The organism is Flavobacterium sp. 38 (assembly GCF_057799715.1).
In genome coordinates, this window is the sequence record NZ_JBYNWZ010000002.1 from 749,729 (window position 1) to 864,348 (window position 114,620).

74 protein-coding genes (1 of these 74 cut by a window edge) are annotated in these 114,620 nt (G+C 34.5%); 45 read left to right on the forward strand and 29 right to left on the reverse strand.

The window, feature by feature from the left end; all coding sequences use genetic code 11:
- The 9 genes from AC3E9W_RS08305 to AC3E9W_RS08345 all read right to left on the reverse strand — a co-directional run.
- Positions 1 to 1,921 carry the 5' portion of an alpha-ketoacid dehydrogenase subunit alpha/beta gene (locus AC3E9W_RS08305; RefSeq protein ID WP_488768069.1) on the reverse strand. 491 nt of this gene lie to the left of the window's left edge, so the window shows 1,921 of its 2,412 coding nt (coding positions 1-1,921); the start codon lies at positions 1,919 to 1,921; its stop codon lies beyond the left edge, outside the window.
- Between the two features lie 191 nt (positions 1,922 to 2,112).
- On the reverse strand, positions 2,113 to 4,860 hold the full coding sequence (locus tag AC3E9W_RS08310; protein ID WP_488768009.1) for a gluzincin family metallopeptidase: 2,748 nt from the start codon (positions 4,858 to 4,860) through the stop codon (positions 2,113 to 2,115).
- A 299-nt stretch (positions 4,861 to 5,159) separates the two neighbouring features.
- The gene (locus tag AC3E9W_RS08315) at positions 5,160 to 5,888 is read right to left on the reverse strand and encodes an LOG family protein (protein WP_306160434.1); all 729 of its coding nucleotides are present in this window, start codon (positions 5,886 to 5,888) and stop codon (positions 5,160 to 5,162) included.
- A 364-nt stretch (positions 5,889 to 6,252) separates the two neighbouring features.
- Positions 6,253 to 7,326, reverse strand: coding sequence for a hypothetical protein (locus AC3E9W_RS08320; protein WP_488768010.1), 1,074 nt, complete (start codon positions 7,324 to 7,326; stop codon positions 6,253 to 6,255).
- An 11-nt stretch (positions 7,327 to 7,337) separates the two neighbouring features.
- Positions 7,338 to 10,169 (reverse strand): excinuclease ABC subunit UvrA, encoded by a 2,832-nt coding sequence (gene uvrA, locus AC3E9W_RS08325; protein ID WP_488768011.1) that lies wholly within the window; start codon positions 10,167 to 10,169, stop codon positions 7,338 to 7,340.
- A 100-nt stretch (positions 10,170 to 10,269) separates the two neighbouring features.
- Positions 10,270 to 11,223, reverse strand: coding sequence for a Fic family protein (locus AC3E9W_RS08330; protein WP_488768012.1), 954 nt, complete (start codon positions 11,221 to 11,223; stop codon positions 10,270 to 10,272).
- Positions 11,224 to 11,283: 60 nt separating this feature from the next.
- Positions 11,284 to 13,068, reverse strand: a complete 1,785-nt coding sequence (locus tag AC3E9W_RS08335) for a chloride channel protein (RefSeq protein ID WP_306160428.1) — start codon at positions 13,066 to 13,068, stop codon at positions 11,284 to 11,286.
- Positions 13,069 to 13,140: 72 nt separating this feature from the next.
- Positions 13,141 to 14,829, reverse strand: a complete 1,689-nt coding sequence (gene ggt / locus AC3E9W_RS08340; RefSeq protein ID WP_488768013.1) for a gamma-glutamyltransferase — start codon at positions 14,827 to 14,829, stop codon at positions 13,141 to 13,143.
- A gap of 24 nt (positions 14,830 to 14,853) precedes the next feature.
- Complete coding sequence (locus tag AC3E9W_RS08345; protein WP_456894139.1) at positions 14,854 to 15,438, reverse strand: acyl carrier protein phosphodiesterase; 585 nt, start codon at positions 15,436 to 15,438, stop codon at positions 14,854 to 14,856.
- A gap of 257 nt (positions 15,439 to 15,695) precedes the next feature.
- Between AC3E9W_RS08345 and glmM the strand changes: the two genes are divergently transcribed.
- On the forward strand, positions 15,696 to 17,084 hold the full coding sequence (glmM, locus tag AC3E9W_RS08350; protein ID WP_456894141.1) for a phosphoglucosamine mutase: 1,389 nt from the start codon (positions 15,696 to 15,698) through the stop codon (positions 17,082 to 17,084).
- 161 nt (positions 17,085 to 17,245) lie between these two features.
- On the opposite strand, the gene AC3E9W_RS08355 is transcribed toward glmM, so the two are convergent.
- Positions 17,246 to 18,118, reverse strand: coding sequence for a lysophospholipid acyltransferase family protein (locus AC3E9W_RS08355; protein ID WP_456894143.1), 873 nt, complete (start codon positions 18,116 to 18,118; stop codon positions 17,246 to 17,248).
- Positions 18,119 to 18,230: 112 nt separating this feature from the next.
- Between AC3E9W_RS08355 and AC3E9W_RS08360 the strand changes: the two genes are divergently transcribed.
- Both AC3E9W_RS08360 and AC3E9W_RS08365 read left to right on the forward strand, forming a co-directional pair.
- Complete coding sequence (locus AC3E9W_RS08360; RefSeq protein ID WP_488768014.1) at positions 18,231 to 18,869, forward strand: rhomboid family intramembrane serine protease; 639 nt, start codon at positions 18,231 to 18,233, stop codon at positions 18,867 to 18,869.
- A gap of 51 nt (positions 18,870 to 18,920) precedes the next feature.
- A complete protein-coding gene (locus tag AC3E9W_RS08365) occupies positions 18,921 to 19,610 on the forward strand; it encodes an SIMPL domain-containing protein (RefSeq protein ID WP_488768015.1) in 690 nt (229 codons plus the stop codon).
- 268 nt (positions 19,611 to 19,878) lie between these two features.
- On the opposite strand, the gene AC3E9W_RS08370 is transcribed toward AC3E9W_RS08365, so the two are convergent.
- The gene (locus AC3E9W_RS08370) at positions 19,879 to 21,249 is read right to left on the reverse strand and encodes a sensor histidine kinase (RefSeq protein ID WP_488768016.1); all 1,371 of its coding nucleotides are present in this window, start codon (positions 21,247 to 21,249) and stop codon (positions 19,879 to 19,881) included.
- 308 nt (positions 21,250 to 21,557) lie between these two features.
- Here AC3E9W_RS08370 and AC3E9W_RS08375 point away from each other — a divergent pair, with 308 nt between their 5' ends.
- From AC3E9W_RS08375 to AC3E9W_RS08415, 9 genes are all read left to right on the forward strand, one after another.
- The gene (locus AC3E9W_RS08375; RefSeq protein WP_306160413.1) at positions 21,558 to 22,538 is read left to right on the forward strand and encodes a YheT family hydrolase; all 981 of its coding nucleotides are present in this window, start codon (positions 21,558 to 21,560) and stop codon (positions 22,536 to 22,538) included.
- A gap of 160 nt (positions 22,539 to 22,698) precedes the next feature.
- A complete protein-coding gene (locus AC3E9W_RS08380; protein ID WP_488768017.1) occupies positions 22,699 to 23,313 on the forward strand; it encodes a TetR/AcrR family transcriptional regulator in 615 nt (204 codons plus the stop codon).
- A gap of 23 nt (positions 23,314 to 23,336) precedes the next feature.
- A complete protein-coding gene (locus AC3E9W_RS08385) occupies positions 23,337 to 24,578 on the forward strand; it encodes a TolC family protein (RefSeq protein WP_488768018.1) in 1,242 nt (413 codons plus the stop codon).
- An 11-nt stretch (positions 24,579 to 24,589) separates the two neighbouring features.
- Positions 24,590 to 25,492, forward strand: a complete 903-nt coding sequence (locus tag AC3E9W_RS08390) for an HlyD family secretion protein (protein ID WP_488768019.1) — start codon at positions 24,590 to 24,592, stop codon at positions 25,490 to 25,492.
- Positions 25,480 to 26,451 (forward strand): ATP-binding cassette domain-containing protein, encoded by a 972-nt coding sequence (locus AC3E9W_RS08395; protein WP_488768020.1) that lies wholly within the window; start codon positions 25,480 to 25,482, stop codon positions 26,449 to 26,451. The genes AC3E9W_RS08390 and AC3E9W_RS08395 overlap by 13 nt, the downstream gene beginning before the upstream one ends.
- Positions 26,441 to 27,184 (forward strand): ABC transporter ATP-binding protein, encoded by a 744-nt coding sequence (locus AC3E9W_RS08400; protein ID WP_488768021.1) that lies wholly within the window; start codon positions 26,441 to 26,443, stop codon positions 27,182 to 27,184. The genes AC3E9W_RS08395 and AC3E9W_RS08400 overlap by 11 nt, the downstream gene beginning before the upstream one ends.
- A gap of 1 nt (position 27,185) precedes the next feature.
- On the forward strand, positions 27,186 to 28,292 hold the full coding sequence (locus tag AC3E9W_RS08405; RefSeq protein WP_488768022.1) for an ABC transporter permease: 1,107 nt from the start codon (positions 27,186 to 27,188) through the stop codon (positions 28,290 to 28,292).
- Entirely contained in the window at positions 28,289 to 29,413 is a 1,125-nt protein-coding gene (locus AC3E9W_RS08410; RefSeq protein ID WP_488768023.1) for an ABC transporter permease, read from the forward strand. Before AC3E9W_RS08405 ends, AC3E9W_RS08410 begins: the two co-directional genes overlap by 4 nt.
- 120 nt (positions 29,414 to 29,533) lie before the next feature.
- Positions 29,534 to 30,931, forward strand: a complete 1,398-nt coding sequence (locus AC3E9W_RS08415; RefSeq protein WP_306160400.1) for a DHA2 family efflux MFS transporter permease subunit — start codon at positions 29,534 to 29,536, stop codon at positions 30,929 to 30,931.
- Between the two features lie 2 nt (positions 30,932 to 30,933).
- Here AC3E9W_RS08415 and AC3E9W_RS08420 read toward each other — a convergent pair whose 3' ends face one another.
- Positions 30,934 to 33,051 (reverse strand): cation:proton antiporter domain-containing protein, encoded by a 2,118-nt coding sequence (locus AC3E9W_RS08420; protein ID WP_488768024.1) that lies wholly within the window; start codon positions 33,049 to 33,051, stop codon positions 30,934 to 30,936.
- A gap of 3 nt (positions 33,052 to 33,054) precedes the next feature.
- Positions 33,055 to 33,630 (reverse strand): hypothetical protein, encoded by a 576-nt coding sequence (locus AC3E9W_RS08425; RefSeq protein ID WP_488768025.1) that lies wholly within the window; start codon positions 33,628 to 33,630, stop codon positions 33,055 to 33,057.
- 312 nt (positions 33,631 to 33,942) lie between these two features.
- On the opposite strand from AC3E9W_RS08425, the gene AC3E9W_RS08430 reads away from it, so the two are divergent.
- From AC3E9W_RS08430 to AC3E9W_RS08510, 17 genes are all read left to right on the forward strand, one after another.
- Positions 33,943 to 35,388, forward strand: coding sequence for a TolC family protein (locus tag AC3E9W_RS08430; RefSeq protein WP_488768026.1), 1,446 nt, complete (start codon positions 33,943 to 33,945; stop codon positions 35,386 to 35,388).
- Entirely contained in the window at positions 35,389 to 36,381 is a 993-nt protein-coding gene (locus tag AC3E9W_RS08435; RefSeq protein ID WP_488768027.1) for an HlyD family secretion protein, read from the forward strand.
- Entirely contained in the window at positions 36,378 to 37,562 is a 1,185-nt protein-coding gene (locus tag AC3E9W_RS08440; RefSeq protein ID WP_488768028.1) for an ABC transporter permease, read from the forward strand. The genes AC3E9W_RS08435 and AC3E9W_RS08440 overlap by 4 nt, the downstream gene beginning before the upstream one ends.
- On the forward strand, positions 37,531 to 38,718 hold the full coding sequence (locus tag AC3E9W_RS08445; RefSeq protein WP_488768029.1) for an ABC transporter permease: 1,188 nt from the start codon (positions 37,531 to 37,533) through the stop codon (positions 38,716 to 38,718). Before AC3E9W_RS08440 ends, AC3E9W_RS08445 begins: the two co-directional genes overlap by 32 nt.
- A 39-nt stretch (positions 38,719 to 38,757) precedes the next feature.
- Complete coding sequence (gene aspT, locus AC3E9W_RS08450) at positions 38,758 to 40,452, forward strand: aspartate-alanine antiporter (protein ID WP_488768030.1); 1,695 nt, start codon at positions 38,758 to 38,760, stop codon at positions 40,450 to 40,452.
- A 35-nt stretch (positions 40,453 to 40,487) separates the two neighbouring features.
- A complete protein-coding gene (locus tag AC3E9W_RS08455) occupies positions 40,488 to 42,137 on the forward strand; it encodes a bifunctional aspartate transaminase/aspartate 4-decarboxylase (protein ID WP_488768031.1) in 1,650 nt (549 codons plus the stop codon).
- Between the two features lie 24 nt (positions 42,138 to 42,161).
- On the forward strand, positions 42,162 to 43,211 hold the full coding sequence (locus AC3E9W_RS08460; RefSeq protein WP_456894312.1) for a type II asparaginase: 1,050 nt from the start codon (positions 42,162 to 42,164) through the stop codon (positions 43,209 to 43,211).
- A gap of 53 nt (positions 43,212 to 43,264) precedes the next feature.
- A complete protein-coding gene (locus AC3E9W_RS08465) occupies positions 43,265 to 44,455 on the forward strand; it encodes a porin (protein WP_488768032.1) in 1,191 nt (396 codons plus the stop codon).
- Between the two features lie 124 nt (positions 44,456 to 44,579).
- A complete protein-coding gene (locus tag AC3E9W_RS08470; protein WP_488768033.1) occupies positions 44,580 to 47,228 on the forward strand; it encodes a sigma-54-dependent Fis family transcriptional regulator in 2,649 nt (882 codons plus the stop codon).
- 241 nt (positions 47,229 to 47,469) lie between these two features.
- The gene (locus AC3E9W_RS08475) at positions 47,470 to 48,225 is read left to right on the forward strand and encodes an SDR family oxidoreductase (RefSeq protein WP_488768034.1); all 756 of its coding nucleotides are present in this window, start codon (positions 47,470 to 47,472) and stop codon (positions 48,223 to 48,225) included.
- 211 nt (positions 48,226 to 48,436) lie between these two features.
- Complete coding sequence (locus AC3E9W_RS08480) at positions 48,437 to 49,315, forward strand: pirin family protein (RefSeq protein ID WP_488768035.1); 879 nt, start codon at positions 48,437 to 48,439, stop codon at positions 49,313 to 49,315.
- A 38-nt stretch (positions 49,316 to 49,353) separates the two neighbouring features.
- Positions 49,354 to 49,545, forward strand: a complete 192-nt coding sequence (locus AC3E9W_RS08485) for a hypothetical protein (RefSeq protein WP_488768036.1) — start codon at positions 49,354 to 49,356, stop codon at positions 49,543 to 49,545.
- Between the two features lie 37 nt (positions 49,546 to 49,582).
- Complete coding sequence (locus tag AC3E9W_RS08490) at positions 49,583 to 49,939, forward strand: YciI family protein (protein WP_456894322.1); 357 nt, start codon at positions 49,583 to 49,585, stop codon at positions 49,937 to 49,939.
- A gap of 69 nt (positions 49,940 to 50,008) precedes the next feature.
- Complete coding sequence (locus AC3E9W_RS08495) at positions 50,009 to 51,019, forward strand: bestrophin family protein (RefSeq protein ID WP_488768037.1); 1,011 nt, start codon at positions 50,009 to 50,011, stop codon at positions 51,017 to 51,019.
- 77 nt (positions 51,020 to 51,096) lie between these two features.
- Complete coding sequence (locus AC3E9W_RS08500) at positions 51,097 to 51,675, forward strand: Crp/Fnr family transcriptional regulator (protein ID WP_306160369.1); 579 nt, start codon at positions 51,097 to 51,099, stop codon at positions 51,673 to 51,675.
- 164 nt (positions 51,676 to 51,839) lie between these two features.
- Positions 51,840 to 52,697: an SDR family oxidoreductase gene (locus AC3E9W_RS08505; protein ID WP_488768038.1), complete on the forward strand. Its 858-nt coding sequence runs from the start codon at positions 51,840 to 51,842 to the stop codon at positions 52,695 to 52,697.
- 223 nt (positions 52,698 to 52,920) lie between these two features.
- Positions 52,921 to 53,928, forward strand: a complete 1,008-nt coding sequence (locus tag AC3E9W_RS08510; protein ID WP_488768039.1) for a VOC family protein — start codon at positions 52,921 to 52,923, stop codon at positions 53,926 to 53,928.
- 71 nt (positions 53,929 to 53,999) lie between these two features.
- On the opposite strand, the gene AC3E9W_RS08515 is transcribed toward AC3E9W_RS08510, so the two are convergent.
- Both AC3E9W_RS08515 and AC3E9W_RS08520 read right to left on the reverse strand, forming a co-directional pair.
- A complete protein-coding gene (locus AC3E9W_RS08515) occupies positions 54,000 to 54,815 on the reverse strand; it encodes a tyrosine-protein phosphatase (protein ID WP_488768040.1) in 816 nt (271 codons plus the stop codon).
- Between the two features lie 28 nt (positions 54,816 to 54,843).
- Entirely contained in the window at positions 54,844 to 57,747 is a 2,904-nt protein-coding gene (locus tag AC3E9W_RS08520; RefSeq protein WP_488768041.1) for a TonB-dependent receptor, read from the reverse strand.
- A 217-nt stretch (positions 57,748 to 57,964) separates the two neighbouring features.
- Between AC3E9W_RS08520 and AC3E9W_RS08525 the strand changes: the two genes are divergently transcribed.
- Both AC3E9W_RS08525 and AC3E9W_RS08530 read left to right on the forward strand, forming a co-directional pair.
- Complete coding sequence (locus AC3E9W_RS08525; RefSeq protein WP_488768042.1) at positions 57,965 to 59,182, forward strand: helix-turn-helix domain-containing protein; 1,218 nt, start codon at positions 57,965 to 57,967, stop codon at positions 59,180 to 59,182.
- Between the two features lie 44 nt (positions 59,183 to 59,226).
- Positions 59,227 to 59,628, forward strand: a complete 402-nt coding sequence (locus AC3E9W_RS08530; RefSeq protein ID WP_306160357.1) for a ribonuclease E inhibitor RraB — start codon at positions 59,227 to 59,229, stop codon at positions 59,626 to 59,628.
- 74 nt (positions 59,629 to 59,702) lie between these two features.
- Here AC3E9W_RS08530 and AC3E9W_RS08535 read toward each other — a convergent pair whose 3' ends face one another.
- Positions 59,703 to 60,518: a hypothetical protein gene (locus AC3E9W_RS08535; RefSeq protein WP_488768043.1), complete on the reverse strand. Its 816-nt coding sequence runs from the start codon at positions 60,516 to 60,518 to the stop codon at positions 59,703 to 59,705.
- 87 nt (positions 60,519 to 60,605) lie between these two features.
- A complete protein-coding gene (locus AC3E9W_RS08540; RefSeq protein WP_488768044.1) occupies positions 60,606 to 61,406 on the reverse strand; it encodes a helix-turn-helix domain-containing protein in 801 nt (266 codons plus the stop codon).
- Positions 61,407 to 61,565: 159 nt separating this feature from the next.
- Here AC3E9W_RS08540 and AC3E9W_RS08545 point away from each other — a divergent pair, with 159 nt between their 5' ends.
- From AC3E9W_RS08545 to AC3E9W_RS08570, 6 genes are all read left to right on the forward strand, one after another.
- Positions 61,566 to 65,261: a two-component regulator propeller domain-containing protein gene (locus tag AC3E9W_RS08545; protein WP_488768045.1), complete on the forward strand. Its 3,696-nt coding sequence runs from the start codon at positions 61,566 to 61,568 to the stop codon at positions 65,259 to 65,261.
- 175 nt (positions 65,262 to 65,436) lie between these two features.
- Complete coding sequence (locus AC3E9W_RS08550) at positions 65,437 to 68,406, forward strand: SusC/RagA family TonB-linked outer membrane protein (protein WP_488768046.1); 2,970 nt, start codon at positions 65,437 to 65,439, stop codon at positions 68,404 to 68,406.
- Positions 68,407 to 68,422: 16 nt separating this feature from the next.
- Positions 68,423 to 70,165 carry a RagB/SusD family nutrient uptake outer membrane protein gene (locus AC3E9W_RS08555; protein WP_488768047.1) on the forward strand — a complete coding sequence of 581 codons (1,743 nt, stop codon included), beginning with the start codon at positions 68,423 to 68,425 and terminating at the stop codon, positions 70,163 to 70,165.
- Between the two features lie 259 nt (positions 70,166 to 70,424).
- Positions 70,425 to 72,206, forward strand: a complete 1,782-nt coding sequence (locus AC3E9W_RS08560; protein ID WP_488768048.1) for an alkaline phosphatase — start codon at positions 70,425 to 70,427, stop codon at positions 72,204 to 72,206.
- Between the two features lie 260 nt (positions 72,207 to 72,466).
- The gene (locus AC3E9W_RS08565; RefSeq protein ID WP_488768049.1) at positions 72,467 to 74,737 is read left to right on the forward strand and encodes a GH92 family glycosyl hydrolase; all 2,271 of its coding nucleotides are present in this window, start codon (positions 72,467 to 72,469) and stop codon (positions 74,735 to 74,737) included.
- Positions 74,738 to 74,748: 11 nt separating this feature from the next.
- Complete coding sequence (locus AC3E9W_RS08570) at positions 74,749 to 75,312, forward strand: hypothetical protein (protein ID WP_488768050.1); 564 nt, start codon at positions 74,749 to 74,751, stop codon at positions 75,310 to 75,312.
- Positions 75,313 to 75,389: 77 nt separating this feature from the next.
- On the opposite strand, the gene AC3E9W_RS08575 is transcribed toward AC3E9W_RS08570, so the two are convergent.
- The 12 genes from AC3E9W_RS08575 to AC3E9W_RS08630 form a co-directional block, all read right to left on the reverse strand.
- On the reverse strand, positions 75,390 to 75,890 hold the full coding sequence (locus AC3E9W_RS08575) for a hypothetical protein (protein WP_488768051.1): 501 nt from the start codon (positions 75,888 to 75,890) through the stop codon (positions 75,390 to 75,392).
- A gap of 2 nt (positions 75,891 to 75,892) precedes the next feature.
- On the reverse strand, positions 75,893 to 76,846 hold the full coding sequence (locus AC3E9W_RS08580; RefSeq protein WP_488768052.1) for a hypothetical protein: 954 nt from the start codon (positions 76,844 to 76,846) through the stop codon (positions 75,893 to 75,895).
- On the reverse strand, positions 76,830 to 77,354 hold the full coding sequence (locus AC3E9W_RS08585) for a hypothetical protein (RefSeq protein WP_488768053.1): 525 nt from the start codon (positions 77,352 to 77,354) through the stop codon (positions 76,830 to 76,832). The genes AC3E9W_RS08580 and AC3E9W_RS08585 overlap by 17 nt, the downstream gene beginning before the upstream one ends.
- Positions 77,347 to 78,534: a hypothetical protein gene (locus AC3E9W_RS08590; protein WP_488768054.1), complete on the reverse strand. Its 1,188-nt coding sequence runs from the start codon at positions 78,532 to 78,534 to the stop codon at positions 77,347 to 77,349. Before AC3E9W_RS08590 ends, AC3E9W_RS08585 begins: the two co-directional genes overlap by 8 nt.
- Positions 78,535 to 78,536: 2 nt before the next feature.
- Positions 78,537 to 80,393, reverse strand: a complete 1,857-nt coding sequence (locus AC3E9W_RS08595) for a type II secretion system protein GspD (RefSeq protein ID WP_488768055.1) — start codon at positions 80,391 to 80,393, stop codon at positions 78,537 to 78,539.
- A gap of 51 nt (positions 80,394 to 80,444) precedes the next feature.
- A complete protein-coding gene (locus tag AC3E9W_RS08600) occupies positions 80,445 to 81,848 on the reverse strand; it encodes a GspE/PulE family protein (protein ID WP_488768056.1) in 1,404 nt (467 codons plus the stop codon).
- Positions 81,849 to 82,331: 483 nt separating this feature from the next.
- Positions 82,332 to 82,766 carry a type IV pilin protein gene (locus AC3E9W_RS08605; protein WP_306160331.1) on the reverse strand — a complete coding sequence of 145 codons (435 nt, stop codon included), beginning with the start codon at positions 82,764 to 82,766 and terminating at the stop codon, positions 82,332 to 82,334.
- A 63-nt stretch (positions 82,767 to 82,829) separates the two neighbouring features.
- The gene (locus AC3E9W_RS08610; RefSeq protein ID WP_488768057.1) at positions 82,830 to 83,951 is read right to left on the reverse strand and encodes a type II secretion system F family protein; all 1,122 of its coding nucleotides are present in this window, start codon (positions 83,949 to 83,951) and stop codon (positions 82,830 to 82,832) included.
- Entirely contained in the window at positions 83,948 to 84,448 is a 501-nt protein-coding gene (locus AC3E9W_RS08615) for a PulJ/GspJ family protein (RefSeq protein ID WP_488768058.1), read from the reverse strand. Before AC3E9W_RS08615 ends, AC3E9W_RS08610 begins: the two co-directional genes overlap by 4 nt.
- A complete protein-coding gene (locus AC3E9W_RS08620) occupies positions 84,432 to 84,770 on the reverse strand; it encodes a hypothetical protein (RefSeq protein WP_306160324.1) in 339 nt (112 codons plus the stop codon). The genes AC3E9W_RS08615 and AC3E9W_RS08620 overlap by 17 nt, the downstream gene beginning before the upstream one ends.
- A complete protein-coding gene (locus tag AC3E9W_RS08625) occupies positions 84,745 to 85,956 on the reverse strand; it encodes a hypothetical protein (protein ID WP_488768059.1) in 1,212 nt (403 codons plus the stop codon). The genes AC3E9W_RS08620 and AC3E9W_RS08625 overlap by 26 nt, the downstream gene beginning before the upstream one ends.
- Positions 85,956 to 86,798 (reverse strand): toxin-antitoxin system YwqK family antitoxin, encoded by an 843-nt coding sequence (locus AC3E9W_RS08630; protein ID WP_488768060.1) that lies wholly within the window; start codon positions 86,796 to 86,798, stop codon positions 85,956 to 85,958. Before AC3E9W_RS08630 ends, AC3E9W_RS08625 begins: the two co-directional genes overlap by 1 nt.
- A gap of 527 nt (positions 86,799 to 87,325) precedes the next feature.
- Here AC3E9W_RS08630 and AC3E9W_RS08635 point away from each other — a divergent pair.
- The 8 genes from AC3E9W_RS08635 to AC3E9W_RS08670 all read left to right on the forward strand — a co-directional run.
- Positions 87,326 to 87,724: an OmpH/Skp family outer membrane protein gene (locus AC3E9W_RS08635; protein WP_488768061.1), complete on the forward strand. Its 399-nt coding sequence runs from the start codon at positions 87,326 to 87,328 to the stop codon at positions 87,722 to 87,724.
- On the forward strand, positions 87,711 to 88,310 hold the full coding sequence (locus AC3E9W_RS08640) for a hypothetical protein (RefSeq protein ID WP_306160316.1): 600 nt from the start codon (positions 87,711 to 87,713) through the stop codon (positions 88,308 to 88,310). The genes AC3E9W_RS08635 and AC3E9W_RS08640 overlap by 14 nt, the downstream gene beginning before the upstream one ends.
- A gap of 8 nt (positions 88,311 to 88,318) precedes the next feature.
- Entirely contained in the window at positions 88,319 to 94,021 is a 5,703-nt protein-coding gene (locus AC3E9W_RS08645) for a hypothetical protein (RefSeq protein ID WP_488768062.1), read from the forward strand.
- A gap of 17 nt (positions 94,022 to 94,038) precedes the next feature.
- Positions 94,039 to 97,773, forward strand: a complete 3,735-nt coding sequence (locus AC3E9W_RS08650; protein ID WP_488768063.1) for a beta strand repeat-containing protein — start codon at positions 94,039 to 94,041, stop codon at positions 97,771 to 97,773.
- A gap of 119 nt (positions 97,774 to 97,892) precedes the next feature.
- On the forward strand, positions 97,893 to 100,883 hold the full coding sequence (locus AC3E9W_RS08655) for a hypothetical protein (protein WP_488768064.1): 2,991 nt from the start codon (positions 97,893 to 97,895) through the stop codon (positions 100,881 to 100,883).
- 110 nt (positions 100,884 to 100,993) lie between these two features.
- Complete coding sequence (locus AC3E9W_RS08660; RefSeq protein WP_488768065.1) at positions 100,994 to 103,198, forward strand: hypothetical protein; 2,205 nt, start codon at positions 100,994 to 100,996, stop codon at positions 103,196 to 103,198.
- A gap of 6 nt (positions 103,199 to 103,204) precedes the next feature.
- Positions 103,205 to 103,921 (forward strand): LolA3 family protein, encoded by a 717-nt coding sequence (locus AC3E9W_RS08665; RefSeq protein WP_488768066.1) that lies wholly within the window; start codon positions 103,205 to 103,207, stop codon positions 103,919 to 103,921.
- Between the two features lie 16 nt (positions 103,922 to 103,937).
- Positions 103,938 to 114,620: thrombospondin type 3 repeat-containing protein (locus AC3E9W_RS08670; protein ID WP_488768067.1), on the forward strand; the 10,683-nt coding region annotated here is incomplete at its 3' end.

Genomic DNA, 114,620 nt, shown 5'->3' on the forward strand with positions numbered 1-114,620 from the left:
ATCCGTTCAAACATTCGATAACCAAAGCAGGCTCGTCACATTCTAACAAAGTGTTATAAAAACCTGCAGCTTGTGTCATATCTCTTGGAACCAAAACATGAATTCCGCGAATCGCATTGATAATCATTCCCATTGGAGAACCAGAATGCCAAATTCCTTCCAAACGGTGTCCGCGAGTTCTAATGATTAACGGAGCTTTTTGTTTTCCAACCGTTCGATATTGTAAAGTAGCTAAATCGTCACTCATGATCTGAATAGCGTACAATAAATAATCTAAATACTGAATTTCAGCAATTGGGCGTAAACCTCTCAAGGCCATTCCAATTCCCTGACCAATAATAGTCGCTTCACGAATTCCGACATCGGCAACACGAAGTTCTCCGTATTTTTCCTGCATGCCTTCTAGGCCTTGATTTACGTCTCCGATGTTTCCAACATCTTCGCCAAAAATTAAAGTTTCCGGATATTTAGCAAATAAAGCGTCAAAGTTATCACGCAAAATCATTCTTCCGTCCAAATCTGGTTTTGCATTTTCTGCATATTCTGGAAGAACTTTTTGTACTGAAAATACATTTTGAGCAGATTCAGAGTGCAGATTACTGCTGAATTTTTCCTGAGTTTCACCCAAGAATTTCGTAATCCAATTCGATAAAAGAACTTTGCTGTTTGGAACTTCAATAAAACGAAGAATCTTTCTAGCATAAACTAAAAGTTCCTTTTTTAAAGGCGCTTTAATCGCTGCTAATTCAGAAATTAATTTTTTGATTCTTTCTTTATGATTGATGCTTGCTTCAGCAATTTGCTCCAATAATTCTAAAAGATTTTTTTGATCTTCAATAATCGGATTAATAAAAGCGTTCCAAGCCTCTTTTTTTGCTTCTAAAACTTCTTTCTTTAATTGGAAGTCAAGTTCTGCCAATTCTTCTGGAGAGGCAATATTAATGGCGATCATCCATAAACGCATTTGGCGAATACAGTCATAATCTCTCTCCCAAGCCAGTCTTTCTGCACTTTTGTAACGTTCGTGCGAACCAGAAGTAGAGTGGCCTTGCGGCTGAGTCAATTCGTTTACGTGAATTAAAACGGGTATATGTTCTTCGCGTGCAATTGCTCCAGCTCTTTCATAAGTCGAAACCAATTCTGCATAATCCCAGCCTTTTACTCTAAATATTTCGTAACCTTTAGAATCTTCATCGCGCTGATATCCTTTTAAAATTTCAGATATATTTTCTTTTGTAGTCTGATGTTTAGCATGAACAGAAATTCCGTATTCATCATCCCAAACGCTCATTACCATCGGAACCTGAAGAACTCCTGCAGCGTTTATGGTTTCAAAAAACAAACCTTCAGAAGTACTTGCGTTACCGATAGTTCCCCAAGCAACTTCATTTCCATCAACAGAAAATTTATCTTTAATTGTGATACCGTCAACGTTTCTATAAATTTTAGAAGCTTGAGCCAAACCTAATAATCTTGGCATTTGCCCTGCGGTTGGCGATATATCTGAACTTGAATTTTTTTGTTTCGTTAAATCTTTCCAAGATCCGTCTTCGTTTAAACTGTGCGTTACAAAGTGTCCGCCCATTTGTCTTCCCGCTGACATAGGATCAAAAGCTAGATCGGTATGACCATATAAACCGGCAAAAAACTGTTTGGCATCCAATTCACCAATAGCCATCATAAAAGTCTGATCGCGATAGTATCCAGAACGGAAATCTCCGTTTTTAAAAGCTTTTGCCATTGCCAGCTGCGGAACTTCTTTTCCGTCGCCAAAAATTCCAAATTTAGCCTTTCCTGTTAATACTTCTTTTCGACCTAAAAGACTACATTCACGGCTTGTCACAGCTATTCTATAGTCATTCAATACCTCAGTTTTGAAATCTTCAAATGTCAGTGTAGTATTGTTTTTTTCTTTTATCATCATCTTGAAGGGGGTCATTGTTTATGACGCGAAATTACTTAAAAACAATCAATAATCATAATTCTTTGAAATAAATATAATTTAATTATTTCTATTCAAAACCAAAAAACTACGTATTTTATTTATGTTATTTTTACTTAAATTTTTATATTGTTGATAATTTCGCAAGTTTTTGTTTAATTTTTATTTGATTAAAACCATTTTCGAGTAAAAAGAGTAACTAATGTTCTTGGGGAGAAAGTGATTATAAATCGTATTTTTTCATTGTATCTAGGGTGTGATATTTCCCATCCATTATTAGAATAAACAGGAAAATAAAGTTCAAAATAGTCAGGAACCAAGTTTAAACGCACTCCAGTGTCGTAAGCAAAGAACTCGTTTTGATGTTTGTTTTTTAAGAAACCAATGTCTCCATAAAGCTCTACCCAGTTCCAAACCGCATAACTCGCATTCAAAGTCGTCATCCATTGATTGGCATACGATGGTTCAAGTTGTGATTTGAATCCTCCTTCTGCAATAACATACTGTTGGCTAAAAAAGCCAGTACTTTCCGATCTTCCAAATAAATTATAATCAAATAAATAATCTGTCGGACGGTCTAAATTAAAACTAAAATAATCGGAGTTTGTTGTGTTGTAAACGAAAGTTCCAGCGTATAATCTTAAATTTAACTTTTTGTTGTTTTCAAATAACCTTCTGTATTCGATTTCTCCAGAAACTTTCCCGAATCCGCTTGAAAACTGCAAATCGGTCATAAAGTTAAAATGATCTATTAATTCTGTTTTTGTATTCGAATAACGGGCATTGAAAACAGAGTAATTAGGTGTTGAATTATCTGTTATATATTCGCTCGCTTCACGGTTGACGATAACCTGACGGAATAAAAACATTTGTTTTCTGTTGTCTCTGAAATCTTTCTCGCGAATGCGAAACTGCACCATCGGATTTAATCTCAAATATGTCGCGTCTGGAGCATAGTGAAAATAATTCTGGCTGATAGAATATCGAACATTATATAAAGTGCTGTTTCTATAATACTGATTCCATGAAAAAGCGGATGAACCAGAAAGCGTTCCTGCTTTTATAGAATAGGCCGGATTAATGTCAAAATTAAAGGGTTTGTCTAAAATGGTCTTATTGCTAAAACGGATTCCAGGCGTGATACCGTCATAGTAATTGTAATTCAACGTCGGAAGATACAGTATTTGATTATAGTCTGGATCTTCTAAATCTTTAGCAAAATTGAATTTTATAGGACGATTCAGTGCAACATGTTTTAGCGATCTCCAGTTATTTCTCTGATTGTATTCTGGCACTTCATTATCATAATTGATTACAATTTTGTCTGCATTTTTTCGGCTGAATGTATAAACAGAATCTTTTGTTTTGGGCTCAATCCATTCTTTAAAAACAACTTCTTTCTTTTTGATTCCATAAATCGGAATAGGAGCGTAGATCCCAGTTTTATTTTTAACAGAGAACGTAATGCTGTCTGCTGTTCTAGAAACATCAGAAAATTTATAATCTATAATATCTCTCGAATCGATAATAGTTTTAAAGAACCAATCAATATCTTTTGGACTTTTTTGAGTTAAGATTTTTTCAAAATCATAACGATTGGACTGTCCAACTTGATTTAAATTGTAAAATTCTTTTACGCTGTTCGGAACAATATCGTGATTAAGATAATCGTCTAAATAACTCAAACTTAATCCTGCACGGTACTTGCTGGCAATCTGTTCGTTAAACTTTATTAACGTATTTTTCGGGTCTCCAAGCGGCTGATCCAAATTTTTACGCGCCATCAGCATATAATAATAGCTGTATTGCTCGTTAAAAGTCAGATTAGTGATATTGTAACTTTTAAAGAGCTTCATGTCTGAAAGCTTGCCAAGCATTTTTTCATCCTGATGATGCTCTTCCATGTACTTCATCATCGAATAAATCTGAATGGCATCATAAACCCAATTGTCTTTTCTCGGATCTAAACGAAGACTGTTTTTAAGATAATTATTTAAAAAAGTCTTTAAAAATTGAATCTCAAACATAAAGTCATCCTCAAACGGACTAATAAATGAAGGTAACTGATTTAAGCCATAAAACGGATTTCGGTCATAATCGGCTTGAGAAACCGTTATTTTTTCGTGCGGATATTTGCCAATAAATTTCTCCGCATAAGAAACCACACGATTGATGATAATCGCTTTCTGAATTTCGTCTATTTTTTTGTTTTTTAAATTTGTCTCAACCTGTAAAGAGCCATTGTCATAAGTTCTAAAACCGTTTTGTCTTTCAATATAAAGACTAAAATCGGTTCTGTTTTTTCCAGAAAACGAGTAAACGCTATAGTTTTGATTGGTGATATCTTTTGAAACCGAGTTTAAGTCGGTCATAATAGAATATTCGTTCGGAATTTTAATTTCAACTTCGTAATCGCTTACAGCATTTGCAATATCGTCCAGATTGTAGTTGTTGTATTTTACAAACAGACCATTTTCAAAACGAGCGGGACTTATAAACCAGTTTTTTAAAGCCATACCGCCATTTTGATCAAAACCAAAATGAGTGAATTTGTCGTTTGGTATTTTGGCAATATAATTAAGATGCAAATCGATTTTTTCGTTCGGAAGCAGTTTGCGGTTGAGTCGAACAATAATATAATCAGGATCTTGAGCGCTTCTTTCCCATTCCAGAGCCGAAAAATTAGTTTCGGTTAAACCAATAATGGTTGTTTTTCCTCTGTCTGCGGCTTTTGCCAAATGAAAACCTCTGTAAAATTCATCAGAAAAGCGTTTGGCAAGTGGCGTGTTTTTGTCAGCAAAAGCATTGTTCCAATCGTTTAAAACAATCGAAACCAAAGTATCATTCGTAGTATTATGATACGTAATATCTTGTTTAATATTTAGTGTTTTTAGCTCAAGATTTACCGCCACTTCCATCTTAGACTGATGTTGTGCGGTTAGTTTTATCGAAAAAGATAAAGCTAAAAAGAGACAAATAATTTTATAAAGTGCTTTCAAATAATGGCTTAAAAAATTATCAGATATATTATGTTACGGACATATTACGATTTCGGATTTTTGTAAAAATAATATAAAAAAAGCTGTTTAAAAAAACAGCTTTCAATTTTTATATACTTACAGTAAAATTTAACCATATAAGTAATATAAGTTCATTAAACTCCTCATTTCTGAGTTAAATCTTAATTATACTTATATTGCTTATATGGTTTAAAAATTTAGAAATTCGGACTTAAATCGTATTTTTTATAGAATTTATCCAAAACGTCAACTACTTCATCTTCCGTGTCAACGATTTTAAACAAATCTAAATCGCCTGGACTTACCGTTTGCATTTTTTCTACCAAAACAGTTTTAACCCATTCAATCAATCCAGACCAGAATTCAACTCCAACTAAAATAATTGGGAATTTTCCAATTTTCTTAGTCTGAATCAAAGTGATCGCTTCAAACATTTCGTCTAGAGTTCCAAATCCTCCTGGCATTACCACAAATCCTTGCGAATATTTAACGAACATTACTTTTCTAACAAAGAAATAGTCAAAATTCAAGTTCTTATCGTGATCGATATACGGATTAAAATGCTGCTCAAACGGAAGCTCGATATTCAAACCAACCGAAGTTCCACCTCCCAAATGTGCACCTTTATTTCCAGCTTCCATAATTCCGGGACCACCTCCTGTAATCACACCGTAACCCGCTTTACTGATTTTGTAAGCGATTTTTTCAGCCAATAAATAGTACTTATCATCTGGTTTTGTTCTTGCAGATCCAAAAATCGAAACACACGGACCAATACGTCCCATTGCTTCGTAACCATTCACAAACTCAGACATAATTTTAAAAATTGCCCAGCTGTCATTGGTCTTAATTTCATTCCACGTTCTTTGTTTCAAACGGTCCTGAATTACTTTATCTTCGTCATTATCAAAATCTTCTAATCTCATTTTAGGTATTTTAATTTATTATTCATTTATGTTTTTGGCGGATTTTATGAAGGAGCTTAATCCTGCTGTCCGCTATAATCCCGATTTAGAAAAACAAGGCTTTTTAGCCATAGTTTTTGTTAATCGGGAGATGCCGCTCCCATCAGGGCTAGGGCAGTTTGTTTCAAATAAACGACAGGTTTAATTGAAAGATTTTTTTCTTTAAATCATGGAATTTTTAAGAAAAAGCGGATACTAAATTAACGCTTTTTTCTAGAATTGTTACAGAAATTCGTAATTAATTAGATTGCGAAAGTAATGAGATAGACCTTATCTTTGGGCTAGCTTTGAATTACAGTTAATTAGGTCTTAAAGGATGATGGCTTTAATAATAATTTATTATTCTAGTCATTTTAGTATCGAAAGCCCCATTTTTGAAAATTACAATTGAAGTCCAGTTATTGTTTGTGTCGTACTGATAGCTTTGCTTTAAAACGAAAATATTTTGATTACTCTCCTTATCTGTTAAAATATCAGATATGAGATTATTATTTTTGTCATATTTACATTTTCGAATTGCTCCATCATAAGTCAATTCAATAAGATTGTTGTTAATGTCAAATTTAAAAGTTTCCTTGTCAGGTTCATCAAAATGAGTAGCAGTAATTGAAGTAATTTTACTGAAATTGTCATATTCTAGATTAGTCGATTTGTCAATATTATTATCTGTAAAAAAGTGATCAAATTTTGAAATTTCTCCTTTTTTGTTTAGATAGTAAATGTTTTTTCTGAAATTAGAACCAATTGTAATTGAATCCTTTTTCAATTCTTTCGCATTATGATTAATGTTTTCAAAATGATAAATTTTTTCTGTAATTGAATTCATTTTATACTCATAAACAAATAAATCTCCAGCAATATAGGGTGTGCTTTCTACTATACTATATTGATATGTTTTCGCTAATTTATTTTTTTCTAGATATTCATAATCCTTAATGTTTATTTCAGAAATTTTTTGTTTTAAATCATAGTTAGTTGATGATTTTCTAATTATATTATTGGTGTGATCATAAATAATACTGTCTATAGAACATAATCTTTCTGATTTATCGTTTCTAATTTCATAGCGCTGTCTAGTAATTATTTCTTTAGAATAATTAAATATGATTTTTTCGTTTCGATAAAAATCCTCAGTCTGCGCTATTTTGCCATCAGATGTAAATTCGATGTAATATGTTTTTGCATCGTTGTTATAATAATAACAACTCATATTTTTGATAGGTTTTCCTTTTTTTAGATTAAGATCTTCCAGGTTAATTGGAAAAATAGGTATTGTCGGATTAATTTTAAAATTCTGGATTGCTACTCGGTAATAATTTTTAGGATCATTAAAAGTTTCTATTTGCTGACTAAATGTAATGTGACTTACAAATAACAAAAGGAAAAAGATTTTCTTCATAGATTGAAATATTATTCTAACTCTTTTTTCAAAAACTTAGCCGTATAACTCTTTTTATTCTTCGCTACTTCTTCAGGTGTTCCTTTAGCAACAAGCTGTCCTCCGCCTTTTCCACCTTCAGGACCAATATCAATAATGTAATCTGCAAGTTTGATTACGTCCATGTTATGCTCGATTACAAGAATCGTGTTTCCTTTGTCGACCAATTTATTGATTACTTCCATTAAAACACGAATGTCTTCGAAGTGTAATCCTGTAGTTGGTTCGTCTAGAATATAAAATGTATTTCCAGTATCTTTTTTAGATAATTCTCCTGCCAGTTTAATACGCTGTGCTTCACCGCCAGAAAGCGTTGTACTTTGCTGGCCAAGTGTAATATAACCTAATCCAACATCCTGAATCGTTTTGATTTTTCTGTAGATTTTCGGAATATTTTCGAAGAACGGAACAGCTTCATCAACCGTCATATCTAAAACATCTGAAATAGATTTTCCTTTGTATCTGATTTCTAAAGTTTCTCTATTGAAACGTTTTCCTTGGCACGTTTCACATTCTACATAAACGTCTGGAAGAAAGTTCATTTCAATTGTTCTTACACCCGAACCTTCACAAGTTTCGCATCTTCCGCCTTTTACGTTGAAACTAAAACGACCCGCTTTATAACCGCGAATCATACTTTCAGAAGTCATTGTAAACAGGTTTCTAATTTCAGTAAAAACCTCTGTATAAGTCGCTGGATTCGAACGTGGCGTTCTTCCAATCGGACTTTGGTCAATATCAATTACTTTGTCTATATGTTCTAAACCTTCAATCTTTTTATAAGGCTGTGGTTTTTTAACCCCATTAAAATAATAAGCATTTAAAATAGGGTAAAGAGTTTCATTAATCAAAGTCGATTTCCCGCTTCCAGAAACTCCTGTAACACATGTCATTTGCCCAAGCGGAATTTCAATTGAAACATTTTTTAAGTTGTTTCCAGTAGCTCCAGTCAGTTTCAAGAATTTACCGTTTCCTTTTCTTCTTTCTTTCGGAATGTCAAATTTCATTTTACCATTCAAATATTGAGCAGTAATGGTATCTGAGGCTAAAGTTTCTTTTGGAGTTCCAATGCTGATGATTTCACCTCCATATTTTCCAGCTTTTGGACCAATGTCAATTACATAATCGGCAGTTTCGATCATGTCTTTATCATGTTCTACAACAATTACAGAGTTTCCGATGTCGCGCAATTGTTCTAGAGACTGAATCAGTTTTTCGTTATCTCTTTGGTGCAAACCAATGCTCGGTTCATCTAGAATATACAAAACTCCAACCAGTTGTGAACCAATTTGTGTTGCCAAACGAATACGCTGTGCCTCACCGCCAGAAAGCGATTTTGAACTTCGGCTTAAAGCCAAATAATTCAAACCAACATTCATTAAAAAGTTCAAACGATCTTTGATTTCTTTTACAACTTCAGAAGCAATTAAAAGCTGTTTGTCAGTCAAATGATTATTTAAATCTTGAAACCAAGCTGTTAAATCTGAAATATCCATATCACACAATTCGGTGATATTTTTTCCATTCACTCTAAAAAATAATGCTTCTTTTTTAAGACGAGAACCTTCGCAAACCGGACATGGAATTTCGTCCATGAAATCTTTTGCCCATCGTTTTATAGATGTTGTAGCACTTTCGTCGTATTGATTTTTGATGAAGTTTGAAATTCCTTCAAAATCAATTTTATATTCTCTAGTAACGCCAAGATCCTTTGAATTAATCGAAAATTTGTCTTTTCCACCATACAAAATCATGGTCAAAGCTTCTTCAGGAATTTTCTCGATTGCGTCTGTTATTTTAAATCCGAATTTTTCTCCAATGGTTTCTAATTGTTTGAAAATCCATGAAGATTTATATTCGCCAAGAGGCGCAAAACCTCCAGCTTTAATAGATAATTTTGGATTCGGAATAATCTTTTTAACGTTGATTTCGTGCACCGTTCCTAATCCGTTGCAATGCGGGCAGGCTCCTTTTGGAGAGTTAAACGAAAACAAATTCGGTTCTGGATTCTGATACGATATTCCTGTCGATGGACACATTAAATTTCTACTGAAATAACGCACTTCATTAGAATCTTGATCCAAAATCATTAATACATCTTCACCATGATGCATCGCTGTATTAATGCTTTCTGCCAATCTTTTTTGAGTGTCAGGATTATCTTCGATCACCATTCTGTCGACTACAATCTCGATATCGTGCGTTTTGTAACGGTCCAATTTCATTCCTGCAACCAAATCCTGAACTTCTCCGTTTACGCGAACTTTTAAGAAACCTTGTTTGGTAATCTGTTGGAACAATTCGGCGTAATGCCCTTTTCTGGCTTTAATAACAGGCGCCAGAATATTAATTCGTTTTCCGTTATAATCCTGAATAATCAAATCTTTAATTTGCTCATCAGAATAGGAAACCATTTTTTCGCCTGTATTATAACTGTAGGCATCTGCACCACGAGCGTACAAAAGCCTTAAGAAATCGTAAATTTCGGTAATAGTTCCAACTGTAGAACGCGGACTCTTACTCGTCGTTTTTTGTTCAATTGCAATTACGGGAGAAAGTCCGTCGATTTTATCAACATCAGGACGCTCTAAACCGCCAAGGAATTGTCTGGCATAAGCCGAGAAAGTTTCTACGTAACGGCGCTGTCCTTCAGCATAAATTGTATCAAATGCCAAAGATGATTTTCCAGAACCTGATAAACCGGTAATAACAACCAGTTTTTCACGCGGAATAGATATATCGATATTTTTTAGATTATGAACTCTTGCACCAAGAACTTCAATAGTATTGTCTTTATCTAGCATAATTTTGAGCAAAACGCAAAGTTACCACTTTGATTTGTTCTTTTAGTGCTCGATAGCAAAACTTTATGTTACAAATAATAACAAAAACGCTGATTTAATATCAGCGTTTTCTTTTTCTTGTAGCCATATATTCTTCGATGGCTTCTTTAGAGGTGTACCAAGTTCGTCCTTCTTTGTAAGCATCAATTTTACCGGTTCGGGCAAGCAGACTAATGTATTCTTGGCCATAAGGGCTTTCGGGCTCGCTCACAATATTTACTATCGGCTGAAAATCATAACTGCTTCCAGGCATTGAATTTAAGTAAATGTTGAGTGTGCGTTCTAAAGCCTGACACATCAGTAGAATTAGTTTTTGATAATTGCCATTATTAGCCTGATTAAGTGCTTCGTAATATTTTTTACGATCGTTTTTAAGAATAATGGCAGGCGGAAAGCCACAGCGCATTAAAAGTAAATTCATGCTTAAACGCACAGTTCGGCCATTTCCATCAAAAAAAGGATGAATCCAGACTAATTTATGGTGGTAAATCGTTGCGAGTTCAATATCGTTTAAACCTAAAGGATTTGTATTGATAAAATCAATCAATTCATCTAGATAGTCGGAAACTTTATTGGCGTTTGGAGGCATGAAATTAGCACCAGAAATCCTAACGCCACCATTTCGAATTCTTCCAGCAAAATCATCTTCAATAGAGCGTAAAACCAAACCATGAATAGACAGAATGTCAATGCTTCTTAATTTGTAATCGTCGCTGACAATCGAGTATAAATAATCAATGGCTTTATAATGATTGTGTACTTCAAAATGTTCTCGAAGTGATTTTCCTTTAATTGTAATTCCTTCTTGAATAACCATTTGGGTTTCTCTTAAACTCATGGTATTTCCTTCGATACCGTTAGAATTATAAGTCCATTCTAAGGAAAGGCTTTCGCGAATTTTGTTCAAAGCGATGTTAGGCAGTGGTCTGCTGTTTTGCAAATCCTGTCTTTTTTGATACAATCTTTCAAAGGTTGATTCAAATTCTGAGCGGTATGTTAAATCTATATTCCACATGCCACAAAGGTAAGTCTTAATATCGGATAATTAAAATTTTTAACTTATCCGATATTAAGCTTATTCAATTGTCATAGAACGAAGTTTTGTTCTATAAGCTTCGAGCGCTATTGATTTGGAAATGAAGCCATAATATTTTCCATCTCTTAAAACAGGAAGAAACGCCGATTTTGAAGTTTCAAACTTACGCATTACGATTTCCATGCTATCAAGTGTAGAAATTGTTGCTAATGGTGATTTCATAACATCTTTAATAGAGGTGTATTTTACGCGGTAAGAGTTGAATATAATTTCTCGAATGTCATTAAAATGAACCACTCCTACAAGATCTTTATCGTTATTGACAACAGCAAAAACCACCTGATTAGAATGTGAAATAAGATCGACTAATTTGCTTAAATTTTCATCTGGATGAACAGTTAAATAATCGCATTGAATGATAGTATCAATATCTAAAGTCGATAGAATATTAGAATCTTTATTGCTGGTAAAAGCATGTCCTTTTTTAACTAATCCTTTTACGTCAAGCGAATACTTTTCGTAACGTTTAGAAATAGCAAAACTGATGGAAGAAACAATCATAAGCGGAATCATTAATCCGTAACCTCCAGTAATTTCAGCAATTAAGAAAATAGCCGTAAGCGGAGCATGAAATAAACCGCTTAGAATTCCAGCCATTCCGACCATTGTGAAATTGGAAATTGGAAGTTTAGATAAACCCACTAACGTAACTAATTTAGAAAAGAAATAGCCCAGATAAGAACCCAAGAATAGAGAAGGAGCAAAGTTACCTCCGTTTCCGCCGCTTCCAATGGTTAATCCAGAAGCAAAAACCTTAACCATCATAGTAGCTCCTACAAATAAAAGCAAAACCCATTGATTGTTTCTAAAATCGGCAAATAAGGTGTTATCTAATATTTTTCCAGGATCTGCCTCAGAAAGTGTTCTAATGCTCTCATAACCTTCACCAAATAAGGTTGGGAAAATAAAGATCAGCAACGCTAAAAGTGAAGAACCAATTAAAGCCTTTTTGTATGGATTAATCTGCTGTTTGGCAAAATAATGTTCGACTTTCTGGAAGTTTCTCGAATAATAAATCGCGGCCAATCCAGTAAGAACTCCCAAAAGAACGTAGAAAGGAATATTATGAAAATCGAAAGTTTCTTGCTTTTTGAAACTTAATAAAATGCTTTCGTCTAAGACAATAGCAGAAACCAAAGCACCTGTTGCGGCAGAAATCATAATAGGAGTAAAGGCAGAAATACTCACATCTACGAGTAAAACCTCAATAGCAAAAAGAACTCCTGCAATTGGAGCGTTAAATGCTGCTGCGATTCCGGCAGCAACTCCACAGCCAATTAATAAAGTTCTGTCTTTATATTGAAGCTTATAATTTTGTGCAAAATTGGAACCAAAAGCAGCTCCCGTTATCACAATCGGACTCTCCAAACCTGCCGAACCTCCTAAACCAACAGTCAAGGAACTCGTCACAATCTGCGCGTACATCTGCTTTTTCGGGATAATACTTGCTTTTTTTGCAACCGCATAAAGAATTTGTGACGTTCCTTTTTGAATGGTACCGTTAAGGACTTTTTTTACCACTAAAACCGTTAGCAAAATACCAATAATAGGTAGGATACTATTAATGAAACTTAATTTCAGGATTCCGTTAATGTATGTGGCAAAAGAAAAAACGCTGTGCGCGAATGCTTTAAGAACAATTACGGCAAAGGCACACGATATTCCGGTTAAAACACTAGATAAAAAAAGAAACTGTTTCGGAGTCATTAACGATTGCGCCAAAGCAATTATACTTTCTAGTCTTCTGAAATATTTTCTTATCATTATGTCTTAAAATTATCTGTTTTACAAAATTAGGGTATAATCTTAGATAATAAAAATAAAAACGATAAACGATTAAAATCCAACTGCAGTATCATCTCCTCTAAAATCGGCTCCTGCTTCTAATTTTTTATCTGGTAAAACCAAAATAGCATCTACTTTTCCGATAATTGGAGTTGGTTTTTCGTTGATGATATAACTTTTAGCTTTAAGGCTGTCTATGGTTTTAGTTTCGAAAGTATTGGGTTCAAAAGTAATTAAATCGGGTAGCCACTGATGATGAAAACGCGGTGCGTTAACCGCTTCCTGCATGCTTAATTTATATTCGTAAACATTGAAAATAGTCTGCAAAACAGAAGTAATAATGGTAGAACCGCCTGGTGTCCCGACAACCATAAACAGTTTTCCGTCTTTTTCTACAATTGTAGGCGTCATAGAACTTAACATTCGCTTTTGGGGCGCAATACTGTTGGCTTCATTTCCAACTAAACCAAACATATTTGGAGATCCGGGTTTAGCACTAAAATCATCCATTTCATTATTTAAAAAGAAACCTAGTTCGTCGCAGTAATATTTAGAACCGTATCCGTCATTTAAGGTTGTCGTAGCCGCAATAGCATTTCCAAATTGGTCTACAATAGAATAATGCGTCGTTTCTGTACTTTCGGCATAATTGACTTTTCCTTCTTTTATTTCGGTAGATAAAGTGGCTTTTTCAGGATTAAAATTCGCCATTCTTTCACGCAAATAATTTTCATCCAATAATTCTTTGACCGGAATTTTAACAAAATCTGGATCGCCTAAAAAATAACTTCTGTCGGCATAAGCTCTTCTTTCTGCTTCTACAATAATCTGAATGGCATCTGCCGAATTATGTCCCATTTTGGCTAAATCATACGGCTCAAGCATTTTTAAAATCTGAGCCAGACAAATTCCGCCACTGCTTGGAGGCGCCATAGAAGTAATTTTTAAATCTTTATAAGTAAACTGAAGCGGTTTTCTCCACTTGGCTTCATATTTTGATAAATCTTGTAGCGTAATAATGCCGCCGTTTTCTTTAAGATAATCAACTAAGATTTTTGCAGTTTCGCCTTTATAGAATTCGTTTCTTCCTTTTTTCTGAATCCTTCTTAAAGTTTTCGCTAGTGCAGGATATTTTATAGTATCATTTTCTTTATAAGCTTTTGATGCGGGAGAATCTTCACCATTAATTTTCACAATGCTTTCATGATAATCTTTTAAACTTTTCTCTTGTTTTTGGGTAACGACAACGCCTCTTTCTGCTAAAGCAATTACAGGCTCAAGAATTTTAGAAATCGGCATTGTGCCATATTTTTTGTGTACAGCAAAAACGCCTGCAATTGTTCCAGGAACACCAGTGGCAAGAGCTGTTTGGGTGCTTTTTCCTTTTATTACATTTCCTTCGCTGTCCAAAAACATATCTTTTGTGGCTGCAAGGGGCGCTTTTTCGCGATAATCCAAAGAACCGACTTCGCCATTTGCTTTTCGATATACCATAAAACCGCCGCCACCAATGTTTCCCGCAAAAGGGAAAGCAACTGCAAGAGCTAATTCTGTTCCGACCATGGCATCAAAAGCGTTTCCGCCTCTTTTCATAATATCAGAACCAATTTTTGATGCTTCTTCGCGGGCAGAAACCACCATCGCTTTTGTGACCACTAATCCCGTTGGTTTTGAAGCGGTTTCTTGTGCATGACTGCTGTTTAGATATAAAAGTGCTATTAAAAATGTAATTTTTTTCATGGGCAATAAATTTTAAATACGGGCTTAAAGAGAAAGCAGTTTTCCTTTGGCCTGTTCTCTCATTTCTTCAAAGAAAAGTGTAAATTCTTCTTCAAATTCATCATAAAATTCAATAAGCTCTTCAACAGCATATTGCATTTGAGAAATATTTTTAGACCTTCTGTCCATTTGAGTCAGAATATTGTGAATTCCGTCAGTAGTTCGATAACTTAAAAGCCAGTTTCGTTCAATCATATACGGCATTAAACCCTGTGTTTTTTCGGTAAGAATATCGTAATTATCATGCAGCGAATGGTAAAAACGTTTCACAAAAAGCTCTAATTTTTCATCAGAATATTGAGTCCAATTTTTTGCAAGAAAATGATCGTAAACAATATCTACAATAACCCCCGCATAATGATGGTAGCGATCGTGAAGGCGTTTGGTGCTTTTTCTAAAAATATCGTGAGAATCGGTATAGGTATCTATGAATCGATGCAGTAAAATTCCTTTTTGAACATCTTCGGGAAAATGTTCGAAGTGCTTGCCGCGAATTCCGTCAGCCATAAAATTCCCGATTTTAATTAGATCATTTTCTCCAGAAAGGTATATGTGGGCTAAGAAATTCATGTTTTATTTTTAAGCTGCTAAGGTTCTGAGGTACTAAGAAACGAAGCTTATTATTGTAAATGTAATAAAACTTTTTTAAATGGTTTTGTTATATAAATTCAAAGTTGCTAAGCTACTAAGCTACTGCGCTGCTAAGGTTGTGAGAGGCTTAGAAGCTTAGCAGCTAAGACTCTTAGAACCTTTTTTATTAAAACTTAGCATCTAAGAATCTCGGCAACTTTTCTATATTTGTAAAAAAATAACCATAACTCACAAAAATGACTTTAATAAAATCTATTTCTGGAATCCGTGGGACGATCGGAGGAAAAGTGGGAGATAATCTAACTCCTGTTGATGCAGTGAAATTTGCGTCGGCGTACGGAACTTTCTTAAAAAATAATATTGCTAAAGATAAATTGACAGTTGTAATTGGCCGTGATGCTAGAATTTCTGGACCAATGATTCATAATTTAGTTGTAAATACTTTAATTGGTTTAGGAATCGATGTTATTGATCTTGGACTTTCTACAACGCCAACTGTTGAAGTGGCTGTTCCGTTAGAAAAAGCAGATGGTGGAATTATCTTAACAGCTTCTCATAATCCAAAACAATGGAATGCATTAAAATTATTAAATGCAAAAGGAGAATTTTTAAGCGGAGCTGACGGAGCAAAAATCCTTGAAATTGCAGAAGCAGAAGCTTTCGACTTTTCTGATGTGGATAGCTTAGGAGAAGTGATTTCGAATGACGCTTATATGGATATTCATATCGATGAAGTTTTAAACCTTCCATTGGTTGATATCGAAGCGGTAAAAGCAGCTAAATTTAAAGTGGTTGTTGACGGAGTTAACTCTTCTGGAGGAATTATTATTCCTAAAATATTAAAATTAATGGGCGTTGAAGTAGTAGAATTGTACTGCGAACCAAACGGACATTTTCCTCATAATCCAGAACCATTAAAAGAACATTTAACGGATATTTCTGAGCTTGTTGTAAAAGAAAAAGCTGACTTCGGTATTGTAGTAGATCCAGATGTTGACCGTTTGGCTTTTATTAGCGAAGACGGAGAAATGTTTGGTGAAGAATATACTTTGGTAGCGGTTGCAGATTACGTTTTAAGCAAAACTCCAGGAAATACAGTTTCTAATATGTCTTCTTCTCGTGCTTTACGTGATGTGACAAATACGCATGGCGGAAGCTACGAAGCAAGTGCTGTAGGTGAAGTAAATGTTGTAGAATTAATGAAGAAAAATAATGCTGTAATTGGCGGTGAAGGAAACGGTGGAATTATCTATCCTGAATTGCATTACGGACGTGACAGTTTGGTTGGAGTGGCCTTGTTCTTAACGCATTTGGCAAACAAAAAAATGTCCGTTTCTGCTTTGAGAGCTTCTTATCCAGAATATTACATGAGCAAAAACAAAATTGAATTGACACCACAAATTGATGTTGATGCGATTTTAACTCAAATGACAGAAAAATATAAAAACGAAGATATTTCTACAATTGACGGTGTAAAAATTGATTTTGCTACAGAATGGGTTCACTTAAGAAAATCAAACACAGAACCAATTATCCGTATTTATACAGAAGCGCCTTCTCAGGAAGCTGCAGATCAATTGGCACTTCGCATTATTGATGAAATTAAAGTAATTGCTGGAATCTAAGATTTTCAGTTTTGAAATAAAAAAGCCTCTTTGGAAAATTTCTAAAGAGGCTTTTTCTATTTGATTGTATTATTCTTAACACATAGAAGCATAGCTTTTTGGAACTTATTAAAGGCGTTTCACTTTGAATGATGCACATAGACTATGTGTTAAAAATAAATTTATTTAACGCGGTGTTTCCATCTTTTGTGCGTCCATAAATAAAATTCGGGTTGTTCAAGAATTTGTTTTTCGACTTCCTTTAGATACATTTCTGTAATTTCAAAGTCTTTAAATTCTTTCGGATTATCAGCAAGAGAAAGAAAAGTTGCTTCATAAAAACCTCTTTTTACTTTTTTTACTTTTACCATAATCACGGCCAGATCATATTTTTTTGCCAGCATTTCTGCTCCTGTATGAACAGGAACTTCAACTCCCATGAATTTCATCGAATGAAAAATTCGATCCAATTTTGGAGATTGATCACTTGCTAAACCGTACATGCTTAAAACCCCATTTCGCTGATTTTGAGCCATGGTCGGAATTGCTTTTCTGGTTTCGATCATTTCGGTATTGTATTTAGAACGGATTTTTCGAACCAATTTATCAAAATAAGGATTCGCTAGTTTTTTATAAACCGCAACGCCCTGAAATCCAAGTTTAGGATTAATCGTTAAAAGCCACTCGTAACTTGCATAATGCGAAGCGACAAGAATTACACTTTTTCCTTTTTTAGCATAATCAAGCACAAGATCAATGTTGGTAACATGAAATCTTCTATCCATTTCTTCAGGAGATATGCTCATTGTTTTTACCATTTCCAAAAACATATCGCACATGTGTTTGTAGAATTTCTTTTCTACGTCTTTTCTTTCGGCATCGCTTAAATGTGGTAAAGCAAGTGCCAGATTCTCACGAACTACCTTTTTACGATATCCGATAACTCTGTAAACCAGAAAATAGACAAAATCTGAGAAAAGGTAAAATACGGGAAAAGGAAGTATAGAGATAAGCCAAAGCAAAGGATAGGCTAAAATATAGACAAGAAACTGCATGTAAATTTTTTTTACAAAGATAAATTAAAAATGATTAGCTATTGATATTTTGCTTTCTTGCTAACTTATCTTTAAGAATGATTATATTTACAATTCACAATAATTAGTACTTATGAATATTATTTTAATAGCGATTATCATTGCGAACATTGTTATTAGTTACAAAGGTTTTAACGATCTTTATTTTTTTAGAAAATACGAATTTCATGTAGGAAGCATTCGTTCGGGAGAGCAAATCAGAATGCTGTCTTCGGGTTTTTTGCATGTAGATATGATGCATTTAATTTTTAATATGCTGACATTGTATTTTTTCGCTCCCGTAGTTTTAGGCTGGCTTGGCAACTTTTCTTTTATTCTGGTTTATTTTGGAAGTTTAATCTTCGGAAGCCTTTTGACCATGTTATTTCATAAAAACGATTATAGTTATAGAGCTGTCGGAGCTTCTGGCGCTGTAACTGGAGTTTTGTATTCGGCAATACTATTGCAGCCCGACATGATGCTCGGAATCTTTTTTGTCATTCCGATGCCGGCTTATCTTTTCGGAATTTTATATTTATTATACTCAATTTACGGAATGAAGGCTAAAAATGACAATATTGGGCATACAGCGCACTTTGGAGGTGCTATAGGCGGTTATTTGATTACTTTGATTAAAGTGCCAACCTTGCTTACAGACCATACATTGATGGTTGTGCTTTTGGCGATTCCGATTTTGATACTTTTTGGAATGGCAAAATTGGGAAAATTGTAATGCTGGCATAACTTTTGGAATGCTTTCTTCAAATATTAAAATGTAACAAAAATGAAAAAACTAGTATTATTTTTAACAATCATGTTTATGACTATGTCTTACGGCCAAGAAATCAAACAAGTACCTCTAATTAATGTTAATGGAGAGGGAAAAGTAAAAGTAGCACCTGATCAGGTTTGTATTTCAGCTTCTGTTGAAACAAAAGGGAATAATGCTAAAGACGTTAAAAAACAAAACGACGAAAAGATGGACGCTGTTTTAAAATTCATCAAAAAAATGAATATTCCAACAGCAGATTTCAAAACAAAACAAGTAGCTCTTAATCCGCAGTACGATTATGAGAAAAAGAAAACTTCTTATAATGCTACGCAAACAGTAGAAATCGTAGTGAAAGATTTAGCTAAATACGATGAGTTAATGGAAGGTTTGGTTCAGCAAGGTATTAACCGAATTGACAGAGTTTCTTTCGAATCATCTAAATTAACGCAATACCAGTCTGAAGCTAGAAAATTAGCGATGAAAGATGCTAAAACAAAAGCAGAAGAATATGTGTCTGTTTTAGGACAAAAAGTAGGTAAAGCTTTTACAATCTCTGATAATTCTCAGGTTTACCACCCACAGCCAATGTATGCTGCAATGAGAATGAAAGAAGCAGATTCAATGGGAGCTTCAAACGAAACATTAGCAATTGGCGAAATCGAAATTACAGCAAATGTTAGCGTTAGTTTTGTATTAGACTAAACGTTTTAAATTCCAATATTAAAAATCCAAATTCCAATTAAAACTGGAGTTTGGATTTTTTTTTGTTTAAAATCCACACAGTTTGTCTTCCTGAGCGAAGTCGAAGGATTTCATGCTAAATCATTACTGTGTGTCTTACAGTACGTGAGCTTCGACTCCGCTCAGCCTGACAGTTGAATTTTAGATTTCAGATTGGAATTTGGAATTTGGAATTTCTTTATTGGAATTTAATATTTCAGATTGGAATTTGGAATTTTTTTATTGGGATTTAAATAATTTTCATCGGAAGCGTAAACCTAAAAATACTTCCTTTTCCTTCTTCACTTTCTACCCAAATTTCCCCTTCGTGAATATTGATGAACTCTTTGCAAAGCAGAAGTCCAAGTCCGCTTCCTAATTCGTTTTCTGTTCCTTTTTGCAGCACCTTTCCGTTAATTTTGAAAAGTTTTTCTTTAATATAATCAGGAACTCCGATTCCGTTATCTTTAATTGAGATTTCGACTTTCTGATTGGTTTTGGTGAGCTTTACTTTAATATCGCCGTTTTTGTCTGTAAATTTAATGGCATTACTGAGCAGATTACGCAAAACGGTGCTGATCATATTTTTATCAATTTCTGCTTCTATAAGATAAGCTGATTCAAATGAGATGTTGATGTTTTTGTTTAAAGCTACATTTCTGCTCAATTCAATATTTTCCTCAATTAAAGCATTCAAAAGTGTTTTTTTCGGATTGAAAGTAATCATTCCCGTTTGCACTCTCGACCAGTCTAAGAGATTTTCAAGCAATTTGTAAATGTTTTTATTCGAGTCATGCAGCATTTCTGATATTTCTTTAATTTCTTCTCTGCTGTATTGGTCGATATTTTCGAGCAAAATTTCAGAAAGAGAAACAGACGATCCTAACGGCCCTCGCAAGTCGTGAGAAATGATAGAAAAAAACTGGTTTTTATCGTTTAAAAGCTTTTTAATTTTGTGATCCTGCTTTTCTTTCACCAAAAGTAAAAAGCCCACAATTCCGATTAAAGTCAACAGAAACAAACAAATGCTGTACAAACTGTCGAAAGTGTCTTTTGAAATAATAAGATCTTGAGGATATAAATAGCGGTGAACTGTTCGTATGGCAATTAAAATTTCAAAACCCATATAACACAAAACATAAAAAGTTTTGAAAAAGCTTTTTTGCTTTTCTGTAAAATAAGCTATCGTGGGCAATAAATAAATGGCAAATATGCCAATTCCGCCAATTATGACGCGTGTATTCATCGATGCGTCAAAAAGCGTTGCAATATTAAAAATTAGTATTGCCACTGCAGTAACGGCTATTTGAAATCGATAATGCCTTTTTGCATGCGATTTAATTAAGGAAAGCATTGCGATTGTCTCAAAACAGCAAGCGCCGAAAATCATAGAATTTGAAATATTGATAGAAACAAAATCTGGAATAAGGCCTCGCATAAGCGCCATAATCCATGCGACAGTAAGTATCAATTTACCCAAGCCAAACCATCTTAACGTTTTTCTGTTATCGCTAGTGGCATACGAAAAAGAAAAACTGAAAATAAGAATGCAGGTAAATAAATTGCCCCAAAAGTAAAGTAGAAATATAGTTTTTGGATCTACTGGTAAGAGTTCGAACATTTACAGGATTTTGCTTTTTAAAAATCTATTTTACAAATATACGAATAAAGTAAACATTCAAGCCAGAGTTGGCGGGACGAGCGCGAGATTCTAGCATATTTAACAATTTGTTTTCTTTGAAATGGGCTGAAGCATTTATACTGTTTTTATAAATTAACTGCAGTTTAAGGTTTAAATTAATCTGTTATATTTTGAATACATTTTGATTCTAAATTCTTTCATAAATTATAAAAAATAGAAAGAAAGAATTAAATTACATATTAAATGATTTCTTAGATTTGTATATAAGTACCACAAAAACTTCTGTTATGCCACTAATTGAACAATCAGAATATAATTCTCCTTCTATTATTCATCGCAACAGGCATGTTTCTACAATTTATGCTGCCTTGATTAAAAGGTTTGAAGTTCCTGAATATAAAAGAGAAAAGCATGAGTTAAGTGACGGTGATTTTATCAACATCGATTACATTATAAACGATCCGAAGAAAGCCGTTATTTTATGCCACGGTTTAGAAGGCGATTCGCGAAGAACGTACAACAATAGTTGCGCGGCCTATTTTCAGCAGAAAGGTTTTTCGGTTTTTGCTTGGAACAATCGAACTTGCGGAGGAGAAATGAACCGCCTGCCAAGATTGTATCATCATGGCGCTGTTGACGATTTGGATGAAGTAGTTCAGTTTGTTCTTCAAAAAGGAGCGGAGGATATTTATCTTATCGGATATTCTATGGGAGGCGTTCAGTTGCTCAATTATCTAGGCTGGACAAAAATTGATGAACGAATAAAAGCTGCGGTTTCTATTTCTGTGCCAACTCATATCGCGACCAGTGCAGAAGTGCTGAAGCAAGGTTTTAACAGAGTTTATCTAAAGAATTTTACCATTGACATCAAGAAAAAGCTGAAATACAAAGCAGCGCAATTTCCAGATTTCATTAACCGCGATCAGATTGACAAAATTACTTCTTTTGATGAAGTTGATCAGTATTTTACAGCGCCGTTGCATGGTTTTGCCAGTAAAGACGATTATTACCATCGCGTTTCTCCAGAGTTTTCGTTAAAAGATATTACAACACCAGTTTTAATCATCAATTCGCTCGACGATCCTTTTTTGGGCGAAAGATGTTACCCAAGATCGATTGCAGAAAACAGTGCATTTGTATATTTAGAAACTCCAAAATATGGTGGGCATTGCGCCTTTCCGCTTCGCAATTCAACGTATTCTTATGCCGAGAAAAGAGCTTTTGAGTTTTTCGAATCTTTCAAGTCAGATCATACTTTGATCCATTAATTTCATTTCGTTTTAAAAAGTTATTTGAGGTTAAAAATAGACCTTGAAATTTTTTACACTCTCGAGTTAATCAAAATTTTTAATCATTTGATTAAAAAATATGTTTAACGTATTAAAAAATGATTTACATTTGTAGGTAAATGATTAAAATAGATTTTAAATGTCTGAAAGTAAAGATGCTACGACTGAAGAAAAAATAAAAACGGCAGCCAAAACGGTTTTTTATAAAAAGGGTTTTTCCGCAACCAGAACTAGAGATATTGCAGAAGAAGCAGGTTTGAATTTGGCTTTGCTGAACTATTATTTTAGAAGCAAAGCAAAACTTTTTGAAATTATAATGACCGAAACCTTATCGGGCTTTATCGGCAGCATGAAAATAATTTTTGATGATGAAAAAACTTCTTTAGAACAAAAAGTAGCCATTATTGCAGAACGATATATCGATTTTATTGGTACCGAACCAGAAATTCCGATTTTTATCCTAACCGAAGTTCGAAATAATCCAGAAGGTCTTTTGAAAAAACTGCCCATTAAAGAAATCGTGCTTGACTCTGTTTTTATCAAACAATTTCAACAAGCCGTTCAAAATAAGAAAATAGCAGAACCCAATCCGCTGCATTTTATAATGAATCTTATGGGATTGATTGTATTTCCGTTCATTGCAAAACCGATCATTATGGGAAGCAGAAATTTAGAAGCTTCTCAATTTCATGATTTAATGCAAGAGCGTAAGAAAAAAATCCCAATATGGATTAATATGATGTTTGCTGTCTAATACTAACTAGAGTTAATTTATTTATGATGAGAAAATTGTATTTAAAATATATCGGAATTTTGTTCTTTGCTTCGGCACAAGCACAGACATTCACAATTGATCAGAGTTATAAAATGGCTGTCGAAAATTATCCTCTGATCAAACAATATGAACTGATTGAAAAAAGCAAAGAATATACTTTAAGTAATGCCAACAAAGCGTATCTACCTCAAATTAGTTTGACTGCGATAGAAGGATATGTTTTTGGAGATTTTCCAACAATGGGAAGTTCTGGAAACGACAGTAAATTTAAGTTCATCGGTTTAGGGCAGATCAATCAGACCATTTGGGATGGAGGAGCTACCAAAACACAAAAAAAGATTGCAGAGGCATCTTCAAACACCGAAAAAGCTTCTGTTGATGTTTCGCTTTACGATTTGCGTGCAAGAGTCAATCAACTTTATTTTGGGATATTGCTTATTGATGAACAGCTCAAACAATTGCAAATTCAAAATACGATCCTTTCTAACAATATTGATAAAGTTAAAAAACTTCATGAAAATGGTTTAGCGTACAAAACAGATGTTGACGAAATGAAAGCCGAACAGCTTAATCTCAGCCGACAGAAAAAAGATTTTGAATACACTAAATCAGGCTATCAAACCATGCTTTCTTATTTGATAGGAAAAAATATCAGTCAGGAAAAATTAGAAAAACCAATTCATTCTATTGGTCTCGATACCATTATTAAACGTCCAGAAATGCAGCTTTTCGCGAGTCAGCGCAATCTGGTAAACGCACAATCTGATATGCAGAAAGTAAGTTTGATGCCAAAAGTTGGTTTGCTTGGCGCGGGTGTGGTTTTGGCGCCTGGGATTAATTTAGGAACTCAGAAAATTTCTACTATTGGCGTTGCTGGATTAAGCGTCGGCTGGGATATAAAAGGATTGTATAAAAATTCAAACGAAAAAAATCTGACACAGCAGGAATTGAAGAAAATAGAGGTTCAAGAAGAAACATTTCTATTTAACACCCGATTTCAGATGAATCAAAAAACGGCAGATATTGAGAGACAAAAAGCGATTTTAATAGACGATGATGCTATTGTAAAACTTCGCCAGACCATTCGCGAAGGCTATCAGCTCAAATACGACACTGGAGCAGGTCCGTTAATAGATTTGCTGAATGCGGCAGAAAAAGAAGGAAATGCGCGTGCAGAAAAGGCATTGCATGAGATTCAATTACTAATGGCAGAATACGAGTATCAAACAATCAAAGGAAATTAACTCTATATATTATGAAAAAGATCAAGCTTTTATATTTTCTTATCCCAATGATTTTCATGTTTTCGTGCAAAGACACCGAAAATGATTTTGATGCTTCTGGCTCTTTTGAGGCTGTAGAAACGATTATGTCAGCAGAAGCAAACGGCCAAATTTTGCAACTGAATGTAGAAGAAGGCCAGCAATTGGAAGCGGGACAAAAAGTTGGGTTTATAGATAGTACACAATTGGCTATCAGTAAAATGCAATTGCGCCAGAATGAAAAAGCAATTTTGAGTGGCAGACCGCAAATAAATGTTCAGACTGAAAGCTTAAAGAGACAGCTGGATAACGCAATTTTGGATCGAAATAGAACAGAAAAATTGGTGAAAGGCGGAGTAGCTTCGCAAAAGCAATTGGATGATGTAAATTCTAAAGTTGCGGCTTTACAAGCTCAGATCAAAGCGCAGGAAAGTTCACTGGAAACCACAACCGAAAACTTGAAACAGCAGGGAAATACAGTTGGAGTTCAGTTAAAAGGAATTGAAGACCAATTGAGCAAAAGTATTATTGTCAATCCGATTAAGGGAACCGTGCTGGCAAAATATGCGGAGCAATATGAAATGGCAGTAATTGGAAAACCATTGTACAAAATTGCGAATCTTGAAACACTAGATTTGAGAGCTTATATTACGGGTACGCAACTGCCACAAGTTAAAATTGGACAGCTGGTTAAAGTGCGTATTGATGAGGGTGAGAAGAAGTATAAAGAATATCAAGGTACAATTGCTTGGATTTCTAATAAATCTGAGTTTTCTCCAAAAACAATTCCGACGAAAGACGAACGCGCCAATTTGGTTTATGCCATCAAAGTAAGGGTTAAAAATGACGGCTATTTGAAAATTGGTATGTACGGAGAAGTTCTTTGGTCAAAATAAAACACCGCTATGGCATCAGTTACGCTAAAAATATTACTAAAAAATATGGTGATTTTGTCGCCGTAGATGACGTTTCTTTTGAGGTGCAGAAAGGAGAGCTTTTTGGATTAATTGGTCCAGACGGTGCAGGAAAAACTTCCATTTTTAGAATTTTAACCACATTACTGCTTCCCGATGGCGGAACGGCTTCTGTTGAAGGTCATGATGTAGTAAATGAGTTTCAGGAAATTAGGAATAAAGTGGGCTATATGCCTGGGAAATTCTCCTTATATCAGGATTTGACTGTAAAAGAAAATCTAGAGTTTTTTGCCACTATTTTTGGAACTACGATTGAGGAAAACTACGAATTGATAAAAGATATTTACGATCAGATAAAACCTTTTAATGATCGCCGTGCGGGAAAACTTTCGGGTGGAATGAAGCAAAAATTGGCTTTGTGCTGTGCCTTAATTCATAAACCTGAAATTTTATTTTTGGATGAACCCACTACGGGAGTTGATGTGGTTTCTCGAAGTGAATTTTGGGAAATGCTGGCTAAACTCAAAAAACAAGATATTACCATCGTGGTTTCGACTCCCTATATGGATGAAGCCAAATTATGCGACCGAATTGCGCTGATTCAAAGCGGAAAAATAATGACAGTCGACACGCCTGATGAAATCATAAAAAGTTTTCCAAAACCGCTTTTTGCTGTAAAAGCAGCTAATATTTATAAGCTTTTGCAAAATCTTAGAACCGAAAAAGAAATTGAGAATTCGGATGCTTTTGGAGAATTTATTCACCTTACGCTTGTATCTGAAGAAGCAGATTTGGAAAGAGTTAAAACGATTATTCAAAAATACAATCCAGAGAATTTAAAACTAAAAAAAATAGAACCCACGATCGAAGATAGTTTTATTCGTCTTATGCGCGAACAGGATAATTCAGATGAACCAAAAGAATTGCTGCATGGAAAATAAAGTTATTATTTGTAAAGATTTGACCAAACAGTTTGGCGATTTCAAGGCGGTTGACAGCATTAGTTTTGAGGTGGGCGAAGGTGAAATTTTTGGTTTTTTAGGTGCCAATGGAGCAGGCAAAACCACCGCAATGCGAATTCTATGCGGACTTTCTTATCCGTCTTCGGGACAAGCTAACGTTGCAGGATTTGATGTTTACAGACAGCAGGAAAAAATTAAGAAGAATATTGGTTATATGAGTCAGAAGTTTTCGCTATATGATAATCTGACCATTTTGGAAAATATCGAATTTTTTGCCGGTGTTTATGGCGTTTCTCGACCTGAAATTAAAGAAAGAAGCAACGATCTGATTTCGACTTTAGGTCTGCAAAAAGAAGCAAAAAAACTCGTTGGGGGACTTCCTTTGGGATGGAAACAGAAACTGGCTTTTTCTGTGGCCGTATTCCATCGTCCGAAAATTGTTTTTTTGGATGAGCCAACAGGAGGCGTAGATCCGATAACGCGACGACAGTTTTGGGAAATGATTTATGAAGCGGCAGCAAGCGGAATTACCGTATTTGTAACAACGCATTATATGGATGAAGCCGAATATTGCGACCGAATCAGTATTATGGTCGACGGGCGGGTAGACGCAATTGATTCTCCGACTGCGTTAAAAAAGCGTTTCAACGCTGCTTCTATGGATGAGGTTTTTTATGAACTGGCTCGAAATGCCAAAAGAACATCAGATTAGTATGAAAAAATTACTGGCTTTTATTCGAAAAGAATTTTATCACGTCTTTAGAGATCGGCGAACACTGTTGATTCTCTTTGGGCTTCCTGTGGTGCAAATTATTCTTTTTGGTTTTGCCTTGAGCAGTGAAGTCAAAAATATCGGAATTGCCATTCAGGATAATTCACATGATATTTATACAGAAAAAATTATACGAAAAATAGAATCTAGCTCTTATTTTAAGGTTGAAAATCCGATTTTAAATTATAAGGATATTGAAAATAGATTTAAAGACGGAAGCATTAAATGTGCTGTCATTTTTCCGTCCAATTTTGGCTCTGATCTGCAGCGTCTCGGCGGAGCAAAAATTCAAGTCATTGCCGACGCATCTGATCCCAATACGGCAACCATTGTTACGAATTATCTAAATGTAATTGTTCGCGATTATCAGCAAGAATTAAACCCGTCCGTTGGATTAAATTATCAGATTGTTCCTGAGTTAAGACAGCTTTATAACGAAGAACAGAACGGTTCGCTTAATTTTATTCCAGGTGTAATCGCCTTGATTTTTATGATTGTAAGTACAGCTTTGACTTCTGTTGCTGTAGTGCGCGAAAAAGAATTGGGAACGATGGAAATTCTGCTTGTTTCACCTTTCAAACCCATAATGGTATTAATTGCAAAGGCAATTCCGTATTTAGTGCTTTCCGTAATTAATTTCATTCTGATTATTTTACTTTCAGTCTATTTGCTAGATGTTGAGATTAAAGGAAGTTTTGTGCTTCTTTTTGCAGAAAGCATTTTATTTATTATTACCTGTCTTTCTCTCGGCTTGCTGATTTCAAATGTTACGGCTTCGCAACAAACCGCAATGCTGATATCGATGATGGGAATGATGTTGCCCACATTACTGCTCACGGGATTTATGTTTCCACTAGAAAATATGCCGTGGATCTTTCAAGCTATTTCGCATTTAATTCCGTCGCACTATTATTATATTATCGTAAAAGCGGTTATGCTCAAAGGTTTAGGTTTTTCTTATATCTGGAAAGAAACGCTTATTTTGGTTGGAATGACGATTTTGCTGCTGGTTATTTCTTTGAAAAAATTTAAAATCAGATTGTCATGAAAGTGCTACGTTTTATATTACAGAAGGAATTTCGCCAGATCTTTAGAGACAAAACCATATTGGCGATGATATTTTTTGTTCCCATTTTTCAGCTCATTATTTTGCCTTTGGCTGCCAATTTTGAAGTGAAAAGCGTCAACATCGTTTATGTAGATCACGACCACAGTTCCTATTCTCAAAAACTAATTAATAAAATCGGTTCTTCAGGATATTTTCATATTGCAGGAACTCCAGCTTCTTATCTGGAAGGTTTGAAATTTATTGAAAGAGGAGATGCCGATTTAATTCTAGAAATTCCGTCAGGTTTTGAACGAAACCTAGTTAGGGAAGGCAGTCAAAAAGTTAATATTGCCTTAGATGCCATAAACGGAACGAAATCGAATATTGGAAATGCGTATCTCAATGTTGTACTGGCAGATTTTAGTTCTGACCTTGATATTCGATATAAATTACCACAGCAGTCAGCTTCAGTTTCTCCGTCATTAATTACTTTGAACAGCACAAATTGGTACAATCCGAGAGCAGAATATAAATATTATATGGTTCCGGGTATTTTGGTGTTGCTGCTTACTTTAATTGGCGGATTTATTACGGCATTAAATATTGTAAAAGAAAAAGAAATAGGCACGATCGAACAGATTAATGTAACGCCAATTCAAAAATGGCAATTTATTTTAGGCAAACTTATCCCTTTTTGGATTGTTGGAATGACGGTTTTTACCATTGGACTTATCGTAATGTATTTGATTTACGGAATATTTCCGCTCGGAAGTCTCTTCGTTTTATATCTCTTTGCGGGAGTTTATTTAATTGCCTTATTAGGTTTGGGGCTTTTGATTTCAACATTTGCCGATACACAATTGCAGGCCATGTTTATTGCCTTTTTCTTTATGATGATTTTTATGCTGATGAGTGGCTTTTTTACCAGTACCGACAGTATGCCAAATTGGGCAAGAACGATTTCAGAATTTACGCCTGTTACGCATTTCATTAAAGTGGTTCGGCTTATTGTTTTAAAGGGAAGTGGCTTGCATGAAGTGGGAAAAGAACTTTTGTACTTATGTATTTTTGCTGTTGTATTGAATGCTTTAGCAATTTATAACTATAGAAAAACAAGCTGATGATTATTTATATTATAAGTATTGGCGCCAATTAAAATTACGAGCTCGTTGTAGGCATTAATTTCTTTTTTTATTAATTTACATCACCTTAAAAAACAAGCTTTTCTATAAAACTAAAAGATGGTGAATAACAAAGAAGAGAAAAAAGAACAAAGCGCTGTATATCTGCTTCCTTGGGTTACGGCAATTGCTATGTTTATACAATCATTGGATGGGACGATTCTCAATACTTCACTCCCATCAATAGCTAGAGATATGGGATATTCTCCAACCGAAATGAATTCGGTTATTGTAACTTATACACTTACGTTGGCAATGTTTATTCCACTCTCGGGCTGGCTCGCTGATAAATTTGGCACAAGAACGATGTTTATGATTGCTGTCTTTTTGTTTATTATGGGATCTTTATTTTGTGCTCTTTCCGTTGATTTAAGAACTTTTAATATGGCGCGTGTTTTACAGGCAGTTGGAGCTTCGATGATGGTGCCGATTGCGCGATTGGCTATTTTGTATCAATATCCAAAAAGTGAATTACTGAAAACAATGAATTTTATAACCTTATTTGGATTATTAGGAATGGTAGCAGGGCCAAGTTTAGGAGGTTTCCTTTCTGATAATCTGAGCTGGCATTGGATATTTTTGGTAAATATACCAATTGGTCTTATCGGAATTTCCATGGCGTATCGAGTTATGCCAAATTTTAAACACGCAGTTGGGAGGTTCGATTTTAGGGGATTAATGTATTTTAGCTTAGCGCTGATTTCTATCACTTTGGTTTTAGAACTTATTGGGAGCGGACGAACACATATGATCGTAATTTTAGGTTTATTGTTTCTATCGGGCTTGCTTTCTCTCTTCTACTATATTCATTATAAAAGAACCGAAAAACCTATAATCGATCTACGTCTTTTAAATATCAGAACCTTGAAAATAGGGCTAATAGGAAGTTTGATCACTAGGTTAGGAATAGGAGGACTGCCACTGCTATTGCCACTGATGTTGCAGACAAATTTTGGCTACTCGGCTTCTGTATCAGGATTGTTGTTGCTCCCTTCTGCCTTATCAAATGTAGCTGTAAAACCCTTTATGGTACATATTATAAAGTTTTTTGGATACCGAACAGTTTTGATAAGTAATACTATATTGCTGGGAATTATATTAATTATTTTGGGATTCGTAACACGAGAAACTCCGCTTGGCTATTATATTTTGCTGATGATTTTCTACGGAATTTTTACTTCTATACAAATGTCTGCAATGAACACTATCACACTTTCAGATCTGGATCAGGATACAGCAAGTGGAGGAAATACAATGCTTGTTATTATGCAACAGCTTTCTGTAAGTTTTGGAGTTTCTGTAGCTAGCCTTTCGCTTTCTCTATTTCAGACAGGTATATTCGAGTTGGATACAGCCAAAGCATTTGAATACACTTTTATTATATTGGCTGTTTTTACTATTTTTTCAAGTTTTACCTTTTCAAAACTGACTAAGACAGATGGACAAGGGTATGTGTGATTTTATTTAAAAATCCTTCCGATAATTTTTCCGATTTCAGCAAAATCATCGACGTTGCTAACCGCTCTTTTTTCGGTTGTATTTTCAAGAGTTTTTGAAAAAGGAAAAATAAGCAAGTAATTATTATTGCTCAGGTTTTTATTCAGTAATTCTGGTACTTCACGCATCTGTGGAAAATAAGAATGCATTCCTCTGTCTGCCATCAAAATAATAAGCCCTTCGTCTTCTTTTAAATTGTAAGCTTTATTTTCGGCTTCTGACCAGCTTTTCACCACATTAAATTCCCCTTCAATATCTGCTTTTTTGGCAATTCGAGTTAAAATCTGCATGGTTCGATCATTTCCATAAAAACTGATTGTAGCTCCTGAATTACGTCCAATATTCCAAATTTTAAGCATCGAATGAAAAAATCCAGCATCTTTTTCTGCTTCAGAAGGAATCAGTACAATATATTTTTTGATAGTGCCAATAGGCTGTATGCCATGATATACTAATAAATTGATGTTTTTATTGTGAAGATAACCGTTATAAAGATTATAAGTAAAAGAAGCAGAAAAACCTTTGTTTTCTTCCAAACCGATTATAAGATCTGTAATGTTATGTTCTTTTATAGCATTATTGATTCCGCGCACCACATCCGTATCATGACGGGTAATGGCGTTGAGTTTTACGTCTGCAGCTGAAGCAGTGTTTACAGCATCACCGAGTATTTTTTCAGCATTTTTTACTGATGATTCATTCGCATCTTCATTAATAATATTAATTCCAAAGAGCTGTTTATTTTTCTTCGTTTTAACCAGCATTCCAAGATTTACCATCTTTTCTACCGTATCTTTATGATTAAGGGCAAGAAGTATATTCTCAGTCTCTTCATTATTTCCAGATACTGTATTGTCATTGTCTGCCTGTGCAATACGCTGTGCGCTTGCCATCGAAACAAAAGAAGAAACCGTACAAGAGATAAGAATAAGAAGAATACTTCCATTAAGAACGTGTTCATTTAAAAGTCTTAGCGGTTCTCCAGTGGCTGTTTCACCAATAATAATATTATATCCCACCATTACAGAAGCAAGGGTAGCCGCCGCCGATGCCGAACTCAATCCGAATATAAGCTGTCCTTCATCATTGGTAAGTTTGAAAGTCTTTTTGGTTAAATAGGCCGCCACATATTTACCGCCGATAGAAGCAATAAGCATTATTGTAGCAACACCAAGTGTTTCCCAACTTTGAATAAAAGCATTAAAATCAATTAGCATTCCTACACTGATCAGAAAGAACGGAATAAAAATCGCGTTCCCAACAAATTCTACACGGTTCATTAATGATGAGGTATGCGGTATAAGCCTATTAAGTGCAAGACCTGCAAAAAAGGCTCCGATAATGGCTTCAATTCCGGCAAGTTCCGCAAGCAATGCCGCGAGATAAATCATTACAATCACAAAAATGTATTGCGATATTTTGTCTGATACATTTTTGAAAAACCAACGCGCAATAATTGGAAATACCAACAGAACAATCAAGGTAAACAAAACCATTGAGATAGATAATTGCAACCAGAATGCGGTTCCGACTTCTCCTTGTGACATTCCGACTACGACTGCCAAGACAAGAAGCGAAAGAACATCTGTAATCATTGTTCCGCCTACAGTTACATTTACGGCAAGATTTTTAGAAATTCCCATACTGCTAATCATCGGATAAACGACCAAAGTGTGGGAAGAAAAAAGACTTGCGAAAAGTACCGAAGTAAGCAGGGAAAAATTCAGAATGTAATAACCACCTAAAAAACCGAGTATAAATGGCGCTGCAAAAGTGTAAATAGAGAAAGTGATGCTTTTCCATTTGTTTTTCTTAAAATCGCCCATATCAATTTCGAGACCAGCCAGAAACATAATGTACAATAAACCCGTAGTTCCCGTAACTACAATGCTGCTGTCTCTAGAAAGCACGCCAAATCCGTTTGGACCAATTAGAGCACCAGCAATAATAAGTCCGAGAAGATGGGGAACTTTAATTTTATTAAGCAGTAAGGGTATGCATAATATGATAATAAGTTCTATTAGAAATTTTAATAAAGGATCCTCTATTGGAAGGCTGATATGGTGTATACTAAGAAACATTCGTTATTTTTTTTGGATAGGAGTTAGTTCAACCGAAAATACTGCTTTACAGTTGTCCTGTCCAGTTATGGTTTGCGTACCTTTTATGACATTCTTTTTAATATCATTTAGCAGCACATTAAATTTGGTTACATTTATAACCGTACTGTCTTTTACAGATTCTAATAGTATTTTATCAGGATTGTATTGTGCTTTAAATACACGGATCAATTTGTTGTTATTGAGTACATTGGTGTAAATGCCAGTAGAATCGGAGATAAATTTCCAGGTTTCGCTGCGCTGATCGCCAATTACATAATTACTGCAATTCGATTCCTTGCAGACCATTTTACTGTTCCAATCTTGTGCAAGATTTTCGGGCCAGTTTTTAATTTCAGCAATTGTGTCTTTGGTCTTTACCAATGCAGAAAGACTGTCTCTCATTTTTAACAAAGAGTCATATTCAGCTTCTTTGTCTGCAAACTGCTGCTCACGCTGTAAAAGGTCATTTTCTCTCTTAGAGAGTTCCTGCTCTTTTTTGTTGTTGCACGAAAAAAGCAGAAAGCATAAAACGATGAGAATGGGCTTTTGTAAAGACATATTTTTTGGTTTGGTATTTACAAGTTAAGAAAAAAATGAGATAAAAGCTAATGAAGCTTGGACTCTTTGGTTTTTAAATTTAAAAACAGAAGTAAACAGAAGACTTATTTTCCTGAGACTAAACGATTTTTCTAAAATAGAAATTTCTTTAACCTTTTACTATAAAAAAAGGACATTTAACTTTATTTTACTCATGTTGCAAACTCCCCAAATAGGTTGCACATTATAATATGCAACCTATTATCAAGGCATTAGCGTGCTATTTATGTTTAATTTTAAAATCCGATTGTTAAACATAAATGCATTTCAAGAATGAGAATAAGATTACGTATTTTTCTGCTGCTTCAATTTCTTTTTACTTTCTGCGTAAGAGGCCAGGAAAAAGTATCTCTTGAATATTGTTTTGCAACCGCCAAAGAAAATAATATTACGCTAAAACAAGCCCAGTCCGGATTAAAAACAGTTCAGTATAATCTGCAGGCTGAAAAGAACAGTTATTTTCCTAAAATAGATCTTCTCTCGAGTTATACCTATTTAAGCAGTCCTTTAACCATTAATCTGCAAACTGTTAAAGACGGAATCGTAGAAGGTTCGTCAAAGCAAAGTGTTAATACAGCAAATCAGATCTTTAATGAAATAACGGGGAATAATTTGCCTCAGGCCGTCCAAGATCGCATTTATAATACTTCTAAAACTATAATTGGCGGAATTTATCCCGATTACAATCCTGCGTTAAGCGAACAGTCTTATTTTCTGGCAGGCATAGGAGTGAGGCAGCCACTTTATTTAGGAAATAAATTAAACTCATCGATTAATGTAGCAAAATCTGTTGTCAAATCTGCTGAGTTTAACGTGGATCTTGTTGGCAAAGAAATTGACTTTTTAATTACACTTCAGTACGTCAGGATTTTATATTTGAATTCTTTGATGCATAAACAGCGCACCATTGTTGAGGCTTTAAATAAAAATAAAAACTACGCTGAAGAATCTGTAAAGAATGAAATCCTGCCTCCGTATCAAAAAAACTGGACCAATGTAGTTTTGATTCAAGCTGAAAGTCAATTTAATACCATATCCAACGAAAAGCAAAATGCTCAAATTGAATTAAATAAACTAATCGGAATTGATTTGGATTCGAATCTTGCCATTTCAGATACGCTAAAATATAATGCCGTTAATCTGAATGAACCTATAAAAGATTTTTGGCTTTCAAATCCCACTTATCAAGTAGCCAACAGCAAAATAGCTTTCGCAGAAGCGACAGAAAAAATCAGTAAATCTTTATTCTTACCCAATCTCTTTGCAGTCGGAAATTTTAATCTCTATCAGAAAGATTTACCTGTAACAATTCCGAATTGGTTTGTCGCGCTAGAACTGCAATGGACTTTGTTTAATGCGCAGACAGGCAAACGGGTACAGGCGAGCAAACAATTAATTGAAGAGGCGAGATTAGGAGAAGAGAATGCAAGTCAGATGCTTAAGATGCAATCCAAAGTAGCAAAGAATAAATTGGACTCCTTTGAAAAAGATGTTATGGCATTAGATGCGGCAAGAAAAGAAGCATTTACGACAACGAAACTAATTACCCAAAGAATGATGAATCAGCTCTCATCACCAAAAGATGTCAACGACGCTTTATTGATTGAATCTGAAATAGATAAAGGCTATTATACGGCAGTTTTGGGCTATTATATAGCACTTGCAGAGTATTTTAACAGTATTGGAGAACCAACAAAAATCACTCAATTTATTCAATAGATGAAAGATATATTTAAAAATTATTGGGCTTTGCTGATTCCTATATTGGTTTTAGTTGTAGCGTTATTCTTTTTTTTGAAGAGCGGTGACGATTCTGATGAAAATTTTATCGGAATGGTTGATGCATCTAGTGTAGATGTGGCTGCGGAATTTCCCGGAAGATTGGATTCTTTATTGGTAAAACAGGGAGATACAGTAAAAGCGGGGCAATTAGTAGCAATCCTTCGTTCTAACGAAATCAATGCCATTAAAGCACAGGCTTTATCGGCTATAGACGCAGCAAAAGGACAACAGGAATTATTGACGAGAGGTGCTAGACCAGAATTAATCGAAGCGACTTCAAAACTATATCAAATTAGCGAAGAACAATACAAATTATTCAGTACAACTTACGATCGCATGGAACGTTTGTATAATGCAGATGTAATTTCGGGACAGGAAAAAGATGTTTTCTATTTCAAATTTCAGGCCGCCAAAAAAGAAATGGAAACGGCAAAGCTAAATCTGAAAATGCTAAAAGATGGAGCGCGCCCAGAACTGATTAAAACCGCAGATGCAATTGTAAAACAAGCCGAACAAGCGTATGAACTTACTAAGGCTTTAGGAGATAACACCAAAGTCTATGCGCCTGCAACAGGCGTTATTTCAAGTTTAGTTACGCATCAGGGAGAAATCGTTTCGATTGGTTATCCGATGATGACGATTGAGAAAGAAAACTCCACAATTATAAAATTCAACATTCGACAAGACAAAGCCAATTTACTTCAAGTCGGAAGCAAAGCAGCTGTAAAAGTTCCTGGCTGTAAACCAGAGACTTTTCCTGTTGAGGTGAGCGCGATTGCTCCATCTTTAGAATTTGCGAATTGGGTGCCATCCAAAGATAAAGGAGAATTTGAACTTCGAACTTTTACTATCGAATTGAAACCTCAAAACCTATCACAAATTAAAGGATTGCGGTCTGGAATGACTGCTTCATTAATTCTGCCAAAATGAGTACCATCGGAAACATAATCATACGCGAATGGAAACGCATTCTGAGTCTCAAAGTTTTTTACTTGGTGATGCTTGTTATTCCTGTGATTCTGTTTTCTTTTTATGCGCTTATTTATCAAAAACATGATGCCAAACATTTAGCATTTGCCGTTTGGGATGAAGATCAAAGTACGGTTAGCCGTCAGCTTACTTTTCTATTAAGCCAACAAGAAGCTTTACAAATTACCCGCAGGGTTTTTAGTGAAGAAGAAGTTAAAAAACTGATTCAGCAAGGCAAGATTTTGGGAGCGATTCATTTTCCAAAAGATCTGGAGAAAAATATCTATAAAAGACACCCAAGCAATGTAACGCTTTATACCAATGCAGGATCGCTTGTTCCGGCAAAATTGGTGTACAAAGCAGTTGCTCAGGTAATTATTACCGGAAGTACAGGAATCATTTTGCAAAAACTTGAAAAAACGGGAATGAAAGCAGATCGCGCAATGGCAATCGCAAATCCTATAAATCTGAATTCTTATCAGCTTTATAATCCAACTTATAATTATCAGGAATATCTCGTTCCGGGTTTAATAACCGTCGGAATGCAGATGATTTTGATTATCAGCTGTATGCTGGCTTTAAATTACGAATGGGTAACTGGAACTATGGATGAACTGTACGAATGTGCCAATGGTTCTGTAATCAACGTAATTGTAGGGAAAACTTTTGCTCATCTTGCCGTAAGTTGGATCAATTTTGCTTTGATTGCGTTTATCGTTTTTCCTTTTTTTGATATTGGAGTTAGCGCTGCGACAGGCAAATTTTTTGTCATTTATACGTTACTTTCTCTGGCTTGCATCGGAATCGGAATGTTTATTTCGGCCTTATTTAAAGATGTCATGCTTTCGGGCGACGTGGCTTTGTTTTACACTTCTCCGGCCTTTGTTTTCAGCGGCTTTACATTTCCTCGCTGGGCAATGCCGTGGTACGATCAGTATTATGCTTTAATTATGCCTTATACGGCTTTTCTTGATGGTTTTTTCAAGGTATATTATATGAATTTGCCTTTGCATTATGCCGTGGGAGATCTTAAGAAATTAGGTTTATTCTGTTTGGTTATGTTTCCAACAGCAATTTTATTATTTCAGCGTCAATTTAATTTAATCAGAGATGAAAGAAAAATCACAACAGTCGCTGATTAAACTCTTTTTAAGAGAAGCCAAATTGATCGCTAAAGATCATAGCGTACTGCTCACGGTTCTTATTGCGCCTTTGCTGTATGCTTTTTTCTATGGAAGCATTTATATCAATAAAGAAGAATTTGAAGTCAAACTTGCCGTTGTCGACGATGACCAATCGCAGTTATCGCGTTTGTTGCAACAGAATATCGACAATTCTCCGATAGTCGACTTAATTCATTTTTCGAATCTAAAAGAAGCTCAAGAAGCAATGTATCGCGGAAACTGCCAAGGGTATTTTTATATTCCAGAAGGCATAGAAAAAAACTTGCTCAGTCTAAAACAAAGCAACGTGGTTTTGGCCGTAAACGCTGCACGATTTTTACCTTCAAGTGATTTATTAATGAGCGTCCAACAAATCTGCTTAACGATTGGAGCAGGAGTGCGACTGCAGTATTTTCAGAAAAGTGAAGGTATGAGCACAGCAGCTTCTATGGATAATGTGATGCCAGTCAATTTAGATTATCGACCGTTGTTTAATGAACGATCGAGTTATGGCGCTTTTTTATTGCCGGGACTTCTGGCTTTAATTTTACAGCAGACTTTGCTTATTGGTTTATCCGAAAGTGTGGCGGGAGAACGACAGCATTCTCGTTTAAAGGAGTGGCTAAGCGACGGAATTTCAAACGGAATTTGGGGCAAAGGATTATTCTATCTGCTACTTTTTTCTTCCTACGGATTTTTCTTTTTGAATGTAAATTACAAATTGCTAAATCTGCCCATGCGCGGAAATGGTTTTGAATTAGGCATTTTGCTCTTATTATTCATTATCACTTTAATTCCGATGGCGCAGTTTATCGGTTCCTTTTTCAAATCTCAGCTCATTTGCCTGCAGGTTATGGCATTTTCGACTTATCCCATTTTTTTAATTACAGGTTACAGCTGGCCGTTTGAATCCTTGCCAGTTGTATTGCAATGGCTCTCCAATCTTTTACCTACTACACCATTTATTGCCATGTACACCGGAATTGTACAATCGGGTGCAAGTTTGCGCGATACCCCATCGACGCTACTGCATTTGATGCTGTTGCTGGTATTTTACAGCACCGTTTGTTACCTCAGATTATTGTATTTATCAACGACTGATTTTAGGCGTAAAAAGCGCTTCTCTTTTTTGTAATGTTTTTTTAGTGAATTAACCCTATATAAATAAATTGCTATGGATTGGATTGTAAGTACACTTAAAGAATACCCGGAATTAGCTGTTTTCCTCACCTTATCTCTCGGATATTTTATTGGAAAATTTAAAATTGGAAGTTTCTCTTTAGGAACTGTAACAAGTGTTTTGCTTGTAGGGGTCTTGGTCGGACAGCTGGATATTGTAATTTCTCCAAATGTCAAGTCTGTTTTTTTTCTAATGTTTTTATTCGCTGTAGGTTACAGTGTTGGGCCTCAATTTTTTGGCGGACTTAAAAAAGATGGATTACCGCAAATGTTATACGCAGCAATTGTCTGTGTCTTTTGTCTGGTCTGTCCCTATCTTATTGGTATACTAATGGGGTATGATATGGGATTGACAGCCGGTATGCTGGCAGGATCACAAACCATTTCGGCCGTAATTGGTGTCGCCTCAGATACTATTAATCAGTTGGGTATTCCTGCGGATCAAAAGACCGATTTAATTAATAAAATTCCAGTAGCGTATGCCGTTACCTACATTTTTGGAACAGCAGGATCAGCATGGATATTAGCTTCAATTGGCCCTAAATTACTGGGAGGAAATCTTGTTGAAAAAGCCAAAGAACTGGAGATTCAACTTGGAGGAGATTCCATTGGTGATGATCCTGGAATCGCATCGGCTTATGATCGCGTAATTTACAATGCGTATCAAATTTCTGCAGCCTCAGAAGGTTGCAATAAAACAGTTGCTGAGATCGAAGCAAAGTTGGAAAGTAAAGGAAGACATTTATTCATTCAGCGAATTCGAAAAGGCAAAGAAATCATGGACGTTACAAAAGATACGATTGTAGAAGAAAATGATGTTATCGCGCTAGGAGGCAGAAGAGAGTTTATGATGAATTATGTTGCCGTAAACGAAAAAGAAGTATTTGATGTAGAGCTTTTGAATTTCCCTGTAGAAATCTTAAGTGTTTTGATTGTAAAAAAAGAAGTGCTGAATAAAACCATAGCAGAACTGAGAAACAACAAATCTTCGCATGGTGTCATAATCAGATCTTTAAAACGTGCCGGAATTGATATGCCAATTTTGCCCAATACGGTTTTGCAAAAAGGAGATATGATTGAACTTGTTGGCAATAAAAAAGATGTAGATCAGGCTGCAGTCCATATCGGTTATCCAGACAGACCAACGAATACGACAGATATGGCTTTTGTTGGTTTGGGAATTGTTTTAGGAGGTTTGGTAGGAGCACTTACTTTACGAGTTGGCGGAGTTCCGCTTAGTTTGAGTACAAGCGGAGGTGCATTAATTTCTGGACTTGTTTTTGGTTGGCTTAGAGGTCAGCATCCTACTTTTGGCCGAATTCCAGAACCTGCTTTATGGGTAATGAATAATGTAGGTCTAAATATATTTATCGCCGTTGTTGGAATCACAGCAGGACCAAGTTTCCTTGTAGGTTTTCACGAAGCAGGCTGGGGACTTTTTATCGCCGGTGCAGCTGCGACAGCAATCCCTTTGATTTTAGCTCTTTTGTTAGGGCGATATGTCTTTAAATTTCACCCCATAATTACATTAGGATGTGCCGCTGGAGCACGAACCACCACCGCAGCTTTAGGCGCTTTACAGGATGCCGTGCAAAGCAAAACTCCTGCGCTTGGGTATACGGTAACCTACGCAGTTGGTAATACACTGCTGATTATCTGGGGAGTTGTAATTATTCTTATTATGAGTTAATGTGCTTGTTTTTATAAATCTAAAAAATTTTTATTATGGCTATTGATATTTCCAAAATTAAAACATCGCGTGAAGTCGAAAAAACACTTCAGACGCTAAGCCCTTTTGAAATTAAAAATGAACTAATTCGTCTGGCAAACGAGAGCGCTTTAAAATCTACAGCTATTACGCTAAATGCAGGAAGAGGAAATCCGAACTGGATTGCGACCGTTCCGCGTGAAGCTTATTTTTTGTTTGGACAATTTGCATTAGACGAATGTAAAAATGTCTTTGAAGAACAAGGAATTATGGCTGGAATTGTACAGGACAAAACTGGCGTTTCCAAACGTTTTGAAGAATTTTTGAGTAAAAACAAAAACACTCCTGGAGCATCACTTTTAGAGAAAACCTATCGTTACGGCGTAGAAAAACATGATTTTGATGCCGATGCTTGGATTCGCGAATGGATTGAAGCAATAATCGGGTTCAATTATCCAGTTCCAGATCGTATGCTGAGTCACATGGAAATTGTTGTACACGATTATATCACTCAGGAAATGTGTGGTTTAGGAAATGATAAAGGGAAGTTTGATCTTTTTGCAGTTGAAGGAGGAACGGCCGCCATGTGTTATATTTTCGATTCTTTTATGCAGAATCATCTAACCGAGCGCGGAGATAAAATTGCATTACTAACACCAACCTTTACGCCTTATATCGAAATTCCAGAATTGGATCGCTATAGTTTTGAAGTGGTTCATGTACAGGCAAGCGGAGAAGGAGAAAACGGTTTTCATACTTGGCAATATCCGAATTCAGAATTAGATAAATTAAAAGATCCGTCTGTCAAAGTTGCTTTTGTAGTAAATCCGAGCAATCCGCCTTCTTCGGCAATGAGCACAGAGACATTAAATTACATTGCAGATATTGTTAAAAATCACAATCCTGAACTCATGGTCATTACAGATGATGTTTACGGAACGTTTATCAACAACTTCAGATCGTTGATGGCTATTATTCCTTATAACACGGTTACGGTCTATTCTTTCTCCAAATATTTTGGCTGTACAGGATGGCGATTAGGAATTATAGCGATTCATGAGGATAATATTTTCGATAAAAAAATTGCGAATTTAAGCGATGCTCACAAAAAAGAACTGCATCATCGTTATTCTTCTTTAACGCTGGAGCCAGAGAAAATTAAATTCATCGACAGACTGGTTGCAGATAGCCGTCAGGTAGCTTTAAATCATACTGCTGGTTTGTCATTACCGCAGCAGTTTCAAATGATGCTTTTTTCTGCTTATTGCATTTTAGATACTCAGGATGTTTATAAAACACTAACACAAACCATTATAAAAAAACGTTTAAATCTGCTTTGGGAAGGAATGGAAGTTCCAATTCTGGAAGATCCAATGCGTGCAGGATATTATTCTGAAATTGATATTATGGTGGCCGCCAAACATTTTTACGGAGATGGTTTTGCAGATTGGCTTAAAACCAATTTTGAACCAGTTGATGTTTTATTCCGTCTTGCCGAAAAAACAGCTATTGTACTTTTAAACGGAGGCGGTTTTGCAGGTCCAGAATGGAGTATAAGGGTTTCGCTTGCCAATCTTCCAACAGAAAGTTATTTAATTCTAGGAAAAAACATCCGTAAAATTTTAATGGAATATGTAACCAGCTGGGAAAATTCAACCAAAAAATAAATTATAAATCAAATCTTTTAAATCATGAAAACACTATTAGCTTTAGTCTTATCGATTTTTTTAAGTTTCAGTATTCAAGCACAAAAATTACCCCGAATTAAAGTGCTGGCAACTGGAGGAACAATTGCAGGAAAAGGAGCTTCGGCAGACCGTTCGGCTTATAAAGCAGGAGAATTGCCTATAAAAGATTTAATTTCTGCTGTTCCGGGAATTGAAAAAATTGCAGACATAACAGGAGAACAGATTGCCAATGTAGGTAGTCAAGATATGAGCGTTGATATCTGGATCAAACTCAACAAAAGAATTAATGAGATTTATAAAAACAACGAAGCAGATGGTATTGTAATTACGCACGGTACAGATACGCAGGAAGAAACGGCTTATTTTCTGTCGTTAACCGTTCGTTATGACAAACCTGTGGTGATTACAGGATCAATGCGTCCAGCGACAGCAATTAGTGCCGATGGCCCGAAAAACTTATTTGATGCCGTGACTTTGGCGGCTTCCAAACAAGCGGCAAATAGTGGCGTATTATTGGTATTTAATGAATACATTTTATCAGGAAGAGATGCCGTAAAAACAAGCACTACACATTTAAACGCTTTTAATGCGCCAAACAGCGGTCCAATTGGACAGGTTTACGACGGAAAAGTAGTTATGTATCAAAAAGAGCTTAGAAAAAGCAATAAAAATACGCCTTTTGATATTACAGGATTAACCAAATTGCCAGATGTTGCTGTAGTAGAATTATTTGCAGATGCGCCTGCAACGGCTATCAATGCGTATGTCGCTTCTGGTGTAAAAGGCATTGTTACAGGCGGTTTAGGAAACGGAAATCTAAACAAAGTAAATTCAGATGCCGCAGCTGCTGCAGTTAAAAAAGGTATTGTAGTAGCCCGAGCATCCAGAGTGCCAACAGGAAGAGTAACACTTTTGGACGAAACCGACGATGCAAAATTAGGAACCATAGTAGCCGATGATTTAATTCCGCAAAAAGCGAGAATCTTATTGATGCTAGGATTAACGCAAACCAGCGATAGCAAAAAACTTCAGGAGTATTTTTTCGAGTATTAATAATTTAAACAGGGAAGTGTTTTGTAATGTTTCCCTGTTCAAAACCTAAAAATATGCGTAAACTATTTTTAATACTAGTAGGATTAGTAGCTGTCAATATTTATGCGCAGCAGGATAAGCAGGCAGATACCATAATTAATCATCAGGTACCTTTGATAAAGGCAAATAAAGCCGATTTGTTAAACAATGTTGATGTCATTTTTAATACGCAGCTTGGTATGAACAATTATTTCGCTGATGGAAAATATACGGGAAGCAGGTTCGAAATCAATCAGTTTAGATTAGAAATAAAAGGAAAGGTTTATAAGGATAAAGTGTTTTTCAGATTTAGAGACCGATATACCAAAAATACCGAAGTGCAGTCGGTAGACAATATGTCAAGCTCGACAGATTTGGCATTTATTGGTTATACGATATCCAAGAAAACAAGTATTGCGGTCGGAAAAATGACGGCTAACTGGGGAGGTTACGAATTTGATATGAACCCAATTGATATTTACCAGTACAATGATATCGTAGACAATTCAGATAACTTCTTAACAGGTGTGCAATTCAATTGGATACCGTCCAAAAATCATTCGTTTTCTGCTCAGGTATTAAACTCCAGAACCCAAACTTTTTCAGAGATTTATCAGGATGTACCCGATATTACAGAAGCGAAATTTCCTGCAGCTTATATCGGAAACTGGAACGGAAGTTTTCTAGACGGAAAATTCAAAACGATCTACAGTTTCAGTATTTTTCAGGAGGCCGAAAAACACGGCAAACCGGTAAATATGTATTATACAGCACTTGGAAATCAATTTAGAACTAAAAAATGGCTGTTTCAATACGATTTTAAATGGAGTAGTGAAGATTTGGACAGAACGGGAGTGGTGAGTACGATTATTCCAGATAACATCTTAGATCATGCTGCAGAAAATACCAATTATGTTGAACATTGGCTAAGAGCAGTATATTCGCTTAACGAACAATGGAAACTTTCAGCAATCGGAATGGTCAGTACAGCATATTGGAAGGATGTTCCTTCAGATTTGGCAACTTCTACACGTATGAGAACCGCATGGGGAGTTATTCCAACAGTCGAATTTTATCCCATCAAAAATTTTAATTTAAAATTCTATGCGACTTATGTCGGAAGATTTTATGAGTATAGCGACTATTCGAAAACGTATTTAGGACAAGTCAATAATAATACAGGCAGATTAATGATTGGAGTTATTTCTCCATTGTTGGTGTTGTAAGTTTTGTAATTAAGGGTATTCAGGAAAGTATTTTAAGATTCGATTTATTTCAATCAGAGGAGCTTTTGCAGGTTAAATTTAAGTAATTTTAACGGATAATTATGACTTGTAAATTGTCAGTAAAATGAAGAACGAAAAAACGAAGTCCCCTTCAGCAAATAAAAAATCTAGTTCTAATAACTCATCACAGATTGCTGTCGAGCATGAAAGTGTTGTTTTATTAGATTTAGGGAAAGATATTACTAAAGTCAGGGAAAAGAAAGATCTGATTTTGCTTTTTTCTAAAAGGTTAAAAGGGCTTTTTTATTTTACACATACAACCATTACACTTATAGATCATAAAGATAAAACGTATGCTGGATTTTTACTGGATCGCGATGCAGATGCGATATTAGACAAAGAATCATACGCGAAGCTTCAAAAAACACATTTTACACTCAACGAACCTTTTATTAAATCGGTTCTCGCTGCAGAAGAACCGATTTCTTTTATAGTCGAAGAAGTAAAAGACAAGCCACAAAGTCCTCGTTTTTTACAGGTAAATTACGATGGCGGTGTAAGAGAAACTTTAATGACGACATTGTGGAATGAAGACCAGCCTTTGGGATTTGTTCATCTTTATACCGATAAGCCTGGCAGTTTTACTCCAGAATTTCGAAATATAATTAAAGGAATTGCACCTCAGCTTTCTATTGCGGTATCTAATATTATTAAAAATGAAGAACTGCAGAAAAAAGAGCAGGAAAAATCATTTCTGCTTGACTTTAGCAATGATATTTCAGAAGTAAGAACCAAACAAGATTTAGCAGTTGCGGTTCGTACAGCCTTAAAACAAATAAATCCGCTTCAGGGTTATGTCATACGCAAACTGAATGAAGACGGCAATTCGCTAAGCACTTATATTTATGATGAAAGCCTAACCACAGATGATAATCCAATTTTACAGGAATTATTAGAATCCAAATTTCCTGTAAACGACGGTTTGCAAAATCGGGTTTTAGACAGTTATATTCCTTTGCTTTTTAATGTAGATATTGAAATTGACAGAGGAATTGATGCGCCTTATCTTTTGTTCTGGAAAAATTTAGGATTTCAAAGAATGGTCGGCATTGCTCTTCGAAATGGCGAAATCGTATTGGGAATGTTATGGCTGGCAATTGAAGAAATTAATATCTCGCTCCTTCAAGGAATCTGTTTTCAAATTTCTACTGCAATGTCCAATATTATTGCCAATGAATTATTAGAAAACAAAAACAACGAACAGGCAGTGCTTTTGCATTTTAGCAATGAAATTGCTGGAGTACGTACCAAAGAAGATTTAGAAAACGCCATAATTAACGTGCTTCGTGATCTTCTAGATACCAAATTGGCGATGCTAAAAGTTTTTGATGACGATGATTACGGCTTAACTTCTTATATGTTTGACAGATCTTTATTTGTAAAAGCAGAAATTGATTTTGATAAAATGGCTGCCATTAAACTGAATATAAAAGAGCCGTACACCGCTCAAGTAATAAAAAGCGACGGCACTGTTATTTTTAATGTAGAGGAAGAACTTAGAAATACCAATTCTGATTTTGCCCAATTATGGAAAAAAGTTGGATTTAAAAATGCTTACGGCGCTTTATTAAAAGTCGGCACTTTGCGAGTGGGTACGATGTGGCTTTTGGCAGATAAACTGAATCCGTTTATTTTGAAGGGACTTTGCTCTCAAATTTCTGTCGCTATTGCGAATATACAGGCCAATGAAAAATTACTGCTTTACAAACAACAGTTGGAACATGAGAATGTCTATTTGAAAGAACAGATAAAAAACATTTACAATTTTTCTGAAATTATTGGCAGTGGCGTGCAAATGCAGAAAGTCTATCATCTCATGTCTTTAGTTGCCGATTCCAATTCAACCGTTTTGATATTAGGAGAAACAGGAACTGGAAAAGAATTGATTGCGCGCGCCATTCATAACGCATCTTTAAGAAAAGACAAATTAATGATTAAGGTAAATTGTGCCGCAATGCCAGCCAGTTTAATCGAAAGCGAATTGTTCGGACATGAAAAAGGCGCATTTACAGGAGCAACAGAAAGAAGAATCGGAAAGTTTGAACTCGCCAATAACAGTACTTTATTTTTAGATGAAATAGGAGAAATGCCTCTCGAAGCACAGGTTAAACTTTTGCGTGTCATTCAGGAAAAAGAACTGGAACGCGTGGGAGGAAAAGATACGATTAAAGTTGATGTGAGAATTATTGCAGCCACAAACCGAAATCTGGAAGATGAGGTTGCTGCTGGCCGTTTTCGATCGGATCTTTTTTACCGATTGAATGTATTTCCTATTTATTTACCTGCACTTCGTGATAGAATGGAAGACGTAGAACCGCTCGCCAATTTCTTTGTCACTAAATACAGTAAAAACAGCCGTAAAAATATAAATCGCATTGCGCCAAAAGCACTGCAGCAGTTGCAAAGTTATTTATGGCCTGGAAATGTTAGAGAACTGGAACATCTTATTGAACGCAGTGTATTAATGGCCGAAGACAATGTTTTGCGCGAAGTATACATTCCGAGAAAAGCGGATAAAAGCAATGATGCTGACGAAAATATTTTCAGTAAATCTCTTGAAGAAATGGAGCGTATGTTTATTATCAGTGCTTTAAAACGATGCAAAGGGAAGATTTCTGGAGCGGGCGGCGCAGCAGAAGCGCTGGATATTCCAGGAAATACACTTCATTCTAAAATGAAAAAACTGCTCATTACAAAAGCAGATTACTTTTAGGAATAAAAATAATTTTCATGATATATGCTCATTACTAATTTTAGTATTGAGCATTTTTATTTTTAAAATTTTCACTAAATAAAGTGAATCCCAAAGTGATTTCCCTTTAGGAAGGGAATTTTGAAATATTGGTTTTGATGTAACTAATTGGTTTTTAATTAATTATACAAATGGCACGCATCTTGGCTATTACTAATCGAAAACAAATATCAATTTTATCACAATTTAAAAAATCAATATCATGAAAATTTTAGTAATCGGAGGAACAGGATTAATTGGGTCAAAAGTAGTAAACAAACTTCGCGATCAGGGACACAATGTAATTGCAGCAGCGCCATCAACAGGAATTAATACTATTACGGGTGAAGGACTTGCAGAAGCAGTAAACGGTACAGATATCGTAATTGACTTGGCCAACTCGCCATCATTTGCAGACAAAGAAGTGTTAGAATTCTTTGAAACTTCTGGAAGAAATCTTTTAGCGGCAGAAATCAATGCGGGAGTAAAACATCACATCGCACTTTCTGTGGTAGGTACAGACCGTTTGCAGGAGAGTGGTTATTTTAGAGCCAAACAAGCTCAAGAAAATTTAATTAGAAAAGCGGGAGTTCCGTTTACTATTATTCATTCTACTCAATTTATGGAATTCCTTGGCGGAATTGCGGCATCTGCTCACGAAGGAGGAAGTGTAGTAATTTCTCCAGCCAAAATCCAGCCAATCGCTTCAGAAGATGTAGCTTCTATGGTAGTCGAATTGTCACTTGCCAATCCGATTAACGATATTATTGAAATTGGCGGACCAGAACGTTTTAAACTTTCAGAGCTTTTGCAGACTTATTTGACTAAAACAAATGATCCGCTGAAAGTGATTTCAGATGAAAAAGCATTATACTTTGGTTCTCCTCTTGAAGAACTTACTTTGGTTCCAGCTGCAACCGCAAAACTAGGAACTATCACTTTTGAAGAATGGTTTCCAAACCGTCCTCAAAGAGCCTAATCTAAATTCTAAAAAACTATAAAAGCTTCGATGCCCGTTGAAACGAAGATGACGGGTAGGCAGTTTGTCGAGGCGGTTGTAATGGGCGTACACTTTCCACCCGTTCGTGTATTCTTGTGCCCTACGTCAGCGTAATTTATTTTGCGAAAACTGATCAACAACACGGCAAATCAATGGGCAGCGGTGTTTTCTAACCATAAAAAATAATAATATGAACAAGTTAAAACTCTCAGCAGTGGTCACTCCAGAAGTACAGGGAGATGAGCAGTTTTTTGCCAGAAAAGCAAGAAGCAATGATTTTGACGGACTAATGAATCCGATTATCGGATTTGATCATTTTGAATTGACTCATGATGTCTACGGTCCGCAGCCACACGCAGGAATGTCGGTACTGCATTATGTTTTTGAGAATTCGGCTCCTTTTCAAAGTTTAGATTCAAAAGGAAATAATACGGTTATAACTCCAGGAAGTCTGAATTGGTCTTATGCAGGAAAAGGAATCGTTCATTCTGAGTTTCCCGTTACTGAAGGCACCAATGTTGAAGGTTTGCAGTTGTTTGTAAATAGTCCAGCAGCAAAAAAACAAGACGATCCTAAAAGTTTATTAATTGATAAAGCGCAAATTCCCGAAATCAAAGAGGAAGGTCTTCGCGTAAGAGTGGTTTGCGGTAAAACAGGAAATACAGAAAATAAAATTGAAACGCCAGATTCGTTAACCATTCTGCATGTTTTTCTAAAAGCGGGAAAAGAATTTTCGCATCAGCTTAATGCACAATGGTCGGGAACTGTTCTGGCAGTTGAAGGTTTTTTTGATTTTATAACCAATCAATCCACTACAGAACTGGAGGAAGGAATGGTTATTTCTATGGCAGGATCAGATCTTGAAGAGCCTCTCAAATTTATCGGAATCACCAATAGCGAATTGCTGTTTATTTCTGCAGAACCGCTCGATGAGCCTTTCTTTTCTAAAGGCGCTTTGGTAATGGAATCAGAATTGGCTTTATCTCAAGCTGTAGCAAATTTTGAAAATGGGAAAATGGGTTTTATCGAAGTAAAAGGAAAGACTCGAAAAGTGATTAAGCCGGTCTAGAATAAAGAATTTGAAGGAACTAATTAAAAAAGAAAATCATGAAACTAGTTAATATTTTTAGAATATTGGGTTTAACCAAAACTCAGATTCATAGTAATGAAGAAGAAGGTGAGCTAAATCTGCATCATCATGATTTGACTGATGGTTGCGAATTACTGGATGAAACAGTTCACATGAAAGACCAGCCGTTTGACGAGAACGAAGAAGAAGATTACGCATCTATTTTTTAAATATAAAACGATTTATAAATCCTTAAATACAAGTATTATGCAAGAATTTTTAGTAGTGATCCACAGAGATTTCACAAGCGAGAAACCAGTCCCAACACCAGAACAAATGAAAGATGCCATAAAACCTTATCAAGATTGGATTGCAGGAATTGCAGCTCAAGATAAATTGGTAGCTCCGCCAAAACGTTGGGATCTAGACGGAAGAGTGATCAAACATACCAAAATGGGAAATCATATTACATCTGGACCTTTTGGACATGGAAAAGAATCTATTGGCGGTTTATTTTTAATCCGATCAAATGATTATGATGAAGCCGTTAAAATTGCAGAAGCATGTCCGATTATTCAGTACGGAGCAATTGTTGAGGTTCGAATGTCAGTTCCTGTAGCTTAATTTCCTTAAAAGCATGTCTGCGCCCCCAAAGGCATGCTTTTTTTAGATTTTAATTTTAAAAAATACACCATGTATATAGGTAAATCATATAAGCTTTCGGAGTTTATTTTCTGGACAAGAAAAAGTATTTATATTTTGCTTTTATTGAGTAGCATTCCAGTTCTTTTATATGAAGTTTTTGCTGTAAAATGGCTAGCAATTTCTTGGACGGTTGTAGCACTACTCGGAACGGCAACAGCATTTATTGTTGGTTTTAAAAATACGCAAACGTATAATAGAACCGTAGAAGCACAGCAAATTTGGACTTTTATATTAAATACAAGCCGAACATGGGGCGTAATGTGTCGAGATTTTATAAATAATTCTGAAGAAGCGAAAACGCTAATTTATCGTCATTTTGCGTGGCTGACCGCTCTGCGTTACGAAATGCGCTCGTACCGTGTTTGGGAAGCGAGTCAGAAAAAACACAATGCAGAATATCAGGAGTTTTATTATAGTATTCCCGAAAATGAAACTAGTCTTGAAGAAGAGCTTTCAAAATATCTATCTCCAGCTGATTTAGAATATATTTTAGGAACTAAAAATAAAGCGGTGCAAATTATGGCATTGCAAAGCAAAACGCTGAAAAAGCTTTTGGATTCAGAAGAAATTGTTCTGATTCAGTTTCTAGAATTTCAAAGGGCGATAAAAGATTTTTACACCCATCAAGGAAGAAGCGAGCAGTTGAAAGATTCTCCTTATCCGAGACAATATGCTATTATAAATACTTTGCTTGTTCGCCTTTTCTGTTTCCTGTTGCCATTTGGCTTATTAAGAGAATTTGATAAAATGAACGAAAGCATAACCGGTATCATGCAGGGAAATATGGTTTGGCTGGTGATTCCGTTTAGTGTTATTATTTCGTGGATGTATACTTCGCTGGGACAAGTAGGTGAGAGCACCGAAAACCCATTTGAAGGAAATGCGAATGATGTGCCTATTTCGCAGATTTCAAAAATTATAGAAATTGATCTTAAAGAAATGCTTGGAGAAACAAATCTTCCAGTACTGCCAGTGCCACAGCATAGTATTATATTGTAATTTTTTTGATTATGGATTACTTAGCTCGATACTGAAAAATTTGTTCATCAGATGCCTTTTATATAATTTTACATGCTATGTATGAAATATTCCAAAAGTATCTAGAAGATAAAACTGAGCTGACTCAGGAAGAATCTGAACGCATTCGGTCATTTGCCATTATAAAAAAACTTCGAAAAAGACAGTATCTTCTACAGGAAGGAGATGTCTGGAAATACGATGCATTCATTACCCAAGGTTGCGTAAGGACGTATACGGTTGATGAAAAAGGAGGCGAACACGTAAACAGTTTCAGTATTGAAAATTGGTGGACAGGAGATCGGGAGAGTTTAATGATGCAGCAGCCATCACGCTTTAACATCGATGCTATTGAAGATACAGAGCTTGTACTTTTCACACATGAAAATTTTGAAATGCTTTGCAGAGAAATTCCAGCGTTTAATAATATGGTCAATACTATTTTGCAAAGAAGCTTTATAGCGGCTCAGAATAGAATTCAGGCTTCACTAACTTTAACAGCCGAAGAAAAGTATTTAAATTTTGTCAATAAATATCCAGGCTTTGCTTCCAGAATTCCACAGACTATGATTGCCTCTTATTTGGGCATGACACCAGAAACGCTAAGCCGTATTCGAAAACAGACCGCAAAAAAATAACCATATCAGGAGCTTTAAAAGCTCCTTTTTTTATGCCCGTTTCAAACTCTTGATCTAGATCAAGTTTTTACTTATTTCTAATCAATGTGCAGGTTTTGCATTCTGCGCAACTTTGTAATGTTCAAAAGAAACAAACATTATAAACAATTAAAATATTAGAAATCATGTCAAAAACAATTTTTATTACAGGAACAAGTACAGGCTTTGGAAAACTTACCGCTATCACATTAGCGAACGCAGGTCACTCAGTAATTGCAGGAATGCGCAACACAAACGATAAAAATGCCGCTGCAGCAAAAGAATTAGGAGCAATAGAAAATATTGAAGTTGTAGATATTGATATTACAGAAGATGCATCAGTTAAGGTTGCAATCGAAAAAGTAATTACTAAATACGGAAAAATTGATGTTCTGATCAATAATGCGGCAGTAAGCGGTTTTGGTCTGCTTGAAGGCTATTCTGTTGATCAGGTTCGTAAAATGTTCGATGTAAACGTTTACAGCGTGCTTCGTATGTATCAGGCAGTGCTTCCTTCTATGAGAAAAGAAAAAAGTGGTCTTGTTATCAATATTACAACAGGAGCAAGCGGACACACATTGCCTTTTATGATTCCGTATATCGCATCAAAATTGGTGGTAGAAAGTTTTACAGAAGGATTGCAAGATGAATTGGCAGAGTACGGAATTGAAAACGTAAGCATTCAGCCGGGAGTTTATCCAACAGAAATGAATAACGGATCTAAAGCGGGTATTCATGCCGATAAAGCAGAAATTATCGCTGAATATGGAGAAGCAGCAACAGACAAATTCAATGCTTTAGGCACAGCTTTATTTGGCAAAATGGCTCAGTTCGATATGAATCCGCAGACTATTGCAGATGGTATTTTAGAATTGGTAAACATGAAAAAAGGCGAGAGACCGTTGCGTTTTCCATTAGATGCCATTGCACAAGGAACTGATAAAGAATTTATTGAAGCTCGTGCCAATATCAAAGCTAAATGGCTTGACGCTTACACTAATTAATTTCTGAAACATTCAATAATTAGACAAAATTTAATTTTTAACACATAGAAACATAGTTTTTTCTTTATCTGAAAAGAAGATGAAAAGAAACTCGTTTCTCACACATAGCTATGTTTGTTTATGCAAATGAAATGCCTTTTTAAGCTTGCATAAGCTATGTTTCTATGTGTTAGAATATCAACAATAAAACATTAGATAATTTATTCAAACATTTACAATAATCATGAAAACAACTCATAAAAAATCAAATAAAAAAGTACAGACTTCAGCAGCAGCAATGCTTAATTTATTAGTCCTATTTTCTGCTTCTGAAAAAACAGTAGCACAAACAAGTGCTGGAATAGTAGGAATCGATCATGTGGGAATTAATGTTCCAGACCTCAATAAAGCAATAACATTTTTTGATGATGTACTCGGGTTTAAACCTGTAACACAATTAGGACCAATTCCGCTAGATGATGCTTGGAAAGAATTAAATCATATCAATCCGAAAACGGGTGCTGTTACGATAAAAATGATAAATGCAGGAAATGGAGCGAGCATTGAAGTATTTGAATATGCAGACAATAAAGGAAGCAAAACACAGCCAAATACCGATGATATCGGCGCATCGCATATTGCTTTTTACGTAAATGATATTCATGCAGCGGTGCAATATTTAAAAAGTAAAGGCGTAAAAATATTGGGCGAACCTTTTACAATGCCATCGGGAGATACAGCTGGGGAATCTTGGGTGTATTTTGAAACACCTTGGGGTTCTAAAATGGAACTGGTTTCGTACCCAAACGGAAAAGGTTATGAAAAATCAAATCCGAAAACAGTTTTATGGTCACCGAAAAATAAAGCAGTAAAAAAAGTTACAGCAGATGATTTCGATTCTAAAAAGAACAAAACTATAGTAGAAAATCACCTAAAAATCTGGAATGAAAAAGACGAAGCAAAACGTAAAGTTTTATTAAATCAGGTTTACGCATCGGATATAGAAATGGTAGATCGTCATTTTATTGCTGAAGGAATTGAGGAAATCAGTAAATTTATTGTAGAACTTCAGACCAAAAATTCTGAATTTAGATTTACTGCAAAATCAATTGAAACAAATCATAATATAATTCGCTTATATTGGCAATTTGGTTCAAAAGCAAAACCAGCAGTTGTTAGCGGTATGGATTTGTTTGTGATCGAAAATGGAAAAGTACAGAAACTGTATGTTTTTGTCTCTGAAAAAGAATAAGCAACTTTTGTATATAAGCGAAAAGCTGTCCAAATCGGACAGCTTTTTCTTTGAAATAAAACACGAAACAACTACACAGTATATTTTTTTCTTAATAGGGCAATTTCTTTTGTTCCAATACCCATTTCCTGCTGTAAAAAGTTCTCGATACTTCCGTATTGATTTTTTAAACCATTAAAAAATGCACGGATAAGCTCAGGTTTCAATGACATTGAATTTTCAACTTCCTCCTCTGTCATACCGCTCATTTTAGCCAAAGGCGCTAACATTTTTTTATTCATTGGTTTCAGATAAACATTAGAAGCAACATAATCGGCTTCGATAGTTTCTTGAGGAACCTGCAAAATATACAAGAATAAAGCAGTTGCCATTCCCGTGCGGTCGCGTCCGCCAGTACAGTGGTACATGATAGCCTCTTTTTTATCAGCAGTTAAAAGTTTTACAAACAGAGGGCGGAATCTGTCTCCGCTGTATTTTACAGCATCAACACCATAGAATTTTTCCAGAAAATTACCTTCTTTCAAAAATTTAACCATTTGCGCCGGATTAGGAAGACTGTCACTTCCTGCTGGACTTAAAGTGTAATCTGTATTTTTTGGTAAGTGATCTGGAGCTGCTTTAGCTTCGGCAACACCTCTAAAATCAATTACGGTGTGAATTTTTTTCTTGTCTAATAAGGCTAAATCGGTATCTGTCAATTTATCAATTCCTGCGCTTCTGTATACTTTTCCCCACGCAACCTGCTTTCCATCCATAGTTTTGTAACCGCCTACATCTCTAAAATTTACGGTTCCTTTTACAGGGACTAATCTTTTAATGCTATCTGTAAGTTGAGCAGAGGCAACTAGCGGTGCCAAAACTGCCATTGTGATTATTGCTTTTTTCATTTTGTTGAATTTATTTGTGTTTATTATTTTAGAAAATATCATATCGAAGTCCTGCTTGTCCACGGCTTCCGTACCATTCCTGAGAAGTAACACGGCGTTTTTCTTTACCCATATACATTTTTACTGGAGAATCGGTTAAGTTGTTCAACTCAAGAAAAACTTTCAGTCTTTTAGTGATGCTGTAGGTTGCAGAGGCGTCAACGGTAAAATTAGAATCTGTCCAGATGTAATAATCTGGGCCTAATTGCTGATTGATGCTTTCTACAGAATTTCCACGGTAATTACCTGCAAGACGCACCATTAAACCATTTCTTTCGTAAAAAAGAATGGCATTAAATAAGTTTTTAGACTGATTTGGCAGACCTGTTTTATCATTTTCAATACCAGTTGCGGTAATTCTTGGCACTTCCGTTTTAGAGTCGATAAAAGTATAGTTGAATTCTATTCCGAAGCCGCTCCAGAATCCGTTAAGGAAATCGAATCTTTTGTTTATTCCTGCTTCAAAACCAAATAAAGTAGCTTTGTTTAGGTTTTTTGCCTGAGTTACTAAGTAATCTTCACCGTCAATATTCTGCATGCTGACATCTGTAAAAACAACATCAGTAATATTTTTATAGAAAGCGCCTCCAGAAAGTAGTCCAACATTGTCGAAGAAGTATTCTCCCATCAAATCAAAATTGTTGCTAAATGTTGGTTTCAGATCAGGATTCCCTTGTGTAATCGTCATTGGTGAAGAAGTGGTATTGGTCGAACTTCCTGGTGTCATATCTCCAAAATTCGGACGTACAAATGAGCGTGTATAAGCGGCACGAAGGTTCGATTTATCGCTCAATTTATATTTTAAATGAAGCATTGGTAAAAATGCGTTATAATCATTTTCAACCTTTGACGGACTTAAAGTTACAACAGCCGGAGTTCCTTCTGTAGTAGCTTTTGTTCCGTTTAATGTCATATCGGTATATTCATTTCGAATACCTCCAATTATTTTAAAATTTTCTGAAGCATCTATTTCAGCCATCGCATAACTTGCAATTACACTTTCGTCACCCGTATAAAAAGCAGTTGCATTAGTTTTAGAAGTAAAATCCATTATGCCGTTAGCCGTTTGAAAAGGCTGTCCGAACATAGCAAACAATTGATCTTTAGTTAACGGATTTACAATGAACTGGCTGAAATCTCCATTCATATTTCCAAAGAATTTGCTTCCACTTGGGAAACTAGTTGTCTGCAGATTAGATAACGGAACCAAAGCTGGTGAATTTGGAATTCCAACCGCAGCGGCTGGCAGGTACACATAATTTGATCCGTAAGTATTGGTTCTGTCTTTGTGACGGTATTTTGCACCAAACTTCAGATTTACTTTAGAACTAGCTTCAACCTTTAAATTTATTTGTCCGATTTGGTCTCTTTCGCTGTTGTTTAATTGTGCAATTACCAATTGGTTTAGCAATAATTTTGAAGGATCCATCACTTCATTTGGATTAGCAATTCCGGTTTCAAAATTGTCAACCGTTCCACCGACACCGTTTGGAGAATCGAAGCCCCAATAACGTTTTCCATCGCTTGAAAGATCATTGAAACCACCTGTAATTTTCTGGCGGAAAGTAGCAATTGGAAGACCTTTGTTTACAGAAGTAGGAGGCGTATCCAAATAATAATCTGATTTATGATTGCTGTAACTCCAATCCAGTTTGAATTTTTCGCTCATCTGATGTTCTCCACCAACTTCAAATCCGTTTAGCGCCGTTTGGTAATGAGAATATCTGTAATTGTATTGAAAACGCGAATTCGTATAATCAATATAAGATTCATATACTGGGCGTATATCGTCAAATTTATTCGCCATTCCTCTAAAGAATATTTTATCGGCAGGTGTAATTTTGTATTCCGCACCCACATTTAATCCTTTAGTTTCGCGTTCTCCCATATAACGTTTAAAAAGAACGGTATTTAGAGATCTTTTCTGCTGTTCGGTCGCTGCACCAGTATTGTAAGTGGCTGCAAATTCATCAGATCCCCATTGTCTGCTCCAGATGGCTCCAGAAACAATTACGCCTAATTTATTGTTGAAGAAACGATCGCCATAAGTAATAGAACCATTATACGTTCCATTTTCGCTAAAAGTATTGTAACCTCCCGCAGCACTTACGTTTAACGTACGTTTTGAAGGTGCAGTACGAGTGATAAAGTTAATCGATCCTCCAATTGCATCGCCTTCCATATCGGGTGTAATCGCTTTAGCAACCTGCACATATTGAATCATTTCTGATGGAACAGCATCCAATACAGACGAACGATTCCCCATAACATTAGAACTCGGCAAACGATTTCCGTTAAATAGAGTAGAAGTCCAAGCAAAAGGAGTTCCTCTTACCGTAGCCTGATCGGCCTCACCGTGATATCTCGCAACGGCCACACCTTGCATACGCTGTACCGCTTCGGCAGCATTACGGTCTGGTAATTTACCAATAGCATCGGCAGCCATAACGTCCATAATCGCAAGCGAATTCTTTTTAATGCTGTACGCTTTCGCTTGAGAAGGTGCCATTGTTCCAGACACAACAATCTCTTTTAAAGTGCTTGAACCGTCTGGCGACATTTGGATTAAACCAATATCGTTGATTCCTTTTACCAAGTTTAAAGTAATTGATTTTGTCTCGAAACCAATATAGCTGATTTCGATTGTAACTTCACCAATCAGTGGCGCAGTCAAGGTAAAAGCTCCTTGGATATCTGATATGGTCGAATTTTGAAAAGTTTTTCCAGTAATATTCGCAGTCGGTAATGTGCCGGTATCGCTGGTAACGATTCCTTTAATGGTCTGAGCATTTCCAGACAGTATAGCGCCTGTTGTAAGTAGCAGGGTAAAAAGTATTTTTTTGAATACCTGCTTTTGATTGAGTTTAAATTTGCAAGAGTTTTTCAGTAACATGGTTGTGTTTTTTTTGGCAAATTTGTTACGAAATATACTTTGCCGCGACCCTGTAGATTTATAAGTACTTAACAGTCGTCTCAATTTTTTATTTTTTATTTAAAGGCTTGTTTTTAAAGGGATTTAAGATTGTTATTAAATTGTTACCAACTGATTTTTTTGCAATTTGTAAACATTTAGTTAACTCCATGAAAGTACTTTAGCACAAAGATTTCAGATGAAATATATAATTGCTATAGGAATATTTCAGGCTTTGCTAGCCGTAGTTTTACTTTTAAGAAGCAGATACAGAACCCATGCTGATGATTTATTGATTTCATTAGTAATTTGTATCGGACTTCATCTTTCTATCAAATTTTACATTTTTAATTTTATAGAAGATCAGCAAGTCTTAAACATGTTGAATACCTTTATTGGTTTTTCCTACATTCCGCTGTTGTATCTGTATTTGCGGAAAACGGTTAACCCAGAATTTATACCTTCTTCAAGATGGTATTTGTTTATTCCTTTAATACTTGGTGCTATTGCTTATTTTTCTACAATCTGTGTTTTAGCGGCAGGATCTCCAAAAGCACATCAGTTTTTATATTGGTACAATACAGTTACGCTGTATGTTTTGCTTTCGTCAGATATTATTTTCTCGTGCTTTATAATCTATACAGCGGTGAAAAAACTTTCGCCAAACTGCATGGAAAGAAACCTGATTATACAGGTTGCTTCACTTTTTCTTTTAATTGGTTGCATTGGTTCGTTTCTAACGATCTTTTTGCCTAATGCATTTTCTTTAAGCTACATCAGCCGAAGTGTAGTTTATGCACTTTTAATTTGTATCGTGATTAGAATCATCACTCACAAATACACCGTTTCTATTGAGCCTTCTGAAGATCCTATTCAAGAAGAAATTATATTTCAAGAAGTAAATTTTGCGGTTGCAGAAATTACAGCGCCATCTGAAGTTCAAACCGATGCCTTAAGCTTATTTAAAACGCCGCCATTATCTAATACGATAGTGATTTCGAAAAAAGAACGTCCAGCAGCACAAAAGAGAAAAGAAGTCCTTCGTGAAAAAGAAATGTTCAAAATATTATTGAAACTCGAAGCTGCAATGGAGTCGGAAAAGCACTTTACAGACAGCGAACTCACAATTGACAAACTTTCTCAGCTTACAAACCAGAAGAAATATCACGTAAGCGAAACTTTGAACCATTTTGTAAATAAGCCATTTTACACTTTCGTAAATGAATACAGAATTAAATATGTAAAAGACAAATTGAATCAGTTATCCAAGCATAACAAAAACGTCAATATTCTGGAAGTGGCTTATGAGGCAGGTTTTAATTCAAAATCATCTTTTAACCGCTATTTCAAAGAAATTACCGCCAATACTCCAACTGAATATTTGAGTTCGCTCACTAAAGAAATAGAGAAAGCATAACATCAGAACTGCCAAAACAAGTAATCTAAATAACAAACCATATAATGGAAATTTTAAGTTTTTTGAAGCCTAAAAAACAGAAGCGTCTAGTTTCTGAAAATGATTTTGACACCAATCTTTTAAGACATTTGAGACTTGCGACAGAATCACTTGTTAGTTTGAGAGATGCTGCAGTAGAAGAAGAAGATGAATTGAAAATTGATTATTTTTTTAATTCGGACACGCTTGAAAAAGCACAGGAATTGAAAAAAGAATTGCATAGCAAGAGTTACATTGTAAACTATGAAGCTGCACAACAGGATAAAAATTTATTTGTAATTTCTGGAAAAACTACAGAGATTAAGATGATGCATGAGTCATTAAGTCAGTGGGTTACGGAAATGTGCGAGCTAGGATACAAACACGATTGCAAATTTGATTCTTGGACGATTGTCCCTCAGAAATAATAATTTCAATTTATTCTAAAAAATTAAAAAGCCAGAACTATTTCTGGCTTTTTAGTTATATGGGAAAAGATTATTTATCTAATTCGTATAAATTTTAGATGATCATTTTTGGTTGTAATAATTAAGTCAGCTTTGTGCAAGGTGTATTTTCCTTTTAAATAGTCTTTCTTGTTATCGTCGCCTGATTTTAAAGTTAAAGAATCTTTTGTAAACGAATATTCTCCATTTACGATGCTTTTTTGCTGATCGGTTTTATTAATTTGAAAACTATTTAGATCCTCAAAATGTAATCTTTCCTTAGTTTGAAGATTTTCCCAAGTTCCATAAAATTTGTCTTCTTTCATATATTCATTTTTCAAAGTATTGAACATTATAAAGAAACCAATGAAAACAGCAGGAATATAAATGAATTTAATCACGCTAATTTTATTTATCCATTTAGGTCTGTCACTGTTTTGATACAATGGAGGTTCTTCAAGAAAATATTTTAGAAAAACTTTATAATCAGAAAAGAATACAAACAGCGCCATTAAAGTCAAGGTTATCGCAACTTCTTTTGCATTAATATCATAAGCAAAATCGGTTAGAAGAATATTGACCATAAAAGTGAGGAAAAGGACAATTCCGATTCTTGTTGTTTTTCTAAAAAAGAGCAGGAGTGAGCTTATAATTTGTGTAACCGCAATAACGATTGGGTACCAATAACAGTAACCATAATAATACCAAGTGAGGCGAAAACCATCTAGAGAGCCAATTGGCATATCATATACGCTTGGCTGCGATACAAATTGGGTTTTTAATAGTTTACCGTAAGCATACAAGATGATAATTGTAGCTAGAGTATATCTGCAAAAGGTGTGTAAAAAAAGATGGATTTTTTGCCAGTTCATATTTTTGGGATTTTTTGGTTTTACGTTATTTCGAACTTGGTAAAAGTAGATGATCCCAAAATAGCAAAATTGTACAAATGGAAACCATTATACAAAAAGCCAAATATTTTCTTTTTCTGTATCTATGTTTTTGAAAAATATGTGTGGATTCCGGTTTGTCAGTTCTTTAAAATTTCGAATAAAATGAGACTGGTCATAAAAATCATACTGAGATAATTCAGAAAAATTCTTGCTTTGTTTCTGCTTGAGAATTGAATTTCTAAATCGATGTATTTTTCTGTACTCTGAAGGTGATTTGCCAATATGTTTGGTGAAGATTTTATTCAAATATTGTCTGCTTATTTCGTGTTTAAGAGCAATTTCTTCAATCTTTTCATCAGTTTCAATATCGGCAAGTATTTTTTCAATTAATGATAAATCTTTGATTTGTAATTTAGAAAGCAAATAATCTTCAAGCTCCTGACTTTGTTTGTCTTTGGCTAAAGTGAAAATTTCAATCATTTTAGTATTGAAATCGGGCATAAAAGTAAAATCCAAGATAGTTCCTTCAGAAAAAATACTTTTTGAATCTGACAAAAACTGATTTATTCCTAATGGTTTAAAGTAGATTGTAACTTCATTTATAAGCTCTTTGTAATGTATTTTTATAGGTTTGGTGTAGCGAGAAACCACACAGGTCATTATGTTTTTAGCTGGCGATGATTTTATAACGACTTCGTTGTTTTGTATATCAACATCTAGATCCTCATTCGTAGTTAAGATGCAGAAATTATTTGGGAAAGTCAGATATTCTACAGATCCTGAATTTTTGTCTTTTGAAATAAAGTAATATCCTTCAATATATTTTTTTAAAATTTCATTCTTTGGCTGATAAAAATCCAGATTCATTTTTCTCTTTGGGATAATTTTTAAAGGGCAATTGATTTATAAAACTAAAATAACAAATAAAAGGTTATAGATATATTTACGGCCATCTTTTTAACTTAACCTAAGCTTTATATTCCATTTACCTTGCGATTGTATACTTGTGGGTTAAATTACTACACAATGATCAGGTCTTTATTTTTCTTCTTTATTTTTAATGTATTCGCCTTTGGACAGCAGATTAAGTTCGAAAATTTTACAACAAATCAAGGGTTGTCCAACAACTCGGTAAATGATGTAGAAAATGACAGCAACGGAGGCTTATGGATTGCTACTTGGGATGGTCTAAACTACTTTGATGGTTACAATTTTAAGATTTATAAAAACGACCAAAATAACGATAAAACGATTTCTAGCAACTACGTTACCAAATTAGAAAAAGATGCTGCGGGCACTATCTGGCTTATTACAAAAGAAGGGCATATCAATCAGTATTTAGGGCAACACGAGTTTAGAAATTTCAAATTTAAAAGTATTCCGAAAGATATTCATTTGTCTGAAAAAGGAAATATAGTAGTTCAGACCAAGGATGGTTATTACGAATTTAAAAACAACTCTTTTTCTGTAATTGCTTATAACAAAGTAAGATCAACCGATTTTACCAATCTTAAAAATATACTGCTAAGAAAATATCCGAAACTGACCATCAATGATATTTTAAAAGATAAAGAGGGTAATATTTGGTTTGCTACGCGCGAAAATGGAATTTATATCATTACAAATGATTCCGAAGAAAATATAAAGCATTTTACTTCCGATTTATATTCGCCGTATTCTTTTAAAAGCAATGAAATAGAAGCGCTTCATGAAGATGATTTCGGAAATATTTGGTTGGGGTTAAAAGACGGCGGTTTAAGTATGGCATACACGGGTTCTGAAAAAATAAACCTAATCGCGCCACATCCCGTAAAACAGCCTAATCTGCCAGCCGAAACAATCAGAGCCGTTACCAAAGACGCCAAAGGCAAAATCTGGCTCGGATTCTACACGAGAGGTCTTTACTATCTTAATGAAGGAAATGGTTTTTTCGAAAAATTTAAAATTAATCAGGCTGCTTCTGTTCCCGATTGGGAGCGCATAAGAACGTTATTTACCGCAAGTGATGGATCGGTTTGGGCAGGAACGTACAAAGGCATTTTGCGAATTAAAGACAATAGCTATACAAGTTATGAGAATAGCGGTATTCCAGGTTTATCTATTGCTAGATGTTACTCGATGTGCGAAGACCAGAACAAACAGATTTGGATGGGCTGTTGGGGAGGACTTGCAAAATTTAATTTGCTGTCAGGAAAATTTGAAAAATTTAAAGGACAAGAGTTGCTAAATAAATACCACATCAGATGTGTTAGAAAAAACAATCAGAATCTTATACTGGCAACAGAAAACAGCGGGGTAATTGTTTTTGATTTAAATACAGGTACTTTAAGAAATATTACTGCAAAAGATGGAATTTTAGGCAATAGCATTTATTCTGTTTTTGTTGACAAACAAACCGATAATTATTGGATTGCTTCTCTTGGTGGTGTGAGTATTTTTAATAAAAAAAGGGGGCTAATAAAAAATTTTACTGAGAATGACGGACTTCCGAGCCACATGGTTTATGGGCTTATTGACAATGGCGACAAAATTTGGGTCAGCACTACAAAAGGAATTGCTTCAATTCATAAAAAAAGCTACAATGTTGATTCTTATAATCCGTCGTATGGATGGCAGGCTCCCGAATTTTCTGAAGGTGCTTATTATCAGGATTCTAAAGGAAATATGTTTTTTGGAGGAGTGGGCGGACTGAATTATTTTAATCCAAGTACCATTTATTGTGATAATGCCCAAGCCAAAATAAAACTGAAAATAGATGGAAACGAAAATTATCTGAAAACCATTGAAAAGAGTTTTAGCAATAATGAATTGGAAATAGAAGTAATACCAATTTTGTTCCCAAGAAATAAAAAAGCGAATATCTACTACAAACTAGAAGGAGAAGATGACGACTGGGTTTTGTTGCCTGCAAACAATAAAATTGAGTATACCGATTTATCGTCTGGCAAACATCGGTTTTTAATAAAACAAGGAAAAAATGGAACAGTTGAACCTGTCTTTTTTGAACTTCAAATTGGTGCAGCGTTTTATGAATCGGGATTGTTTTATGTTTTCTTAATTGGTTTTGTGCTTGTTGTCTGCGTAATCGCAATGTACATTAAAAACAAAGCGGTTGTTTCTCAGCAAAAATATTTGGAAGATCTTGTAAAAGCGCGAACGACTGTTATTGAAAATCAGAAAAAAAATCTAGAAGAGATTAACAATGAACTGGATCAGAAGAATAAGAAAATAGTAGAGCAGAAAGAAAAGCTTTTGATTCTGCACAGCAATTTGAAAAATGAAAATTTTGAAATCGAGAAATTTAAAACGTTCATGCTGGCTGAATTTCAAGAACCCATTTCGCAAATAATTAAAATTTCCAGTTCATTTAAAAAAGATACGGAAGCGCACAAAGATTTGACGCTTCAGTCTGGAAAATTGGTCAATTTGATATCCGAATGGAATTATCTGGAACATGTAAAAGAACTTGGACCTTTAAAAAAGACGGCGACAAATTTGTTTCCAGTATTAAAGAATAATGTCGAAAAATTGAAAAAAGACCTTCAAATAAATCAAGTGAATTTCAATTGCGAAATAACGAATCAAGATTATTTCGCGGCTGTAGATTTGCTTCGTTTAAAACTCTCGCTTCAATATTTTTTTAATGATTTAAGCAAATATTCAGATAAAGACAGCACTTTGAAAATTACGATTGGATATGAAAAAAATTGCCTAGAAATCAAAACCACTTCTGACAGTGTTATTTTAAAAAATAACTGGTACAATATTTCTCATTACAGTCCTTACTTTAGAGCGTTGCAGGTTTTATTGCAAGATTTAGAAGGAGAAGTGCTGTATTCATCAGAAGAGCATTTCAAGGCGGTTTTGCGTATTCCGATACAAGCTGTAGAAGAAGATTTAAGTTTGAAAGAAACCATTTCGTGGAAAAATTTCAATTCTCAGGAGCAATTTTCTGAAGATAAAAAATGTCTTTTGGTTTTTAGTGACGAATATAATAATCCTGCTGCAAATCAGGTTTTGGAAAGCGAAAATTATAACTTAATGTTTGAAAATTCGGTTTCGAATCTAAACGCTGCAATCAAACACAGTGAAATTTCGGCCATCGTTTTTTATCAGGCAGAATTCTCCAAAGAACTGCTTCATTTCTTAAAATCAAATAAAGAAAATACGAATGTAAAAATTCCACTGATTTATATTTCTGAAGATATTAACTACGAACTTGATGAACAATTGCTAGAATTAGGCATTGATACGCATATTAAACTTCCTGCTCGCGCTTCATTCATAAAGAAAAAAATAGACAGCTTGATCGACCAAAATCAAGAACCGGTAAGAGAATATAAAATTCAGCAGAAAATATTTGAAATCTTAACAGAGGACAATGAACATATTACTGCAAATGAAAAACTTTTGAAAAGAGCTTTAGAAATTATTAGAAAGCAATTGCAAAACCCTTTATTTAATGTCGAATTATTGGCAGACGAATTGGGAATTTCGAGAGTAAAATGCTACCGCTTATTCAAAGAAGCTTTAAATCAGTCTCCTTCAGATATACTAATGTCACTTCGCCTTCAGAAAGCAGAAATGTTGCTAAAAACGAAGAAATTGAATATTTCTGAAATCAGTTTTGAGTGCGGTTACAATGATCCGAAATATTTTGGACGCTCTTTTAAGAAGTATTTTGGAAAAAGTCCGAAAGAATATAAGGAGTTATCTCTGTAGGTTTTGTTAGGACTGTATTTACAGAAAGTTAGGGTAAAGTTAATGAGCAAAAACACCCCTTTTTTGATGTTAATTATATCCTAAATTGAATTAAAAGTCCTCTTTTGAAAAACAAAAATCCTCCTCTTGGAGGGATCGTTAAGATACTTTTGGCAAAACAAAAAAAGTATTTTAAATGAAAAAAATTTATGCATTTTTAATTCTTGTTTTAGGATGTATGTCATATTCCTATGCGCAAGTAAATGTATCGGGAGCTGTAGTTTCTGATGTTGAAAAAATACCAGTTCCTGGAGTCTCTGTATTTATTAAGGGAGAACCAAGAGGAGCCGTAACAACTGATTTTGATGGGAAATTTGTAATTAAATCACAGCAAAACTCAGGTGTTTTAGTTTTTTCTTACGTAGGATTCCAAAAGAAAGAGGTTTCTTTTTCTGGAACTCAAAAATTGACTGTTTCATTAGCAGAAGAGGTGAGTACTCTTAATGAAGTAGTAGTTGTAGGTTACGGTTCTCAAAAGAAATCTGATGTTACAGGAGCAATTGGTTCTGTTAAAAGCGAAAATTTCAACAAAGGAGTCGTATCAAATGCAGGACAATTGATTCAGGGTAAAGTAGCCGGAGTTAACGTTGTTGCAGCAAGTGGCGAGCCTGGTGCAGCTCAAGATATTATTATTCGTGGAGCAGGAAGTTTACGTTCGGGAACTACACCACTTTATGTAGTTGACGGATTTGCATTAGACAATTCTGGAACAGGGGTAGCTTCTAACCCAATGAACTTTATTAATCCGCAGGATATCGAAAGTATCGAAGTTCTTAAAGATGCATCTGCCTCTGCTATTTACGGTTCGAGAGCTGCTAATGGTGTAATTGTAATTACAACTAAAAAAGGATCAAAAGGGCAGACTAAAATTGATCTTTCTATGACTACAGGAATTTCGACTTTGGCAAATAAAGTAGATGTTTTTAGTGCTGACGAATTTAGAAGAAGTGTTGCAGCTGTAAACGGAACTTTACTTGACGGTGGAGCAAATACAGACTGGCAAGATGAATTGACAAGAACTGGAGTTTCTCAAAATCTTAATTTATCTATGAGTGGAGGAACAGACAAATCTACTTATGCCGCTTCATTAGGTGCAGATAGCCAGCAAGGTGTTTTACAGAATAGTGATTTAAAACGTTATACAGGACGTTTAAATTTAAATCAGAAAGCACTTAATGACAAATTTAATATTGCTTTTAACATGACAGCAACTAAACTGGACAACTCAAGACCAGATGCTAGAAGTGTAGTTGGAAATATGCTAACAATGAATCCTACGGATGCAGTTTATGTTAACGGACAGCCAAACCTTAATTTGAGCAATGATATTTTAAATCCGATGATCAGTCAGAGCTTATATTCTGATGAAACAACCAACAATCGTATTTTGGCAAATATTTCTCCATCTTTTGAATTTATAAAAGGATTAACGTATAAATTCAATCTTGGTGTAGATTACTCCATGTCAGAAAGAGATGTTCAAGTTTTACCGTACGCATCTGCTACTAATACAACTTTGGGTACTGTAAATAATATTGCAACTAATAATAATAACGTTTTATACGAAAATACATTAACGTATAACTTTAATAAAAAAGCGCATAGCTTTACAGTTCTTGCAGGTCAGTCTTATCAGAAAATCCAAGTAAATCAAAAGAATTACAACTTTAGAGGTTTTCCTAACAATGGTGTTGAACCAAAAAATCAGATTGGAGCAGCAAGTGAGCTTGTGAGTAAATATTCTACTGCAGTAGAAAATGAATTACAGTCATTCTTTGGAAGATTAAACTACGCATATGATAATAAATATCTTCTTACTGCTACTATGCGTGCTGACGGTTCTTCTAAATTTGGTGAAAATAACAGATATGGATACTTCCCATCTGTTGCCTTAGGATGGAATATTACAAAAGAAAATTTCTTAAAGGATTCTGAAACTTTAAACAATCTAAAATTAAGAGCGAGTTGGGGACAAACTGGTTCTCAAGAAATTCCTTCTAAAATTACTAAAGCTAGTTATACAGAAAGTAATTCAGGAAACAATACCTATCCTCTTGATCCATCTGCTGTAGATTTAGGAAGTTATCCATATGGAACAATCTTTACACGTTTGGCTAGTCCAGATATTCAGTGGGAAGTTTCAACACAAACAAACGTTGGTCTTGATTTTAGTTTGTTTAATAATAGATTATCAGGTACTGTAGATTATTTTAACAAAGTTTCGAGTAAACTATTGCTTCAAATTGCACCAACAGATCCTATTCAGCCTGTTCCAATGTACTACACCAATATTCCAAATATGGAAATTAAAAACAATGGTGTCGAGGTGGCATTAGATTACAGTAGTGATAAAAGTCGTGATTTTTCTTATAGCATTGGAGGAAACATCTCATTTACAAAAAATAGAGTAGAAAATTCAGCTTATAAAATATTAACTACAGGAGGTGCGCAAGGTGGTGGACAATCAGGAGCAACTATTAATGGTATTGTTAACAATCAGCCAATCGGTTCATTTTACATGCTTGACTTTGTAGGAATTGGTCCTGACGGTTTAAATCAATTTGCTGATACAAATGGAGATGGGCAAATTCTTGATGATGACCGTATCGTTGCTGGAAGCGCTTTACCAGATTATATCTATGCTTTCTATTTGAATTTAAGATATAAAAACTTTGATTTTGGAGCTAATTTCAATGGTGTAGGTGGTAATGAAATTTACAACCACGTAGCAATGACTTCATTCAATAGAGGAAATTTGGCTAACTCTTTTAACACTACAGACAGAGCTACACAATATTTAAACGAAGCATCTACAAACTCTAATACAGTTTCTACAAGATATTTAGAAAAAGGAGACTACTTAAGATTAAATAATGCTACACTAGGATATAATTTAAGTCCTAAATTAATTGGATTAGGAGATGTAATGGATAACATTCGTCTTTCTGTAACAGGACAAAACTTATTCGTAATTACAAGATACAGCGGTTATGATCCTGAATTAAATATGGGAACTTCTATTGGAGAAATTCAGTCTTTTGGTATTGACTATTTCAGTTATCCAAGAGCGAGAACTATTGTATTTGGTCTAAACGTGGCATTTTAATAAAAAATAATAAAACATGAAAAATAAAATAATAGTAGGAGCACTGGCATTCAGTTTATTATTTACTTGGAGCTGTACCGACTTAGAAGAAAAAATATTGGATGAATCCTTAAATGGAATCGGACAAGCAGAGGCAGTAAATGGAGCAATTGCTCCAGCTTATGGTCAATTAAAATCAACTTGGATACATACGAACAATTTTGGTTTACAGTTAATTGCTAGTGACGAAGGTATTTTGCCTTACAGAGGTGGTACTGACTGGTATGATGGAGGTAAATATTTAGCAGTTCATGCACATACAACGACCCCTACAAATGATTTGGTAACAAGTACTTGGAATGAAATTACCATAAACCTTTCTAGAACATTATCAGCAATTGAAGTACTTACTCCTCTTGCCGAAGCTGGAAATGTAGAAGCACAAGGAGCTCTTTATGAAATGAAAGCCTTAAGAGCTTATTTAAGTATAATGACCTTAGATAACTGGGGAGTTGTATTTAAAAAAGAATCATCTACAATAAACTCTGAAATTATTCGCGGGGCAGATGCTGTTAATTATATTGAAAGTGAATTATTGTCTGTTGCTGATGTAATCAACAAAGACAAAGGGCCTGGAAGAATGACGCAAGCTGCAGTTTGGGGACTTCTTTCTAGATTGTATTTGAATGCAGCAGTTTATCGTGATCCTTATGGTACGCCATCATTTGCTCCAGCAGATATGGATAAAGTAATCAAATACACCGATAATATTGTGAACTCAGGTAAATTCAGTTTATCTCCAGAATATTTTGATTTATTTGATGATAATAACAATACAAATAAAGAAGTCATTTTTGCATTAGACCAGCGAGGCGTTATCAAAGAAGAGCATAACCGTTGGGCATATTGGTCAATTCCTGGCTCAATGTTTCCAAGACCTGAAAAAATTGATGCTGACGGAACTGACGGACCAGCTATTACATCTGATTTTTATCAAACTTGGGTTGATGCTTACGGATCTGTAGATCCTGCAGATGCTGATGCCAGATTTTATAAAAACAATGCAAAAGTGCCTGCTAACTTAAAAGATCTTACAGGATTCAGTCCTTTAAATGATGAGAACCATTACTACTGTGTAAAAGCAGAAGACTTTGAAATCGACAGAGGAATTATGAGAGGTATTCCGTGGGCTGCTAGAAAAGATGCTAACGGCGCGTTTTACAAATGTGATACGGGTTACAGAATCTACCCGGTTAAACAAATTAAAGGAAACGGACCAGATAAAAATGTGGGTTATGTAAACCTGACGCTTAAAGTTGATTTTACAAAAGAAGGAAGTATGCACTATTCTGGTTATAGAGTATCTAAATACCAATTTAGCCACACATCTCCAGACGGAAATAACTTTAGTAGTGTAGATATGGTTTTGCTGAGATATGCTGAAATCTTGATGATGCGTGCTGAAGCTAAACTTAGAAAAGGAGATAACGCAGGTGCATTAGCAGATATGAATACAGTTAGAACGTCAAGAACGGCTCGTGCTCCAATTCCTGCTGCACTTCCTGCAATCAATTTAGATATTTTGTATAGAGAATATGGTTTTGAATTTTACTGGGAAGGTTTGAGAAGAAATACTCAGATTCGTTTCAGCCATTTTGAAGATAAATGGACAGAAAAAACAGATACTGATGTAAAGAAAAGATTGTTCCCGATTCCTCAAAAAGCAATTGATGGAGCTTCAAATACGCCAGGATATCTAGTTCAGAACGAAGGATACTAGTTTAAGTTTTGTTTTTTTATATTGAATTAAAGACTGCAGTTTATTTATACTGTACCTAAAAATAGCAGTCTTTTTTGTGTTAGTTGTTTTAAACAGGGCTGATAAAAAAGCCCTGTTTTATTATGCATTTGAAAAGTTTATTCCCCAAAAAGCTTTTTATATTTTTCGAATTATGAAGTCTAGAATTACGGCTTTATACCACACCTTTTTTGCCCCTCAAAACCTACGTTTTTTCTAAAATTCAGTAATTAATTCTAAAATGAAATTATCATTTATATTTAGCCTTTTGTTCTTCTCCTTTTTAGGAGCGAACGCACAAAATCCAGTCAAAGTGCATTCGCATAATGATTACAATAATACGATTCCGTTTTGGGATGCCTATTCGAATGGAGCAACATCTATTGAAGCCGATATTTTTTTGAAAGACAATAATCTCTATGTTGCTCATGATAAAGAAAGCATTACCGCTTCTAGAACTTTAGAAGAATTGTATTTAAAGCCTTTAGAAACGGCTTTAAAAATGAATTACAAAAAAGGAAACCAATTATTTTTATTAATAGACCTAAAGACTGAAGCGGAGCCAACGCTTAATAAACTTATTTCGATTCTAAAAAAATATGAAGCGATTACCAATAATAAAGATGTAAAAATTATTATTTCGGGAAATAGGCCAGAAGCTTCAACATATATAAAATATCCGAGCTTTATTTTCTTCGATTTTCAAGAAATAGACAAAACCATTTCGAAAGAGAACTGGGAAAAAGTAGCGATGATAAGCGTTGACTTTAAAAAATATTCAGTTTGGAACGGACTGGGGAGATTGACACATGATGATTATAATCGCGTAAGTGCTGTTATTGCAAAAGCAAAAACATTAAATAAACCATTCCGATTTTGGGGCTGTCCAGATACAAAAAGTGCCTGGAAAGCTTTTTTAAATTTAGGAGTTGATATTATTAATACAGACAAGCCTTATAATTGTGTTCATTATCTGGAATCTTTCCCTAAAAGATTTGTAACCGCTACAAATTCGTCAAAAGTTTATATTCCGACCTATAAAACTGATCAAAAAAATCTGCCTGTAAAAAATGTTATTCTTTTAATTGGAGACGGAAATGGATTATCTCAAATCTCTTCGGCAGTTTTAGCCAATAACGGAGCTTTGTCTTTAACACAATTAAAAAGCATTGGTTTTATAAAAACACAATCAGCAGATGATTTTACAACCGATTCTGCAGCGGCTGGAACTGCTTTAGCAACAGGACAGAAAACCAATAACCGAGCTATTGGAACTGATAGTTTGAGAAAACCAATTTCAAATATTTCAGAAATTTTACAAAAAAGAAATTTCTCAACTGGTGTCATTTCTACAGACGAAATTACGGGCGCAACGCCAGCTGCTTTTTTTGCGCACAGAGAAGAAAGATCTGATTCTAAAGGAATTTCAGAAGATTTATTAAAAAGCAAACTAAACCTATTTGTGGCAGGAGGAGCGTCTGAATTTAAAAATACTGGTGTAAATTCTAAATTTAAAATATTGAATTCAGTTAAGGACATGCAATCAGAAAACAGTGAGGCTGTTGGTGTTTTTATTTCACAAGGCAGAGTTCCATCAGTTTTAGAAGGAAGAGGAGAATTATTAGCAGATGCGACAAAATACAGTTTGGAATTTTTAGGCAAGAAGAAAAAGCCATTTTTTCTGATGGTTGAAGGTGCGCAGATTGACAGTTTCGGACACGTTAACAATGCCGCGGGAATTGTTGCTGAAACAATAGATTTTGATACAGCGATTGCACAGGCTTTAATGTTTGCAGATCAAAACGAAGGAACTTTAGTTATTGTTACAGCCGATCACGAAACCTCAGGATTTGCAATTCCACAAGGAAATGTAAAAAAGCATGAAATTGAAGGCGATTTTATAACTAACGATCATACAGCAACCATGGTTCCAATATTTGCTTATGGCCCGCATTCACAAGATTTTCAAGGAGTTTATGAAAACAATGAAGTGTTTCATAAAATACTTTCAATTTTAAAATAATTGAAACTCAAAAGTATTAATAATAGAGTTTTTAATTTTTAAACACATAGAAACATAGCTTTTTGGATAGCTAAAAAAGGCGTTTCACTTACTAATAAAACACATAGCTATGTGTTAAGAAACGAGTTTCTTTTTGATACCCTTCAGCTAAGTCTAAAAAAATCTATGTCTCTATGTGTTTAAAAAATAATCTTTGTAATCTGTGAATCCCGATAGCTATCGGGAGTGGCTAAAAAAACTTTTAAAGAAATTATTAAGCAATGAAGATATATAGTAAAAATATACTTTTCGGAATATCATTTTTGTTCACGCTAAGCATAAGTGCACAGAAAACCGTTCACCAATACGTTGATCCAATGATTGGTTCTGAAGGTGTAGGGAGGGTTTTTGTTGGGCCATCTTGCCCGTACGGAATGGTAAAACCAAGTCCCGATTGTACAGTTCATCCTAATAGTGGCTGGCTTTCAATGCCGAAAGAAGTAACAGGTTTCAGTCAAGTTCACGTAAGCGGAACGGGAGGCGGACCTAAATATGGCAATATCTCTATTATGCCATTTTCTGGAGCTTTGGATAAATTGGATCAAACCTCTTACCGAACTGAAGAAAACGTAAAGTTGGGGTATTATGAAACTGTTTTTAAGGAGAATAATATCAAAACAGAAATTACGACTGGAGAAAAAGTTTCTTTTTACAGATTTACTTATCCTAAAAACAAATCGAAAGAATTAAAAATAGATCCTGGATTTTTTCTGGGAGAGCAAGACGAACCCGATGGACGCGAAGCGCAGATGTTTGTGGGTTCTCAAATCGAGATTGTTTCAGATACAGAAGTTCGCGGTTACAGCAGAATTCGCGGAGGCTGGAACAACGGACGTGCTTATGCCGTTTATTTTTGGGCCGTTTTCGATCAGCCCATTGCCAAATATGTGACTTTTAAAGACGGTAAATTTTATAACGAAAAAGCGCAGTTTGATTCGGGTAAAAAAACGGCAGCACTTTTATCTTTTGGAAATTCAGGAAAAGAAGAAGTAAATGTCAAAATTGGAATTTCATTTTTAAGCGAATTAAAAGCAAAAAATAATATCGAAGTTGAAATTCCAAATTGGGATTTTAATGCTGTTTTAGCTTCTCTAGAAAATAAATGGGAGAATTTATTAAGCAGAATCCAACTTTCAGAAGATACTTCAATAGAATATAAAAAAATGTTCTACACAGGTTTGTATCATACGATGATTATGCCAGTGAATAGAACAGGCGAGAATCCGCTTTGGACAAATGACGAACCGTATTATGATGATTTTTATACCATTTGGGATACTTTCAGAACTTCAAGTCCGTTAATCACGCTGATCGATTCTAAACGTAAAGTCGAAATCATCAATGCGATGCTGAATATTTACAAGCGAGAAGGCTTTTTACCTGAAGGAAGAAGTGGTAACGATAACGGAAGAACACAAGGAGGTTCTAATGCTGAGGTGGTAATTGCCGATGCTTTTGTAAAAAATCTAAAAGGTATAGATTACGAATTGGCATTGCAGGCGATGCTCAAAGATGCTACAGTTCCTCCGGGTGGAAATGAAGAAAAAGAGGGAAGAGGCGGACTTATCGATTATCTAAAATTAGGGTATGTTCCATACGGTACAGACCGCGCCGGAAATAGAACGATCGATTATTCGTATAACGATTACAATATTGCTACAGTTGCCAAAGGTTTAAGCAGAATGGATTTATACAATCAGTATATGAAACAAGCGGACAGCTGGCAGAATTTGTGGCGTGCCGATTATGAAAATAGAGGTGCAAAAGGATTTATTATGCCAAAAGACAGAGACGGAAACTGGTTGGATGATATTGTTTTTGGTGAATCAAAAATTCAGAAACCTACTTTTAAATATACGCCAGTTATTATCGAGTCGCCTTGGTATGTCTGCCATTGGTGCGTATTTTTCTACGAAGGAAATTCATGGGAATATTCACTGAGCATTCCGCATGATGTTCCAGAATTAGTTAAAAAATCTGGCGGAGAAAAAGCTTTTGAGAACAGGCTTAATATTCTTTTCGATTCTAATTTATACAACGTGGCTAACGAACCGTCTTTTTTAACTCCGTGCTTGTATCATTGGATAGGGAAACCGTACTTGAGCAGTGATAGAATTAGGACTATTATCAAGAATAATTTCAATACTTCTCATGCAGGATTGCCTGGAAATGACGATTCGGGAGCGATGTCTTCGTGGCTGGCTTTCCACATGATGGGATTGTATCCAAATGCTGGACAGCCATATTATCTCATCAATTCGCCTTTGATTGCAGAAACGACTATGCAGTTGGAAAATGGTAAAAGTTTTAAAATCACGACTAGAAAGATGAGTGATAAAAACAAATATATCAAAACCGCTTTTTTAAACGGAAAATCCTATCAGAAAGCTTGGATTTCGCACGATGATATTAACAACGGAGGCGAATTAATTTTAGAAATGGATTCTAAACCTTCAGCTTGGGGAACGACAATTTTACCGCCGTTAAAATAAATATTCAAAAGATGAAAAAAGTACTTTTATCCATTCTAATCTGTTCGGTTTATCAAATTGGAAAGGCACAAAATATAATCCCGACGCTTAAAAATAATACCGAACTGCATTACAGCTGTAAACTTCACGGACAAACGAGAACTTTGTCGTTAAAGACAGATTTAACCAATGATGCACTTACTTTCAAATTGGAAACTAGAGGCGTAAAAAGCAGTATTGTAACCACAAAAGAAGGACTAAAGAACGGAAATGTGTTAAGTTATAGTCAAGGCGAATACGCACCAGTATTGAATTTAAAACCATCAGAAACCTTTTTTATGATTTCACAATCGGCTTATCAGGATTTGGTTCAAAATAAAAAGTTTGTTTATAATAATACGACCTACGATTTGATCGAAAATGATTCAGAAACTGCTGTAGTTCTGGATGGAAAAGCAGTAGAAGCCTTTCACATAAAAGCGAAAATCGATGAAACCGAAATGTGGATTGTCAAAAATCCAGAGTTTCCTTTAATCTGCAAAGTGATCAAAAATCCGCTAGGAATAAACTGGACATTAGTTAAGATTGTACCTTAAAAATAAACAAAAATAAATAGAACAGCCCCCAATGTTCATGAAACCCGCCTGACTTTTTTAAAAAAGGGCGGGTTTCTTTATTTTATATGTATTATTCTGCGCTGTGAATTAAAAAAAACTTCTACAGAGTCTTTAAATTTTTTCTTCACTACTAAGCCATTTACTTCATTGTTCAATTTCAATTTATGCAGTTTAGAATCTATTTTTAAGAGTACTAATTCTTGATCATTAGATTTTATATAACCATAATACTGTAACTGTGGCCAGCTAATATTGGAGTTTACTTTTGGAGCTGGTGCTGCTTTTATCACTTTTTTTGCTGGAGCATGATAAGAAACTGAAGCAACAAATGCAGGTTTTTCATTATACTGTTTATTTAAAAAAGGATCACGGCCAATTTTTTTTAATTCAAAAGTATCTTTATTAATTTTTTTTAGAGATACATTATGATTCGATATTTCGGTATTTGCGAAGCCATCATTATCGGTAAAATAACGTTTTATAGTTCTATAACCTACGGTTCCCCATAGGCTTAGAACTACAATAATTAGAAGTATATTAATTTTCTTTTTTGCCATTATTAATTAACTGTAATCTTAAATCCTGTACTGTTAGTTCCGATGTTTCCAGCAACGTCAACAGCTCTTACTCTCCAGAAATACGTTCCTGCAGTAGCAAAAGTATAGGATAGTGTTGTTGTATTACTATTTAATGTTTGAAGATTGGAAGTAAAATCTACATCCGTTGCTATTTCTACTACATAAGATATTGGCGATTTTATGTTTCCAATATCTGAAGCAATGGTCCAAGTAAAACTTGCTGCAGTATTTACTGTTTGAGTAGCATTATCAGCAGGCAATGAATTTTTTGGCTGATTTGGAGCGGTTGTGTCAACATTGAACCTTTTTGCTGCATATTGCCTTGTCTCAGTTTCAGCATTTTTTGCTTTTACTCTCCATTCATAATTTCCGTCAGCAAGTTCTGGTAGATCCAATGTTAAGTAAGTATCTGTTAAGTCTGTTTGTGGGTAAACTTCTTGGCCAGTTACTGTATTTACTACTCTTACACTATAAGAAGTGGCGTTATCAAGCTGTTCCCAGTTTAAGGTGATATTGGTAAAATTTAGATATTTGTCACTATCTGGAGTTAATAATATAACCTGCTGATTGGTTAAATCATCTGGAATATTTGTTGAAAAGTTGGATGGAAAAGAATAGGTCGATTGATAAGCATAATTTTCTGCTCGCACACGCCAGATATAACTTCCTGCAGCTAGGGGTAAAGTTAAATTGGTCTTTGTAGTTAACGAATCTAAAATAAGAACCTGATCGTATTCGTAAACCTGAACGCGGTACTTATCAGCACCTTTTAAGCTATTCCATTTAAAGTTAACTACGTTACTTTCTACAACAGCATCTTTTGTTGGAGAAATAACTTGTACGATATCATTGGTAATATCTTCTTCAAGGATATCATCACAAGAGAATATAAAAAGAGAAAGGCTGATTAATAGAATTTTATTTAGTGTTTTCATAGTTTTGAAAAATCATTTTTAAATGTAAAACTTCAGATTTATTATTATTTTTTTTAGTGGTGTAAAAGTTCTGGCTCACCATTCGAGAATAGTTGAATTTTTTTTCAAAATTATAGGCCAGTTCTAATAATTGATTCGCATTTCCAGTGACGTCCAATTGATTGGTTATAATGTGATAATCTGTTTCTGGATAATCATGAATGGGCTTTAAATCGTTTATCGAAACTCCAGAATTTGTACTGGCAAAACTGATTATTTCTTGCTGGACCATTTCTTTTGTTACGCCTTCTTTGCCAATTATTTTGTTCAAATACTCAACATCGTTTTTAAGAGTTCCAGTATTTTTTGCTTTTTTATTGATATCATCTGCCTTTTTTGAAAGTTCTCGATATTCTGAAACAACATCAAACAAGGTGTGAAAGGATCTTTTGTATGCCGTTATCGACAGCATAAAAAAGATTCCGATCAAAGCATAAAATTTCTGTTTATAGGAATAATTTTCAAACATTTTTAAGTATGATTTTTATTTCAAAAATTGATTTGTTCTTTTTGTCTTTTTTTAAGCTGACGATTTCGAAACGTTGCATCCAATCCATTTTTTTTAGATTTTCTAGCCATGAATTAAATGATGATTCTTGAAAAGTTTCGCCTTTAATAATTATGGAACCGCTTTCAAACAAAGCTTTTTTGTTTTCTTTATATTCTTCTTTTAAGGGAGCAATATTTAATTCGGTTAGAGAAATAGCACTCGGAATTGTTTTCATAATCTCATAGCTATAAAAAGAAAAAAACTTAGAAGACAAAACTCCTGATTCTTTTAAGAGATTGAGTTTCTTTTCTTTTTGAGCTTCTAAATCCAATATTAGCTGATAGGATTGATTAGAATAAACAGTCTGAAGATTGAGTTCAGAGTTTTTAGTGCCATAATATTGAATCAAAAAATAACTGATTAATAACGAGATTAGAAAAGCCACAAGCATTCCGATGCCAAGAAAATTAAACGCTTTTTTATATACTAATTCCTCATTGTTTAAACTAGCATTTACCGTTTTAGAAACTTCTTTTGGCTTTACAAAAAAATGAATCACAGAACCGTATAGAGGAAGGAAAATATTTGATATTGTTTCTTCACCAATTTGGTAATTTACAGCATTTGGCGTTTCATTTTGTTTAGAAAAACTGGAGAGAATATCATTCTCAAATTCAAGTTTTAAATCGGTAGAATACAGAACTTCTCTTTTTAAAGTACTATTCAGTAATGCGCCAAGAAACGAACCAATGTAAACATCAATGATCTCAAAACCAGTTTTTCGAAATTGAGAAATGCTTTCTTCAACAATGTTTTTTCTGCAAAAACTCATGAAATTGGAATTTTTCCCTTTCAGATCAGTATAATAAATGGTATTAAAATCGATATTTTTCTGCCAGTTTAAATCGGCTTCATTTTCAAAATTAATTTCTTTGTTTAAAACTCCTTTTCCTTCAATAAGAAGTAAAACGGGTAATTTTTTATCTGCAGTTTTTACTACACTTTCAAAGTTTTCAAAGGTTTGTTTGGAGACAATAGAAATCTTGTTTGCTTTCTTTTTTACAGTAAGCAAATTATAAATTTCGTAACCTTCTTTTTTAATTACGCCAACAACATTTAAGTCGTTTATTTTAATGAATTTAGATAAAGTGGCGATCATTATTAGTAAATAACTGTTGGTTTAATAAAAATGTGAAGTTTCGAGTCACTTTTTCCTTTTTTCCTACTGCTGAAGAACCATTTTACAACTGGAATTCTCGAAAGCAATGGCGTTCCTGTTCCAGAGTTTTCTTTTTTCAATTCATCAAGACCTCCCAATAAAATCATTTCGCTGTTTTTAACTCTGACAAGCGATTCAAATTTTTGAGTTGCTTTTCCAGGAGGCGCATCTTCACCAACTCTTGCCAAGAACGAACTTTTTTCTACCGCGATGGTCAAAGTAACATTTTCGTCTGTAGAAACATAAGGCTTGATAGAAACACTAAGATTTGCATCTGTAGATTTCCACGTTCCAGAATTTAAAATATCATTTCCGATATTGTTATTTATCAGCCTGTTATTTTGTTCAAAATAGTAGCTTGTTTCACCAATAGACAGTTTTGCTTCGTGTCCGCTAATGGTCGCAATTTTAGGTGTCGATTCTATTTTTAAAGCAGAGTTATTCTCCAATAATTTTAAATTTAGATAAAATGATTCGGTTACTTTTCCTAGTTTAAAAAGTCCAAAACCATTAAAAGCATCTATCAAACTATTTACAGACGAACCGTTTAAAGTGACATCTGAGTTTGGAAATAACACACCGCCAGTTTGAACTTTGTTGATTTTGTCAAGACCTGCTTTCATTCCAGTTTGAATGTCATACGCTTTATTGTACTGCACAATAATAACTTCGATCTGTACCATCGGAACAACTTTATCAATTTGTTTGATGTAGACTTTTAATTCCTCCAGTATAGATCTAGAACCAGAAACGATTAAACCATTTAGTTCTATGAATTCTTTTATTTCCAGTTTTTCTGAAAAGACCTTTGGAAGAGTAGAAACAACAGATTCAATAGATCTGTTTTCAAGCTGAATCATTTCGGTGATACGTAATCCTTCAGTAGCTTCTTCACCAATTAAATAAAAATTGTCCTGTTTTTTGTATGTATATTTTTTTCCTTTAAATATGTGAGCCAAAAGGTCATCAAATGTTATGTTATCAGCAGAAAGCGTTGTTTTTTCATTTTCTGGCTTATTGTATAAAAAGTAATTAATATGAAGTTTCTCTGCCGCTTCGGTTAATAAATCAGATGCATCTGCGATGTAAGCGCTAACTTGTAAAAAACCATTTTTATTAATATTTACTTCGTAATATCCAGGAACACCTAAGCTTGCTTTTGGCTGTTTTGCCTTCGGTCCAGTTGTTTGTGCGCTCAGATTCTGAGCCGTGCCTTTTTGTAAAAAATAAATGCCACTATCGTCTTTTGTAGCAGTTAAATCATTTGATTTTGCCATCATTTCGATAACTTGATCAAATGGGCGGTTTAGCACGTAAGAAGAAACTTTGATGTTTTTTACATCCTGCGCTAAGAGTAAATTTTTTCCCGATTTATCTATTATCGCTTTTGCAACAGCAGACAAAGTATCGTTTTCGAGCTTAACCGACAAGAAGTCATTTTGCGGATTATAGGCTACATCTATTATTTTAGGCTGTTTTTTTTCTACTACAGCAACAATTTTTCTCTTTTTAAAGACAATAATATTGCTCATAAAAGAAACATCGATGTCATATTTTTGAGCAAGATGCAGGAAAACATCTTTTACAGTGACGTCAAAAAAGTTGTTGGCAACTGGCTGATTTAATTCTGTATCTACATCGACATTTAATTGATGTTCTTCTGCTATTGAAGCAATGAAATCATGAAGAGTAAGTCCTGAAACATCAATTTTAATGGTTTCATTTAATCCCTTTTTTTGTACTGAAAATTCGTCAAACTTTCTGCGCAGTTCCGTTAGATCTTGCTGAGCAAAAATCATGTTTGAAAAAAATAACGCAACTAGTGCGAAAACGATCTGTTTAAGCATTATTTATATGTTTATTAAAATTGAATAAATTTCTTCTAGAGATGTTTCTCCTGCAGCTAAAATCTCAAATGCTTTTTCAGGCAGTGATTTATAATTGCTGTCATTACTGTATAATTTGGTAATGGTGTTATTTTTAATAGCTTCTGCAATGGTATGGTCGATATTTAAGATTTCATAAATCGCCGTTCTTCCTTTGTACCCGGTATGAAAGCATTTGTTGCATCCCACTGGCTTATAGTAAGATGAGATTTCATAAGGAAATTTGAAATTAAGAGGGAAATCTTTAGTATCGCATATGGTTTCTTTTTTACAGTCACAAAGTTTTCGAATCAATCTTTGTGCAACAGACAAGTTTAAAGTTTCTGCAATTAAATACGATGGTACACCCATATCGATCAATCTCGAAATAGTTCCAATCGCAGAATTCGTATGAATTGTTGATAAAACCAAATGCCCCGTTAATGAAGCTCGAATCGCCATTAAAGCGGTTTCAGAATCACGAATCTCTCCCAACATAATTACATCTGGATCTTGACGTAAAAAGGATTTTAAGGCAGAAGAGAATGTTAAACCAATATCTTCTTTAAGCTGTACCTGATTAATTCCTTTAAGCGTATATTCAATAGGATCTTCTACAGTAACGATATTTCTTCGGCTGTCATTTAATAATCTTAAAGTAGCATAAAGTGTAGTCGTTTTTCCAGATCCCGTTGGACCGCTAATTAGAATAATTCCGTTTGGTTTTTTAACCGCTTCCAGATATTTTTCTAATTCTTCTTTCTGCAAGCCTAGCGTGTTCAAATCAATATTTGAAGCATCTTGACCCAGAAGACGCATTACTATTTTTTCTCCGAATAAAGTAGGCAAAATCGAAACCCTGATGTCAAAAGATTCATTGGTGATTCGTCCGTCTTGCGGAAGCCTTTTTTCGGTAATATTCAGCTTTGCTTTAATCTTAACTTTATTGACCAGTTCCAGATAATTTTCCTGCTCAATCTTGTAACGTTCAATTAATTGTCCATCAATTCTGAAACGAATTCGAGAGGAATTTTCATAAACTTCAAAGTGAATATCACTGCATTTTAAAGACTTAGCTTCGGCCAATAAATTTTCAAGAAAATCACCTTTGTCAACACTTAATGATTTGTTTGAAGTTAAGGCACGTTCTTTTCTATAATAAATAGATAATGCTTTTTCAATTTCTGCAGATTCTGCAGAATGGAAAACAATATTTTTGCCTAAAAACAGCTCCAGCTCTTCTTTTGCATCTTCTTTATTGCTAGAATGATCTACGTAAACTTCAATTGTATTCTCGTGTAGCGATTTCGGAATAATGCGGTATTGATTGGCCAAATCATTTGATACAACATGCTGTATTTCTGGAAATATTTCTATTTTTTGTATCATCAGAATAAGGTTAGTTTTTGAAAGGTTAGAAAATAGTCTTTCATTAAAACAGTGAATAGAAACAAAGCCGAAAAACCTGCCAGGGGAACCGTATTTTCTTTAATGAATTTTTTCAGTCCAAACTGCATTACAATGGCAAAAACAAGAGATAGAATGAAAAATAAAATATAGTTTTTTAATAAAAATAAAGGGCTGACAGCGATATAAAACAGCAAATCTCCCAATCCAAAATAGTGAAGGAAAGGGTTGAGAATTTTTTTAGATTTCAAACTCATATATAGCGTAAGAAACCCTAAAGTAATTAGGAAAAAAACGGTATTGTATGCTACTATTTCAGCTAGTTCGTATTTTTTTACAGGAATAACAAGAAAAGAAATTATGAAAATAGCAAGCGGTAAAACGACATGTATTTTACGAAATCTCCAATCTTGAATAAAAACTAATGCTAAACAAAGCAGCAAGATTATTGAGGCTAGTTTCAATTTATTCTTTGGTTACTTCGGTTAATATTTTTTTGCTGTCGATTTCCCAAGTATTAAAACTGCCATCGCCATCCAAGTCTGAAGTAGCGGTTGCTCTTGCTAAAAACGAATCATTAGTAGCATCGATAATTTCAATTTTGTATACTGCCTGACCGCCTTCATCTACAGTTTTTTCTTGTTCAAAACCAATTTCTTCTAGGCTTCCAGAGTATTTTGAATGTCTGTAGAAATAGCTTTTTTCTAAGCCATAAACCTGATTTAGCATAGCTTGCGCTTCAATAGCCTTTGCTTGCCCAATTACAGAAGTCTGATTCGGTAAAACCATCAATAATAATATACCGATGATGCATAATACAATTAAAATTTCCGTTAGCGAATAGGCTTTAACGTACATTTTTTTATAAGAGTTGTGGTATTTTTTAATGTGCTTTAACATTTATATTTTTTTTAATTTGTTATTTTATTTGGGAGTTTGGGTTAAAGTGAATCTGGATTACGGTTATTTGTTTATTATTTTACTTAAATCGAACATTGGTGCATACATCGAAACCATAATGACACCTACAATGGCACCAATTACGATAATAATCATAGGCTCTAGGATTACTCCAATCATTTTGGTCTGATGGCTAATTTCTTCATTGTATTGTTCGGTTAATCGTTCAAACATAGTTTCTAGCTGATTGACTTGTTCTGCGACTTCGACCATCGAAACCATTTTATTTTCAAAAACATTGTGTTTTTTTAAACTTTCGTGTAATGAAGCTCCTCGCGTGATGTCTTCTTTAATTTGCTGAATTGCAATCTCGATAGGATAGAAGCTGATCATTTTACCGGTTAGGGTTAAAGAATTAATCAAAGTAGTTCTTGATGTAATCAATAAATTCATTGCCTGGCAAAAACGAGATATGTATATTTTACGAATTAAATTTCCAAAATAGGGGATTTTTAAAAGCATTGCGGTTGTAAACGCCCTATAACTATCCTTGTTTTTTAATAAAAAATGAACAACTGTTAGTCCGACAATAAAGGCAATTACGAATGAAAATATCATTCCTGAATGATTTGAAATTTTTAAGATAATCTGCGTGCTTTTTGGCAATTCGCTTCCAAATTGTTTAAAAACAGAACTAAACATCGGAACCACTTTGTTAAGCATAAAATACAAAACCAAAATAGTAACCAGCATTACAATTGTCGGGTAGGTCATAACCGAAACAATCTGTCTTTTCATTTGAATTTTTCGGTTAAAATACTTCTGTAATTCACCCAAAACTTCCTCTAGTTTTCGAGTTTCTTCGCCAATTTGAATGCTATAATATTCGTAAGGAGAAAATTGATCGGTTTCGCGCATCGACTCGTAAATGCTTCTTCCTTCAATTACTTTTTCTTTGATGCCTATTATGAGCTCTTTTTCAAATTTATTATCAGATTGATTGCTTAAAATTTCCAAAGCTTTTTTAAAATCGACTCCAGATCGCAAAAGCATTCCCAGCTCTCTGTAGAAAATCTCTTTTTTCTTATCAGAAAGTTTTTTTGAAAGCTGAAAAGAACTCGTTTCAATCCTGAAATCTTTTTTCTCGGCTTTCGGTGCTTTATATGTAGATAAATCGAAACTCATTGATTTTTAATCTTTTGTAATAATTCGTTTGGATATACTCTTTTATAAAATCGTAGATCCAGTTCTTTCTCGTTTGATTCGATATTTAGTTTAATTTTTTGATAAACAAATTGTTCCGATTTGCTTTTTACCGTATCCAAAATCATTGTTTTTAATTTGATTTGAAAAGTGTCCACAAACGTTTCGCTATTTCTTAAAATAACATCATCAAAAAATTGGTATGAAACTCTTTCGCCAGCATATCCATTAAAATAAATTTCATTTTCTGAGGCAATCATTTTTTCATTTTCAAAAATATCTTTGTTCAAACTATATGTTAATCGATTCAAATCGTTTACCAATTGATTCTGATTTTTAAAATCAATCATTCTTCCGCTCACAATTGAAAAAATAACAAACAAAATTCCCATAATAATAGCCGTAACAGCCATGCCTACAATTGCTTCTATGATAGAAAAAGCACCAACAGAATAATATTTATTAGGGCTTTTGGACATAAAAAGTTTTTTCAAATTTGAACTGTGTACTATCTTTATACTGCACAGAAATCTTTTTCAGATTTTCGTTTACAGTTTCTTCTTCAATTAATAAATTTTCATTTTCATCATTCGCTATAGAATCATTTTTTATCTGCGATAAATAAAAAAGTTCGTTTACTTTATTCTGCGTGCTGTAAAATTTAGCAGACGTTTTTGGCGTATAAACCGATGCAAAAATCATCACAGCAAAATAGAGGCAAACCGATATAATCGTTAATGCAATAACAGATTCCAGCAGCGAATTCGCGTGTACTTTACAACACTTTTTTAATGACTCCATAATTGGTTGTTTCTGTGCTGAATAACGGAACTGAAATAAAATAATCTGGTCGCTTTGTTGTATTAATTTCAATATCGCTGATTAAATTATCATACGATGTTGAGCCTGTTTTTATAAAAAAACGATTGGTATAAACAGAACCGTAGACATTACTTTTAAGCATTAATTTTCCTGTACAATATAAATCTCCAAAAAGAAGACCTGAGTCGTCTATTTCTATGCTGTGTTTGTCAATAACATCTATTTTGTTTCCAAATAAAACCACGGCACCAGAGATTTTACACTCTTTTTTTATTTTAATTTTTGATTCTTCTGCACCTTCGTTATAAACACAAACTACAGATGGATAATTTAATGTTACTTTTTCTTCAAGTTCAATTCCTTTAGTTGCAAAGGCTTGCACTGTGCCTTTAAAACCTTCTTCAAAAGTTATCTTGGGAGCGATCAGAATTATATCTTCTAAAACCGTATTTTTTCTCACCCTAATAGAATCTTCAGATCGTAAAATGAAGTTGCCTTTAAATATAATATTGTTCAGATTCGGGTTTACTGTAATGTCTTTTGTAGCATTTAAAAAGGAATTATAGTAGAGCGAATCTTTGGTTTTTTCTAGGTCTGCAAGCTTCACTTTTTCAGATTTAAGACCCAAAAAGATCTTTTTAAAATCGGTATTAATTTCTGGAAGCGTTGGCTCAGAAATTGTATTTTTTCCTTCATTTTTAAGCTCGTTGAGACTATTGTTTATGTACGAAGTCTCAATAAAAGTACTCGGTAACTGATTGTCTCCAACGAGTTTTACTTTTCCAGAATACGATAGCGATTTTGATAAATTGGTTAAATAGATTGCATTTTTATCTAGACTTCTAACTCCGACAAAATGTACTGATGAAACAGTGTCATTTGAGATATAAGATTTTGCCAAGATCAAAGTGAGCAGGCCATAAGGTTTTGCTTCAAAACTTCCTTCTATACTGGTTTTTTCATCTTTATCAATTTCGGCTGGCTGGATTTTATTTCCTAATGCAAAATTCAAAACAGACTGATTTTGGATGTATAGTTCTTCTTGCACATTATAATACAAATTAAGCTGATTGTACAAGTTTGAAAAGTACAACAGGGCTCCGCAGATTATTGAAACAATTAAGCAGATATAAATGGCATATAGCAAACTATGAGCTTTAACCATTATTTTGGCGCTTTATCTTTCTTTTTGAAAATGTTCTTAAAAAAGCTTTCTATTTTTGAATCTTTTTTAGGTTCATTTTTAGCTTTTTCTTTTGCTATTTTCTTCGCTTCTTTTTCGGCCGCTCTTTTTGCTTTTTTATCAGCTGCTGCTATTTCATTTTCTTTTTTAGCTTTTTCTTTTGCCTGTGCTTTTTCTTCTTTTGTTTTTTCTTTATAGGATTTCAATTTCAATGCATCCGAAGTAGCCTCAAGTTCTTTTTGAGATTCTTTTGCATTTTCAGCCTTAATATTTTCTTGTTTAATTCTATATTGTTCTGATTTTGTAATTACTTCTTTTTTCTTAACAATTACGCCATTTTTATATGTGATGATTTCTTGTGATTCAGCATTTGTCCATTTCCCAGTCTTTAAGTTCGAACTATATTTTCCGTTTTCAACTAAATTTCCGATATCGTCATATCTCAAGAATTTGCCACAACGTAAACCGTTGCTATAGTGAAGGATGGAGGCTAGTGCTCCGTTTTTGTGCCAAGTTTTCCATTCTCCAACACGGAGTCCGTTTTTAAATTGGCCTTGCTCTGCTAACTGATTGCTATGATACATTTTGGTGAACTTGTCATTTAAAAGTTCGCCCGCAATTCCGCCTTGAGCTTCATGAATAAGTCCGCCCTTAAACCAAAAATAGGTTTTAGAAGTTTTAGGGTTGATCTTTTTATCTGTAGTGTAAAACTCATATCTAAAATCTTTATCCGAAATCCTTTTAATCATATAAGGATCGCCGAAAGAAATTAGAGTAAAAGAAAAAAGAATTAGAATATAACGTGGTATTGTTAATGTTTTCAAGGGGCCGCTTTTATTTTTAAACGGGGGCAATTTAGTTTTTTTTGTAAGAATACAAAAATAAATTCTCTGTTAGGTAAAAGTTTTTTTTAAGAGAAAATTTGTAGGTAATTTTTAAGTGCTAAAGATGTAAATGTACAGTAATAAGTCGCGCGCCTAACTTACGATTATAAGTTTTTACATGTTATTTATTTTTGTTAAAATTATGTTAATTCGTGTTTTTGCGTTTTTTTTACGGGAAGCCGTAGGCACCCTACTCGAAATCTTGATATATTATTTTTTAGAGCAGCCTTTGAATGTAAAAAAATCTTTAAAAATAACATTTTTATAAAAATTATGTATTTCTTTATTTGTAAAAGGTTTTTTTATTGAATAATTCATAATTAATTCTACATTTGCCTCACCAAAAACAAACTAACATATTTATGCCCCAACATAAATTCACCATTCAGCGTGTAATTAATGTAGTGTTAATATGCGCATTAATTATTTTACTATTTTTTCAACTTTTTCGTCAAAACACGAAAGTCGTGTATATTGATTCAGCAAAACTATTTGAAGGTTTTGCGATGACTAAAGAAATGAAAAGAGTAGGAGAAAAAGAATTCAATTCTCGCAAATCAGCATTAGATTCACTTTATTCTTTCTTACAAAAATCATCCATTACAGGTGTTCAAAAAGAACAGCTGATGCAGGAATTTATTCAAAGAAAAGAAGAGTTCGAAAAGTTCAATCAGAGCTATCCACAAGAGCAAACTTCAAAAATCTGGTCGCGAATTAAAAGTTACACTTCAGATTTTTCAAAAGACAAAAAATATCAGCTTGTAATAGGTTCAGATGGCCAACAGACGGTTCTGTTTGCCGATGAAAAAATAGATGTTACAGATGAACTTCTTACTTATTTAAATAAAAAGTATGAAGGGATATAGCGTTGTAATCTTTATTTTATTTCTATCTCTTCTAGCTTCATGTAAAAAAGAAGAGAACCCTAATAATGATTCTGAAATTAGAGATCGTTACTTTAATTTAGAAAAAATTGGCTGGAAATCAAGGTCGTATACTCAAGTAGTAGACGATATTGGTTTTACAGCTATTGAAGTTCCTATTCAATATTTTCTGCTGAAATCTCAAGGAATCGAGAATCTCTCACATGTTGATTCTCTTTATGAAGCAAATAAAAGAGAGCGTGTTATTGAATTTATTTTTCAGCAAGATGAAGAGAAAGATCTTCTTAATCAAGATTTTACAGGGCTTGATTATACAAATTCGGTTAAATACATGTCGTTCGGTCTTGATAAAGATTTCTATGTAGTAACGTCAAAAAAAGATACAATATTGTGCTCAGGTATAAATTATGAGCGTAATTATAAAATAGCCCCTTTTCAAAAAGTGCTCTTGTTTTTTTCTGGGATAGATCCTAATGATAAAATCCAGCTGATTTACAACGATTATCTTTTTAAAAAGGGAACATTGAAATTTAAATTTAAAGATCCTTTTACCCCAGTAGCATTATGATCCAGCAAATGAAAATAAGTAAGTTTAAAAAAATAGTTGCTATTTATTTAGCTATGATGATTCTTTTGGAGACACTTCAGCCTATGCAGATGTATGCATTGACGGGAGGGCCATCTCAACCTGAATTTGAGTCATTTACACCAATAGGAACATCAGATATGGTTGACCTTGCGAGTGGAGATTTTAACTACAATATTCCAATTATGGATGTTGGAGGTTATCCGTTAAATCTAGCATACAATTCTGGTGTGGGTATGGACCAAGAAGCATCATGGGTAGGTTTAGGCTGGGATTTGAACGTAGGGCAGATCTCAAGACAGCTTCGCGGTTTACCAGATGATTTTGATGGAGACGAAATGATTTACGAAAATAGCATGAAACCTAATGTAACAGTAGGATCAAGCGCGAATGTTTTTCTTACGGCTTTTGGTATGAAAGAAAAAGCAAACGCCAATTTTGGTATTGGAGTAAAATATAATAATTATGACGGACTAGGTGTTGCAGTAAACGGAGGCTTTTCGTTTCAGATAAGCAGTAATCTTGGTGTTGGTGTAAATCTTGAATCTTCAGCGTCAGAGGGAGTAACAGTTTCTCCAAGTATTTCGCTTTCTCAAAAAATAAAAGAGAAAGATGGAAACAGTGCAAGTTTAGGACTTAATACCGGAGTTAGTTATAATAGTAGAAAAGGAGTTGAGAGCGTAACTATGTCGGCTTCATCTAGTACAAAATCTTCTCATACTGTAAGTAAAACTGATCAAAAAGGTAACACTACTACATCACAACAAGAGGGTAGTACATCTTTTGGTGGGATATCGGGTTCATTGTTAATGAACAATGCTTCATATACACCAACTAAGCGTGTAGGTATGGTTTCTTCAAACGTCATGTTTAGTGCGAATATTGAAGGGGAAATATGGGGTGTTGAAGGCGGAGGGAAGTTTTCTGGTTATAGAACTTCTCAGGGAATTAAAGATTCTGAAAAGAGAAAAGTAGAAAAAGCGTATGGTTTTGAAAACACATACAATGCGCCACGATCTGCAGTTTTAGATTTTAATAGAGAAAAAGACAGAACAGTCAATAAAAACACTACATCGCTGCCTATTACAAATAATACTTATGATGTTTATAGTATTCAGGGACAGGGAATTTCTGGTATGTATCGTCCGTACAAATCGCAAGTAGGATATGTTTACGATAACGAAACAAATGATGATAGTGCAGGAGGCTCACTTGGTTTAGAATTTGGTGCTGGTGGAGGTGTCCATTTTGGTGTTGATGTGAATGTAACTATAGGTGATAGCCGTAGCGCGTTATGGTCAAATTCGAATCCAGCTTTAGGAAGATTTAAAGAAAAAAAGGCAAATAATAGACCAGATTACGAAAAAGTATTTTTTAAGAATATTGGAGGTTTTCATACAGATAAAGAAATCGATTTATTCGAAAATCAATTAGGCGGATATCAGCCAATCAAGCTGAATATTGAAGGAAGTGGCTTTGATAGAAAAACAAGTTTGAATTATTCGACAAACAAAAATGTTGTTGGTAATACAGGTCAAGTAGCGAGAAAAACAAGATTGGCAAGAAATCAGACCATAGAAAAACTGACTAAAAAAGAAGCTGAGGATTTTGGCTTCACAAAAAGATTTAGCGAGTATTCTAAAGACAACCACACTGCTGAGATTAAAATTACAAAAGAAGGTGGCGACCGTTACATTTATGGTTTGGCAGCTTACAATAGTGTGAAAAAAGAAACAACATTTGATGTTAGTGATGGGAATCAGTATAAAAATGCTGGCGCTAAAAATGGATTGATTGAATACAATCCTGGGGTTGATAATTCGCCGAGAAATTCTAAAGGTGGAGATGAGTATTTCAATAGAGTGACTACTCCTGCATATGCACACACTTATTTGTTAACTTCAGTATTATCTTCGGATTACCAAGATATTAGTAATAATGGGCCTTCAGATGATGATTTAGGAACGTATACTAATTTTGAGTACGAAAATAAATATGCTGATAAAGGACACAATTACAGATGGAGAGTTCCATTTGAAAAAAATCAAGCCAATTTTGATGAAGGTCTTCGTTCAAGTAAAAAGGATAATAAAGCCAATTACTTGTATGGAGAGAAAGAATTATTATACATCAAAAGAATTGTGACCAAAACGCATGTTGCCATTTTTCACCTTTCGGAAAGGAAAGATGCTTTTGGGGTTGTGGATGAGAATGGAGGTAGAGATGATAAATCGCCAACTTATAAATTGGATAAAATTTCATTGTACTCAAAACCAGAATATCTTGCTAAAGGAGATGAAGCAACACCTATTAAAGAAGCTCATTTTAAATACAGTTACCGTTTATGTCAAGGAGTTGACAATAACATTAATAAAGGAAAAACAGGAACAGGAATTGATGGAGAAAAAGGAAAATTAACTTTAGAGAAAGTTTATTTTACTTATAAAAATTCAAAAATGGGAGAATACACTCCTTATGTTTTCAATTATGCTTCAGAATTTGAGATTAATACTTCTGGCTATAATTTATCTACAGATACTACTAATAACCCTAATTATGATATGAAAGCGTATGATATTTGGGGGAATTATAAAAAAGTTGATGAGAATGTTGGTCTAGCTACTATGAGCGCTCTGTCAAATGCTGAGTATGGGTATGTTGACCAAAAGAATATAGAAAAAATAACAGATAAAAATGCATCTGTCTGGCTGCTAAAGTCGATTCATTTGCCATCTGGGGGTATTATGGAATTGAATTACGAATCTGATGATTACAGTAAAGTCCAGAATAAAGACGTAATGCAAATGTTTAAAGTAGTGGGGAGCGGTAGCAAAGATGACTTTACAGCTTCAAACATTAATGATTCTGCACTTCCTGGCAAAAAAGATTTAGGCGATTATATTTTTGTAGAGTTAGACCATAAAATAAGTGACGGAGGAAGTAGTTCTGTTGCTGAAACTTTCTACAATAAATACTTGAAGACCATAGGAGATGTAGAAAACCCGATTTACTTTAGGTTCTTGCTCAACATGGTGAATCCTGACCCAAAACCGGGTATCAATGAAACGGATAAGTACGATTATGTTACGGGTTATATGACGTTGACCAAAGATATGGACAAGTATGCCTTTAATGAATTTAATGGGAAACAGTATGTAGCTATTCCACTTACTAAAGCTAGAAAAGAAGACGGTTTTAATGGTAATAAAGAAGTAAATCCTATCTCTAAAACGGGTTGGGGATTTGGTAGAAAAAACTTAAACAGATTGGTTTACAGCTTAAATAATGAAGAAGATACTAAAGATCTTAAAGGTATTATTACAGAATTGGTAGGCTGGTTGCCAACATTGCTTGATATTTTTGAAAGCCCGAATGGAATACTAGAAAAAAATGGTATTGCAAGTAATTTTATTACTGGTAAATCTTGGGTTAGACTGCACCATCCTGATAGTAAAAAGTTGGGCGGTGGAAGCAGAGTTAAAGATATCAAAATTCATGACCAGTGGGATATCATGACTGGAAATAAAAATTCTGATCTATACAAACAATCTTATGGACAGGAATATTCATATAATGCAGTTGATGCAGACGGTAATCCTACTAGTAAATCTTCTGGAGTGGCAACTTATGAGCCTTTAGGATCAAAAGAAAATCCTTTTGTAAAACCTGCTTATGACAAAAATGAGCCCGAATTGTTATTAGGTCCTGAGTCTGATAATTATGTTGAAGAACCATTCGGAGAATCATTTTTTCCTTCGCCAAAGGTTACTTATAGCCGTGTAACGGTAAAGAACTTGGACAGAAAAAATGATAAAGACCCGTCTTATGGAACAGTTGTAAAAAAACATGCTACAGGAAATGTTGTAACTGAATTTTATACTTCTAATGATTTTCCAACAATTGTAGATAGAACAATAATGTCTGGAGGGCATAAATCTTCAGGTGTTCTAGCAAATCTGATTAATTTAAATGTGAAAGATCATCTTACAATGTCACAAGGGTATTCTATCCATACCAATGATATGGATGGAAAAATGAAAAGCCAGCGTGTGTATGGAGAAGGCCAGACAAGAGCTATATCTGGGGTTGACTACAATTATAATATTGTCTCAAATTCGGAAAGTAAAAATGTAGGATTGTTAAATAATTATATTCAGACCGTAGATTCAAAAGGAAAGATTGAAACTAAGCTTGTCGGAGTTGATTATGATGTAATAAATGATTTTAGAGAAAACAAAACGGTTACTTCAACAGATGGTGTAGCGGTCAATGTTGCTACTCTACCATTTACTATCATTGTTATCGTTGTGCCAACAATTATTCCTGCTCATTCTAAGCATGAAACTCAACTTCGTACAGCAGTTACGACAAAAGTAATTCACACATCTGCAATACTTTCTGAGACCGTTGCTTACGATTTAGGATCGGAAGTGTCGACTAAAAATCTTGCTTGGGATGCTGAAACAGGTGATGTATTATTAAAAGAAACGGTTAATGAGTATAAGGATAAATATTATACATTCAATTTCCCTGCCTATTGGAGTTATGACGGAATGAGTCAAGCAGCAAAGAATGCTGGATTGGAATATAATGTTTTAAAAACAGGTAATAATCAGTACCAATTTGATCAATCTAAAGGAAATGTTGCGGCATCTGATTACTTAATTAATGGAGATGAAGTTTGGTTAAGCGGTAAAGCTCCTAATAAAAAAGAAGGAGAAGAAGATGTATTAAGTGCTCTAAAAGGATGGGTAGTAAATGTTAATGGTTCTAGTTTTCAGTTAATAGATAATAGAGGAATCCTTATTAAAGGCGATGTTGTAACGACTGGAAAAATAAAAATAATTCGTTCTGGACACCGTAATATGCAGATGGCTTCTATGGCTAATGTTACGTCTATGCGAAATCCTTTATACGATTATGATGTAAACAATAAAATTACGGGACCAAAAGACACTCTTGGGGAATCTCCATTTTTAGCTAGCAGTCCAATTGACAGAATTGTAAATGCTGCTGCTATTGAGTATAGCAACGAATGGCCTTCTCAATGTGAATGCAATTTGCCAAAAATGACTTTTGTTGATGGGAAATTGAAATTTGGTTACGAAACAGATACTAGCAATGAGGATATGGATGATGTTATCAAACGATCGTATAATCCGTATTTGTATAATGTACTAGGAAATTGGAGAGCCAATAAATCGTATGCGTATCTAACAGGTAGAAACTATACGATTGATCCGACACCGCGTAAAACAGGTTACTTTACTGATTTCTCTCCATTTTATGTGTTTAAAAATAATGTTTGGGAAATTACAAAAGGAGAGGAATTTAAGAAATGGACTTTTGCTTCTGAGGTTACTCAATTTAGTCCGTATGGTCAAGAGGTAGAAAATAAAGATGCTTTAAATCGTTATTCGGCAGCGTTATACGGATATAATAACCGTTTTCCTGTGGCAGTAGGCTCTAATACTAAATATAGTGAATTGGCTTCTGATGGATTTGAAGATTATGATTTGGCAAACTGTGGTGTTTCTTCTCATTTTGATTTTCAAGGTCAATTAAAACTAAATGAAGTGAGTGTTTCAAACAAACATTCTCATACAGGAAGAAAAAGTTTAAAAATAGAAGCAAATAAAAAGGCAGTTGTAAAAAAACAAGTTGTGACTTGTAAACCAAAAAGTGCTAACTAAAACAGAGAATAATTACAATGAAATTATTTCAATCTTACATCTATGTTATTTTGAGTTTATTTACAGTAACAATTTTGTTTTCTCAGAATAACTCAAAATCAACTTCTGCTTATAATGGAAAAAGAAATCCGATTGGAGCGATTATTGGAGGAAACAGCATTATATGTGCTGGCTCTAAGACACAATTCAATATTGCCAACCACCCAACCCATTCAGGGCATAGTGGTAAATGGTCGGTTTCAAATAGATTAGTTGCTTCAGTAAACAGCGATGGAGTTGTTACGGCATTACAACCTGGTACATTTATCTTAAAATATGATTCTGATGACTCAAATTGTAAAGGTGATAGCTATAGAACGGTGCTTGTAAAATCGATTCCAAAAGTATCTGTTATAGGACCAACTTCTATTTGTATAAACGGAATAACAAAAGTATTTCCTCTTTTAGCGGGGACTTGGACAAGTAGTAACCCTTCTGTTGCTACAGTAAACAATTTGGGTATCGTAAAAGGTATTTCACCAGGTTCTGCAACGTTTACGTTCACAGCTTTGAATGGTTGTCCATCAGAGCCGACAGCTGCCGTAACCGTTAGCTCTGCTGCAAATGCAGAAATTGTAGGATCAAGCTCTATCTGTATCAATGAAACAACGACATTGTCACCTTCTACAGGAGGAACATGGACAAGTAGTAATAAAGCAGTTGCAACAGTAACAAATTCAGGTGTCGTAAAAGGGATTTCTGTTGGTACAGCAACATTTACTTTTACAAAAACTGGAGGTTGTTCGTCTTTACCAAGTCAAGCGGTTAAAGTAAATGCAAATACTGCAGTACGTATAACTGGTGCAAATGTTATTTGTGTAAACGCAACAACAACATTGTCTCCAACTACTGGAGGAACATGGTCAAGCAGTAATTCTAATATAGCAACTGTAAGTAATGCAGGAGTTGTTACTGGTATAGCTGCAGGAAAAGCAACATTCGTTTTTACAAAAACGGACGGATGTGCTTCTTTACCAACTTCTGCAGTAACAATCAATACTTGTCCTCAAGCAATTATTACAGGACCAGATAACATATGTGTGAATGGAACCACAACTTTATCACCAACTACAGGCGGAACATGGACTAGTAGTAATCGAGCAGTCGCAACTGTAACTAATGCAGGTATAGTAAAAGGGATTTCGACTGGTACGGTAACTTTTACTTATACTAAAACAGGAAGCTGTTCATCTGTGCCAACTCCAGTGTTGACAGTAGGCAATAGTACGCCAGCTCGTATTACAGGAACAAATTCAATTTGTATAAATGGCACTACAACTTTATCGCCAACATCGGGTGGAACGTGGAGCAGTAGTAACACATCTGTTGCAACAGTTAGTAACGATGGTATTGTTACAGGTATTCGCGCAGGAAGAGCAACGTTTATTTTTACAAAAACTGGCGGTTGTACTTCACCAGCAACTTCTGCTGTAACGGTTAATGATTGTCCAGTGGCTACTATTACAGGTCCTAGTTCGATTTGTGTAAATGGAACAACTACTTTATCACCAACTACAGGCGGAACTTGGACGAGTAGTAATAAAACAATCGCAACAGTTACTAATTCAGGTGTAGTAAAAGGAATTTCTGCAGGAACTGCAAAGTTTACTTTTACCAAAACAGGAAGCTGTAATTCGTTGGCAACTCCAGCAGTTACAGTTACAACAGCACCTAAAGCTAGTATAACAGGTTCTAATTCTATTTGTATAAATGCAACAACTACATTGTCTCCGACAAGTGGAGGAACTTGGTCAAGCAATAATCCTGCAGTAGCAACAGTAAATAATAATGGAGTTGTAACAGGTATTTCTGCAGGTACTGCAACTTTTACCTTTACAGGATCAGGAGGAGGATGCGTTTCAGCGCCAACTTCTGCAATAACAATTAATGCAAATCCAGTAGTAAGTGCAATAACTGGTGGATCAAGTATAATTAGTATAGGATCTGCAACTCAGTTTAATAATAATACATCTGGTGGAGTTTGGTCTGTTACAAATGGAACAGGAAGTGCAACAATAACTGCTTCTGGACTTGTAACAGGAACTGTAATTGGAACAGTAAAAATTAATTATACAGTAGAAAATGGCTATTGTAAAGGAGTGGTTTCGCGTGAAATCACTATAAAAGCTGCTACTGTTTTACCAGCTATTACAGGGCCTGACACCATTTCAATTTCAAAACCATCAACAGCGTTCCAGAATGAAACGGCAGGAGGAGTTTGGAGTATAAAAAACGGATCAGGATCTGCAACAATAACACAAGGCGGAATTGTTCAGGGAACTCAGGCAGGAACTGTAGAAGTTGTTTACACTTTTGTCGATGCTTACGGAGTTACTGTTACGGCCAGCAAAGAAATCACTATAAAAGCAGCTACTGTTTTACCGGCTATTACAGGACCAGATACAATTTCAATTTCAAAACCATCAACAGCGTTTCAAAATGAAACAGCAGGAGGAATTTGGAGTATAAAAAACGGATCAGGAACTGCAACAATAACACAAGGCGGAATTGTTCAGGGAACTCAGGCAGGAACTGTAGAAGTTGTTTACACTTTTGTCGATTCTTACGGAGTTACTGTTAGGGCCAGCAAAGAAATCACTATAAAAGCAGCTACTGTTTTACCAGCTATTACAGGGCCTGATACCATTTCGATTTCAAAACCATCAACAGCGTTCCAGAATGAAACAGCAGGAGGAGTTTGGAGTATAAAAAACGGATCAGGAACTGCAACAATAACACAAGGCGGAATTGTACAGGGAACTCAGGCAGGAACTGTAGAAGTTGTTTACACTTTTGTCGATGCTTATGGAGTTACTGTTACGACAAGCAAAGAAATCACTGTTAAAGCAGCTACTGTTTTACCAGCTATCACAGGGCCTGATACAGTTTCAGTTTCACTAAGATCCTTACCGTTCCAGAATGAAACAGCAGGAGGAGTTTGGAGTATAACAAACGGTACAGGTGCAGCAATAATTACTAATGAAGGAGTCGTAGAGGGAACTCAGGCAGGAACTGTAGAAGTTATTTACACTTTTGTCGATGCTTACGGAGTTACTGTTACGACCAGCAAAGAAATCACTATAAAAGCAGCTACTGTTTTGCCAGCTATCACTGGGCCAGATACAGTTTCAATTTCAAAACCGTCAACAGCGTTCCAGAATGAAACGGCAGGAGGAGTTTGGAGTATAAAAAACGGTACAGGTGCAGCAACAATTACTAGTGAAGGAATAGTAGAGGGAATTCAGGCAGGAACTGTAGAAGTTGTTTACACTTTTGTTGATTCTTATGGAGTTACTGTTACGACGAATAAAGAGGTTACAATTCTAAACTATACACCATTACAAGGTAAAATTATTGCCTCAATAGAAAAACCGACTACGTTAGATACTATTAGTTTTTCATTTGAACCGTTAACGACCAGTTTTACAGCAAGAAAGACATCTTCTCAATTGGCTGTTTCTGAGAAAAGTAGTGCGTCATCAACATTGGTAAATAACCTAACATATAAGTGGATTTTCCACGAATTGGATAATGTTACATTAAAAGATACCATCACAGATCCTATTGCATTGCAAAGATTTCCTATTCCGGGTAACTATCGTTTAACTCTTATCATTACAGATCAAAATGGTATTGAAACTACATTTTACAGGGATGTAATTGTAACCCAAACCTGTGATCCGATTATAGGTAAAATAAAAATTTTGAATTAGTCTGAAAAGACGAATTATTATAGATTGAAATTGTAGTAGTTGTAAAACTGCTTATAGATTCTCTTGCTCTATTGTGAAATAAAGTAAGCAAAAAATATAAAATTAACATATTAGAAAATATGACAAATTGTTTTAAAAAGCATTGGTTTCTTATTATCGGGATATTACTGTTATCTAATTATTCTATTGGACAGTCTTTTTTAAGCATTCCTGATTCAATTGTAAAGCCAAATGGTAGGCCATTTATTGTCCGATTAAATCCAACAAGTAGTATTGCTCAGGAATGTACTAGCCAAACTATAAAATTAAATATAGGTTCGTTAGTTTACCTTCCAGGTTCAAATGGCCCATTGCCTGCTGGAGTAATAATAACGCCAGTAACAGCAAATGGTTTAACAGAATTAACTATAAGCGGTATTGTAAATGATGGTAAACAAGGATCTAGTTTACTTATGGATGTTGCAATGCAATTTAAGCCGGGAACATGTGATAATGTTGAACAAGAAATTACTGCAACAACAATTAATGTGGGCTGTAATATACCTTCAACACAGTCTGGGAGTGGTAAAGTTATTTCAGGAACACCAAATAATGCAGAAGTTAAACTTGTCTTAGATACTTATTTGTATAATGGAAAGGTTTGTCCTAGAAAAATTCTTAAATATCGTGTAATAGTAAGTAATAATGGAAATCAGGGATTTAATATCAGTAATGCAAAGGTTAATTTAGAATTAGACAAATGTGCAGCTGTTTTGGGTGTTTATAAAAACAACACCTATGTTTCAGTAGATCCCTCTATTACTGCTGGTGATGTTCAAAAAGTTACTTTTAGTACTACTGATTTAACACTAGGGCCTTATACCTATACAACAACTTACGACTTGTTTATTACATACCCTTGTTTGAGCGGTGGAGATAATGACTGTACAAGTGGAGCAAAAGAGATAAAGTCATATCTGACAGGTACACAAACAGATTGCGGAGTTAATATGACATCAATTACAAATGCTATAGCAACTCAACTAACAACTACAGAATGTGGTGATGTTACGTGTAAAGGAGGTACCGTAGGGGAGTTGGAAAATATTAATAGTCAACTTGGCTATAATTTTCCATGTCCTTCTTGTTTAAGAAACGATCCTAGTGCTACTATTTATATAAATATCCCACCACTTCTTCCTAATTATACAAATAGAGTTTATAGTATAGAAATCCCTACTGGCTTTAATGTAAAATCTGCTAGTATCTATGGTAATACTCCGTGCAATACAGCATATGTAATTAAATATGTAGATAGCCAAGGGAATAAAAGCACTACTCCGTTTGCTGGTTCAATAACACGTTTTGTTGAATTTAGTACTGATTGCAATATTTCATCTCCAAGTACAGGATTTAGCCTTAATCTTAAATATGATGAACAAGCACTCCCAGCACCAAATCAAAGTATGATGTTCAAAATAAAATTCACTTCTGATGGAAATCTTATATATGATGGATATAGATATGAAGAGGTTGATGATTGCTCGCCATGGTTTATTGTTTATAATCAAATCAGAAAAGCAAGTCAAGGTTTGTATGAAAACAATTTTAATGCTTCAGCAATACCAGGAGAGTTAATGACATATAGATTTCAGCTTTCTAATCAGGGTACAGAAGATAGTAATAATATTGTTAATATTAAGTTGGATGATAAATTTGTATATGCGGGTGGTTTTAGATATGTTTACTCTGACTTTCAGCCATATACCCCTAGTCAATTTCAGTATTTATCAGGAGAGCCTAGTTTTTCTATTGATGGATTTGGGACTGTTAGTGTATCTACTCCAGTATATGGAGAACCTGGTACAGTGAGCCTGTCTAATTTTAATTTTCCTTGTACTAATAAAGCGCTTTTTATTGAGTTTGATTTTAGAGTGAAAGATAATGTACTCGTTGATACTAAAATACCAGTTACAACTACTATTTATGGATCTGAAATAAGCACACAACCGCAACCCAATATAGTTACAATTTCTGCTTTTACATATGTAAAGAGTCAAATGTTTGCAAAGTGTGCAATGGCTGATGAATGGAAAGAAAGTAACCTTAATGTTAAAAAGGATGAAACTGTAGATTTTAAAATGCAATTTACAAATAAAGGATCTACACCTGTAGTACTGTCTGAGTTAATAAATTTAAGACCTCAAGCAGGAGATTTATTTGAATTTGGCTCTAATCCTAGAAATAGTACATTGGATATTGATTATAATTGCGAAATGCCTAAAATATCTACAAATGCAAGTGTAGCTCCAGTTGTAAATTTCAAGTATGCACAGAATTCTGTAACAATGGACAGAGATATGTTATGCCCTCCACAGAATTCTGGAAATGTACCAAACTGGACATCTGTTTGTGAAAATTCAAATTGGCTAAAGGCAACATTTGCAAACAATTTTACATTGATGCCTGGAGATTTTGTAGACATAATTTATAAAGGGAAAATTACTGGTACAGAAGGAACTGCATTAAATAGTTTTGCCTTTAAAGTGGGTAATTGTGATGTGTTATCTACTAATTCAAATACTTTATCTATAATTAGTGATAGTACAGGTATTGGATGTAAATCATGTACACTGGAAAATATATATTCTGCAGATATGAAAAATATGTTTGAGAGTTTGTTAAAAAGTGTACTGACAAGAAAAATAAACGGAGAATCAGATGCAGCTATTCAAGGAAGTAATCCGGCTGAATTAATTGCTCTCAAGCCATATATTACAAATGGAGGGGGAGATAAGATTTACAATTTCGTGTCAACTGTTAATGCTCAAAATAAAATTACAAGTATATCATTTTCTTTTACAGCAAATGGTAATAATGATGTTTCATTTTTTGAAGAGAATGGTGTTAACTATAATCCAGAAGTAGGCTCTATTGATCAGTCTTACTTAAAAATTGATACTACTTTATTTTCTTCCGCATCGGATTATTTGACTACCTGTCGAAAGACTTTAGATAGCAATGGGAATATAATTTCAGATTGTAACAGCAATACCAAAGTAAGATACATTGATTTTTGTCCTGCTAAATTTTGCTATCCTATGAGTGGTGAAATTAAAGTTGGTGATTAGATTCAATTATAATTTCAAGATTAAAAAGTTTGACAAGAGAATTGCAATATTCTTAATTCAGATTTACCGCTAAAAACTTAAAAATATAAATACATAAAGATAAATTAATTATGTTAAACGGTTTTAAAATAAGAAATTATTGGGTTCTTACTTTTTTCATGATATTTTGCTCTTTTAGTGCGATGTATGCTCAAGAAATTCCGGATAATTATCTAGGTATAGATGTAGTAAGACTAACAGAAACTTATAAATCTAGAGGATATTCTGAAGAAACTATTAAAATAGAGATTGAAAAAATTAGAGAAAGGGAAACAAAACTATTTTTGGAAGCTAGAAAACAAGAATCTTCTTTACAGACTAACTTATCGTCAACTCAAAAATCAACATTTGTACTGACAAATAAAATGGCTGTAGCGCAATCAAATAAGACAGCAAGAGTTTCTGCTAATTTGTTTAATGCTGTTGTAGAAGAAAATCTAAAAGTAAAAAAAGGAGTAGATACAAAGTTTTTTGTGGATCCTACTTTACCAAATATGACTTATAAATGGATTTTTTATGACTTAGATAATGTCACGAAAAAAGATTCTGCAACAACCCCTATTGCTTACCATAAATATACAGCTCCTGGGATATACAAGATAACAGTAGAAGTTACAGAAGCTAATGGTTGTTCGTCGACTTTTATTAAAAATGTTGAAGTAGAAGAATCTGAACTTTGTGTTGGAAAACCGATAAATTTTGCCTTTGAAACAACAGAAACTAATTTAACATATACTTGGACGGCTACAAATGCTGCAGGAGTTCTTGTAAATGAATTGTACAAAAGTACTGATGGTTTATATACGTATACGCCAACTCTTCCTGGCGATTTTGTTATAAAACTAACGGCTACAGGAACAGGAAAATGTGAAACTGTATTTGAGGAAAAAATTACTGTTTTAGATTGTGAACCTGCTCAAGTCTGTGAAAATCACATTGCAATCGTACTAGATGAATCTGGATCAATCGATGATACTGAAGCAAAAAGAATTAGAGCACAATTGAAATCTTTTATTGCTGCACAAATTAAGTCGAACAAAGATGGTGAAGGTAAAATGACCATTTCATTAATTGGACTTTCAGACACTGATAAAGACACTCGTACGGATCATGTTCTTGAATATTCAGTATCTGAAGCTGATCTTTTAAATGGCGGGTATATATCTAGATGGATTGATAATTATGGAAGAAGATACGGACAGACAGGTATAAGCGAAGGTTCTGATTATTGGAAAAGTGGTTTAAGCGTAGTTTTAAATACAAACTTTAAAATTAAACCAAAATTAGTTTTCTTAATTACAGACGGTTGCCAAACAACTAATCCAGAAGGTCTTAAAACATTAATGCAGAAATTTGATAATTATCAAAATTCTCCTGACCAAAGTGAAAACAAGCCGCATTTATATGTTGTAGGTATTAACAACGGTTTCTATGTTGATAATGCAGAAACAAGTAAAACTATGGCTCGTAGCGTTGATCCTAATTTTGTTCCTTCATTATTGAAGACAAGTTTCGATTCTACCAATTCGGCTTATTTAGGTAAATCATTACAATACCTGTTTAATTTCAATGAAAATAATACTAACGCATTTCCAATTGAACGTATTAATGGTTTTGACAGTGCAACGTATTTTGCTCATAATGATTTTACAATGTTAAGCGATGAGCCTTTTTATTTCTCGGATGGAATCGTAGAAGCTGGAGTAGGATGTGGAAAGTTATCTGAAAAAGATTATTGTGCGAACTGTATATCTTTCCAACCAGAAATTAATAAAGAATATTTATTGAGTGCTTGGGTAAAAGAAGATACAAATATTCAGCTAAAAGATTATAAAAACTCAGAGATCAATATTTTGTTTTACGATGATCCAGAGGCTGCAGATCCAGATCCAAGTGATCCAGATGCGCCATCACAGATAATTGGAAGTGTTACATTAAAACCATCAGGTGCAATTATTGACGGCTGGCAGAGAATTTCAGGAAAATTTATTGTTCCAGAAAATACAATAACTGCTGGAGTGGTATTGAATAATAAGAACGTTGGTATTCCAATTTATTTTGATGATTTGAGAATTCATCCAGTGGACGGAAGTGTTAAAGCTTTTGTTTACGATCCTGAAACATTCAAATTGATGTCAGAATTAGACGAAAATAATTACAGTACTTTTTACGAGTATGATAACGAAGGAGGATTAGTGCGTGTTAAAAAAGAAACAAGTCAAGGTGTAAAAACTATTCAAGAAACACGCTCAGGTAATTTTATCAATCCAAAATAATTAGAAATGTTTTTAAGAAGATTAATAGGTGTTTTGGGTTTACTATGCTGTTCGTTTGGGTATTCGCAAGATGCAAAAGAGATATTAAAAAAAGTTGGTGAACAGTATGGTGCTGCCAAACCGCTTCAGTATAAAGTAACTTACAACTTATTTAAGGATTTTGATGCAAAAAAAGTAGAAGAAACTTATACGGGAGTTTTCTACAAAAATGCACAAAATGATATGTACACTAAAATAGGGAATACCGAAACTCTAAATACGAAGAAGGTTAACATAAGGGTCAGTCACCCCGAAAAAGCAATTGAGATTAATAAGCCTATACCAGATTATAAAGGAGATTTGAATCTGAAGGCACTATTAGAAATGTGTAAGATTGAAAAGTGTACTGATTTGAAATCGTTTTGGGAAATAACCTTAAAAACGAACTCTTTTACAGGCTTGCCTTATTCAAAAATAATAGTAAGAGTCTCTAAAACCTATTTTATACAAAAACAGGTGTTCTTTTATAATGCGCCATCTAATTTTTCTAAGGATTATCGTAAACCAGATTCACATTATCCGAGGCTAGAAGTAACGTACAGTAACTTTAGTAGAAATCCAGTAAGTGCATCAGTGTTCAATAGTCAGAACTATTTTACATCTTCTGGAGGAAAAATTGTCTTGTCTCAGCAATTAAAAAAATACGAGATAGTAGATCAAAGAAATGTTGCCAATAATAATTAAGATAAATTATAGATATATGTATATCAGCAAAAATTTTATAGTAGTATTATTTTTATTTTTTAGTTTGTTTTCTTTTGGACAACACGAAGAAGGAATTATTGCTTACAAGCAAGGCAGTGAATTGTCTGGTAAACCAAAATTGAGTGTAGAGGACCCTAGATATTCAGACTTAAACATTAAGAAATTATTTGTTTCGGTGAATGATGGAGTGTCAATTCATTTTGGTTTTAAAGATGATATTACACAAACAGAAGCTTATAAAGAAATTTATGACTGTACCGTAAATTTAACAATCATTCCTTATAATAATAAAGGAGATGAAGATTATAGCTATATCGAAAATGGTGAGTTAAAATATCACGATAACCCTTTTAAGGTTTCATTAAAAATTACACATGATAATGTAACAAAAGGAATTAACGTAAAGGATTACTTAGTTTATAAACTTCCAGGAATCCATAAAGCAATTGTTGAAGTTAGCTCTATAACATATTCGTCTGCGGGAGTTCATACTTCTCCTTATTTAGCTGTAAAGTTTACTACAGATCGCTACTATAATTTACAAAATACTACTGCTATACCAACTGCAGAATTTGTTAAGTATAATAATGGATTAACACCTACTAAAGTTTCTACTGCGAGTCAAGCTGATGAAATTGTAATTAAATGGGAAAAAAATGAAAAAGCTCCAGCTTTGGAGTATGAATTAGAATGGGCTTGGATTGACAATTTTGGATCTGATGGTGCTAAAAAAGCAGCTAGCGATATTGCTTTAACAGAAAAAGAATTTATGTTAAACAGCACAAGAATTCAAACAAAAGAGACTTCTTACAGTATTCCTCTTGTTTATTCTAGTGGTTATTTTATATACAGAGTTAGAGCAGTTGGACGATTTTTGGATGATATTACTAAAGTTTATAACGGAAAATGGTCTGTTTCTGAAGTTAGTCATAGATTAAATGCTGTTAGTGACTGGGCTTTTATTGAAATAGATAAATCTCATGAGGGCGGTGAGAAAAACTGGCAATATCAAGCTTCTTTTGCCGAGGATGGGAAGAAAAAAGAAGTTGTAAGTTATTTTGATGGTTCATTACGTAATCGTCAGACTGTTACTAAAGTGAATTCAGATAATAAAGCAATTGTAGGGGAGGTTATTTATGATAACCAAGGTAGAGCAGCCATCGAAGTATTGCCGAGTCCGTTACAATCGTCAGCAATTCACTTTTATAAGGATCTTAATAAAAATGCTGCAGGTTCTATATTTACTCATAGAGATTTTGACTGGGATGTAAAGGACAGTATAAGGTTTTGTAAACCAATTATAGTTCCTTCATTAGCAAATACTTCTGGAGCGGGTAAATACTATTCTGTAAATAATGCAAAAACAGATAATTTCCAAGATTTTGTTCCAGATGCTCAGGGTTATCCTTTTTCTCAAATTGAATATACTCCAGATAATACAGGTCGTATTAAAAGTAAAGGAGGAGTAGGTCGTGATCACCAGATTGGTAATGGACATGAAATGCGTTATTTTTATTCTCAGCCTTCGCAAGAAGAGCTAAACCGCCTTTTTGGTTATAAAGTTGGTAATAGATTGCATTATAAAAAGAATACAGTTATTGACCCGAATGGTCAGGTAAGTGTAAGCTATTTAGATCCACAAGGAAGAACTATTGCAACAGCACTAGCTGGAGATAAAGAAGGTAGTCTGGAAGCTTTAGATGATGAAAAGGATACGAAACTTCACGCTATAATTACTTCAGATATGCTGGCAGACGGAAATACTGTTTATGCATCTGGTGAAAATGGAATATTAAAAGACGGGTTAAAATTAAACACTGTCGTTCCTGTTGTACATAGTAAAGCAATGACGTTTGACTATTCTTTTACTAAAACGAAAAATGCATTTACAGATGCTTGTTTAAACGGTAAATTTTATCCATATGTATATGATTGGGCAATTAGTCTTAAAGACGATTGCAGCAACGAATTGCTAGTTGGAAATGATGCTTTAACAGCAAAAATCGGAGAATATAGTCTAACAGCAACTAGTTCGTCTGAATTGAAACTTCCGATAAGAACTTACAATGCATTACATGAGGAAAAGTTTCTGAGAGTAGGAGCCTATTCTTTTAATAAAGATCTTCGTATTGATAACGACGTATTAAAACGTTATGCTGACGATTACATCAAACAATTAAAAGATAATAAAATTTGCTTGCCAGATTTAACAGCATTAGAAGAAAATGTTACAGTTGAAAATTGTAACATTACTTGTAAAAGCTGTGAAGATAGTTTGGCTAAAAGCAATTTGACAGAAGACCAATACAATTCTTTCAAAACCTATCTTGGTGAGACTGATAACAAATTAGGAAATGTTGATGTAAGAGCATACCTAATAACTATTGCCGAAAATAATTATGTTGCGAAAAATATGCTTACTGTTCTTGAGTTACAAGGAACAGATAGAGCTAGTTATGAGAATAGTTTTAGATTTGAATTTCAAAACCTACTAAAAGGTTGTAGAGAATTATGTGAGCAGCCAGTAAATGTTTGCGATCTAAATCTTGGAATGCTATTAAAAGACATGAGTCCACATGGGCAATATGGTTCTGTTCAAGGAATAGAATTAGATGTTGACGATGCTGCTGTAGAAGCAAATGAAGACATAGATGCTCCACTAGATCCTTTAAGTATTTTTAATGTTAATAATGATTTGTCATACGGTGGTTTCCATACTGAAACGTATAGAGATGAAGATACAAATCAGGATGTAACAGTAAAAATTTCAAATAATACGTGGAAAAATCCTGATGGAGGATTTTATAAAAATGACGATGGATCGGTTTCAAAAATTAAAGTAAAATTAGTAAGTACAGTTCCTGGAAAGCCAGAAGGAAATATTTACGAGCCAGCATTAGAAGATATTATCTTAACTAATAATGATCGCGATCCAAATAGTGACGATCCAAATGATTATTTGGTAGAACCAAAATATCTAAAAGATGTTGCTTATTTTGTAAGTATCTGGCAAAGTAGCTGGGCAAATGCTCTTGTTAAGTTTCACCCGGAATATCAATATTATAAATACAATTTAGGACTTTGCATGAAGCAAAATTCTGCAGGTATAAATTCAAACGCATTTGATGCTGATTTACTTGAAAAAGAATATTACACTGAGGAAATGACTCAGCCAAATGAAACAATCTTTGCGGCTGGAGGTGTATTAGAGCAATTGTTGAATATTAATGCTACAAATGATCCATTCTACAGTTCTAAAAATGACTTCTTGCAAGAAACAAACGAAGATTTTGCAGTTAGAAGAGATATCATGCGCGAAGCTTTAACATCAAATTATGATGGTATGAAAGCAGGAGGAAAGAGTATGAATATGCTTCAAACAGCTTATTACTTTGCTTATTATTCTAATGGAATTGCTCATGAATCTGCTTTTGCAAATTTTTTAAGCCTTACACAATCAGGATTATTAGATAAAATCAGAACTCTTGGAAGCACAGGAAATATAGTAGAGTTAAATACCAAGCAAAGAATTTGGGCCAATTTTAAAGCTTACTACATTGGATTAAAAGATAAAACACGTACTGTTTTGGCGCATATTGATGCCATAAAACACAATAACTATAATGAGTGCATCGGAAATCCTGATAGCTCAGATAATTTTGTAACCATATTAAAAAAATATACTGGAGTTACATCAGGTTATTCAGATACAAATTATGAAAGACTTGAGAAGTTAATAGCTTTAGCGCCAGATCCTGATAAAGTAGCAATACCAACTACTCCAGCTAGTACAGGAATAAATTTAGTTTGCTCAGATGAGCTTTATACATTGTTTGCAACAAAAACAAAACGTTTTGTAGGAGCAGATTATGGCTATGATTCTAGCATGGATGATATGGATATTTTGGCAGCTGCAACAGCAGAAGCTGAAACAAAAATTTATTTAGAAACAGGAAAAAGTCCAGGATTTTTAGCACTTGAAAATTTCTTAAAAGGAATGGTAGATCCAAAGATTCAGGATCAGGGGTTAATTGTAACAAATCCGATACCAACCACCAGCATGCCATATTTGACACGCAGTCTTTTTAATGCTCAGGTATATCCTACTTTTATATTAGGAGCATCAAATGAAATTCCTGGAATTACAAGCGCAAAAGATGCATCAAATATGCTATCTATTGGTTTTGTTAGAGGAGGCGCATCAATTGCAACACCTATTACTTTACAGTTTGTAAGTGAGAATGCACATGTTAATCCGTGTGGTACAGGAAGCAACAGTCTTAATTGGGCTGAAGTTATAGATTTTAAGAATTTATATTACATTCCAAAGTCGTATGATAAAGATTTAGGAACATATAAATTTCAAATTATTGCTACTATAAAAAGAAAAGGAAGCAATGAAACTTGTAAAACTCCAGAAGAGGTTCTTGTACAAGGTACAACCAAAATAAATATTGCAGATTATTATCCTTTAAAAGCTGACGTTACTTGTGGAAAACAAGAAAGATTTAGTGAAGCTTTTAATAATTTAGTGTTGACTTTACAGCGTGAAAATACATTAAGAAACTCAAATTTAGATATTACAGCAAATGGAGCTTTTGCAGGAAGTTATCTTCATGATTATTTTGGGATACAACCTGGAGATGCAGTTACATGGAATAATTCTGGAAATCAGGCTGATATTTCTGTAAATGGAGAAAAACGTATAGCGCTTAATTTTGGTTCTCATGCTTTAGGAAGCAAAGCAATTTCAAGAATTTCAGTTGGAGATTTATTAATCAATAGTCCATACAATTTAGTTAAAGTAAGACTTCGAGGATTAATTGGTTTACGCCAGATTAATGCTAGAATTTCGACAGGAAATAACAAAAGACCATTATACTTTACTTGTTGTTCGGTATGTGGTGAAAACGACTACAATGGAGATGGAATTGGTGACGAGTGCGATGTTACTAGCCCATGTGGTGTAGTGGATAGTGACGGTGATGGTGTTTTTGATGATTGCGACAATTGTAAAAACACTCCAAATCCTGATCAAAGAGATAGTGATAATGATGGTATTGGAGATGCTTGTGATGGAAATTCTCCAAATCCTTGTGGTACTATTGATAGTGATGGTGACGGTGTTTTTGATAATTGTGACAATTGTAAAGATTTTCCAAATCCAGATCAAAAAGATACCAACAACAATGGTGTAGGAGACGCTTGTGACAATCCTTGCGGTACAATAGATACTGATGGTGATGGCATTTACGATAAATGCGATAATTGTCCATTTGTTCCAAATCCTGATCAGAAAGATACAAATGGTAATAACCTAGGTGATGTTTGTGATATTACAAGAATAAATACTTGTAAAATTCCAGAAGATGTAGAACTTAAATATGAAGATAATCTAAGAGATGTTCTTAATGATGCAATAACGAAAAATTTATTTGCAACTTTTCAAAATTCTGCTAGCAATGATTTAATGAATCATTTTATTACTGAATCAGGTTTAATAGAAAAGTTTCAAGTAGCAAGAAATCTATATGTAGAATTTGAGCCAGATACTTATAATACTCCTATTGAGCTAAAATCGTTTTCGGTTAATAAAAGCATGCCAGATGGGGGAGGAAATCCGTACTTTCAGATATTCTTCAAAAACAGTACTGGTCAGACAGATGCTGCGATAATCTTGCAGATGAACGCTAACTCGGTTAAAAAAATTAATTATATAGATGTATCAGGTACAGTTGGAGCAAACGTTTATTACACAGATATAAATAATATCGCCAGAACAGCCAGAGTAAGTTTGTATAATAACGTTCACTATGATGAACAACATGGTTATACAGAAGGAATTTGTGATATTCTTAATTATAAATTATACTCTCTTAGAACGGCGAGATCTTTAAAATCAAGTATTTCTTTAAAGAATAGACCGTATTATGAGACAATAATTAATAGCGATGGTACTGTAACAAATATTCAGCACAACTTGTCTGTAGCTCAGGCAAACGAGGTTATGAGATTATCTGGTCCAGTAGAAGAAGTATGTCCAAAGCTTTGTGTTCCAGCAATTCCAGAACCTGTAGTTTGTGCAGAGAAGTGGAGTTTGTTTAAAGCTGATTTGAATACAATAATTCCAGGTTACGTACTTCCTGAAAAATTAAATGATAATGGGAAGTTTTTCTGTGAAGCCAATTTTGGTTACATCAGTGACGATTATATCTACTATTTAACAAAACTAAAAGAATTTAAAAAAGGCACGATTAAAAGCAGTAATGCATTATTTGTAGACATTAATAAATTTGGAGCTACTAGATTACACTATGGTAATAAAGATACTCGTGGTGTAATTGACGAATACTTTAAATATTTAGTTCTAATTGATGTGCCAAATCCAACTGAGGAGGCGCTAACATGGAACCAGTTTGCAGATAAATACGTTGCAGATTATCAGAAATGTGTACCTGCCGTAATGATTCCAAGATTTAGTTTAGTGCCTGAAAATCCAGGTACAAAAACACCTTGTGAATTGTACGCTGCAACTGTAAAAGAAGCTAACAAACAACAATTAGAAGAAGCATTTTATACCGCTAAACGCGAAGAGTTTGTAAGAAACTATACGAAAGAAGCATTGGAAGGAATTACTGAAACGCTGACAAAAACAGCTTCAGATAAAGAATACCAATACACATTGTATTACTATGATCAGGCAGGTAACCTAATTCAAACAGTTCCGCCAGAAGGAGTTGATAGATTATTGCCAGGTTCAGATATTACAATCAATACAGTAAGGGCAAATGATAGTGAAAAAGTTGATTTAGCTGATGTAAACGGATTGCAAGTTGCACCGAAAAACGAGTTGCAGACTCAATATCGTTACAACTCATTAAATCAGTTAGTATGGCAAGAAACTCCAGATGGAGGAATAAGCCAGTTTGCTTATGACGAGTTAGGAAGAATTATTGCTTCTCAAAATGCGAAACAAAAATTAGCTTCTCAATTAAGTTATACGCGTTATGATAAATTAGGGCGTATTATAGAGGCAGGTCAGTTAACGTTAAAAACTCCTGCGGTAATTAACGAACTGGGTAGATTAGCAGTTAGTACTGCGCCAAAAGCAGATTTGATTAAAGTCAATGCTATTGATGATCATTATCCATATAATATCGCTTCAAAAACAGACCAGGTAACAAAGACTTTATATGATAATCCTTTGGAGAACTCACAGAGCTGGTTCACAGATTATAGTGTAAATAATAGTCAAAAAAGAGTTACTGCTGTATTGTATTTTGATCAATTGCTTGCTGAGCCTACTACATTTCAGGCATCAGGCGGTTATAATAATGCAATTTTGTATGACTATGATGTACATGGAAATGTAAAAGAATTATTGCATCATACCAATAACAGTTCAGAATTAAATGGTTTAAATCAGCAAATTAAAAAAGTAGTATACGACTACGATTTGATAAGCGGAAATGTTAATAAAGTTACCTATCAGCCAGAAAAAGTAGATCAGTTTATTCATAAATATGATTACGATGCTGATAATAGAATCAAACAAGTTTATACGAGTAAAGACAATACAGTTTGGGAAAAAGAAGCCAATTACCTCTATTATGAGCATGGTCCTCTTGCTCGTGTAGAAATTGGAGACAAGCAAGTTCAAGGAATAGATTATATCTATACAATACAAGGCTGGCTAAAAGGAGTTAATTCAGAAGAATTAAACAATGATAAAACAGATGCTGGTAAAGATGGATTGAATGTTGCTAAAGATGCTTTCGGTTTTGCTTTAAATTATTATAAAGGAGATTATCTGTCAAGATCAAACACTACTAATTCAACTGTTTTCAGCTTAACTAATGGCGGAAACCGTGAAAGTACTGCTAATCTGTACAATGGAAATATCAAAGATATGGTAACGTCATTGTTAGATCTTAACGGAAATCCGATGGCATCTCAATACAACAGCTATACATACGATCAGTTGAACCGTATTAAGAGCATGAATAGCAAGTCTATTTTGGCTGGCGCTTCAACTCCTTCATATAGTTCAAGCTACAAGTATGATCGAAATGGAAATTTAATGGCATTGAACGCTTTTGCTCCTAAAGCAGACGGTTCTATTGCCGAAATGGATAATTTGACATACAGTTATAAAACTATAACGCATCTAGATAGAGATCCTTCAGCTTATAATTATAAAACAAAATCAAATCAGCTGCAGCATGTAAAAGACGCTGTTGGTGCGGGAGTATTTACAAATAACGATAAAAATCCAAATGATACATCGTTAGATATAGATAGCCAGCCTGATGATAACTACACTTATGATGAAATTGGACAGTTAACGTCTGATAAATTGGAAGGAATTGATATTGAATGGCGTGTTGACGGTAAAGTTAACAAGGTAACGAAAAAGAACGGTACTGTAATAAGCTTTGAATACGATGGATTAGGTAATAGAACATCTAAAAGAGTTGTTACACTAACTTCTAGCACGATAACCTATTATGAAAGAGATGCGCAAGGTAATGTCTTGAGTACTTATGATATGATAACCAATAGTGCAGGTTCTAAGTATTATCTTGCAGAACACAACATCTACGGAAGCAGTCGTCTAGGTATCGAACAATATGATCGAACAAAAGAAATTTCAGGAGAAACTTTTGCATTATTCGCAGAGAAAGCAAATTTAATGACTGCAAGATCTATGGTTGCGATGAAGGGGGTAGAAGACGTTCCTCCAACTTATGGTTTGAGTTTTGATTACAAAGATGATTTTGCAGCTTGGGGAGATTCAAATAGTAAATTAAATTTATTTGTTAATAAAACAACTAGAACAAAAGTAATTACATTAAATTCTCATTTCAAAATTAATTCCGCTACTCCTAAAGATCAGGAAAATGTGATTGCGGCGTTACATGGTTCTTCTGTAGAAGGAAGTTTTCCAAAAAAGAATTCATTCTCTTATAGAAGCTCTGTATTATTAACCGTTAAGAAGAATGAATTAACTGGTTATGTGCCAACGGTATCTTTATATAAATACCGTCGTAATCACAATGATTACAATAGAAAAGGTAAAAAGAAATACTCTTTTAGAAGTACTTTGGAGAGAACAGATTTTACAATTGACACCAAAACAGGAGCAATTCCAGAAAGTGCATTTGATTTTAATGCAGAAGTTAGGTTAAACTCAAAAACGGCAGCTTATGAGGTAGTCATTGTATTAAATGGAAACGTTTATTCTACAGTTTCAAAAACAGAAGTGCTTAAAAATGGTGAAAACACTGAACACTTAAAAAGAAATGACGGTCGTTTAAAAATTACTTTACCTGCTAATACATTAGGTAAAGTTAAAATAGAAGATAAACCTGGTGAGTTCGTAGAGTTGCCAGCTTTACTAAATGAAATGTGTGATTTCACATATAGTATTGATAACGGAAAAGGAACAGAACCGTTAAAAATTAATGCGTTTGGTTTTGATGAAGGTCCAGGGGGGCAGCCAGTTTCTTCTACAAGCTTAAACATGATATTAAGTAATGTTTCTTATGCTTCAACATTCTGTGGTGTAACAGAAAGTGATCGTGATGCAGACGGAGTAAAAGATAAAGATGATATTTGTCCAGATGTATTTAACCCGAAACAAGAAGATACGACTGAAATTGCATTAGGATATGCTCCAGACGGAGTAGGAGATGTTTGTGACAACTGCGCTTATCCAAACCCGCTTCAAATCGACACTGATGGAGACGGAAGAGGAGATGACGTTATGGTAAACGGAGTATTGAAACAGTGTGATAACTGTCCTACAATTCCAAATTATGATCAAGTAGACACAGATGGCGATGGTATTGGAGATGCATGTGACAACTGTAAAACAATGAAGAATCCATTACAGGAAGATGCTAACCATAACGGTATTGGCGACGCTTGTGAAGGATTAGATCAAGGAGAAGGAGAAACAACTATTGTAGCTGTTCCTGAAACGTCTACTCGTTTAGTTGGTGACAAACGCTACGAATTATCAAATCACTTAGGAAACGTATTAAGTGTAATAAGTGACAGAAAATTGTTTAGAGCTGCAAATGAACCAGGTCAAGAAACAATTAATAATTATGATTTCAATGGTTGGGAAACTATTCAAGGAAATTCTAATTGGATTAAAGCTGGTACATCTTCTGTAAGTGCAGTTGTTCCTGAAAATGATAAATTGAAAATTACTACAACTGATAGGCAGCAAGGAGTAATACTTTCAATGCTGACTACAGCTGGTAAAAAGTATACAGTATCTTATGATTTGGACTTGGTAGCTTGTCCAGAGGTTAAAGTAGAAGTGTCAAATATGGGCATTCCTTTTCAACAGCAAATTGAAAGTAATTCTGGCAGAAGAAGTGTAACTTTTACAGCAGCAGGCGTAGTGAGTATTGTTCACTGGACTCGTACTAGAGCTAAAGATGATGTAGATGATGTTTACACATTAGATAATGTAACAACAAGTGTAGAATCGACTGAAAATACAGTTGCTTTTACTATCTTTAGTCCAGATATATTTAGTTACTCAGATTACTATCCTTTTGGAATGCTGGTGCCAAACAGACATAAGTCTGCCGATAGCTACCGTTATGGGTTCCAGGGACAGGAAAAAGATGACGAAATTCGTGGCGGGGAAGGGAATTCTATT

What these genes read in the sequence shown, in the direction of transcription:
- AC3E9W_RS08570 (WP_488768050.1), top strand. Translation starts at nt 74,749, where the DNA reads ATGAAAAAAGTACTTTTATCCATTCTAATCTGTTCGGTTTATCAAATT.
- AC3E9W_RS08315 (WP_306160434.1), bottom strand. Translation starts at nt 5,888, where the DNA reads ATGAGATTAGAAGATTTTGATAATGACGAAGATAAAGTAATTCAGGAC.
- AC3E9W_RS08595 (WP_488768055.1), bottom strand. Translation starts at nt 80,393, where the DNA reads ATGATTTTTGCTCAGCAAGATCTAACGGAACTGCGCAGAAAGTTTGAC.
- AC3E9W_RS08520 (WP_488768041.1), bottom strand. Translation starts at nt 57,747, where the DNA reads ATGTTACTGAAAAACTCTTGCAAATTTAAACTCAATCAAAAGCAGGTA.
- AC3E9W_RS08525 (WP_488768042.1), top strand. Translation starts at nt 57,965, where the DNA reads ATGAAATATATAATTGCTATAGGAATATTTCAGGCTTTGCTAGCCGTA.
- AC3E9W_RS08645 (WP_488768062.1), top strand. Translation starts at nt 88,319, where the DNA reads ATGAAAATAAGTAAGTTTAAAAAAATAGTTGCTATTTATTTAGCTATG.
- AC3E9W_RS08445 (WP_488768029.1), top strand. Translation starts at nt 37,531, where the DNA reads ATGAAAGAAAAATCACAACAGTCGCTGATTAAACTCTTTTTAAGAGAA.
- uvrA (WP_488768011.1), bottom strand. Translation starts at nt 10,169, where the DNA reads ATGCTAGATAAAGACAATACTATTGAAGTTCTTGGTGCAAGAGTTCAT.
- ggt (WP_488768013.1), bottom strand. Translation starts at nt 14,829, where the DNA reads ATGAAAAAAATTACATTTTTAATAGCACTTTTATATCTAAACAGCAGT.
- AC3E9W_RS08555 (WP_488768047.1), top strand. Translation starts at nt 68,423, where the DNA reads ATGAAAAATAAAATAATAGTAGGAGCACTGGCATTCAGTTTATTATTT.
- AC3E9W_RS08540 (WP_488768044.1), bottom strand. Translation starts at nt 61,406, where the DNA reads ATGAATCTGGATTTTTATCAGCCAAAGAATGAAATTTTAAAAAAATAT.
- AC3E9W_RS08470 (WP_488768033.1), top strand. Translation starts at nt 44,580, where the DNA reads ATGAAGAACGAAAAAACGAAGTCCCCTTCAGCAAATAAAAAATCTAGT.
- AC3E9W_RS08500 (WP_306160369.1), top strand. Translation starts at nt 51,097, where the DNA reads ATGTATGAAATATTCCAAAAGTATCTAGAAGATAAAACTGAGCTGACT.
- AC3E9W_RS08560 (WP_488768048.1), top strand. Translation starts at nt 70,425, where the DNA reads ATGAAATTATCATTTATATTTAGCCTTTTGTTCTTCTCCTTTTTAGGA.
- AC3E9W_RS08625 (WP_488768059.1), bottom strand. Translation starts at nt 85,956, where the DNA reads ATGGTTAAAGCTCATAGTTTGCTATATGCCATTTATATCTGCTTAATT.
- glmM (WP_456894141.1), top strand. Translation starts at nt 15,696, where the DNA reads ATGACTTTAATAAAATCTATTTCTGGAATCCGTGGGACGATCGGAGGA.
- AC3E9W_RS08495 (WP_488768037.1), top strand. Translation starts at nt 50,009, where the DNA reads ATGTATATAGGTAAATCATATAAGCTTTCGGAGTTTATTTTCTGGACA.
- AC3E9W_RS08355 (WP_456894143.1), bottom strand. Translation starts at nt 18,118, where the DNA reads ATGCAGTTTCTTGTCTATATTTTAGCCTATCCTTTGCTTTGGCTTATC.
- AC3E9W_RS08320 (WP_488768010.1), bottom strand. Translation starts at nt 7,326, where the DNA reads ATGAAGAAAATCTTTTTCCTTTTGTTATTTGTAAGTCACATTACATTT.
- AC3E9W_RS08440 (WP_488768028.1), top strand. Translation starts at nt 36,378, where the DNA reads ATGAGTACCATCGGAAACATAATCATACGCGAATGGAAACGCATTCTG.
- AC3E9W_RS08425 (WP_488768025.1), bottom strand. Translation starts at nt 33,630, where the DNA reads ATGTCTTTACAAAAGCCCATTCTCATCGTTTTATGCTTTCTGCTTTTT.
- AC3E9W_RS08415 (WP_306160400.1), top strand. Translation starts at nt 29,534, where the DNA reads ATGGTGAATAACAAAGAAGAGAAAAAAGAACAAAGCGCTGTATATCTG.
- AC3E9W_RS08545 (WP_488768045.1), top strand. Translation starts at nt 61,566, where the DNA reads ATGATCAGGTCTTTATTTTTCTTCTTTATTTTTAATGTATTCGCCTTT.
- AC3E9W_RS08475 (WP_488768034.1), top strand. Translation starts at nt 47,470, where the DNA reads ATGAAAATTTTAGTAATCGGAGGAACAGGATTAATTGGGTCAAAAGTA.
- AC3E9W_RS08345 (WP_456894139.1), bottom strand. Translation starts at nt 15,438, where the DNA reads ATGAATTTCTTAGCCCACATATACCTTTCTGGAGAAAATGATCTAATT.
- AC3E9W_RS08580 (WP_488768052.1), bottom strand. Translation starts at nt 76,846, where the DNA reads ATGAAAACACTAAATAAAATTCTATTAATCAGCCTTTCTCTTTTTATA.
- AC3E9W_RS08600 (WP_488768056.1), bottom strand. Translation starts at nt 81,848, where the DNA reads ATGATACAAAAAATAGAAATATTTCCAGAAATACAGCATGTTGTATCA.
- AC3E9W_RS08385 (WP_488768018.1), top strand. Translation starts at nt 23,337, where the DNA reads ATGATGAGAAAATTGTATTTAAAATATATCGGAATTTTGTTCTTTGCT.
- AC3E9W_RS08405 (WP_488768022.1), top strand. Translation starts at nt 27,186, where the DNA reads ATGAAAAAATTACTGGCTTTTATTCGAAAAGAATTTTATCACGTCTTT.
- AC3E9W_RS08615 (WP_488768058.1), bottom strand. Translation starts at nt 84,448, where the DNA reads ATGTCCAAAAGCCCTAATAAATATTATTCTGTTGGTGCTTTTTCTATC.
- AC3E9W_RS08360 (WP_488768014.1), top strand. Translation starts at nt 18,231, where the DNA reads ATGAATATTATTTTAATAGCGATTATCATTGCGAACATTGTTATTAGT.
- AC3E9W_RS08375 (WP_306160413.1), top strand. Translation starts at nt 21,558, where the DNA reads ATGCCACTAATTGAACAATCAGAATATAATTCTCCTTCTATTATTCAT.
- AC3E9W_RS08535 (WP_488768043.1), bottom strand. Translation starts at nt 60,518, where the DNA reads ATGAACTGGCAAAAAATCCATCTTTTTTTACACACCTTTTGCAGATAT.
- AC3E9W_RS08530 (WP_306160357.1), top strand. Translation starts at nt 59,227, where the DNA reads ATGGAAATTTTAAGTTTTTTGAAGCCTAAAAAACAGAAGCGTCTAGTT.
- AC3E9W_RS08420 (WP_488768024.1), bottom strand. Translation starts at nt 33,051, where the DNA reads ATGTTTCTTAGTATACACCATATCAGCCTTCCAATAGAGGATCCTTTA.
- AC3E9W_RS08515 (WP_488768040.1), bottom strand. Translation starts at nt 54,815, where the DNA reads ATGAAAAAAGCAATAATCACAATGGCAGTTTTGGCACCGCTAGTTGCC.
- AC3E9W_RS08550 (WP_488768046.1), top strand. Translation starts at nt 65,437, where the DNA reads ATGAAAAAAATTTATGCATTTTTAATTCTTGTTTTAGGATGTATGTCA.
- aspT (WP_488768030.1), top strand. Translation starts at nt 38,758, where the DNA reads ATGGATTGGATTGTAAGTACACTTAAAGAATACCCGGAATTAGCTGTT.
- AC3E9W_RS08435 (WP_488768027.1), top strand. Translation starts at nt 35,389, where the DNA reads ATGAAAGATATATTTAAAAATTATTGGGCTTTGCTGATTCCTATATTG.
- AC3E9W_RS08650 (WP_488768063.1), top strand. Translation starts at nt 94,039, where the DNA reads ATGAAATTATTTCAATCTTACATCTATGTTATTTTGAGTTTATTTACA.
- AC3E9W_RS08390 (WP_488768019.1), top strand. Translation starts at nt 24,590, where the DNA reads ATGAAAAAGATCAAGCTTTTATATTTTCTTATCCCAATGATTTTCATG.
- AC3E9W_RS08480 (WP_488768035.1), top strand. Translation starts at nt 48,437, where the DNA reads ATGAACAAGTTAAAACTCTCAGCAGTGGTCACTCCAGAAGTACAGGGA.
- AC3E9W_RS08370 (WP_488768016.1), bottom strand. Translation starts at nt 21,249, where the DNA reads ATGTTCGAACTCTTACCAGTAGATCCAAAAACTATATTTCTACTTTAC.
- AC3E9W_RS08330 (WP_488768012.1), bottom strand. Translation starts at nt 11,223, where the DNA reads ATGTGGAATATAGATTTAACATACCGCTCAGAATTTGAATCAACCTTT.
- AC3E9W_RS08400 (WP_488768021.1), top strand. Translation starts at nt 26,441, where the DNA reads ATGGAAAATAAAGTTATTATTTGTAAAGATTTGACCAAACAGTTTGGC.
- AC3E9W_RS08485 (WP_488768036.1), top strand. Translation starts at nt 49,354, where the DNA reads ATGAAACTAGTTAATATTTTTAGAATATTGGGTTTAACCAAAACTCAG.
- AC3E9W_RS08610 (WP_488768057.1), bottom strand. Translation starts at nt 83,951, where the DNA reads ATGAGTTTCGATTTATCTACATATAAAGCACCGAAAGCCGAGAAAAAA.
- AC3E9W_RS08365 (WP_488768015.1), top strand. Translation starts at nt 18,921, where the DNA reads ATGAAAAAACTAGTATTATTTTTAACAATCATGTTTATGACTATGTCT.
- AC3E9W_RS08460 (WP_456894312.1), top strand. Translation starts at nt 42,162, where the DNA reads ATGAAAACACTATTAGCTTTAGTCTTATCGATTTTTTTAAGTTTCAGT.
- AC3E9W_RS08505 (WP_488768038.1), top strand. Translation starts at nt 51,840, where the DNA reads ATGTCAAAAACAATTTTTATTACAGGAACAAGTACAGGCTTTGGAAAA.
- AC3E9W_RS08590 (WP_488768054.1), bottom strand. Translation starts at nt 78,534, where the DNA reads ATGATCGCCACTTTATCTAAATTCATTAAAATAAACGACTTAAATGTT.
- AC3E9W_RS08565 (WP_488768049.1), top strand. Translation starts at nt 72,467, where the DNA reads ATGAAGATATATAGTAAAAATATACTTTTCGGAATATCATTTTTGTTC.
- AC3E9W_RS08660 (WP_488768065.1), top strand. Translation starts at nt 100,994, where the DNA reads ATGTTAAACGGTTTTAAAATAAGAAATTATTGGGTTCTTACTTTTTTC.
- AC3E9W_RS08640 (WP_306160316.1), top strand. Translation starts at nt 87,711, where the DNA reads ATGAAGGGATATAGCGTTGTAATCTTTATTTTATTTCTATCTCTTCTA.
- AC3E9W_RS08510 (WP_488768039.1), top strand. Translation starts at nt 52,921, where the DNA reads ATGAAAACAACTCATAAAAAATCAAATAAAAAAGTACAGACTTCAGCA.
- AC3E9W_RS08665 (WP_488768066.1), top strand. Translation starts at nt 103,205, where the DNA reads ATGTTTTTAAGAAGATTAATAGGTGTTTTGGGTTTACTATGCTGTTCG.
- AC3E9W_RS08310 (WP_488768009.1), bottom strand. Translation starts at nt 4,860, where the DNA reads ATGGAAGTGGCGGTAAATCTTGAGCTAAAAACACTAAATATTAAACAA.
- AC3E9W_RS08655 (WP_488768064.1), top strand. Translation starts at nt 97,893, where the DNA reads ATGACAAATTGTTTTAAAAAGCATTGGTTTCTTATTATCGGGATATTA.
- AC3E9W_RS08380 (WP_488768017.1), top strand. Translation starts at nt 22,699, where the DNA reads ATGTCTGAAAGTAAAGATGCTACGACTGAAGAAAAAATAAAAACGGCA.
- AC3E9W_RS08575 (WP_488768051.1), bottom strand. Translation starts at nt 75,890, where the DNA reads ATGGCAAAAAAGAAAATTAATATACTTCTAATTATTGTAGTTCTAAGC.
- AC3E9W_RS08430 (WP_488768026.1), top strand. Translation starts at nt 33,943, where the DNA reads ATGAGAATAAGATTACGTATTTTTCTGCTGCTTCAATTTCTTTTTACT.
- AC3E9W_RS08620 (WP_306160324.1), bottom strand. Translation starts at nt 84,770, where the DNA reads ATGGAGTCATTAAAAAAGTGTTGTAAAGTACACGCGAATTCGCTGCTG.
- AC3E9W_RS08335 (WP_306160428.1), bottom strand. Translation starts at nt 13,068, where the DNA reads ATGATAAGAAAATATTTCAGAAGACTAGAAAGTATAATTGCTTTGGCG.
- AC3E9W_RS08490 (WP_456894322.1), top strand. Translation starts at nt 49,583, where the DNA reads ATGCAAGAATTTTTAGTAGTGATCCACAGAGATTTCACAAGCGAGAAA.
- AC3E9W_RS08410 (WP_488768023.1), top strand. Translation starts at nt 28,289, where the DNA reads ATGAAAGTGCTACGTTTTATATTACAGAAGGAATTTCGCCAGATCTTT.
- AC3E9W_RS08605 (WP_306160331.1), bottom strand. Translation starts at nt 82,766, where the DNA reads ATGTTAAAGCACATTAAAAAATACCACAACTCTTATAAAAAAATGTAC.
- AC3E9W_RS08465 (WP_488768032.1), top strand. Translation starts at nt 43,265, where the DNA reads ATGCGTAAACTATTTTTAATACTAGTAGGATTAGTAGCTGTCAATATT.
- AC3E9W_RS08455 (WP_488768031.1), top strand. Translation starts at nt 40,488, where the DNA reads ATGGCTATTGATATTTCCAAAATTAAAACATCGCGTGAAGTCGAAAAA.
- AC3E9W_RS08585 (WP_488768053.1), bottom strand. Translation starts at nt 77,354, where the DNA reads ATGTTTGAAAATTATTCCTATAAACAGAAATTTTATGCTTTGATCGGA.